The sequence below is a fragment of the Flavobacterium sp. ACN2 genome, assembly GCF_002303885.1.
Lineage (GTDB): Bacteria > Bacteroidota > Bacteroidia > Flavobacteriales > Flavobacteriaceae > Flavobacterium.
In genome coordinates, this window is the sequence record NZ_MRCM01000009.1 from 115343 (window position 1) to 230685 (window position 115343).

Consider the following 115343-nt stretch of genomic DNA (forward strand, 5'->3'; position numbering starts at 1 on the left):
CTTACAATCACAAGCGAATACGGAACATTCAATTATTAAAATAAATTAACCGTATAAGTGATATAAGTTCATTTTAAACTGACAGATTTGATTGTCAGGCTGAGCGAAGTCGAAGCCTTATTTTGATTTGACAGTTTTCAATTTCACTCAGAAAAGTTTATACTTTCTTATATCACTTATATGGTTTAAAAATATTTAACTATGTACGAATTACTTTTTTGGAAATATCTAGATGAAATCTACCTGAACAATCAGGAAGTTTATGAAGCTCTTGTTGAAAAACAAGAAGTGGAAGGTCTGGCTGAACTTCAAGTGGAAGTAATCGTAAACAGAATAAATTCAGTCTTTTCTGAATGGGAAAGAGTGGATGAAAACAGCTGGAAAAACTCAAAAGGAAAAGGTGCATTTCAAGTTGTTACTACACCCCAAAGCATAAAAATTGACTGCTACGGAACAGAAGGAAAAACCATGAATAAACTAGTAGATATTATGGAAGAATTCAAATGTCCGCTTTACGACCCACAAGTTCCGGAACGTTACGATGAAATGAACGAGTAGATAATTGTTAGTGGTGAATTGTTAATTATTAATTATTAATTAAGAATCAACATCAATCATTAACAATTTACAATTCACCATTAAAGCTATCCATTTTTCAAAAGCAAATCCTGTTCTTTTCTCATTTTTTCAGTCAACTGATTGATATACGTTTTTATTTTCTGCGGAAGCGTATTCCAATTTTGATCTTTTTCAAAACTTCTGCAATCATCTAAATCACATTCAACCGCGCGGATCACATATTTTTTGTTTTTATAAACCGTAATAATTTTTACGCGTCTTATATAGCCATCTTCATTGCGAGTTCCATAAACAATAATAGGTTCAATATAACCGTCGCCATCAATATCTTTTGTACTGCAATATTTTGTCCAGAACCAAATGTTTGTTTCTTTCGGAATAGTATTTTCAAGCAAATCATTAATTCGCCATTTTTCTAGAAATCCGCCGTGATCATTGACTACGCAAATGGCTTGTATTTTGGTATTTAAAGTGTCTTTTTTAGAAACTGTTTTCTGATTTTCGCCCAAAACCAATTCGTAAACACCTCCTTTATCACTAAATTCAAATGCTTTATAAATAGGAAAAGCAGTAACGTTTTCAAGCTCTCTTTCTGAGATTTCTTGTTTGGTCAATTTATAGCTTTCTACTTTTTGAGAAAAAACAAATGTCGAATAAAAGGAAAGTAGAAATACAATATATTTTTTCATGTTTACTGTATATTTTTAGTACATCAAAGATATTTAAACCTTTTGAGTCCTGCTAAATTTATGTTTTTTAAAAATAGATTTTGTTGTACTTTTCAATACTAAAAAAACAAAGAGGATTTCTAAGAAAAACAATAAAAATGATTAAAACAAATTGCAGTAATTTTCTTCTGGGAGTATTGGTTTTGGTACTTTCTACTAATAATATGATAGGACAGAAGAAGGCAGGAGAAAAACGAAATTTAATTCAATATGTTGATCCAATGATTGGAACAGCAAAAATGGGACATACCTATCCAGGCGCAACAGTTCCTTTTGGGAGCGTGCAATTAAGCCCAGAAACAGATACCATTGCTTACAGTTTAAATGGAAAATACAACGGAGAAGTTTATAAATACTGTGCTGGTTATCAGTATGAAGATAAAACGATTGTAGGTTTCAGTCACACCCATTTCAGCGGAACTGGACATTCCGATTTAGGTGATTTCTTAATTATGCCAACAACTGGCAAACTGCAATTGAATCCTGGTGTAGCATCAAAACCGTTGTCTGGTTATAGATCTGCATTTTCACATTCGACAGAAAAAGCAGAACCTGCTTATTACAGCGTTTTTCTCGAAGATCATAAAATAAAAGCAGAATTGACAGCGACAACGCGCGTGGGAATGCATCAATATACTTTTCCAAAATCTAATGAAGCACATATCATTTTAGATCTGACTTCAGGAATTTACAACTACGATAAAAAGAATGTTTGGACATTTGTTCGTGTAGAAAACGATACTTTAATAACCGGATATCGCCAAACAAACGGATGGGCGAGAACTAGAACGGTTTATTTTGCAATGTCTTTCAATAAACCAATTAAAAGTTACGGACAAGCTGCTCAGGAAAAAAGCGTTTATAGAGGTTTTTGGGGAAGATTCGATCAAACGAAAAACTTTCCAGAAATGGCAGGTCAGAACCTAAAATTATTTTTTGATTTTGATACGAATGAAGGCGAGAAAATCAAAATCAAAATGGCACTTTCTCCTGTAAGTTCTGCTGGTGCATTAGAAAATATGAAAAAAGAAGTTCCAGATTGGGATTTCGAAAAAGTAAAAAAACAAAGTCAGGAGGTTTGGAATAACGAATTGAATAAAGTTCAAGTAGAAACCATTCAAAAAGAAGATTTGGTTAATTTTTATACCGCAATGTATCATGCATTTTTGGGACCAACAGAATACATGGATTTAGATAAAAATTATAAAGGTCTAGATATGAATGTGCATAAAGCGGAGAATTTTACCAATTATACCAGTTATTCACTTTGGGATACGTATCGTGCTTTGCATCCGTTATTCAATATTGTGCAGCCCAAAAGAAATGCCGATATGGTAAGTTCTATGTTGGCACATTCAGATCAAAGTGTTCATAAAATGCTTCCAATTTGGTCGCATTATGCCAATGAAAACTGGTGTATGATTGGATATCATTCGGTTTCGGTTGTGGCAGATGCAATTGTAAAAGGAAATATTAGTTTTGATGCCGAAAAAGCGCTTCAAGCTTGTGTAAATACCGCAAAAGTGCCGTATTACGATGGTTTGGAATTTTACATGAATAAAGGGTATGTTCCAGAAGATAAAAACGGTGCTTCGGTTTCTAAAACTTTAGAATATGCTTATGACGATTGGGCAATTGCACAAGCAGCTAAGAAATTAGGAAAAACAGATATTTATAATGAATTCATTACTAGATCGAAAAACTATAAAAATGTCTACGATGAGAAAACGGGTTTCATGCGTCCGAAATTGAATGACGGAACATTCAAAAAAGAGTTTGATCCGCTAGATACGCATGGGCAAGGTTTTATTGAAGGAAATTCTTGGAATTACAGCTTATACGTTCCGCAAGATCCTGCTGATATGATTAAATTGATGGGTGGAAACGAGAAATTTAAAGTTCGTTTAGATTCTCTGTTCAATATGCATCTTCCAGACAAATATTTTGAAAATACCGAAGATATTACAAGAGATGGAATAATCGGGAATTATGTTCACGGAAACGAGCCTTCTCATCACGTAGTTTATTTATACAATTGGACAGATTCTCCATGGAAATCGCAAGATAAAATTAGAATGATCTTGAAAAAAATGTACCGAAATGGCGCTGACGGTTTAGGAGGAAATGACGATTTTGGACAAATGAGTGCGTGGTATATTTTTAGCAGTTTAGGATTTTATCCAGTTGCTCCAGGTTCTGACGAGTATGCACTAGGAAGTCCGTTGATGAAAAATGCTATTGTAAATTTAGAAAATGGAAAAACTTTTGAAGTGGAAACCGTAAACCAATCTGATAAGAATGTATTTGTGAGTAAAGTTCTCCTTAACGGAAAACAATTGGAAAAACCATTTTTAAAACATGCCGATGTTATCAATGGCGGAAAGATTACGTTTTATATGAGCAGTAAGCCGAATAAGAAGCAGTATCAAAATTAGTTTTGCATTTGTCACCCAGAGCGAAGTCGAAGGGCTTTCTAGCTCAGATAGGGCTTCGACTACGCTCAGCCTGACAACGGTAATATTTTTAATTAGTGAAAATTTGTGCAATTCGTGGCAAAACAACAAAAAACTTCACGAAATTTGCACTTCAAATAAAGACAATCGATATGAAGATCAATTTAAAATCAGGAATAGAGAAACTGCTTTTCGGAATGAAGCAGAATGATGTAACAGCAGCTTTAGGAAAACCTGATAAAAACTATAAAGACGAAGACGACAATGTGATTTTTGTTTATAATGCACACAAAATCAGATTGACATTTTATCAGGAAGAAGATTTGAAATTAGGTTATTTAGTAGCATCAAGCAATGATTTAGAAGTTTTCGGATTCAAATTAATCGGAAGAAAAATTGCTGACGTAAAGAAAGATTTTGCTGCAAAAGGAATCACAAAATTCAATCAAGAAACATTTGATACTTTTGAAAATTACTTCAACGAAGACAACTGGTTTATCCTTCAAACAGAATTTGATGAGGTTGTAAAGTTTGAAATTGGAGCAATCATCAATAGTAAAGATGAGTTTGATTGGAAATTTCCAGTGAAAAAATAACGTATTTTTTTGTCATCCTGAGGAACGAAGGATCACACAAGAAACTCCGCAAAGTATGTCGGACAATCTTTGGCGATTTACGAGTGTGATCCTTCGTTCCTCAGGATGACAAACAAAAAAAACCGACAATCACTTGTCGGTTTTTTTTTATGTCTTTAAAAAGAAATTATCCTTTTAACCATGCATTTTTAAGTTTCTCTTTTGAAGCATCTGTAGCTTTAAAAGTTTCTGTTTCTTCAAATGGTAGTTTTACAGTTCCTTTTATGGTTTCTTCTTTAGTTCCACGTTTTACTTTAAGTGTAATAGGATCATTTTCTTTCCAGTTTTCACTTTCTGTAATTAAATCATAAATGTTATCTAGGTTGTATGATTTATTGTTTACAGCTAAAATTTTATCGCCACCTTTTAAGTTTAGGTTTTTAAAGAATGCAGTTGACTCTGATTCCGGACGAACCGCGATTTCTTTTGTTGCTTTATCAATAGTAATGTAAGGAGTTTGTCTTTTAATGAACGGATTTCCAGCTTTTTTCTCGTTTGCTTTTGTAACACCAACTTTTGCTAGATAAAAATCGTAAGGAATTGGAGTAGTTCCAGCAACGTATTTATTTAAAAAGTCACCAACTTCAGGATAAGTCAAAGAAGTGATTTTTGCGAATAATTCATCGTCATTAAAAGGTTTTTCAACACCATATTCATCAGATAATTTATGCATTAAATCCAAAATTCCTCTTTCTCCATTGCTTTTTTCTCTAATGATAATGTCGATACACATACCAATTAAAGCACCTTTTTGGTATACATTTAAATATTGATCTTTATAAGGCTGATCCAATACATTTTTACTCATTACAGTAAACGACATTGTATCATCTAACTGTTTAGATTGTGCAATCTTGTCTGCAATACGCGTATAGAATTCAGCTTCGTCAATTAAACCTTGATTAATTTGGAATAAATTAGCAAAATATTCTGTTACACCTTCGTACATCCATAAATGTTCAGACATTTTTGGTGCATTGTAATCAAAATACTGAATTTCTTTTGAGTGAATAGTTAATGGCGTCACAATGTGGAAGAATTCGTGAGAAACTACATCTTTTAGTGTTTCTACCAATTTTTCTTTTGGCATTGATTCTGGTAAAACTACAGTTGTAGCGGTTGGGTGTTCTAAAGCTCCAAAACCGTGAGCATCGTCTTTAGCCATGCTTGAAAGGTATACCAAAACAGTATATTTTTTAGTAGAATTTACTTTTCCTAAAAAGTTTTTCTGTGCGGTCATCATAGTTTTCATCTCTGGAGTAATGCTCTCGGCAGTATATTTTCCGGTAGGAGAGTACACAGCAATTAAGATGTCCATTCCGTTTACATTAAAAGTAGTGTAATCAGGTTTAGAATACATAATTGGGTTTTCTACCAAAATAGCATAACGAGAAGTGGTAAACACATCAGAAGTATTGCTTGCATCTTGATCTGTCATAGAAGTAGCTCCCCAAAGTGTTTCAGGATGTGTGATCGTAACTTTGTACGGAACGTCTAATTTATCTTGAAAATACCCTACAAAACCATGAGTGTTAACCATGAAATTTTTTCCTGCATCGATGTTTGTTCCTGCTGGAGAAAAAACATCGTCATTTCCAAATCCAGTTCCTTTTTCTGTATCGAAAGTATCGTTTACCAGATAAGTAATTCTTTTTAGTGTCTTTGCGTTTGAGATAGACCAAGAATTATCACCTAATCTTTTTACAGTAAGAGCATTTCCTTTAGCATCAAAAGCTTTAAAATCTTCTGAATATTTTCCATAATTATCTGTTGAATAAGTACCAGGAACGGTTTTAGGAATACTGTAGGTAATTTCATCAGTCTTAATGGCTGGTGGCGTAACGGTTACCAAGACCTTATCGTCTTTAACATCGGTTAAATTGATATTAACTTCAACTATATTGCTTTTCGCGGCTCCAGTGCTACCTGTTTTACAGCTCCAAAAAGTTACCGCTAGAGCTAAGGTGTAAAGTATTTTTTTCATTTTTATATGTTTAGTTATAGTATTTGACACAAAAAGTACCGAAAAGTTACTAAAAAATCACATTATATTTACAGATAAAAAAAAACTCCTGAAAAACAGGAGCTTTATTTTAGTCTAATTTATTCTTGATATAATATTTTCCGTCCAAATCTTCATCAAAATCATCTATTTTAACGGGTTTTGGTTTTGGTTTATTTGCAATTGCCTTCTTTTTCCACATCTCAAATTTTTCAAGAGGCATTTTCTTTTTCATGATGTCCAGGACTTCTTTTTCTGCCAATCCAAATTCTTTCTTTATAATTTCAAATGGATTTCTTTCTTCTAAAGCTAACGAAACAAGTCTTTCGATTTGTTCCGGAGTTAATTCTTTGCGGCTACTCTTTTTCATCTCGTGAAAATTAATTCAAAATAGGGTGTTAATTATTAATAGATTGATTTTCAATTTCTGTATCAATATTAAAAAAAAAAATAATAAGTTGGTTCAGTAAAGTTCAATTTTTTTAATGATTTTAACTGTTTTTGAAGGATCGTGATTTTTGAAATGGAATTTTTAACAGATTCTTCAATTCATTGTTTTCTTCAGACTGCATATGAGTGTCTACACCATATATAAGTTGATCTTTAGGTAAGTAGGTAAAGGTTTTAAAAAGCCTGTCCCAAACAGAAAAAATATTGCCATAATTGCTGTCTGTATAAGGCAGCACATAATGATGATGCACTTTATGCATATTAGGCGAAACAATAAAATAACTTAAGAATAGATCCAATTTTTCTGGCAGCGAAATATTGGCGTGGTTAAATTGTGAAGCAACAACTGATAATGATTGATAAAGAAAAACCATCCACATGGGAGTCCCGATAATTAAAACGCCTAAAGTGGTAAAAATAAAACGGACTACACTTTCTCCAGGATGATGTCTATTGGCAGTTGTGGTATCGATCCAAGTGTCGGTATGGTGCACCAGATGAAACTGCCAAAGAATTTTTACTTTGTGTTCTACCAAATGAGCTAAATAAGCTCCTATTAAGTCCAGAAGCAGTAAGCCAATTATAGTATATAGCCAGATAGGCATTTTTGGAAGCCATTGCAGAATTCCAAAATTATGTTCGATTGTCCAAGCGGCAGTCCGTATTAAAATAAATGCAAGAATAAAATTGACAACAATTGTAGTGAAGGTAAAAAAGAAATTGATACCTGCATGAGGCCATTTTTTATATTGCATTTTAAACAAAGGAAAACTGTTTTCAATTAGCCAGAAAATAGTAATACCGCCAACCAAAATCAAACTTCTGTGCGAAGAAGGAATCGTAGAAAAATAATTAATAATGTCATTCATGATGCATAAATATTTGAATTAATTAAAGATTTCTTTCGGTTTTATTCCAATAAAAAAGAGAAAACCAAATATAAATATATCTGATTTTCTCTTTAGAAATTATTATTTAGGATATTATTTTTTGATGAGGCTGATTATAAATAATAAAACCCACGCACCTGCTACAGCAATCAGAATCTGCCACAGAAGGCCGCCGCCTCCAATGCCAAGTTTTCCAGCAATCCATCCTCCGATAAATCCGCCTATGATTCCGACAATAATATTGCCAATTAAACCAAATCCGGCACCTTTCCAGATTTGACCCGCTAGCCATCCAGAAATGGCACCTATAAGTAAGAAATATAAAAATTCCATATTTTTATTTTTTTGATGATGTTTTGATTTCTTTTTTCAGTTATTATGCTTCTGCGTGATTTTGAAGCAGTGTTTTATAAAGAAAACCTGCGGCTAATGCACCAAGAATAGGGGCAACCCAAAACAGCCAAACCTGTGATAATGGCTCTCCGCCAACAAAAATGGCTTGAGATAAAGATCTCGCTGGATTTACAGAAGTATTCGTAATCGGAATACTGATTAAGTGTATTAAAGTTAACGCCAAACCGATTGCGATTCCTGCAAATCTGCCATTTGCAAATTTATCAGTTGCTCCTAAAATCACTAATAAAAAGAATAATGTAAGTACAAATTCTGCAATGAAAGCAGACTGTAAGGAATAGCCATCAGGAGAAAAAGCTCCAAAACCATTAGATGCAAAGGCTCCAGCTTTTGTACTGTCAATTGCAAAACCAGCTTTTCCAGAAGCTATTGTGTATAAAGTGCCTGCTGCTGCAACAGCTCCAACACATTGTGCAATGATGTACGGAATAAGATCTTTTGCTGAGAATCTTTCGCCAGCCCACAAACCAAAAGAAACAGCGGGATTAAAATGACCACCAGAAATATGGCCAACAGCATAGGCCATTGTAAGTACCGTTAAACCAAAAGCAAGCGCAACACCAGCAAATCCGATTCCTAAATTTGGAATTCCCGCTGCAAAAATTGCGCTTCCGCATCCACCAAAAACAAGCCAATAAGTTCCAAAGAACTCTGCAAATAATTTTTTCATAATAAAATAATTTAAATGGTTAATGTTAGAATGTATATTGGTAAGCCCAATAAATTAAAACAATTTGTAAGGGCAAACGTACAAATAAAATCCATAATGGTAAACCAAATCCTGCTTTTTTATTTTGAAACATATACAAATTGGCAGGAAAAATAGCAATTAATAGCATTATAATTCCCCAGGCGGCAATTTGTGTTGTAAAAGGCAGGATTAGAAAGATGCCTAGAATAATCTCAGAAGCACCACTTAAAATATTTATTAATTTGGGGTTTTTAAATGCGGGCGGAATGATTTTTATGTACATTCCAGGTTTTCTAAAATGATTTAGACCAGCAAGAATATAAAGGAAAGCCATTAAATATAAATGCCAAGGTAAAATCATGATATTTAATTGTTTATCACGAATTTATAAAAAAATTAACAATTATTGCATTACAAGACTTCTTTTTTTGAAAGTATGTATTTTGGGCTATTTTTTTGACTTGAAATTTACATTCATAATAATTATGGCCAGAATAATCAATACAATGCCGACCCATTGAGAAAAGATTACTTTTTCGTTTAATAAAACATACGCCATCATTACAGAAACTGGCAGTTCTAGGGCAGAAACAATACTTCCTAGTCCAATTCCAGTTAACGGAAAACCTGCAGTCATTAAAAGTGGCGGAATTATGGTACCAAATAAGGATAATACAATTCCCCATTTAAGGAAGATTTCCATATTAAACGCCGTAACCTGTGTTGCAAAAGCAAACGAAAATACAATAACAGCACCTCCTAAAAGCATATAAAGACTTCTTTGAGCAGATGAAATTTCGGTTGCTACACTATTGGCAGTAAACATAGTTGTAGTAAAAGAAGCAGCAGCAAGCATTCCCCAAACTAAACCTCTCCAGTCTAATTCGATATCGTTATTGATAATATTGGTGGCTAAAACAGTTCCAAAAAGCACTATTAATACCGCAATGACCTTTTGTTTTGAAGGCAGTTTTTTTTCTAAAATCATTTCAAGCAAAACACCCATCCAGACCGTTTGCATCAACAAAACGATTCCGATAGACACAGGAATATATTTTACCGCCAAATAATAAAATAAGCTTGTCATTCCTAAAGAAGTTCCAGCTAACATTAAATTGAAAACATTTTTACGAGATGCTTTTACGGCAGGTTTGTTTTTGTTTTTAATACGCTGAAAAAGATTGATTGCAAGAATACCTAGAATTCCGTATATAAACTGTGAGGTCGTTACTTCTGCAGTTGTGTATCCTTCAGAATAGGCCATTTTTACAAAAGTAGCCAACATTCCGTAAGTAGTTGCTCCCAAAGCAACAAGAAAAACACCCTTTAATACACTATTTTGCGACGTCATAAATTATCTGTTTTAAAAAAATTAAGCCGGCAAAGGTAAGCTATTTTGTTTAGGATTCTCTTGTACTATGTTGAAAATAATGATTTAATTGTAACAGAATTGATTTTTAAAGGCTTAAAATAAGAATTCTTTAAAAAGTTAAAGAGTGAAAAATAGAAAAGCCATCAAGAATAATTCTGATGGCTTTTTATATCTATAAAGAATAAATCTTCTCTTTTCTAATTACTTAGGCTGGTTTTGATACGTTTCAATTTCAAAAATCAAAGTAGCATTTGGAGGAATCACTCCGCCAGCACCTTTTTCGCCATACGCTAAATTTGAAGGTAAAAAGAAAGTCGCTTTTTCTCCGTCTGTCATCATATCAAGAGCTTCAAGAAAACCAGGAATCATTCCCTCTTTTTTACCAACTGTAAAAGGAAACGTTTTGTATCCGCCTTGCGCATCTCTATTGGCATCATATTTTCCATATGCTTTTGCTACTGGAGCCATGCTGCTGTCAAATAAGTTTCCGTCTTCAAAATACCCAGCGTAGTGAAAATAGATGTTAGAACCTTCAGCACCTTTAACGCCAGTACCTTTTTGAGTGATTACATATTTTAAACCAGAAGCTGTTGCAGTTGCTTTTGCTTTTAAGTCTTTAAAATAAGCTGCTTTTGCAGTTATTACTTTTTTTGCTTCTTCTTTTTTAGCCGCTTCTTTTTTTACATCATCGCTTAAAACTTTTAGAGCATCAAATTTCTTTGCAGCAGCACCTTTGCGTGTAATAACAATTTTTGTCATTACATCGTCTTGAACTATTTTATTTACATTATCCATTCCAGACACTACGTGGCCAAAAATAGTGTGTTTTCCGTTTAACCAAGGAGTATCTTTGTGTGTAATGAAAAACTGGCTTCCGTTTGTTGCCGGACCAGAATTTGCCATAGCAAGAACCCCGCCTTTTTCGAATTTTAAATCGTCTACAAATTCATCTTTAAAAGAATATCCTGGACCTCCAGAACCATTTCCTTCTGGATCACCACCCTGAATCATGAAATCGTTAATTACTCTATGGAATTTTAATCCGTTGTAAAATGGTTTTCCTTTAAGAGATGCTTTAACGTTAGGATTTGTACCTTCTGCCAAAGTAATAAAGTTTGCTACTGTAACAGGTGCTTTTACATACTCTAAAGAAAGAACAATGTCTCCTTTTGTAGTAGAAATTGTAGCGAAAATCCCGTCGCCAGGATTTGCCGCAGCAGCTGCTGTAGTTGTAGGTTTCGCTGCTGGTTTTGTAGCAGGCTTTTTAGTTTGAGCTTGTATATTTACTATTGCTAAGCAAAATAAAAATAGAAATTTAAATTTCATTGCTTTTAAAATTTTAAGTCTTTAATTCAATTACTGTTTGTCTGAAATCTGGATTTCGAAAATAATATTAGCGTTTGGCGGAATTACACCTCCAGCACCAGTTGCTCCATAAGCTAAGTGCGATGGAATAAAAAGAACTGCTTTGTCTCCATAAGACAATTGCTCAACTCCTTCAATAAAACCAGGAATTAAACCATCTTTTTTACCAGCTTGAAATTGAATTGGTTGGTAGCCGTTTTGCGCTGCTCTTGCAGGATCAAATTTCCCGAATGGTTTTGCCACTTCTTCAATGCTAGTGTCAAATAAAGTTCCGTTTTCAAGGAAACCAGCGTAGTGAATGTAAATTTGACTTCCAATAGCAGGTTTCTTGCCACCTCCTTTTTCTGTAATTACATATTCTAAACCGCTTGTAGTTTTAGTTGCTTTTGGTTTTAGAGAAGCGTAATAATCTACTTTTTCTTTTTGAGCTCCAGCATATTTTTGTTGTTCTTTTGCAATGTCAGCAAAATAGTCGTGGAATACTTTTGCAGCATCAAATTTTTTCGCTGCTTCACCATTTCTAATAATAGTTACAGCAACGATATTGTCTCCTTGAACAACTTTGTTTACTACTTCTTGATCTTTTGCGCTTACCACATGACCGAAAATAGTATGTAGGTTGTCTAACCAAGGAGTTTCTACGTGAGTGATAAAAAACTGGCTGCTGTTTGTTCCAGGTCCGTTATTTGCCATTGCTAAAACTCCAGCTTTGTCAAATTTTAAATCTGAAAATTCATCTTTAAATTTATATCCAGTATCTCCAGAACCAGTTCCTAATGGATCACCACTTTGAATCATGAAACTTTCAATTACTCGGTGGAATTTTAAACCGTCAAAAAAAGGTTTCTTTTTTAATTGTTCGTGCGTTACAAACTCGTTTTTACCTTCAGCTAAAGTCACAAAGTTAGCCACTGTAATAGGTGCTTTTTTGTAATCAAGCTCTACAATGATGTGACCTTTGTTTGTTTCGATATCGGCATATAAACCATCAGGAAGATTACTGTGGTCATCTTTACAAGAATAAAATGAGCCTACGGCTATTAGTAATAATAAAATACTCTTTTTCATTTTAAGATGTTGTTTTTATTGAGTTAATGTAATGTATCTTTTTTAGCTGGCGCTACAGGTTTTGCAACTGCAGGTTTTGGCGTTACGGCTGATGGCTGAGCAGCTGGTTTTGCTGTTTGTGCCGTAGGATCTGGAACAAAATTTCTAAGCGTTACTGTAACGATTAGAGATTCGTTTGTGCCAATTTTTTTATTATCTCCGTGATACCCATAAGCCATATGCGATGGAAATAAAAACGTAACAGTTTCGTTTTTATGCATTCTTTTTATTCCGTCGCGAAGCCCCATCATAATGTCTTGTTTGTCTACATAGTAAGTTTGAGGACCAAGATCTGATTCAGAATAAATGACATTGCCTTTTATATCTTTTACTTCCATATTAAAGTAAGCAATATCTCCTTTTCTTGGAGCTGCAGTTTCATTTGTATTTCTTTCGTCATAATAAAACCAATAGCCTTTTGGAGTAGCATAATATTTTACTTTCGGATTGCTTTTGATTATTTTCTTAATGACATCTTCTTCGTTTGCCACTAATTTTTTGTTTCGGTCAGCCGATTTTTTCATGAATGTTCCCGAAGCACTAGAAATGGGTCTTCTGGCTTCTTCATGATGCTTACAGCTGCTTAACAAAACTGTAAAAAGCAAAGTGTAAATGCTAAGTTTTAGGTAGTTCATGATTTGGACTATAATTTTAGTTTTTTTACTAAATCTTCAAATTTATTAACTGTTTCTTGCATCGAAACTTCAGATCTTCCGCCAGCTGCATTACTATGTCCGCCACCGTTGAAATGATCTCGAGCAAACTGATTTACATCAAAGCCTCCCTGCGAACGGAATGAAATCTTGATAATCCCTTCGTCTTTATTTTCGATAAAAATAGCAGTAAAAACAATATCTTTTATACTTAAGCCATAATTAACAATTCCTTCGGTATCACCTTTAACATAATTAAAAGAATCTAACTCTTCTTGTGTTAACGTCGTATATGAAGTTTTATGATTTTCAAGGATCTTCATGTTCTGCAAAGCACGTCCTAATAATTGTAATCTGCTGAAAGAGCTATTGTCAAAAAGTAATACAGGAATCTGAGTGTTTTCAACTCCTAAATCAATTAATTCAGCTATAATTCTATGTGTATTTCCTGTTGTGCCAGGAAAACGGAAAGAACCAGAATCGGTTAAAATACCTGTGTAAATGCAAGTTGCAATGGTTTTGTCAATATCTTCTTTTTTATTTAAGAAAGTGATAAAGTTATAGACCATCTCGCAAGTAGATCCGTATGAAGTGTCTGAATAGGTATAGGTAGCATAATCATCAGGTTTTTGATGATGATCGATCATAATGAAAGTCGCTTTTAGCTTTGCTAAAGTATGCTCCATTTCGCCTGTACGGTGAAAAGCATTAAAATCAAGTGTGAAAATGATTTCAGCTTCTTCTAAAATCTGTGTACAGATTTCGGTTTCTTTTTCGAATATTTTTACGGTTTCAGATCCTGGAAGCCAAGCTAAAAAATTAGGAAAATCATTCGGAGCAATTACTGTTGCCTGATGATTGTTTTTAATTAAAAAATGGTATAAACCTAACGTTGATCCCATTGCATCGCCATCTGGTCCTCTGTGCGGAATGATGACAATTTTCTTTGGGGTGGCGAGTAATAATTGAATCGCTTGAATATCTTGTATTTTCATAGTGTGCGAATTTACATTTTTTTAATGTAATGCTGAAAATAATTTTAGTGACCAGTTACAGTAGTCAGTGGTCAGTTTTTAGTGTTCAGTTGCAGTTCTCAGTTTTCATCACAGTTTGGAATTTGAGATTTTAAAAATTGGAATTTAACCTTTGGTATAATTTATATTTAGCCCCTTTTACAATCTGTGATTTGTAAATTCCGACAGAACCAGAAGAAAAATAAGCAATTGTACAGGCAATTGCGATGAAAATTCCAGGAGCAATTCCGAATAATTCCATTCCCATAATCGTACAGGCAATAGGAGTGTGGGTTGCACCCGAGAAAACAGCAACAAATCCGATTCCTGCTAAAAGCGCAATCGGCATTGGAATTACGGTCGATAAAGTACTTCCTAAAGTCGCACCGACAAAAAATAGCGGCGTTACTTCGCCTCCTTTAAAACCAGCTCCTAATGTGAATCCGGTAAATAAAATTTTTAGCAGAAAATCATACCATTGGTTTGGATTCGAAAAAGAATCGACAATTACAGGAACTCCTAATCCAGAGAATTTTGTAAATCCGAAACCAGCAATGGCAATAGCCAAAACGACTCCACCAATTACAGGACGAAGCGGAGGATATTTAATGTTTTTCGAAAAAAGTGAACCCCAAAAATGTGTGCTTTTAGAAAATAATAATGCTGCAAATCCTGATAAAACTCCAACAATTAAAGTGAAAATAATATTGTTTAAACTAAGTTCTGCAACAACAGGGATACTGTAATGTGTATGTTTTATTTCCCAGAATTCTACAGTAAAATAGGCCGCATAAGCCACTAAAAAAGAAAGTAAAATGCTTTTAAAATTAATTTTACTGAAGTATAAAACTTCTAAAGCAAAAATAGCTCCCGCAAGAGGAGTTCCAAAAACAGAAGCGAAACCTGCACTGATTCCGAGAATAATCAGAATTTTTCGTTCTGAATTATCAAGTTTGAAGAATTTTGTAAACTGATCGGCAATTGCGCCTCCCATTTGTACCGCAGTTCCTTCTCGTCCTGCAGATCCTCCAAATAAATGTGTTAATAATGTTCCTAAAAGTACTAAAGGAGCCATTTTAAACGGAATAACTTTTTTAGGATTTTCGTATTCTTCCAATAAAAGATTGTTTCCTTTTGCAACTGATTCTCCCCAATAATAATAACTCAATCCCACCAGAAATCCGCCGAAAGGCAAAAGCCATATAATCCAGTTATGCTGAATTCTAAATTGTGTCACCCATTCTAAAGAAACTAAAAAGAAAGCAGATGCAGAACCTGAAAGTATGCCTATTAAGACACAGATAAGAATCCATTTTGGAAGAGAAAGCAGAAAATGTTTTGGATTTAAGGAAGTCATTAATGAATTCTAAAAGTTTGCCACGAATTTCACGAATTTTCACGAATTAAAAGATAAAAAAATATTTTAAATCCATTAATCTCTGGCAAAAGAAAAAAAATAATGAAAATTCGTGAATTCGTGGCTATAAAAAATTACTGAACAACAGCAGTAAATTCTATTTCAACCAAATATTCTGGAGCAACCAGTTTACTGATTTCATAAAATCCTGTTGTTGGTTTTATATCTTTAAAGAAAGCAGAGTGTGCTCTTGCCACTTCTTCAAAAGTAGAAACATTGGTAGTAAAAATTCTAGTTCTAATCACATCTTTCATCCCCACATTTAAATCTTCTAAAACTTTTTCAACTCGCTCCAGAATGTTATAGGTTTGAGCATAAGCGTCATCAGCTTTTACTTTTTCACCGTCAACAATGGCTACAGTTCCAGAAACTTCAACAATATTGCCAATTCTTACGGCACGGCAATATCCCATTTTGTCTTCCCACGGCGATCCGGTTAAGATGTTTTCTCTTTTCATTTTTTTAGTTTTTTGCGAATTTGTCTATACATTTTAAAAGCAAATTCAGGTTAATTAAAGATGCTGCAATTTAAGAATTATGGTTCTGAAAGGAATAAAAAAAAGCTTGAAATCAATTCAGAAATTCAAGCTTTTTTGTGATATAAATCGTTATTCGGTTTCTTTTTCTTCGTAAAGGCGAAGCTTGTTTTGTACCGTATTTAAATTTTGCTGCAAGGCTTCAATTTTATTTAAAAGATTTGCAATGGCGTCAATTCCTTCTAAATTAATTTTGAGATCGTAATGCATTCGAATCATTTTTTCAACTGTAGGAAGCTGTTCTGGTTCTAGAAATTCGTCATTTTCTTCTGTAATAATATGAATGAGACCATAATTATTAAGTTCGGTAATAAAGGTGTTTTCAATTTCGTGATAGATACAAAACTGTTTGATCTGTATTAAGTTTTTATTTTTCATGACTTTCTAAGTTTTGCTAATTCTTCAAATAACTCTTTTTCCTTATCAGAAAGTTTTGTTGGAATTTTGATGGTATAAGTGATGTATAAATCACCAAATTGATTTTCTTTTTTATAAACAGGAAATCCTTTTCCTTTCAGTTTCACTTTGGTTCCCGGTTGTGTTTCTGCTGGAACTTTAATTTTTACTTTTCCATCAAAAGTATTGATATAAGTTTCTCCTCCTAAAATAGCCGTATACAAGTCAATTGGCGCCTCAGCATATAGATTATTTCCTTCACGTTTAAAATCTGAATTATTTGAAATTATAAAGGTGATGTACAAATCGCCGTTTGGTCCGCCGTTTACACCTGGCCCGCCATGATTCGGAATTTTGATAATTTGCCCGTTTTCTACACCAGCCGGAATCGTAATTCGTATATTTTTGCCGTTTACAGACAAGTTTCGTTTATGTGTTGTGTAGGCTTCTGCTAAATCTAAAACCAGTTCAGCATTAAAATCCTGGCCTCTATATTTAGATTGCGATCTGCTTCTTCCTCCGCCGTACATCGAATTGAAAAAATCGGAGAAATCGCTTCCAGAATATTCTCCATCTCCAAAACCAGAGAAATCGCCTTCAGAATATTGATAACCGCCTTGCTGTCTGCTTTGCTGCTGGTTCGGATCGTAGCCTGCTTTTTCAAATTCTTCAGCATGTTTCCAGTCTTTACCGTACTTATCGTATTTTTTTCGATTTTCAGGATTGCTTAAAACTTCGTTTGCTTCATTTATTTCTTTGAATTTTTTCTCAGCTTCTTTATCATTCGGATTTAAATCGGGATGATATTTTCTAGCCAGTTTTCTATAGGCCTTTTTGATGTCTGCCTCGGTAGCCGATTTTGTAACATCCAATATTTTGTAGTAATCTATATAATCCATTTTGCTGTGATTTATAAATGGTAAATAAAGTCTTCAAGGTAAGAATAAGTTGTTAATAATCAAAATGCTATATGCTTTTAAAAAGTAAGTCTTTGGAATTTGCAAATTGTAAAATTGAAATTTATTTTTTATGAAATAAAAAATCTTGGCAGGTTTTTTGATTCCAAAAATTAGCTTAATTTAATGTTATAAAACTCCTAAAGTTGCAGCACCTAACTAAATTATACTATTTTTGTGATGCTAGACTTTTGGTTTGTATTAATTATAAAAGGCGATTCGATAATACTTTTTCAATGAAGCACATTTTATTTTTCATATTATTTTTTACTGCGATATCTGTATCAGCTCAAATTGAGTCTAATACTAAATTCAAAGCAATTCCAGGGGGAAAGTTTACTGCGAAGCCCAAAAAGACTCCGATTCCTGAAGTCAAAGATCCGCAGGCAGATTTTAATGATATGCCGGCAATTAAAACGCCAAATGTTTTTGAAAATACTACTATAACTCCAAAATCAAAATTTCAGATTGGAGAAGAAAAAAGCAAATTTACCATGTCTACTGAAACCGATTTTGCTAATCCCGGTGACCGATATGTAGCAAAAATGGAAAAAGATTTAGATAAAAGTTTGAAAGATGCTGGTTTACGAGAAGGACGCGGCGTGTTGGTAAAGAGGAATATTTCGTTGGGTGATTTTAAAACGAAATCAGAATATTTTATAGTGAAGTTTCGAGATTTTGGAGCAATTGATGGCGATTTAGTAAAAGTATCTTGCAATGAAGTTGTGGTAAGAGACCGAATTTTGCTAGATTCCAATTTCCAGCAAGTAAAAATCAATCTTGGACAAGGTTTTAATAAATTAGATTTTGAAGCTTTAAATATAGGAACGCTTGGAGGAAACACAGCAGAAATACAAGTTTACGACGATAAAGGCAATCTAGTAACCAATGATTACTGGGATAATCTAGCAGCAGGTTTTAAAGCGTCGATAGTGGTAACGAAAGAGTGATTTTTTTAAGATGCTAAGGTTCTGAGGTTCTAAGATACTAAGTTTTTTTTTCAGAAGCTTAAACACAAACAAAAAAGGAGATTCTAAAATAGAATCTCCTTTTTTGTTATACAATCTGATTAAAACCTCAGAATCTTAGAATCTTAGAACCTCAGAACCTTAGCATCTTAGACTAAAATGGATCCGCAGTAACCTTAAACTTCATTTCTGCTTTTACGGTCACATCTTTTGTTAAAGTTTCTTTCAATGTTACTTTCGTTCTGATTTTGTAACTGTCTGCTTTTATATATTCATCTAATCTTTTATCAGTACAAATCAAATCGATCGTATTGCTGGATACATTGATATTGTCAGCATACGCTAATTCAATTTCTTCTGAGTTAGCTGTAGAAATATATAGATGTACAGATTTTAAAAAGGTAAATGTTTTATCCGAAGGATCTGTAATTGATAATTTCAGCGATCTGATTTTTACATCTTTTACCAAATTTGCTTTTGTCTTATTGTTTTCAAATTCAGCAGAAGAATTGGTCGTAACCTCTGGCGTAATAATTTCTAAAGGCAGATTAATTGGAGAAGTGCTTTGAATTTTAATCGAAGCATTGTTCGAAATAGTAAAAGTCAGCAAATCATCAACAGTGTTGCAAGAGCAAAAAAAGATCGATAAGAAAGCTGACAGGGCAATAATTTTTGATTTCATGGTTAAATTAAATTGGGTTTTTCGTTAGATACGAAATAATTCGGTTTTTGGATTTGCAAAGATACTGAGTTGCTAAGGTTCTAAAATGCTAAGTTTTTTGTTTTTGAGCTAGAAAAAAGCTCAGAATCTTAGTAACTAAGTATCTTAGAATCTACAATGAAAAAAAAATATTTTTTTTCATTGCTCCGATTTTTCAATTTCGAATATAAAAAGTATTTTTGCGCATGCAACACAACGTACTTATTTTAGATTTCGGATCGCAATATACTCAGCTTATTGCGCGTAGAGTTCGCGAATTAAATATATTCTGCGAAATTTTTCCTTACAATCACATTCCAAGTGATTTATCAAGTTATAAAGCCGTAATTTTAGGAGGAAGCCCTTTCTCTGTTAGAGGAGAAGATGCGCCACATCCTGATTTATCACAAATTAGAGGTAAAATGCCTTTGCTTGCTGTTTGTTACGGAGCTCAATATTTGGCTCATTTCAGCGGCGGTGAAGTAGCTGCTTCCAATACAAGAGAATACGGTAGAGCAAACTTGTCTTATATTAAAGAAGGTGAAACTTTCTTTGAAGGAGTTTCAGAAAACAGCCAGGTTTGGATGAGCCATAGCGATAGTATCAAAGTGCTTCCAACAAATGCTGTAAAATTAGCAAGCACGCATGACGTAGAATACGCAGCTTACAAAATTGAAGGCGAAACTACTTATGCAATTCAATATCACCCAGAAGTTTACCACTCTACAGATGGTAAAAAAATGCTGGAGAACTTTTTAGTTAAAATTGCTGAAGTTCCTCAAAACTTTACTCCAAATGCTTTCGTTGACGAAATGGTAGCAGAACTAAAAGAGAAATTAGGAAATGATAAAGTGGTTCTTGGTTTATCTGGAGGAGTAGATTCTACTGTAGCGGCAGTTTTATTAAACAAAGCAATCGGGCAAAATTTATACTGTATCTTCGTTAACAACGGACTTTTACGTAAAAACGAATTCCAAAGCGTATTAGATCAATACAAAGGAATGGGATTAAATGTAAAAGGAGTAGATGCTGGAGATCGTTTCCTTGGCGAATTGGCCGGAATCAGCGATCCTGAAACGAAACGTAAAACAATCGGTCGTGTATTTATCGAAGTTTTTGATGATGAATCGCATTTATTAGAAGACGTAAAATGGTTAGCACAAGGAACTATTTATCCAGACGTTATTGAATCTGTTTCGGTAAAAGGACCATCTGCGACAATTAAATCGCACCACAACGTTGGTGGATTGCCAGATTATATGAAATTAAAAATTGTAGAACCACTTAGAATGTTGTTTAAAGACGAAGTAAGAAGAGTAGGAGCTACATTAGGAATAGATCCAGAATTATTAGGAAGACACCCTTTCCCAGGACCTGGATTATCAATTAGAATTTTAGGAGATATTACGCCAGAGAAAGTACAGATCTTGCAAGATGTTGATTCTGTATTTATCGAAGGATTAAAATCTTGGGGATTATACGATAAAGTTTGGCAGGCTGGAGCAATTTTGCTTCCTGTAAACAGTGTTGGTGTTATGGGCGATGAGCGTACTTACGAAAAAGTAGTAGCGCTTAGAGCTGTAGAATCAACAGATGGTATGACTGCTGACTGGGTTCATTTACCTTATGATTTCTTGATGAAAGTGTCAAACGACATTATCAATAAAGTAAAAGGCGTGAATCGTGTAGTTTACGATATTAGTTCGAAACCACCTGCAACAATTGAGTGGGAATAGTAGCATAATTTAAAATTAAGGTCTTACATTTGTAAGGCCTTAATTTTTTACAACCTACTATTTATGAGAGAACTTTTAACGATTTCTCTTGTGTTTGTTTTGTCTTTTAACAAAATAACTGCACAAGATGCAATAATTGAACACAGAATTCAAAAAGGAGAAACCGCTTTTTTCATTGCCCAAAAATACAAGGTTTCTGTAGACGAGATTTACAAACTCAACCCCGAATCGCAAAACGGAATCAAGGATAATCAAATTATAAAGATTCCAGTTCATCACTCCTTAGAAAATACAAATTCAAAGCAGCAAACCCATATTGTTGCACCCAAAGAAACATTGTTTGGTTTGTCTAAACAATATCATGTTTCGGTTGAAGCCATTCAGAATGCCAATTCAGAAATTCTGGCCAGCGGACTCCAAATTGGTCAAGAATTAATAATTCCCCAAAATTTAGATAGTGCAACTAAATCAGAAGCTGGTGTTTCTTCAAAAACTACGCATCAGGTTGTGGCTAAAGAATCTCTATTCAGTATCGCGAGACAATACAATGTTTCGGTTCAAGATTTAGAAAATTTAAATAAAGACATTTTGATTAATGGATTGCAAATTGGTCAAACGATTTCAATTCCGAACAAAAGAAAAACTTTGGATGGGAGAGTTCGTGTAATTAATCAAGAAACCATTTTTCATATTGTAGAGCCAAAAGAAACCAAGTTTTCGATTGCTAAGAAATACGGAATTTCAATTGATCAATTAGAATCTCAAAATCCTGAAATCGTAAACGGATTAGTTGTTGGAAACAAATTAGCCATCAATACTGCAGCCATAAAACCATCAAACGAAAGTGAAGAATTGATGTTGGCTTTGGCTGAAAAACAAGTTGTGGTTGAAAAAACAAAAGCGAAAACAGTCGAAATTGAAGATTTAAAAGACCGTCTTGTGGTTCAGAAAGAAATGAATCAGAAAATTATAAAAATTAATGATCTGAAAGTGAATTTGAACGATATGAATGGTTCTAAAGAAAACTCAGTTGAAAAACTCCGATTGGTTTTAGAAGCTAATAAGAATGTTCAGGATATTTTAATGGCAAAATTAGATTCGCTTGTCACTTCAATGAATAATGATTTGAAAGAATTGAAGAGAATGGATATTTTGAATGTTGAAGAATCTAAAAGATTGGAAAAACAATCTTCTGAAGGAATCAATAAAACAAATGAATTATCATCTCAATTGAAAAAGGAACTGGCGGAAAACAGAAAAGCCTACGCTGGTTTGATGAATAAAGTAGAGAAAATCGCAGTTGAGGAAAATCAGGAATACAAGAAGAAAATCCGCGAAAGCGAGAAAAAATCTAATACAGAACCTTTGCAGCAGCGTTTGTCTTTAGAAGAAATTAAACGTTATAAAATCGAGCAAGAAAGAGGAGATGAAAAAAATCAGCTTTTAATTGCTAAAATAGATTCTTTGGACACTCAGAAAAAAATTGAAGTAAAAAGACACATCAGTAAAGCTTCTTATTATAGTATGGAAGCTCGAAAATTTGATGATAAATTGGCTTTGATCAAATTGAAAAAATATCAGGATGAAGCGGTTAAGAAACAGGAAAAAAAGGGTGCAGCTGAAAATTCAAAAACAATTTCATTACAAGAAATGAAACAAGAATTGAAAGACAATCCGTTAAGGCCTGACAAAACAGTAAAAGTTGAAGTTTATGATAATCTTAAAGAAGTTTCAAACGGGTATTACTTAGTTTTAGGTATATTTACAGACGCAGTTGACCGAGATAAGCTCATTATGAAACTCATTGATTCTGGTGAATTTAACGCTAGCTTCTTTTTCAACATTAACAGCCTTTCGTATTATGTTTACGCCGATAAGTTCGAAAACATGGAAGAAGTGCTTTATAAATGCAAGAAAAAAGAAGAAGATGAGTTATATAAAGAAATCATTATTGCTAAAGTAGAAATCGATTTAAGGTAATTTTTACAGCGATAAAGCAAACGGCGCGAATTTTGCTTTTAGTAAAATCGTAACTTATTTTAGAATTAGAAATTAAATTGTTTTAAGCCTTATTATGAAATATTATTTAACAGTATTGTCTCTCGTATTTTTTATGACTTCCAGCGCATTTTCGCAAGAAAAAGTGGTGAAGTACAAAGTATCGAGCGGTGAGACGATTAATCAGATTGCACAAAAATTTAAGGTAACGCCTTATGATATCTATCAGCTCAATCCAGATGCAAGAACGGGATTGGTGCCCAATTCTGTGCTGTTGATTCCGACAAAAACAGGAGAAGCAAAAAAAGAAGTTTCTGAAACTAAAGCAGCTGTTTCAGGAAAAGAAATTATTCATGAAGTGCAGCCAAAGGAAACATTTTACAGCATTGAGCACAAGTACGGAATTTCAGATGAAGCTTTAAAAGCGGCAAATCCGTTTTTGGAAAAAACAGGTGTTCAAATCGGACAAAAATTGGTTATTCCAGCAAAAGGATCTGCTCCAAAAGCAGCAGCAGCAAAACCTGCGAAAGAAAAAGGTGCCGAAAAATATGTTTATCATGATGTTCAGCCAAAAGAAACAAAATTTGGTATTGCAAAACAGTATAATATTACGGTTGACGAATTGGAAAAACGCAATCCAGATATTGTGAACAGCTTGCCAGTTGGTTACAGATTGACGATAAAAGGAACAGCTCCAAAAACAGAAGCTGCTCCAGTAGAAACGGCAAAAGCTGTAGAAAGTAAAAAGCCTGCTGAAACTTCTAAAAAAGCAGTGACTTACATGGAATATCAGGTTAAACCAAAAGAAACTTTTTATAGTTTAGGAAGAGTTTTCCATTTGTCGCAAGAAGAACTAGTGGCATTGAATCCGTCACTTTCTGAAGGTGTAAAAGAAGGGATGGTTCTGAAAGTTCCAACAGGATATGTGGCTCCAGCACCAATTGTTGCTGCACAAGTGCCAGATAAACCTGCTGATTCTTCAGTGTATAAACCAGTTGAAAATACTGGCGATGGAATTAAAATTGTCGATAAAGTAAAATCGACTGAAAACGAAAACGTAGAAATTGTTGAATTGACTAAAAAGAAAGGACTTAACGAGCGTAAAAAAATAGTTTTATTGCTTCCTTTTAATTTGGCTAAAGTACAAAGCGATACTTCTGGAACAGCTAACAGAATTAAAAACGACAAGTTCTTAAACATGACTTTAGATTTTTATGCTGGAGCTATGATGGCGATCGATTCTGCAAAAACATTAAAACTTCCAATTGATGTTGCTATTTACGATTCTCAGGAAACTAAAACAACTTCTAATGTTGTAGGTTTAACTCCGAAGCTTCAAGATGCAGATGCTGTAATTGGGCCATTTTACCAAAGTAACGCAGAAACGACAGCAAACATGCTGCGTTCGTATGACGTTCCGGTAATTTCTCCTTTATCAAAAGATAGTGCAAATCCGATTGACAATTTATACCAGACTATACCTTCAAATGACGTGATTAGAAATTCGGTTTTTGATTATATGCGTTCTAAAAATGGGAATATTGTAGCGGTGGTAGATAAGAAAAAGGAATCGGTTATTAATTATATCAGACAAAACCAAAAAGGAGTTGCATTTGCAACTTTAACAGAAACTGGTGGTTTGGATGTGGCTAATTTAAAAAGCTTGTTGATGCCAAATCGAATGAATTATGTTGTGATGGAAACCGGTAATACAGCAATGGTTAAAGCTACAATTAAAGCATTGCTTGATTCTCAGAAAACATGTCAGGTTCAATTGGTGATTTTAGAGCCAAACAGCACATTGGATACAGATGAAATTAGTTTTGATAATTTGATAAAATTGAAATTAATGTATCCTTCTGTAACGCGCGAAAGTGACGAACAGCCAGTTTTAATTTATGAAAAACAATTTCGTTTGAAAAACAAAGCAAATCCAACAACTTATGCAACTAGAGGATTTGATGTAACTTTTGACACGATGATGCGTTTATCTCAAGGAAAAACATTTCAAGAAACAGCTGATTTGATGACGACTCAGCAAGTAGACAATAAATTTCAATATTATAGAAAAGAAGATGGCGGACACGCTAATAAAGGTGTTTACATCTTATATTATGATAGTGACTTAACTTTAAAAGTAGCAAATTAATGACATCAAAAGTAACCTATTTAGGAGATTTAAGAACAAGTTCAATTCACGTGCAATCAGGAAGCGAAATCATTTCTGACGCACCATTAGATAATAACGGAAAAGGTGAGGCATTCTCTCCAACAGATACTGTAGCAAACGCATTAGCAAGCTGCATGATGACCATTATGGGAATTAAAGCCCGTGATTTGGAAGTAGATTTTGTTGGTTCTACAGCTGAAGTAACTAAAATTATGAATGCAGAACCAAGAAGAATTGGAGCAATCGAAATTGTATTTCAAATGAAAAGTAATGCTGACGAAAAAAGCAAAACGATTTTGGAACGTGCTGCAATGACTTGCCCAGTATTTCTAAGTTTAAGCAGTGAAATCGAAAAAAGAATTAGTTTCAACTGGAATTAATTTTTATTCAAATAAAATTAAGAAAGGAGGTGTCTCAAAAAGACAGCTCCTTTTTTTGTAGGCTTCGAAGAAGCGAATTATTTAGAGAAAAAAATAAATGTATACAATATGAAGAGCTCCAGAGATAAGCTTCGGAGAAGCGTAATATTTATAGCAAAGAATATACATATACAATGTAAAGCTCCGGAGGAGCGACATATCTTTTCACAATTTAAGATATGTCGCTCCTCCGGAGCTTTTTCATGAACGTGATTGAAATACTATAAATATTTGACCCCGCTGGGGGGTTTGCAATATGTTTTTATAAATGTTCGTCCATTTAAAAAAGATCTCAGAAGAAGAGCTCTTTTTACAAGCTTCGGAGAAGCGAAATATTTATAGCAAAGAATAGATGTTTACAATTTAAAGCTCCAGAGGAGCGACATATTTTTTACAATCTAAATTTATGAACGGTCTAAAACAGACAAGAGAGCAACATCTACTTTGCCCTCTTGTCCCTCTTTAACTAACCAATATATTTATTCTGAAAACTCTAATTTTTTAAGTTTATTCCAGCCTCCACGCGTAAAATCTGGAATTTCAACGGGTGCTGAATTATGGTCTAATGAAATTTCTGTTAATGGACCAAGACAAGACCATTCGGCTAAATCGTATACGTCCATATCCAGAGGAAGTCCCTTTTGCAGACAGTGAATTAAACGATAATCCATAATAAAATCCATTCCGCCGTGACCGCCTACTTTTTTGGCTTGTTCTTCGATTCCTTTAGCAATTGGATGTTTGTATTTTTCCATTAATGCTTTTTTCACTTCTTCAGGAACAAAAGAGTGCGCACTTAATTTTTCGTGATTTGGTTTTACATCGTCACCTAACTCTTTTCCGTCCAATGCATAACCTTCAAGCGGATATTTATTGGCAAATCCTTTTGTCCCGCTCAATTGATACATTCTGCTGTACGGGCGAGGAGAAGTCACATCGTGCTGAATCTGAATTGTTTTTCCATTTTCGGTACGAATCATCGTCATGGTATGATCACCGTTTCTAAAATCTTTAATTTCTTTTCCTGATTTTTCTTTAATGTAAGCAGGATTTCCGACGGCTTTTGTATCCATAGAAACCAAGAAATTCATTTTGTCACCGCGATGAATGTTTAGTGCCTGACACGCAGGCCCCATACCGTGTGTCGCATAAACATCGCCGCGGTGTTTGATATTGTAATCCATTCTCCAGTTATTCCAGTATTCTCCCCAAAAAGGCTGTAAACCGTGAATATAAGAACCTTCAGCATGAAGAATTTCTCCAAAAAGACCTTGCTGAGCCATGTTTAAAGTAGTCAGTTCGAAGAAATCGTAAACACAATTTTCCAATTGCATGCAATGCTTTCTCGTTTTTTCTGAAGTATCAATAAGTTCCCAGATTTCTTTCATGGTTAAAGCTCCTGGAACTTCAATTGCAACGTGTTTTCCGTCTTTCATGGCTTGAACTCCGATAGAAGCATGGTGGAGCCAGTCTGTAGCTACATAAACTAAATCTACGTTTGGCAAAGCCGTTACTTTTCTCCAAGCATTTTCATCACCATAGAATTCCTGTGCTTTTGGGAAACCTGCCTTCGTTAAAATCTCATTTGATTTTGCTGTATTTTCCTGAGTCATATCGCACAACGCTACAATTTCTACACCCGGAATATGTGTCATACGTTCAACGGCGCCAGGACCGCGCATTCCAAGTCCGATAAAAGCAACACGAACGGTCGGAATTGGATCTGCAGCCATTCTCAATACATCTTGCTGTCCTTTTGCACGCGCAGGAGTTTTGGTCTTAATCATTTGTGCCGATGCAATTGTCCATCCGAACAAAAGAAAAAGAGCTATAGTAGATTTAAAAAAGGTAGTTTTCATAAGTGATAGTTTAGTGGTAATTTATTCTAAAAGTAACCTCTCTAATGAACCAAATTAGAGAGGTTTTCAAAAACAAAACAATCCAAGGACTTTTATAATTATTTTTGACTACTAAATCTTTTTATTAATGGCGTTACATGTTTTTGGGTATCGTCATCTAATGAAGCCAATGCCTTATCTGCTTCGGCTGGTGCATATTTTGTTAATCCTGCTAATCCTGCAGCAATTACGTTGTATGATTGTTCTTTAATGCTTTCTTCCATTAACGTTTTATAAGAAGTATCTCCAGTAGAAGCCAATTTTACAATAGCATTTGCTCTGGCAATGGTCTTTTTGTCGTTTTTTGCAATGTCAAGCAGTGATTTTAAAACCTGATCTTTGGTTTGTTTTTCATTTAAATCAATTGTTTTTATACTCAACACTCTTAAGTCTTCTTGGGGATCTTTTAAACCTTCCAGTAAAATAAGTTGTGATTCCTGACTTCTATCTTTTGAAGCAAATTTGATAGCTTCAATTCGGTTGTAATACGATGGCGCATTTTTATATTGAAAAAGATAATCAGCAGCCGTTTTTTTATCTACATTAACTTCACCAACTAGAATTTTATCCGGATCTAAATCTATAAATTCTGGTTTTGAAGGAAGATCAAAACTGAAACTTTGCGTTCTTTTATCAATTAAAATATCCTTTCTTATTTTAGTTCCGTTTACGTAAAAATCAACTTTTAAAGGCAGTGTAAAGGTTTGCACAGCACTATCCTGAGATTGACTTATTGTAATGGTAATTTTTCCGTTAGCATATTTGTAAATCACATCCAGAATCGGACTTCCAGCATTATAATACCACTGATCAAAATAAGGCAGCCAGTCTTTTCCAGTCACTTCTTCCATCGATAAACGCAGCTGATGCGGTTCTCCAGATTTATAAGCGTTTGTGGTTAAATAATGATTTAGTCCTTTAAAAAAAGCTTCGTCACCCATTTGGTTTTTCATGGCATACAAAATAATCGAACCTTTCGAATAGCTGATATTATCAAACATATCGTCTGCGTTTCTGTAATGAAAACGGGCTAAAATAGGGCTGTCACCATTTTTTTGTGAGCGTAAATAATTCTGTAATTTTTCATAACGAGATCTGTCTTCAGCATCTTGTCCAGCATCGTGACCGTGCCAAAGAACTTCTCCAAAAGTAGCAAACGATTCATTCATTGTTAAATTTGACCAAGATTCAGCCGTTACATAATCTCCAAACCATTGGTGAAAAAGCTCATGAGCAATGGTACTTTCTTGATTATCATCTAATAATTCTCGTTCTGTTTTCTGAACATATTCACCATGAACTGTCGCAGAAGTATTTTCCATAGCACCTCCAAAATAGTCTTTCACCACAATTTGCGCATATTTTGCCCATGGATATTCTACACCAAGCATTTTGCTGTAAAAATTCATCATATCTGGCGTTTTGTAAAAAATCTGTTTGGCATATGGCGCATATTTTGGCTCTAAATAATAGCTGACTTCTTTACCGTTATAAGAATCTTTATAGATTTTAAAATCACCAACGGCCATCATAAATAAATAAGGCGCATTTGGCTGTTCCATTTTCCAGATATCAGTTCTGGTTCCATCTTTATTTACTTTGTGGGAAGCTAATTTGCCGTTTGAAAGCGTGGTATATTTTGCCTCAACTGTCATTGCAATTTCAGAAGTTGTTTTCTGATTTGGTTTGTCAATTGTCGGGAACCAGCAAGAAGAAGCTTCCGTCTCGCCTTGCGTCCATATTTGTGTTGGTTTGTCACCTTTTCCATCAGGATTAATGAAATACAATCCGTTTGAATTGGTAATCGATTCGCCAGCTTTGCTTTTCAGTTCTGCTGGTTTTGCTGTGTAATTAATAAAAATCGTATACTTTTCGGTTCTTTTGTATTTTCTGTTTAAAGCGATAGAAAGTTCTTCGTTATCGTATTTGTATTGTAACGGAATGCTTTTTTTACCATCAATAATAGCGATTTCTTTAAAATCCATTCCTTTTGCATCCAATTTAAGCGAATCGGTTTCGTAAAAATGCGGTTTTAAAGTAATCCATTCTTTTCCGTACAAATAGCGTTTTCCGTAATCGAATGAAACTTCTAGTTTGGTATGAATTAAATCATGTGTTTTTAAAGGAGTAGCGCGATAAATGGATAATTCATCTGCCTTTTCTGTTTTGTTTTGTGCCTCTATTTTTGGTGCCATCAAAAGGACAAGACCAAAAAAAGTATATATTAAAAAATGGTTTTTCATTTTTATTGTTTTAGAAAGTTCTTTACAGTTTTTCGATAATTCTAACTTCGCCGTCTTTTTCATCTTCACTTAAAATATTCGATGGTTTTTTGGTGTAAGACAATAAAGTCCACTGCACTATTTTATTTGTAGGATATAAATTGGCCTGAGTTTTAATCCATTTTTCGGCCTCTTGTGAAGAAGATGTTTTTTCGATAGCCCAAGCCGAAACCAATTGATTTGCCGGAAGGAAATTCATAACCGTATTATCAATCACAGGACGGAAAGCGACAATTTTGTCCAAAGATTTAGAAGCCATTTCTTTGTTTCCTAAATTGGTATAACATTCATAATCCAACCAATTTTCTAGTCTTTCATCAATATTTTCGTCATACGGTTTTCCTACGCCTAAATTCTCTGGAAACAGTTTGGCATCGGCAATAAATTGTAATGCTTTTTTGTACTGCTTGTTTTTGATTTCTGCTAAAGCCTGCATCAATTTAGCTTCGTGATACAATTGTCTTCCTGCGGTTGCGCCTTCAAAAGGAAGGATTTGCAATTTGGTTAAAAATGCATCGGCTTCACGGTATTTTTTATTTAGCAATAAAGTTTTAGCGTAAAGCATTCCAATCAAGTAATTGTCTTGATGTTTTTTATAGAAAGATTCCGCCGTTGTAAGCGCTTTATCAAATTGTTTTTGGGCGATATAATGTTCTGCAAGCATTTTATGGTATCTCCAGCCTTGCGGATCTAATTTTATAGCTTGCTGAAGACTTGCCAATACTATCGAAGCATCATCTTTAAATAACGAAGCTTTCGCTCCATAAAACGCAGGATCATTTGGTTTTGAACCGCATTCTGAAAACAATCTTTTAGCTTCTGAAATGCTGTTGCGATTCCATTCAATTAAACCTAAATGATATTTTAATTGATACTGATCATTTGTTTTAATTAATGATTTTAAAATTTCAGCGGTTTCATTTCTAAAAGGAAAACTAGTTCCTGGTTTGATTTTGCTTACGTCAACTGGTTTGTTTTCTAAAAAGGCTTTCCAATAGATAATTTCAGCACTTGGTTCAGCGATAGAAAAGACTTTTAAAGCTTCTTCTTTTCGGCTTATGTTGTTATACCAAATTCCTAATTCAAGAAAAGTCTGTTCTGGCATTTCGTTTTGAATGGCAGCAGTAAAAGCATTTTTTGAATCGTTTGAATTGTTCGAAAGGTATTTTTCAAAATCAGCAAAATGATTCAGCGGATCCAATTTTGTAATCGTTTTTAAAACTGAATTTGCTTTATCTGAATTATTTTGAAGACGATATAAAACCGCTAAAACCTGTAAACCTTCTATATTGTATTGATTGTATACTAAGCTTTTTTCAGCATATTCAATAGCTTTTGGCAGATCATTTTCGGCTAAATAAATTTTGCTTAAAGCAGTATAAGCTGGACTTCTAAATTCAACACTTGCCGCAGCAATATCAAAACCATCTTTTGCATCAATAGTATTTCCTAAATGAAAGTTTGCCAAAGCATAAAAATAATTTCCAGCAGGATCGTAAGTATCTATTGCTAAAGCTTTGCTTGCCGAATTTACAGCTGCTTTGTAATCTAATTTTCTGATTTGCAGAGAAGCCAATGCAGAAAGAGCAGGAGCAAAGTTTGGATCTAATTTTAAACAAGCATTCAATTTATCTTCAGCTAGAACATAATCTTTAAAACTGATATAGTTTTTTCCTTGCTGATACAATCCGTAAACCGAATTATGATCAAAATCTTTTGGTATTTCTAGAGGGCGATTGATGTTTCCATCTTCTGGAGCAGAATTCCAAACCAGTTTATTGCCGCCTAAAACAAATTTCAATTTATTAGAATCGACTTTTACCTGAATAGAATCTTTAAAAGTTTGCATCGTATTCAGAGCAATATCTTTAGAATATACTTTTTTATCGTCTTCAAAAACTTCAATTTTTTCGTTTAATTTTTGAAGTGGAGAAAAATAGATTTTCAGCCAGCCGTTTTCGTTTTTAATATTAACTGAACCATAATTGTTTGCTTTTACAAAACCTTTTGTTTGTTTAACAGGAAACCAATATTCAGTCCAAGTATCCGTTTGATATGGTGCGAATGAACGTTGTTTGAAAGGAGTAAGATTACTGCCTTCGCTAGCCTGATTAAACAATCTTCCGCTTTGTATTTCTACATATTGTCCGTCAGTATCGGATAATAGTTTTTCCCAAATCATTCCTTGCTGGGACAATCCCCAAATCCAGATTTTTTTACCCGGCTTATCGTCGTGATTGCCGTATCTTCCCATTCCGAAATCTTCGTCATGATAATATCCGCCAAAGAAATCATCGTATTTCCCGAATACGTGATACGATTTGTAACCGCCAAAATTATTGTTTTTATAGAAAGATAAATCTTTACCGTTTTCCTTATCTAGTGGCCACGAATGGTAATCTCCGTTATGACCAATGTAAGTCTGTCCTGGATAAATAAACTGCAGATTTTCGGCAGCTTTTATTCCCGTATTCATCCAAGTATAATAAGGCTGTTCGAATTCGGTTGTGTTAGACCAAAACGAATTTGTGGTAAAATAGGCTTTGTCTTTCGGTAGATTGATATCTAATTTCCAAGAAGTTCTAGTTAATAAATCTAAAACTCCAATTACACAGCTAATGCTTCCGTCTTCTCGGTTTATGATTTTATAATCGACAGGAGTGGCGCAGTTTGGCGTGTGGCCGATAATTCCGTAATTGCCTTCAACACCGCCGCTTGTCCACGGTCCGCGCATGGCAATGTCTCTAAATTTTACAACGTGATTATTGTAAACAATGTCTTTTCCTGTAGATTTTTCTATAGCCGACCAGACTTTTCCGCCAATCTCTGGCAAAATCATCAGTTTAATATAATCGTTTTCAATTTCGATTACTTTCCATTCTTTCTGAACGGGTTTATCGGTAAAACCATCAAAACGGAAATACGGATAAAACTTGTTATCTGGTTTCGGAATCGGATCGGGATCTGAGAACGGATATGTCGTAAATACTTTTTTGTATTCTTTTATAGTGGGTTTGTTTTGTGCTGAGACAAAGAGGCTTCCAAGGAGTAAAAAGGATAGTAATGGTCTAAATTTCATGATGGAGAGCTAGTTTTTTTGTGGTTATTTTTTTTGCCACAGATTACACAGATTACAGGGATTTTTTTTATCTGTGTGTACAAAATAATCTGTGTAATCTATGCAATCTGTGGCTTATTTTTTAGCTTTTTTGTCATTTCGACGAAGGAGAAATCACACTCGTAAATCGATAAAGATTGGCGATTTTCTGTATGGAATTTCTTGTGTGATTTCTCCTTCGTCGAAATGACAAACAGTGCGAGGTAATTGTTGATTACTTCACAATCAATAACCATCCTTTTCCTTTAGGAACAGTTATTTCGTCTTTTGTTGTGAACGTTTTTGCAGGCTGGAAATTGGTAACTTCTGGAGCACTAATAGTTGCTTTTGCAGGATTGATTCCTAGTTTTTTCCAGTCAATATTTAGTTTCACATTTACATCAGCATCTGCCCAGCTTGCGATTGAAATTAAAGCCGTTCCGTTCTTTTTGTAAACTGTTGCTAGAACTTTGTCGTTGTTTGTTTTTACAGGACAGTTTTCGCTCCAATATCCAATCATTTCAGAACCTTTAATTCCGAAAGAATCCCAAACTTTCCAGATATTTCTCGGATCTGCACCATCGCTCCAAGGCAATCTGTTTGTCATTCCGTAAACCATTCCTCTCCACGGATTTCCACCATCCTGAAGCATTTCTCCCATTAATCCAAACGGAATTCCGCTTACCTCAGTCAAGAAAAAGTCAGGCTGATTTTTCTCGTAATCAAAATATTCTCCAAACCATAATTTATTGATGTACGGAAAGTGCTCCATGTATAAATTAGCGCTATTGTTGAAACCGTCGCTTTTATTGTATTGATTTGCACTATGTAAATCGATAATTCCAGGGTGGCCATCTTTGGTTAAAACTCTTTTGATACGTTTCATCGTGATTCTGTCGAAAGCAACGTCATCTAAATAAATTCCATCTATACCCACGTTTTGAGTCAGCCAATTCATTCCTTCCACATAATAATTATGCCAACGGTTCATACCGCTATTTACAATTGCGGCATCTTTAATTTCAGGAACAAACCAAGCAGCGATATAATCATCGCCAACGTGTTCTTGAAGCCAAGAGAAACCGCCACCTTTTCCTGGAGAATAGATTTCGTGACCTAAACTTCTAAGAGCGAAAGTCTCATAAGCTTTGTTAGAAACCTCTCTAATCGTATTATAGATTTTTACTTTTAAACCTTTTTCATGTGCTTCATCGATATACGTTTTCATCTTTTTAAATTCGATAAAAGGATAATTGATATACGGATTGATTGCATTTGCGTGGTGAATATTGATTACCGTTGCGCCAGTTTTAGCAATAGAATCGATCGGACTGTATTTGTGGTAAAACTTCGTATCCCATTGAAAATCGGTATTGATGGTGTGGAATGGCGTAATTAATAAGTTGAAGTTATAGTACAAAACATCACCTTTTTTCATTGTTCTAGCTCCGCTGTACGCATTTACTAGAACCGATTTTTGGTTTGGTGTAATCGTAATTCCACCTTTATTTTCGTTACCCCAAGAAGTTGGCAATAGCAAAGGTTTTTGCAAATAGAAATTCGTGTTTAACGGACGGCTGTATTTTTCGTCTCTTAAAGAAAACTGCAATCCAGAGTTTACTGCACCAATCCAAGCGCCGTCTTGGTTTTTATGTGCTACATCCCATTTCCAGTCAAAAGTTGCAGGGCGATCTCCACCTTTTTGACCTAATCCCATCATGTATTTTGCAGATGTTGGCTGCATTGGCATTTGGAAATTAATGTCGTTAAAGGTAACGTCTTCAAGAGCCGTAACTTTTACAATATAATGTACAAAACCGTCAAATTCAACAGAAGCGTTAACATCCATTTGAACCGATTTTGAAGTCGAAGTGCTTTCCCAAGAAACTGTTCCCGCTTCTTTTTTAGTGAATTTTACACCGCTGTTTTTCCATTGCGCTTCTTTTCCAGATGCATCAACAAAATGAAAATCAAGTGGAGAACTTAAAATATCATTTGCTTTTGTTGTTACAGAAGTCATTTCTGGAGTAAAGAACGTCTGAATTTGTGCTGGGAATCCGTTTGGAGCTACAATTAGTTTTCTTCCTAATAATGAAATTTCAGAGTTGTTTACGGTTAATGGAGTATAAGGAGCAATAACCTTATTTTCTTGCGCTAAAGTTGAGTTTAACCATTTTAGACGCGTCATTTTTTCAGGACTGTCGATGCCTCCGTTTTTTGTAACTTCATTAGAAACCGTAATTTGAAGGCTGATTTCTTTTGATTTTCCGTCAGAAGTTACAGTTGCTTTTCCGTTGTACGTTCCAGCAGCTGCAGTTTGCGGAACATCGATACCGCACCACATTGCCTGAATTTTTCCTTTTGAAACTGAAACAGTATTTGTAAAAGGATTTCCGTCATATTTTGTTCCGTCAGTATTGATACAACTAATGTCTTTAGCTTCTATAGTTGCTCCAGTTGTACTAACTAAGTTGGTAAAAGATACTTTTACATTTTTTAAATCTTCAAGAGCGTAAACGCCTAATTGAAAAGCTAAATATTCGCCTTTCATTGCCGTATTAGAAAAGCTGTTTTGAACGCCCTTCTGAATCCATCTTTGTGGCAAATCTGATTTTAATTTGATAGAATGTTCTCTGTCTTCTGGGAAAACCAAGAAAGAATTTCCGCTGTTTTTTGCCACAAGAACAGAAGTTTCAGAAGCTGTAGCAATTACTTCCATTGGGTAAAAACTATTGAAAGCATTTACGCTCTGAATTTCTGTTACAGTAGCATTGTCTTTTAAGTTTGCTTTTACATTAGACAGCCATTTTGCATCAGCTTTGTTTTCTGGCTTCTGATAAATTCCTTTAGGATAATTAGCAGTTCCTTCATCAACATAAGGCATATAATAAACGTAGTATGTTCCTTTTCCAGAAATGGGTTCAAAGAAAATAGCTCCGTTTTCTCTATTGATATTTTCGGTTTTTATGTTCTGAATTTCTTTTCCAGACGCATCCTGAACGATAATTTTTTTAAGTTCTGGATTTGTGTCTCTTCTTCGCCATTCGATGGTTGTTTTAGCAACATTTCCTGAACCGGAAAAAGCAACAACAGCGCGGTGATTTCCTAATTGATTCGGATTCCAGCTGTCATTTCCGTCTGAATATTTAATTTGTGCAGTTAGAGGAATGCTGATCGTGATAAAACACATTATCAATATTCTGCTTAAAAGCGTTGTGTTGTTTAGGTTTAGTTTCATTGTATAATCAGGTTAAATAGTATATTTTGAGTTTAGTAAACGGCTTTCCATCCTTGTTTTTTCCAATAAGCTATAATAGGTTTGTAAGGTCCATATTTATGCTGTTCTTCAGAGAAATTATCGTTAAACGGATTGTGCGCATAATCGATTGGTTTGCCCATTTTATCCGGATAATCAAATGTTTTAGGGTTTGGTCTGGTATGAATTTTATCATCGTTTACATAAGCTGCAATGTCAAGTGCTTGCTTGTCTGTAAGATATGGTTTTCCAAGGAGTACTTTATCATAAGGCATATTGCTTTTTAGCCATTGTGCCTGTTTGATTACACGGTGCATGCTTGAACCTGGCTGATAACCGTATTGTCCCCAAAGTGGAGGGTAGGTGTAACCCGATTTGTCGGCATTATAAACTCCCTCGCCATTGTTTCCGTGGCATCTTGCGCAGTTTTCAGCAAATAAAACTTTTCCTCTTTCTGGACTTGCGGCAACATCTGGAAATTCTATTTCCAAATTTTTAGCTCCTTTAAAATTACCATCCTTTGGTACAAATTTGCTAATCCATTTGAAATAAGATAAAAACGCCACCATTTCTTTACTGTCCAACGGAAGCGGTTTTCCAGAATGCGGACGCATAATGCAGTTATTAACTCTTTCTGCTAGTGTAAGCACCTTGTTTTCGCGCCCGCGATATTGTGGATAATTATCATGTGAAGACATCAAATTGAATGCATGAGGTTTTGTACCAGCATCTTGGTGGCAATTGGTGCAGGTCATTTTATTGCCTAAATATTGTCCGTTTTTTCCGTTTGGACCAATGTAATAAGCCGTTTTCATCATTAATTCTCTTCCGTAACGAACCGATTCTCCAAATTGATCATCAGGAATTTTAGAAGTATCAATTGTAATATAACCTTCGTCTTCTTCTTCGGTTACTTTTGAAGCCAAAGTTTGAGAATTTGATTTGGTACAGGAATTGAAAACAGCCATTGACAATGCTGAAAAAAGTCCGATAAGAATTGTTTTTTTCATGGTTACTATTTTTTAATTTAGAAGAAAAGGTTTCAGTTTTTCTTCAGGAATAAAGATGGTTCTGTATGGTGGAATTTCAGATTCTAAAGCCCATAACAGAACTCCTTTTTTATTGGTTAAAACGGTAATATGTCTTTTAGAACAGCAAACTAAAAAGAGGTCTTTATTGATCATATAAGCACTTCCCATTCTGTCGTTGTATATATCTTTTGGTAATTTGATATGAAAATCAAGTTTTACATCATTATTTTTTTCGTCCACTTTTAAGGCAAAAACAGAAGATTGTTTGATATCGACACCATTATCAAAAAACAGTAAACTGCCGTTTTGATCAATATGTGCAGCATGCGCTTGAGAGAAATTGGTGTCGGGAGCCATTTTCATTGTTCCTCCTTTTCCTAATTTCCAGATTACTTTTCCTGTTTTAGAATTGATTTTCCAGATCTGGCCATTGTTGTAGAAAGAAATTAAAAAGTTTCCATCTGTATCGTAGCTCAAACTGTTGGCATGTGTCCAATCCTTTTTAGTTTTTAGTAAATCTTTATCTTTAAACGGATCTAAATCATCAAAAACGCTCCATTTCCAGAGTTGCTTTCCTTTTTTATTTAAGATTAAAATTCCGTCTCCGTTGATCGTATCTTGTTTTTTTCCTCCAATAGAAGTTAAATCGATTATTTTTTGCTCGACAGTCAAAGCGACAATTTCGTCAGCCGATTTTTTGATGATTTCGTGATGAAGAACCTGTTTTAAATCACCTTGTCCTTTTTTGATGTGGGTTAAAGTATCGCCTTGAAGATTAATTTCTAGAATTTCGCTTCCATAACTTGTTGGTTCATCATTTGTGCCTAAAATAGAAAGAATGGTTTGCTCTTTTGTGAAATGAGTAACTTTAAATCCAGTTCCTTCAAGAGTATGGTACCATCTTAAATTTCCTTTATAATCTACAATATAAGCCGTTCCAGGAGTTTCTCTTTTCGCTAAAAGCAGAAAGCCTTTTTTGAAGTTTTCAGGAAGCAATTCTGGTTTCGGACAATTGGCTTTAAATTGTTTTTGTAGCCATTCTGGAAGTTTTCTAGATTTGAAAGTATAAACTTTACTGGTTTGTTTATTACCGTTTTGAACCGTTATTAATTGAAAACTATAATTGGTTTCAGGAGTTATGTTGCAAAGTACCAGTGAATGTTTAAGACCTGATTTTGAAATAGGAGAGGTGATTTTACTTTGATTTCCTTTTTTGTCCGACCAATATTCTGCGTATATCTGTGCTTGGTCATTCGTCGTAACATCGATCTGAATTTTCAATTCGTTGTTGCCATGAGTGCCAATATTGACATTGGAGATAATTTGGTTGTTAGAGCAACTTGCCAATGCAAGCAGAACTAAAATAAAACTTCCTTTTTGTATTAATTTTTTGATCATCTGAAAAGCTTCTTTTGTGAAACAGAAAAGTACTTTTATTGTTATAAGAATTCAAGAACAGACAGACATTTAACTGCCTGTTCTTGATTTGGATATTCTTTATTGTCTGTCGGCGTTGCTTAAGTTCGGATTAAGGTCTACCTGACTTTGCGGATACGTGTAATATTTGTTTTGCGGCATTTTGATTAAAGCGGCCTCACCAACTCTAAGGTGGTATGCATTTACTAAAACATCATATTTGTTCATTCTGATTAAATCTGAACGACGCTTTCCTTCGTAGAAAAGTTCCCAACCTCTTTCTTGTAAAATAGCATCTCTCAAACTAGTTTGCGTATGATCTGATAAAACTAGAAGTTTTGCATGAGATCTTCCTTTTACTTGGTTGATAAGATCTATCGCTTCTTGGGTTGGCCCGCTGATTTCGTTTAATGCTTCAGCTCTGCTCAATAAAACATCTGCATAACGAAGAATATTTACACTATGACCATCGTAATAAGTAGTCGTTTCGTCATCTGCATATTTTTTTGTAGAAACGTCTTGCATGTAGAATTCCCCAGCTGGTGGTTGAGCTCCCAATGAAGGTGCTTGTTTATGAAGAAGACCATCTGTACCCATAAATTCTGGGAAGAAGCATTGTTTTCTTTCGTCTTCATCTCCAAAAGTATTGTAGAAATCCCAGTTTACAGTATAATACTGCCATCTGTTCTGAACAACAGGATGATCAACTGGACCAAAGTGGTTTAATAATTCCGTTCCGTTTGTGTTGGCGTCACTCAAAGAAGAGAAGATGTTTTCGCTGCACCATTTATTACTTTCTTTAAATAAACCTAAGTAAGAAGGATAAAGTTGATATTCATTTAAATCCATTACTTGTTTGGTTAGTGTTGCTACTTTTTGCCAGTCGTGGCTTCTTAAGTATAATTTAGCTAATAAAGTAAGAGCAGCACCTTTTGTAGCACGTCCTACGTCATTTGTGCCATAAATGTCATTGTTTTTGTAATTAAGAGGAAGAATATCAGCAGCTTCAGTCAATTCTTTAATCATAAAAGCATCGATTTCTTCTACAGAAGATGGCGGAGTTTGATCTAAATATCCAGGGTTTCCTAGATTAGCTTCAGTAATCAAAATTACTGGTCCCCAAGAATCTGTCAAATCCATGTAAGCAGAACATCTTAAGAATTTAGCTTCTGCAATAAATTGAGCTTTTTCAGCAGCTGTAATACCGCCCATTGGTGTAATGTTGAAAATCGCATTATTGGCATTGGCAATCAATTTATACATGGCGTTCCAGTCTTCTCTCAAAAGACCGTTTGCAGAATTCCAAGTTCCTAATGATAATTGTCCCGGATCTCCTCCAAATTGGCAATGTCCTAAATCTGTAGCAATATCTGTTAGAGCAAAGTGTCTTGTAGCCCAATACGAGAAGTTATCGCCTACAGATGGTCCTTTTAGCCTTCCATAAATGGAATTGATAGCCGCAATAGCATCCGATTTTGTCTGATACCCATTGGTATTAGTCAAACTGCTATATACCGTAGGATCCAAATCTTGGTTGCACGAAAACTGTGTCCCAGCGGTAAGTAAAAGTAATAAGATTGTATATTTTTTCATTTTAATCAATTTAATGTTACTATAAAGCATTTTAGACTAGTGAATTGCGACTTTAATTCCAAGTATAAAAGTTCTTGAAGCTGGGAATGAGTTAAAGTCGATTCCACCACCAATATTTTGTGCAGTAGCACTAGTGGTATGGCCATTTACCTCAGGATCATTTCCAGAATAGTTTGTGATCGTTAGTAAATTTTGTCCGATAGCATATAATCTGATGCTGTCAATAAATTTCACTGTTTTTAGAGCACTTTCAGGAATCGTATATCCGATAGAAACATTTTTCAGACGCAAGTAAGAAGCTTCTTCAACAAATTTTGAATTCACATAACTTCCGTAAGTGCTTTTGTAATAGCCATCTCTAGGAATATCTGTGTTTTCGTTTTGTCCGGCAACCCAACGGTTTAGTGCATCTGTGCTTGTAGAAGACTCACCAACCATTTTAGTCATATTGTAAACTGAATAGTCAAAAGCGCCTTGGAAAAAGATATTCATGTCAAAGTTTCTATATCTAAAATCGTTATTAAAACCAGCTACATAGTGCGGAATAGAGTTTCCTAGATACGTTCTATCTTTTGCTGTAATTTGACCGTCACCATCAACGTCTACATATTTAGGATCTCCAGGAGCAGATAATGGTTGAGGAGCATAAGTTTCTCCAGTTTTGATAACCCCTGCATATATATAACCATACAAAACTCCCATTTCTTTTCCTGGCTCCAATCTTGTAAATTCTTGACCAGAAACCGTTCCGCTTGGATTAGAAGTGTTTGAACTGATGATTTTTACATTATCTGCAAGAGATACCACTTCTTGTTTGTTGTATGCTAGATTTAATGAAGTTGTCCAAGTGAATTTATCATTTCTAAAGTTTGTTGTGCTTATTCCCAACTCAACACCTTGGTTATCAATAACCCCTGCGTTAACTCTCTGAGTACCAAATCCCCACCATCCTCCAACAGGAACATTTAAAAGAGCATCTGTCGTTCTTTTTTTGTAATAATCGAATGTAATAGAAAGTTTGTCATTAAATAACCCTAAATCTAAACCGATATCCGTTTGAGCAGTTTGTTCCCATTTTAGATTTGGGTTCGCTAAGTTCGCTGGTTCTGTTCCTGCAACAAATTCATCTGGAGCAATAGTTACACCCCAAGAAGATAAACGGCTCATATAAGAGTAGTCTCCAATACCGTCACTACCTGTAATACCATAACTTGCTCTCAATTTAAGTTCAGAAATTGCTTTTACGTTTTGCATAAAAGATTCGTTAGAGATTTTCCAAGCAACAGCTCCAGAAGGGAAAATACCAAATCTGTTGTTTGGTCCAAAACGAGAAGAACCGTCTTTTCTAATTGTAAAAGTGGCTAAGTATTTATCGTTGAACGCATAATTTAACCTTCCAAAATAAGAAGTCAATTTCGTTTCTGTTTTTTCTGTTTCAGGTTTTAAATACACTGAAGCTCCTTGCAGATTGTAATAAGTCAACAAGTCACTTGAGAAACCTGTGCCAGCTGCTCTTACTCTCTCAAATGTATCTTTTTGGTTCGAAGTACCAATCATTGCTGTTATAGCATGTTTTTCTTTGATGTCAAATTTATAAGTCAAATATTGCTCTGTACTCCATCTGAAATATGTTATGTTTTCCTCAGAACCAGAACCTTTCAAAGCTGCTCCAGCTACCAAAGTACTTGGAGTATATTTTCCTTGAATGTTTTCCTGCCATTCTGCACCCGCACCAAAGTGATACGTTAAACCTTTAATGATCTGATAATCTAAAAACATGTTTCCGTTTACCAATCTGTTGATTGTATGATCTGTAGGCTCAAGTAAAAGTGCTAAAGCATTATCTTTTCCTTGAAATTTATAATACGAACCATCTGCATTGTAAATTGGAATAGCTGGAGGAGCAGTCTGTATAGAGAACATTGGAGATAAGATATTATCGCCAAAATCGCTATTATTTCCTTCAGCAACAGCACCATAAGCATTCATTCCCATGTTTAGCTTATCGTTGAATTTTTTTTCTGCACCCATTCTCACACTGTATCTTTCAAAATCAGTGTTTACGATAGCTCCAGTTTGTTTTAAATAGTTTCCAGAAAGAAAGAATTTTGAAGTTTGGTCGCTTCCGCTAAAAGTAAGCGTTCTGTTAAGGACTTCTCCAGTACGAGTTGCAGCGTCAAACCAGTTCGTGTTGGCAACAGGAAAGCTAGAAGGGAAAAGTGGAGGTCTTCCGTTTTCAGCATTAAGAGCATTCTGATAATTGGCATATTGCTGTCCAGTCATTAAAGATGGTTCTTTTATGATATTTTGAAAACCATCAGAAATCTCGGCTTCCATATTCATTTTTCCAGCTTTTCCTTTTTTAGTAGTAATCAAAATTACCCCATTTCCTCCACGAGCACCGTAAATTGCTGTAGAAGCCGCATCTTTAAGAATTTGAATGTTTTCAATGTCGTTTGGGCTAATAGAACCTCCTGTGCTGGTAATGAATCCGTCGACTACGTATAGCGGAGCATTCGAAGTATTAATTGAGTTCCCACCTCTAATTACAACTTGCGGATTTGTTCCTGGCGCATAACTATTTTGCTGCACCTGTACTCCAGAAGCACGTCCTTGAAGCGCTTGTCCAACGTTTGCAACCGTTCCGCCTAAGTTTAAATTGTCTTTGCTAAGCGAACTCACAGAACCTGTAAGGTCTTTTTTCTTAGATTTTCCGTATCCAATTACTACTTCTTCTAGTTTCTGTCCTGCTTCTTTCATGACAATTTTTAGAGGCGCGCTTCCAATACTTACTTCTTGGTCTTCCATACCAATGAAAGTAATCACCAATTTTGTTGCATTATCTGGAACTGTAATAGCAAAAGTTCCGTCAACATCGGTCTGAACACCTTTTGTAGTGCCTTTAACCACAACATTGGCGCCCGGAAGAGGCAAACCGTTTTGATCTGTTACAGTACCTTTTACTGTTTTTTCAAAATACAGCGCTGTTTTGTTATTATCTGAAGTATTTATAGAAGAAGCTGCAGAAGCTTGAAATGTAAAAACTAATAACGAAAGAACCGTTATTCCGATTTCTTTGCGGGATAAATTGTTAATCCGAAAATCTCTTGGCTTTTTTTGGGTTAATAATTTCATACTTTAAATTGGTTTTGGTTAATGTTTAATTGTTTTTTTTCTTGTTTGTAGGTTTTAGATTTCTTTTTTGATCGTGGAATTCATTTTGTTTTTTTTAGTTATGTGTTGATTAAGTTGTTTTCTATACAAATAAGAGGTTTTGCTTTTGAGCTAAACACGGCTTGTTTAGTTCTATTTTCTTCTTTTTTAAAGGTTAAAAATCACCCTAATTTTTGCATAATTAACTTAGTTTTAAGATTAATCTCTGACGAAACTATAGATTATATTTTTATAAAACAAGAAAAAACACAGAAAATGTGCTCGAACACACAAAATTTATGTTCTCGAGCACATAAAATTGTGCGAATTGTTTTTTTTGACTTAAATTGCTGTGATATTTTTAAAATAGTTTAGAAAAAGAGTAGGTGTGATATTGGCGGTTTTTTGAATTATAAATAAGGATTTATTAAAAACTTATGAATTTCGCAACCACTAAACGAAAAACGTAAAAATTAAGCAGTCTTTTCTTATGATGAAAAGGAAGTGATTTTTAGTTTTAATTATGAATTCGGTTTGTTTTTTAATTCGATTTTTGAACTATATTGGTCAACGATAAAAAGGCCAAAATCGCGAAATGAATTAATGGTCATTTTGACCTTTTTTGAAAATGAAAAATTAACAGATTTTAAGAAGAAGAATTTTGAAAGAATACCACGTAGAAATAATCGATAAAAGTCAAAAAAACGCAAGCGAAATTATGGATCCTGTTTTTTGGAAAAAAGCAAATTGTTTAACCGATTTTACTTCGCCATGGAATAATCATCCTGTCTTAAAGATTGAATTTCGTGCGCTTTGGGATTTAGATTATTTATATTTTAATTTTCAAGTTTTTGATTCAGAGATTTATATTGATAGAAAAGACAATTCCACAGACAGTATTTGTAATTCGGATAGAGTAGAGCTGTTTTTTAGAAAAAATGAAAAACTAAGTCCGTATTATTGTTTGGAAATGGATGTAGATGCGCGTATTTTGGATTTTGAAGCTTATCCGAATTGGAATTTTGATTACAATTGGAAATGGCCAGAAAAACAGTTGGAAATACAGTCGGTAAAAGGACAAAAATCGTTTACGGTTGCGGGATCAATTAGTATTGCGTCTTTAAAAGAATTGGATTTAATTCATGATAATATTATCGAAGCTGGAGTTTACCGAGCTAAATTTTCTAAAGATGAAAGCGGAAATTACGAACCAACTTGGATTACGTGGGTAGATCCTAATACCGCAGAACCGAATTTTCATATTCCTTCTTCTTTTGGGAAGTTTATCTTGAAGTAAAGTTTGCTGCAAAGGTGCAAAGGCACAAAGTTTTTTTACTTTTTTATTTGAATCTCGCAAAGTCGCAGAGGCGCAAAGTTTTTTTTAAGGGAAAATCTAATTTGAATTGTCTCCAGCTAAAGCTGGAGTTTGAATAGAGTAAAGAAATGGCTCTAGCCTAAATTATTATGTTTGGCTAAAGCTTTAAAAGGATTTTTTTGAATCTATTTTCAAACATAGCCCGTGGTCTCAACCACAGGAACACAATTAAGAAATCTGCGATCTTGGTTGAAGCCTCTACTATATCTCAATATGATTAAATTAAGAAAAAAAACAGCCCGCAGATTTAGCAGATTCAGCAGATTTTTTACTCATTTTTTCTGCGTAAATCTGCAAAATCTGCGAGAGACTAAAAAAAAGCAAGTCCTTGGCTTAATGGTATTAAGCCGAGTCAGGATACGACAAAAGTATTGAAAGTATAAAAAAGACTTTGCGAGATTCAAAAAAAACTTCGTGCCTTAGCGTCTTAGTGGCAAACCACATTAGCTAACGTAAAAAGAAGCATTCTCTACATTGATAATATCAATAGGAAGCAAAATAGTTTCCGGAATGTCTTTTCTAAAGATAAAGTGATCTGCCAAAGTGCTTACACCTAAATAAGCTTGTCTTTTTTGATTTTGATGGATTAAGAAGTGAACCAATCCTTGATTTAAAAAACTAACATTTTTATCAATTAAATCATAGCCAATCAAAGCGATCTTTTTGTCTGTTACGTTTGAAAGTGTAGAGGCAATTTGGTAAGCTTTTGAAGTGGTAATGAAAATGCCACTTAAATCTGGATTTTCATTTATGAAAGCTGGTAGCTTAGTTTCAATGTTGGAATATTTCAGTTTTAAAGTGGTTAAAGAGAAATTAGAAAGGTTTTTTTCTTCAAAATAACTTCTAAAGCCGCGTTCTTTTTCCTGCATGTGAACAGCATTTTTAAGACTTTCATCAATATGTATAATCGCAATTTGCCCTTTTGGAAGAATCAGATTCATTAAACTAGCGGCAACACGGCCGCTTTTGTATAAATCTTGTCCCACAAAACTTTTAATAGAAGAGGATTCTACCTGGTTATTGAAAGTGTTAACCATAATCCCTAATTCGTCATATTGATTTATGATTTCGATGGTTTCCTTATGAAAAAGTGGAGTCAATAAAACAGCATCTGGCGATTGCGATATAATAGTTTCATTTGTCTTTAAAAAAGATTTGGTGCTTTCTGGATTAAAGTAATGTATTTCTATAACAACATTGTAGGCTTTAAATTCTGTAATGGCATCCTGAATTCCGTTAACACAAGGAAGCCAGTACGGGTCAAAAACAGGATCTGGAAGTAAAACGCAAATACGGTATACTTTGGTGCTTTTCAGATTTCGTGCAATTAAGTTGGGCTCGTAATCAATAACATTCAAAACTTCATTGATTTTTTCGAGTGCAGCAGGAGATACTTTTCCTCTATTGTGCAGCACACGGTCTACAGTTCCTTTAGAAACTCCAGCCATTTGTGCTATATCCTTAATTGTGTACTTTTTGTCCATATAGACAAATATAAAAACTTTGAGTTAATAAACGCATTTTTTGTGTAAGAATTAATAAATGTGCTCGAGAACATAAAAATAGTGTGTTCGAGCACATTTTTATATTTTTTCTTGTTTTATAAAAATATAATCTCTAGTTTCGTGAAATAAAAACCGAAAAACTAAAATAAATCTATAACCAAATAATGCTTTAATTTATTGAAATAAAGTATTTTAATACAAAGTGTTTAAGTGAAAAAAATTACCTCATTAGCTCCCGGCCGAACCTGTCTTTTTGGAGATCATCAAGATTATTTAGGGTTGCCTGTTATAGCCTGTGCGATAGATCGAAATATTAAATTAATTGCAAAAGAAAATCAGGCCAAAACTTTTGTTCTGAATATGGTTGATATTAATGAAATTAGAGTTGTCGATATATACGAGGCTTTCGAAAAATTAGAACCGAGAGATTATTTTGCATCTGCTTTGCGAGTATTGCGAAGATATGGCTGTGAACCTAAATCGGGTTACGATATTACAATTACTGGAGATATTCCGATTAATTCGGGAACATCGAGTTCGTCGGCTTTGCTGATGGCTTGGATTCGTTTCCTGATAGAAGCTTTCGGAATTGATCAAGAAGTTACGCCTGAATTTCTTTCTAAATTAGGTTACGAATCTGAAGTTGTAGAACATGGAGAACCTGGCGGAATGATGGATCATTTTAGTATTGGCGTTGGAAATATCGTTTATATTAATACCAGAAAACCGTTTTCTTTTAATGTAATAGGAACGGGGTTAAAAGGTTTAATTACTGGAGTTTCAGGTGTTCCAAAAGAAACTATTGGATTGCTTGGCGAATTAAAAGGAAATGCTTTAATGGCAATTGATATTGTGAAGCAAAACTATCCGCAGTTTGACTTGAATTCATCTGAAATAGAGGATTTGGATAAATATAGAAATTGTCTTCCAGATCGTCTAATTCCGTTTTTTGAAGCAGCCATTAGAAATTATTATTTTACCAAAGAAGCTTTAAAGGAATTTGAAAAACCAGTTTTAGATCTTAAAAAAATAGGTGCTTTAATGAATGGGCATCATGAAATTTTACGCGATTTGCTGAAAATAACCGTTCCAAGAATTGATGCAATGATTAATGCGGCCTTAAAAGCAGGTGCATACGGAGCAAAAATTGTGGGTTCTGGCGGTGGCGGAAGCATTGTGGTGATCGCTGATCCAAAAAATGAAGATGGGGTTATTAAGGCGATTTTACACGCAGGAGCACAAGAAGCTTATGCGGTAAATGTTGATCCGGGAGTACGAATTATTGATAATATTGAAAATTAAAATAAAATGCACGACAATTTAGTGATTCTAGCTGGTGGAGCATCTTCTCGTATGAAAAAAGAAGCGGTTACCAATAATCTTTCTCCTGAAGAAATTGCGCAGGCCAACGAAAGAAGTAAAGGTTTAATAGGGGTTGGCGCAAGCGGAAGACCGCTGTTGGATTATCTTTTGTGGAATGCAAAAAAAGCAGGCTATAAAAACATTTATATTATAATAGGTGAGCAGGGAGAATTGTTTAAAGAGTTTTACGGAAGTAAAATGAAGGATAATGATTTTCATGGATTGAACATCTCATTTGCGATTCAATATATTCCTGAAGGAAGAGTGAAGCCTTTTGGAACTGCAGACGCTTTGTTTCAGGCAGTAGAGCAATATCCAGAATTGAATTCGCAGTTTTATTCGGTTTGTAATAGCGATAATTTGTATTCGGCTGAAGCATTGCGTGCTTTAAGAGAAACTGAAAGTCCGAATGCTTTTATTAGTTACGATCGCGATGCAATGGATTTTCCGCTGGAGCGTATTTCTCGTTTTGCAATTGCAAAATTAGATGCAAATAATCAGCTTTTGGATATTTTAGAAAAGCCTTCAGAAGAGGATTTGGAACAATATAAAGATGCAGAAGGAAAGATCCGTGTGAGTATGAATGCTTTTAAGTTTAATGGAAAGACCTTATATGTACATCTTAAAAATTGTCCAGTGCATCCAGGGCGTGATGAAAAGGAGCTTCCAACAGTGCTTTTGAACTCCGTTAAGGAAAATCCGAATACAACGATCGGAATTCCGTTTTCGGAGCATGTTCCAGACCTAACAGCCAAAGAAGATATTGCCGATGTAAAAACATATTTGGCAAAATATTACCCTGATTTAAACTGGAATAGCAAAAATTAACAAAACTTTCATATCTAAATTAGAGAATAAGGAAATTTAATGTAGTACTTTTGTTTTGCAAAAAAAATGCAGATATTTGCATAAATTACGCAATCAATAATGTGAGAGTTGATTCTAATTTAGATTTTGAATTAAATAAATCTATAAGCTAATCAACCAAAAATTATGACAAACATTCAAAGTACATTACAGGTAGAGAAAAAAAGTGCCATTGTTCCGATGGTAATTTTAACCTTATTGTTTTTTATTCTAGGATTCGTAACCTGGCTTAACGGACCATTAATTCCGTTTTTTGAATTAGCCTGCGAACTAACTTCTTCGCAAGCTTATTTTGTGACTTTCGCATTTTATATTGCCTACTTCGTAATGGCAGTTCCTTCTTCTTATATTATTGAAAAAGTTGGATATAAAAACGGAATTTCTTTAGGATTGCTAATTATCGCCGCAGGAGCTTTTATGTTTTATCCAGCGGCTTCTAGTCGTACTTTTCTTTTGTTTTTATTGGCCTTATTTGTAATGGGAACTGGTTTGGCGGTTTTACAGACAGCATCAAACCCATATGTTGTAGTAATTGGGCCTAGAGAAAGTGCAGCTGCAAGAATCAGTGTTTTAGGAATTGCAAATAAACTAGCTGGATTCGTAGCGCCAATCGTTCTTACGGTTTTGGTTTTGTCTAATATGAAGGACTTTACCGCAGACAAAATTGCGGCGATGGATGAAGTTGCAAAAACTACTGCGTTAAATTCTCTTGCTTTGCAATTACAAACACCGTATCTTTATATGGGGTTGATTATTACTATTTTAGCTTTGATGGTGAAATTTTCTCCTCTTCCAGAAATTGATTTGGATGAAGAAGGAAATGTTTCGAATTTAAGTGTTTTTCAACAGATTAAAAATGCATTTAAATATCCACAGCTTGTTTTGGGAGTAATTACTTTAATGTTGTATTTGTCTGCCGAAGTTTTGGCGGGAGATTCTATTGGAGCTTTCGGAAAACAGCTTGGAGTTTATGGTGAAGAAGGGAATTTCTATCTTAAACTAACCTCATTTACCATGTCGGCAATGGTTATCGGATACGTTCTTGGAATAGTATTGATCCCTAAATATCTTTCTCAGGTCACTGCTTTAAAAGTGTCAGGAATATTGGGCTTGGTGCTGGTTTTGGCAATTGTTTTGATTTCGCCAAAAATAATGATTGCAGTTCCTGGGACTCCAAATATACCATTGGTAATACTTTTAGTAGCGCTTTTAGGATTGGCAAATGCATTGTGCTGGCCAGCAATATGGCCAATGGCTTTGCAGGATTTAGGAGGTTATACAAAGATTGGTAGTGCTATTTTGATTATGGGAATTATCGGTGGAGCAGTTTTTCCACTGTTTTACGGAATGATTACTGAAAGCATCAATTCTGCAAATATTGCAAAAAATATGCAAGGCGTTTCAAAAAGCGGTAATCAGTTGGCGTATTTAATGTTATTACCATCTTATGCAATGATTTTGTTTTATGCTGTAAAAGGACATAAGTACAGGAAATGGAATAGTTGAACAAAAATAAAAAATTAATATATCATGTTAAAAAGTAAAATCGACAAAGCAACAGGTTTCGAAAAACGATTCGAAAACATTAATACAGTTGTTTTTGAAAACTCAACAGATGCTTCAAAAGAAGTAGCGCAAGAAATTGCAGCATTAATCAAAGAAAAAGAAAAAGAAGGAAAGCCATGTATTCTTGGTTTGGCAACAGGTTCTTCTCCAAAAGGATTATATGCCGAATTAGTGCGTCTGCACAAAGAAGAAGGTTTGAGTTTTAAAAACGTAATCAGTTTTAACTTGGATGAATATTATCCAATGGAACCCAATTCAATCAACAGTTATGTTCGTTTCATGAAGGAACTTTTGTTTGATCATGTCGATATTTTACCTGAAAACGCTCATGTTCCAGACGGACTTTTAACAAAAGAACAAATTGCAGATTATTGCCACGAATATGAAGCTAAAATTGAAGCTTTAGGCGGAATCGATCTTCAGATTCTTGGAATTGGAGGAAACGGACACATCGGATTTAATGAGTCTGGTTCGCTTCAAAACTCTAAAACTCGTTTAGTGGCTTTAGATCATATTACAAGAGTTGCGGCAAGTAAAGATTTCTTTGGTTTAAATAATACGCCAAGAACTGCAATTACACTTGGAGTTAAAAAAATCATGGAAGCAAAAAGAGTAATCTTATTGGCTTGGGGAGAGGGAAAAGCAAACATTGTAAAAAGATCTGTTGAGGACGAAGTTACAAACCGAGTTCCAGCTTCATTTTTGCAAGAGCATAATAATGCTGTTTTTATCTTAGACAAAGAAGCTTCTTCAAAATTAACGAGAGTTAATAAACCTTGGCTGGTAGAAAAAATCGTTTGGACAGATAAATTAACTCGTAAAGCAGTTTTAGGATTGGCATTAGATCTTAAAAAACCAATTTTAATGCTTACTGATGCAGATTATATCGAAAACGGTATGAGTGATTTGTTGGCAGATTCTGGTCCAGCTTACGATACTAACATTAAAATATTTAATAAATTACAAAACACAATTACAGGTTGGCCAGGTGGAAAACCAAATGCAGACGACTCAAACCGTCCAGAAAGAGCCGAGCCAGCTAAAAAACGTGTATTGATCTTCAGTCCGCACCCAGATGATGATATTATTAGTATGGGAGGAACGTTCATGCGTTTGCAAGAGCAAGGACATGAGGTGCATGTTGCTTATCAAACATCTGGAAACATTGCCGTTGCTGATGATGAAGCGCTTCGTTTTGCAAGATTTGTGATTGATTACAACGAGAAATTCGGAATCAAAAGTGCAGAGGCAGATAGTATTTACAAAAAGGCAGAAGCATTCTTGCAGAACAAAAAGAACAGCGAAATTGATATTCCAGAAGTTCGTTACATTAAAGGTTTAATCAGAAAAGGAGAGGCGAGAGCTACAAGTCATTTTGTTGGTCTTCCAGACGAGCAGATTCACTTTATGGAATTGCCTTTCTATGAAACAGGTACAATCGAGAAAAAACCAATCGGACCAGAAGATGTTCAGTTGACAGTTGATTTAATTGAGAAAATTAAACCGCACCAGATTTACGCAGCGGGAGATTTAGCAGATCCACACGGAACGCACAAAGTTTGTTTGGATGCAATTTTTGAGGCAGTAAAAGTTTTAAAACCAAAAGAATTCATGAACGATTGCTGGTTATGGTTATACCGTGGAGCTTGGCAAGAATGGGGAATTGACGAAGTTGAAATGGCTGTTCCAATGAGTCCAGATCAGGTTTTGGAAAAACGTCACGGAATCTTCAAGCACCAATCTCAAAAAGATGGAGTTGTTTTCCAAGGAACAGATGCAAGAGAGTTCTGGCAGAGAGCAGAAGACAGAAACCGCGAAACAGCAGAATTGTACCACCAATTAGGTTTAGCAACGTATGCTGCAATGGAAGCTTTCGTGAGATGGCACTACTAAGATGCTAAGGTTCTGAGATGCTAAGATGCTAAGTTTTTTTAGCTTTTTTAGAAATTAGTAATAAGTCTTAAATGATATTTTTGAAGCAGGAAGAGGGAACGCAAATAAGTTCTTTTTTCTTGCTTCTTTTTTTTTAAAGAGGCTAAGGTTCTGAGATACTAAGGTTCTAAGTTTTTTTTAAGATGCTAAGGGTTTAAGATTCTGAGGTTCTAAGTTTTCTAATCTTTGATTGGGTAATCTGTGAGAATCCTTTTTTATCTGTGGCAAATAAATAATAAGCTTGCTAAGTTTTAGTTTTTATGTTCGATTTTATTTTAACTGTAAACTGCGACTGCGACTGAAAACTATTTTTTAATCTGTGGTAAATAAATAATAGCTTTGCAACTAATTGAAGCAAGAAGAAAGCATTGGTCTTTCATCTTGCTTCTTTTTTCTACAACAAAAAAACTATGGATCAAGACAAAAAACAACTCATAAAATTAGCGCACACCAAAATGCCTTTCGGGAAATACGAGGGAAAATATTTAATTGATTTACCTGAGTATTATGTTGTTTGGTATCATAATAAAGGATTTCCAAAAGGAGAGCTTGGTCAACAATTGCAGCTTATTTACGAATTGAAATTGAATGGTTTAGAAGAATTAATTCGAAATATTAAGAAGCAATATCCGAAGCCGATATAACATGCTTTTTGTGATTATGGGATTTTTATATAATTAGATAAAATTTTCATTATAATGACTGAAAATCTTTTAAACAATAGATAAAAATTAATATATAGGAAGGTTTTCTTTTGATTTGAAAAAGCTAAAAAATCAGCATTCTAAAATTCTAAAAATCTAAGAAGTCTATTGTATAAATTGTCTAATTAAATTTGTACTTTTGCCAAGTTTTTTACACAACTACTTACAAACAACAACAGAATGAATCAAACAAAATATATTTTTGTTACAGGAGGTGTGACCTCTTCATTAGGAAAAGGGATTATCGCGGCATCTTTGGCAAAATTGTTACAAGGAAGAGGATATCGCACGACTATTCAAAAATTTGATCCATATATTAACGTAGATCCGGGGACACTAAACCCGTATGAGCACGGAGAATGTTATGTGACAGATGATGGAGCTGAAACAGACTTAGACTTAGGGCACTACGAGCGTTTTTTGAACGTTCCTACTTCTCAGGCTAATAACGTTACTACAGGAAGAGTTTATCTTTCGGTTATTGAAAAAGAAAGAAGAGGAGAGTTTTTAGGAAAAACGGTTCAGGTTGTTCCTCATATCACAAACGAAATCAAAGACAGAATGCAATTGCTAGGTAAATCTGGCGACTATGATATTGTAATTACTGAAATTGGTGGTACTGTTGGTGATATCGAATCTTTACCTTATATAGAATCTGTTCGTCAATTAGTTTGGGAGTTAGGTGAAAATAACGGAATCGTAATTCATTTAACATTAGTTCCATATTTGGCTGCAGCTGGTGAGTTGAAAACGAAACCAACTCAGCACTCTGTTAAAACTTTAATGGAGAGTGGTATCAAAGCAGATATTTTGGTTTGTAGAACGGAGCACGAATTGTCTCAGGAATTGCGCCAGAAATTAGCTTTATTCTGTAATGTTAAGAAAGAAGCGGTTATTCAGTCAATTGATGCTTCTACTATATATGAAGTTCCAAATTTAATGCTTGAAGAAGGATTAGATGTTGTGGCTTTAAAGAAATTAGATTTGCCTAAAAAAGCATCTCCAGATCTTAAAAACTGGAATACTTTCTTAAAAAGATTAAAAAATCCAAAACAAACTGTAAACATTGGTTTAGTTGGAAAATATGTAGAAATGCAAGATTGTTACAAATCTATTTTAGAGGCGTTCATTCATGCAGGAGCTGCAAACGAAACAAAAGTAAACGTAATTTCTATTCACTCAGAGCATATTAATGCAGATAATGTGGAAGAAAAATTAGGTTCTCTTGACGGAGTTTTAGTTGCTCCAGGTTTTGGTGAAAGAGGTATTGAAGGAAAAATCGAAGCAGTTCGTTTTGTGCGTGAAAACAACATTCCTTTCTTCGGAATTTGTTTAGGAATGCAGATGTCTGTTATCGAATATTCTAGAAATATTTTAGGTTATGCTGATGCGAATTCTACAGAGATGAACGATAAAACGCCTCATCCAGTTGTGAATTTAATGGAAGAACAGAAAAATGTAACCGATAAAGGAGGAACAATGCGTTTGGGTGCTTGGAAATGTGATATTAAACCAAACACTTTAGCACACAGAATTTACGGAGAAAAAACTATTTCGGAGCGTCACCGCCACCGTTATGAGTACAATAATAAATATGCTGATGAATTGCAAAAAGCAGGTTTAAAAGCTTCTGGAGTTAATCCTGATACAGGTTTAGTGGAAATCGTTGAGCTTGAAAATCACCCATTTTTTATCGGTGTTCAATACCATCCAGAATACAAAAGTACGGTTGCAAATCCGCACCCAATCTTTGTAAACTTTGTGGCTGCTGCAGTAAATGCACATAAAAAACAGTAATTAATATTTTGAGAAGTTTGTAACTTTTGGGATAAACTCAGTACTAATAGACTTCAACGAATAACTTTTTTAAATTATAATGGAAGAAAAAAAATTAGACCTCAATTCAATCATTGGTTTTGTATTGATATTCGGAATTTTGATTTGGATAATGTATCAAAATCAGCCTTCTGAAAAAGAAATCGCTGCTGAAAAAGCCAAGAAAGAATTAGTTGCTAAACAAGAAGCACAATCAAAAGCAGATAAAGCTAAAACTGCGTCATTACCAGCTGCAGCTGTAACTCCTGGAGATACAGTTCAATTGGCTCAATTGCAAAAAACTTTAGGAGGATTTGCTTATTCTGCAACACTTCCTTCTGCAAAAGAAGCTTTTACTACAATCGAAAATGAAAAATTAAAATTAAAGATTGCTAATAAAGGTGGGTATATTGTTGAAGCTACTTTAAAAGAATTCGAAAGATTTAAAAAAGGTTCTGGAGAGCTAGTTGAGTTAATCAAAAATAACAACTCAAATTTAAATTTACAGCTTCTTACTACAGACAATAGAACATTAAATTCTAAAGATTTGTATTTTGAACCAACATTAGAAAAAATTGGTGCAGACCAAGTTTTATCTATGCGTTTGAAAGCTGGAGCTAATGAATTTTTAGAGTACAAATATGTTTTAAAACCAAACGATTATTTAGTTGGTTTTGATATCCGTTCTCAAGGTTTGAACAGAGTTTTAAATTCTGCAAAACCAATTGATTTACAGTGGGATTTAAAAACATACAGAAACGAAAAAAGTGTTTCTTATGAAAACCGTTTTGCTGAAGTTAATTATAAATATGGAGATGCAAAATACAGTTATGTAAATAATCATGGACAAGGAAAAGAAGAAACTCCTGAGAAATTAAGTTATGTAGCTTTCAAACAACATTTCTTTGCTACGATTTTATCTACAGAAAAACCTTTTGAGACTTCAAAATTACAATCTGATGATTTAGTTAAAGACGAAAAAATCGATACTGTTTTCACGAAACAGTTTAGAGCAAATTTACCTTTAGCATTTTCAAACGGAGAGATCGATTACAAAATGAATTTGTACATGGGTCCTGTGGATTACAAAACACTAAAAGCTTACGATAAAAATTTCGATAAGATCATTCCATTAGGATGGGGGATTTTTGGATGGATTAACAAATTAATCTTTATACCATTATTTGGATTCCTAAGTTCAACAGTAGGATTGTCGTTAGGAATTGCAATTATCATTTTTACGATTATCATCAAATTGGCTATGTCGCCAATTACTTATAAGTCATTTTTGTCTCAGGCTAAAATGAAAGTTTTAAGACCTGATATTGCTGAGTTGGGAGAGAAATTCAAAAAAGACCCAATGAAGAAACAACAGGAAACAATGAAGCTTTACAACAAAGCAGGTGTAAACCCAATGGCGGGATGTATTCCGGCATTGATTCAGTTGCCATTTATGTACGCATCGTTCCAGTTTTTCCCTGCGGCATTTGAATTAAGACAAAAAAGTTTCCTTTGGGCAGACGATTTATCTTCTTTTGACTCTGTTATAAAATTACCATTTACTATTCCGATGTACGGAGATCACATTAGTTTGTTTCCAATCTTGGCTGCAATTGCGATTTTTTTCTACATGAAAATGACTTCTGGAGATCAGCAAATGGCAGCTCCTCAACAAGAAGGTATGCCAGATATGGCAAAAATGATGAAAATCATGATTTATGTTTCGCCATTAATGATGTTAATTTTCTTCAATAGTTATGGTGCTGGATTGAGTTTGTACAACTTTATTTCAAACTTAATTACAATCGGAATTATGTTCGTAATCAAGAATTATATTGTAGACAGTGATAAAATTCACGCTCAGATTCAAGAAAACAAACAAAGAGAGCCTAAGAAGCCAAGTAAGTTCCAACAGCGTCTTCAAGAAGTAATGGAACAACAGGAAGCAGCAAAAGCTCAGAATAAGAAAAAGAAGTAATTCTATATCAATAAAACAAAAAAAACCGTCTCGTTTTTTAACGAGACGGTTTTTTATTTACAATTAGTTGCGTTTAAAATTTAGGTAATAAAACCTTGTCTATAACATGGATTATACCGTTTGAACATTGAACATCTGTTGCGATAATATTACTTACTCTATTATTGGTGTCAGTAATTTTTGCGCCTCCAGTAAGGCCAATGGTGAAACTTTGACTAGCAAAAGTATTAACTGCCTGTCCGTTTGTTAAAGAAGTCGATTGCACATTTGCACCAGCAACCACATGATATTTCAGGGTAGTTTCTAAAACATTAGCAGGAATAGCAGAAAGGCCAGAGAATCCAGTCTCGGTTAAGAAACTTGCAAATGCAGCATTTGTGGGTGCAAAAACAGTAAAAGGAGAACTTGCCGTTCCAGATAATATTCCAACAAAACCAGATGCAGAGTTGTAGCTCAATGCTGTTACAAGTGTTGTGAAATTTTTGTTAGCCACAGCATGGTTAACAATAGTAGGTAATCCTATTACACCATCAACCAAATGAATAACGCCATTTGAAGCTTCAATATCTGCAGTTGTTACTGTTGCACCACCGTTTGCTTTTCCGCCATTAATATCAACTCCTGTGTTTTTTTCAAGATACATGCTTATAGTGTTTGAAGCCGAAGCATTTCCTTTGGCCAGAGTTTTTACATATCCGGTAGTAATCTCGCTAGATTTTACTTTTGTGCTTAAAACGTGGTTGAGTAGTATTTCTTTTAAAGCAGCAACAGGAACTGCGTTAAGATTAGCATAACCGTTTGCAGAGAGAAAAGCGCTAAAAGCTTTATTATTTGGCGCAAATACTGTATAAGAGCCAGAAGAGTTCAATGTAGCAGCTAGATCTGCTTTTTCTAAAGCAGCAACTAAACTGCTAAGATCAGGATTTGCTTTCGCAATAGATAGAATCGTTTGTGAGGTCTGTTGCGAGTCATCGTCATCATTATTACATGAAATGCTGACGAAAGCAATTAATGCTAAAAAAGCAATTAATTTAATTTTGAATGTTTTCATAATATAGTTTTTAGTTTGTTAGGCTAAATTATGAGCTTTTGTTTAATTTTATTTACATAATGTTAAACAAAAGTTATATTCATTACATGTTTTACTTGCGTTATTTGTTGTTTTTATAGTGTTGATTTTTAGTTGTTTATGTTGGTTTAGTTCTGGTTTTATTATTCGTAGGTCTAAATTTTGTTTAACAAAATTTTAAATAGTATTTAAGACTTTAAAAATCGGTAAAAAAGTAAAATTGGTTATACTTTTGCAATAATAAAACACGCTTTTTAATGTTATAAAGAAAAACAGTTTATGAAAAAAATTTGGATTTTATTTCTAATTACTACAGCAGCTTTTTCTCAAGAAACCAATAAAGTTGACGCGGCTGGAAAAAAAGACGGACTTTGGAAAGGGACTTATGCTGAATCTAAACGACCTCGCTACGAAGGAAATTTTGATCATGGAAAGGAAACTGGTGTTTTTAAATTTTTTGATGATACTAAAAAAGGTGATGTCTTAGCAACAAGAGATTTTAGTGCCAATGATGGAAGTTCGTATACTGTCTTTTTTGATCAAAATAAAAACAAAGTAAGCGAAGGAAAAGAGATAGGAAAAGCTCGCGAAGGGGAATGGAAATATTACCATAAAGCTTCTAAAGTTTTAATGGCGGTTGAGAATTATAAAAATGGAAGATTAGAAGGTTTAAAAACTGTTTATTATCCTAATGCGCAAATTGCGGAAGAGATGACTTATAAAAATGGTTTAAAGGAAGGGCCCTATAAAAAAATAGGGCAGGACGGAACGCTTCTTGAAGAATCGAACTTTGTAAATAATGAATACAATGGTGCAGCTGTTTTTTATGATTCAGATAAGTCTGTTGCTTCTAAAGGAAAGTTTATAAATGGTAAAAAAGCTGGAATCTGGCAGTTTTACCAAAAAGGAAAATTAGTGAAAGAAGTAAATATGAGTGATCCTAAAAACACGAATAAAGCTTCTGAAAAAGGACCAGCGCCAAAAAAATAATAGTTTGAAAAGCTCAGAATTCATTCCTTAAAAATAAAATAGGTAAAGAATAAATTGTTTACTTTTGAGTAACCAATTTATTCTAACCAATGGATTTACAAGAGCTTTTAGGACGATTTTTACTGTTGTTTTTTTCGATTTTGGTTTTGTATTTTTTCTCCAACAGAAAAGATAATGCTACTATAAATCCGTTAATGGTTATTGTGGGACTTTGTACTTTTTCCCTTTGTTATCTTTTTACCAAAATAGAAATTGGAGTGGGAATTGGTTTTGGTCTTTTTGCTATTTTTTCGATACTTCGATTTAGAACACAATCTTTCACGGTAAATGCTATCATCTTTCTTTTTGCCACAATTACATTGTCAATTCTGGACATTATGTATCCGTTTGAAAAGATTGAATTATTGCTGTTTTTTCAAATTATTATTATCGGATTTTATATTGCCGCTTCGGTTATTGTCAATAAAAAAGCTTCAAAATATCTGAATTCTGTAGATGTGAAAATTCCGCTTGACGATGATTTTTCTTTAAACTCAGAAGTAATACGAAAATCAATTCAGCAGAAAATTAAGATTGAAGATTTCGACTTTAGAATTGTACTAATCAATACGGCAAGCAATGAAATAGATTTATTAGTATTCTATTAATCGTTGAATGGACGGACTTGTTTGATGTACAAATCTCTTTTTTCGCCCACAATTTTAAATTCAATATCTACCGGATGAAATTGGTTTTTGCGCCAATAGCGATACATTTTGGTTTCAATTTTTTTGCTGGCATCGTATAGATTACTCATTTCTTTTCGAGTCATCAACGGTTCATTATCATTCAAATTAGAATTGGAAGTATAATCAATATCAAAATCGGTTTCATCTTTACCGTCATTGAAATGATAGGCTACAAACTGTTCGCAGATTTCTCCTTTTTCGGGTTTTACAACCGAATTTTCTCCCTTTTGAACATTGACCGTAATTCCAGGAAAGTTTTCTCTAAATATATTTTTGGTAATAATTACGCCATTTGCCAATTCATCAGGAAAAGAGCGATGCACCAAAACGCCCATTGCAATATTTTGCTGATCAATTCCAAAAAGTTCTCGTTCGTTATACGAGGCTTCATTCCAGACACTTGCCCAGACTTGTTTTATGGCTTTTTCGAAAGTTTTGATTGAATCGCCTAAAATTCCGGTTTTAGAATCGTACAATCCAGCGCCATTAAAATCATCTAAATCTTCTGCATTCGTAGACGAACGAAATCTGAAGTTTTTAAATTTGGCGTCTTTAAAAGCAATATTCAATTTAGATATTAATTCAGGATCAATAGGTTCTTTTTTGATAGCGTCTCTAATTTTTTTAAGCTGTTTATTTATCCAAATCGCAGAATCTTTTTGTGGGAAAGCTAAAAGCTCTGCAATTAATGGAGAAATAGCAGGGGTCTGAATATGTTTTGTATAATAGTAAAACGGAATAGCATGTGCATTTTCGGGAACTTTAAAGGAAATCTCTTTAGAAATGGCAATTAAATAGGCCATGTTTTGTGCTTTTGAACCGATATAGTTAATTCCCTTTTTTGGAATTTCAGATAAATTGACCAATTCTGTAACGCTATTGTCTATAAATAGCTTTTTCTTTTTTCCAGGAGACTTTGTTGGAATTTTTTTAGTGGTTTCTTTAATAAAAAAAGTATCGACTTCAATTTTTATTTCTACTTTTTTAGAAAGCAGCCTTTTGATGTTGTTGTCTTTTTCAATATCCGTATATGCCATTATCGGAATCTTTCTGTTTTTTCCTAAAAGAACCAAATGGCTTAATGGAGTTTGAAGTTCATTTACAATAATTCCTCGCACATTTGGGAGAATATCAGGCGTTCCATCCAAAATGATAATCTCGTCAGAACTAGGTTTTAAAGTTTCTAAATCTTTGATTTTGTATTGCTGCAAAATCCCAATACTACTTCCGCGAACAACTTCCTGATATTTTAATTCTCCAAAAATATAATCAGATTTCACGCATGGAATTTTGAATTCTTCACGTTGGAACCAATTCATCATTTCTGGATTGTTCAGATAAAATTTCAGTTTTTCTCCAATAAAAGTAGAATTTTTGACCATAGTAAAAAAACGTTCAATCAGTGGTAGAGGCATATGATCGGATGCAGCGAGTTCAAAAATCCATTTGTCTGTTCCTTTAATGTGATTTAAATTTCCGAGAAGAAAATCTCTATTCTTTTCAGTGTTGCTATAGTTCTCATTATTGAAGACTTCTAAATCATGGCTGTATCCCAAATAATTAACTACAAAATCGTAATGAAGCAAAATAATACTGCTGTTGAAATAATACATTTTTTGTTTTCTGAGATCGTAAATGACTTTTACTGATTCAATATTCGAAAATTTATCAGACAAAGGTTTTCCTCTAAATGCTTTGTAAGCTTCATAATTTGGCAAAGATGCGCTGAATCGCTGCGCACTTAACGAAGTTAATACGAAAAGGAAAAACAAGCTATAAATGTATTTTTTCATAGAATAAAAATGGATGATTAAATGTACTTAAAAAAGTAATAAGTTTTATCTACTGCGGGATTGCTTAAAGTAATGAAAACCATGGTGAAATTTTCTATTATTTGGCGTACCTTTGCAACCTTAAAAAATTAAACTTTTCAAAATGAAACGAGTAGTTGTTGGACTTTCAGGTGGAGTAGATTCTAGTGTTGCAGCGTATTTATTGCAACAGCAGGGATACGAAGTTATTGGCCTTTTTATGAAAAACTGGCACGATGACTCTGTTACTATTTCTAACGAATGTCCTTGGCTGGAAGACAGTAATGATGCTTTGCTTGTGGCTGAAAAATTAGGCATACCGTTTCAAACTGTTGATTTAAGCGAGGAATACAAAGAAAAAATTGTTGATTATATGTTCAACGAATACGAAAAAGGAAGAACTCCAAATCCTGACGTGCTTTGTAACCGCGAAATCAAATTTGATGTGTTTATGAAAATCGCTTTAAGTCTTGGAGCGGATTATGTGGCAACGGGACATTATTGTCAAAAAAGCGAAATTGAGGTAGACGGAAAACCAGTTTACCAACTAGTTGCTGGAGTTGACAATAATAAAGATCAATCGTATTTTTTATGCCAATTGTCTCAAGAACAATTGTCTAAAGCTTTGTTTCCTATTGGAGCTTTAACAAAACCAGAAGTGCGCGAAATTGCTGCTGAAATGGAATTGGTTACAGCAGAAAAGAAAGATTCACAAGGTTTATGTTTTATTGGAAAAGTTCGTCTTCCAGAATTTTTACAGCAAAAATTACAGCCAAAAGATGGTAAAATTGTTCAAGTAGATAAAAATGATCCGATTTATACTTCTGAAAAATCAGCTGAACTTTCTTTGGAAGAAAGATTAAAGTTAGAATCTCAAAAACTAGACTATCTTTCAACAATGGGAAAAGTGGTTGGAAAACACCAAGGGGCTCATTATTTTACAGTTGGACAAAGAAAAGGTCTAAATGTAGGAGGAACAACAGATCCTTTATTTGTAATTGCAACCGATGTAGAAACTAATACTATCTATACAGGTTTATCAAGCCAACATCCTGGATTATTTAAAAAAGCACTTTTTGTTGGAAAATCTGAAGTTCATTGGATTAGAGAAGATATGACTTTGAAAGCTGGTGAGAAAATGGAAGTGATGGCTAGAATTCGTTACCGTCAGCCTCTTCAAAAAGCTGTTTTACATCAATTTGAAGACGGAATGTACGTAGAGTTTGAAGAACCACAGTCTGCTATTACAGAAGGACAGTTTGTTGCTTGGTATTTAGAAAATGAATTAGTTGGTTCGGGAGTAATTTCTTAGCTTTATACTTTATTTGGGAGAAGATCCCTAAAAAGTATAGATGAATGAGATGTAACTTTACTTTTCTTTTAATACTTCTTTCGTTTACAGTATTTGCACAAGAAGATGCATGGGTTTATTTTAATGGAAAACCTAATGTACAGGCTTTTTATGACAATCCTCAAGCTGTACTTTCGCAAAGAGCTCTGGATCGAAGAACGAACCAAAATATCGTTTTGGATATTACTGATGCTCCGTTAGAGACCTCGTATGTTAATCAAATTTCCGCAAGTACAGGAATTACGGTAAAAGCACAGTCGAAATGGCTGAATGCACTTCATATTCAGGGAACTCAGGCTAATATCAATGCTTTAAAAGCGTTAGCTTTTGTTCAGAAAGTAGAATTTGCAGATAGAACTTTAAATACTACGGGAAAAAAAGTTTCAGAAACTGCAATCAATCAGACGAAAAAACAAATACAAACCGCTATTGATTATGCTTATGGTAATTCTGCCAATCAAATTCAGACGTTGAATGGGCAGGTTTTGCATCAACAGAACTACACAGGAGAAGGTAAAATTATTGCTGTTTTAGATGCTGGATTTCCAGGTGTCAATACCGCTCAGCCATTTGAAAATCTTAGAAATAATAATAAAATTCTAGGAGGATACGATTTTACCACTCGAAATGCTAATTTCTATACTGGAGGAGATCATGGAACGAAAGTGCTTTCTACAATGGGCGGTTACAAAGAAAATGCTTTAATAGGTACGGCTCCAAACGCTTCCTACTATCTTTTTATAACTGAAATTGTTGCTGATGAGAATCCTCTTGAAGAATCACTTTGGGTTGAAGCGGCGGAGAAAGCGGACGCTTTGGGAGTAGATATTCTTACGACTTCGCTTGGATATTTCCTTGATCGAGATGAAGTTAGGTACAATCATACATACAGCGATATGAACGGAATTACCACTTTTATTTCGCGTGGTGCCGAAATCGCTTTTAGTAAAGGAATATTAGTTTTAGCTTCTGCTGGAAATGAAGGAACTCAACCTGAAAAGCACATTGGTGCTCCAGCCGATGCAGTGTCTGTTTTGGCCATTGGATCAGTTACAGCTAACAAAGTGCGATCTAGTTTCAGTTCGATCGGACCAAGTTCTGATGGGCGTATAAAACCTGATGTAATGGCACAAGGATCATCGGCTGTGGTTTCTGATGCAAATGGAACTATTGGTACAGCAAGCGGAACTTCATTTTCATGTCCGATTATGGCAGGAATGGCGGCTTCGTTGTGGCAAGCTTTTCCATCAAAAACAAACCAAGAAATTAGACAGATGATTTTGGCTTCTGCCGATAAATATGCGAATCCAGATAATAACTATGGATACGGAATTCCGAATTTTGGTACCGCATTAGGTGTGGATGATTTTATCGCTGAAGCCTCTTTTTTGGTCTATCCGAATCCTGCAAAGAGTGAAGTTTGGTTTTCTTTTTTAAATGAAACCAATACCGCATCGGTAACCATTTATTCTATTTTAGGGCAAAAATTAATCGAAGAAAAAATTAATAATTCAAATCCAGTTCTTTCCTTGCAATCACTTCAAAGCGGACTTTACATTTATAGTTTTGATGGTGATAATCTGCATAAAACAGGAAAAATAATCAAGCAATAGTTTTAATGAATAAAATTACCCAACTCTTTAATATAAAATACCCAATCATTCAAGGTGGAATGATCTGGAATAGTGGTTACAAATTGGCCTCGGCGGTAAGTAATGCAGGAGGTTTAGGACTTATTGGTGCAGGTTCTATGTATCCAGAAGTTCTTAGAGAACACATTCAAAAATGTAAAAAAGCCACAGACAAACCTTTTGGTGTCAATATTCCGATGTTATATCCTAACATCGAAGAGATTATGAATATTGTGGTTGATGAAGGCGTTAAAATTGTTTTTACTTCTGCAGGAAACCCGAAAACTTGGACTTCTTTTTTGAAAGAAAGAGGTATTACAGTTGTTCACGTGGTAAGCAGCAGTGTTTTTGCTTTAAAAGCGCAAGATGCTGGTGTTGATGCTGTCGTGGCAGAAGGTTTTGAAGCAGGCGGACATAACGGACGCGAAGAAACCACAACGTTGACTTTGATTCCGATGGTGAAAGAAAAAATACAAATCCCTTTAATTGCAGCGGGCGGAATTGCGACAGGAAGAGGAATGCTTGCAGCAATGGTTTTAGGCGCAGATGGTGTTCAGGTCGGAAGCCGTTTTGCAGCATCTTTTGAATCTTCGGCACACAATAATTTTAAAGATACGATAGTTAATACTATAGAAGGAGGTACTCAGTTGACTTTGAAAGAATTGGCTCCTGTAAGATTAGTAAAAAATAAGTTCTATCATGATGTTCAGGATTTGTATCAAAAATGTCCTTCTAAAGAAGAATTGGTTCATCTTTTAGGACGCGCAAGAGCCAAAAAAGGAATGTTTGAAGGAGATTTGGATGAAGGAGAATTGGAGATTGGACAGGTTGCAGGTCTGATTCATGAAATTTTGCCGGTTGAAGAAATTATTCGACAAATGATAGCCGAATTTGAAGTCGCATCCAAAGAAAAGACTACATTTGAGTTTTAATTGACTGCAAGAAATAATCTATGAATTCTATACGCACATATATACTATTACTTTTTTTAGTGTTAGGCCTTCAACAAGCTAAAAGTCAATCATATCATTTTAAAACTTCAGGATTTAGCGTTCTACAAAAAAATGAAAGAGGAAAATGGGGCGAGTGGTCCAATCTAGATTTAGTAAATCTTTCGGTTGTTTTAGATACCAATAAACATAGAATTGTAGTTTATTCTCAAGAAATCCAGCTTTACAGTATTTTAGATTATATTGAAAGAGAAGAAAACGACACAGATATTGTATATTCTTTTATGTGCAAAGATAATGATGGGAAAGAATGCAAGCTGTCAATTATTACACGAAAAAAACAAGATTATAGAAAACAGCTTTATATCAATTACGACGATCATATTATTGTTTATAATATTATTACGGTCTGAGTTTCTAAGATTCTAAGTCGCTAATTTTTTTGGATTTAAATAAAATAATAAACCCGACAGATTTTTAAAAACTGTCGGGTTTGCTATATAAAAAAGTTCAATGTCTTAGAATCTTAGTATCTCAGAACCTTAGAAACTACAAAGAATCTACATCCTTAATAAACTCATCATATTCTAAATAGAACATTTCTAGAGCATGCATGTTTTCGTTAAAGAAATCAAAAATAGTATCCCAAGTATTTTTATTGCTGAAACCAACGCCAAGTTTTTCTACCCAAATTCGGCTGATATTTTTACCACTTTCAAGAGTATAATTTTTTTCAAAAACCAAATCTTTGATAAATTCTTCCTCTAGGATATTTTTTAAAGCCTCAAGTTTTTCAAAGTAGGCAATACGTTTTTCATCGCTTCTGTGTTCGATATCAATTAAAACCTGCGCTTTCTTATTATCTACATAAAATTTAAAAGAAAAATCTTTGATTTTAGTGTCGTAAAGTACCCATTTGCGAGGGTATTTTTCGGCAAAAGCTACCCAAAATTCTCTTTTTATTCTTTGCGATTCTTCTCTGCTGTACATTTTTTTTGGCTTTAAGATTAGAAAACTTGCGGTACTGCGTTTTCTGGAGTATATTTATGTTTTATTTGAAAATACAAAAATAAGCTTTGATTATGAATTTTCAAGACTTTTTGAAATATGTTCCCAATATAATTCCGCTAGAATTACCAGCAGTGACGTCACACTTAAAAATGGCTCCAAAAGAGCGTATAGAGGGATTAAAAAATCTTGATATTGATGCATTAAACGCCAGAATGGCGGCAGTAATGATGCTGTTTTATCCAAAACAGGAAAAAACACATTTGGTTTTGATTGTTAGAAATGCTTATGATGGCGTTCATTCTGCTCAGATAGCATTTCCAGGAGGAAAATATGAAAAGGAAGATATTAATTTTGAAACCACTGCACTTAGAGAAACGCATGAAGAGGTTGGAGTAACGAGAGATAAAATAAATATAATTAAACATTTTTCTCCGATGTATATTCCGCCAAGTAATTTTTTGGTGCATCCTTTTTTAGGAATTGCCACAGAAGAACTTTCTTTTTATCCCGATATAAGAGAAGTGGCTGGAATTATCGAACTGCCTTTGTCTGTTTTTTTAAATGATGATATAATTATTGAAGCCAGATTATCAACTTCTTACGGAGCAAATATTTTAGTTCCTGCCTTTAATATTCAAAATCACGTTGTTTGGGGTGCCACAGCAATGATTTTGAGTGAATTGCGCGATGTTTTGAGTGTCGCTATTGCAAAAGAAATTTGATAAAGTTTATTTAATGATTTGATATTCATTTGGATAACTGTTATTTGGAGAAATTGTTTTAAAGTGTTGCTAAAAGAATAATTTTTGTATGTTTGCGACCTAACAAAAAAATAAGATAAATTAGTTATGGGATTGTTTAAACGAAATCCTTTTGGGCATATATTATTCATCAAGAAATGGTTAATCCGAGTTCTCGGTGCCATGACTCATAGGAGGTATAGAGGTTTTAATGAATTACAGATTGAAGGATCTGAAATTATTAAAACGCTCCCAGATACTAATGTTTTATTTATATCCAATCACCAGACTTATTTTGCAGATGTTGTGGCGATGTTTCATGTTTTTAACGCCAGTTTATCGGGGCGTCAAGACACTATTAAGAATATTGGCTATTTGTGGCAGCCCAAAATGAATATTTATTACGTAGCAGCCAAAGAAACCATGCAGGCTGGATTACTGCCAAGAATCTTAGCTTATGTTGGCGCAATTACCGTTGAGAGAACTTGGCGTGCTAAAGGTGTTGATGTTACAGAAAAGCGTGATGTAAATCCAAACGATACAGAAAACATCAGAATTGCTCTAGAAGACGGCTGGGTTATTACTTTTCCTCAGGGAACAACAAAATCATTCAAACCAGTTCGTAAAGGAACAGCTCATATTATCAAACAGCATAAACCAATCGTTATTCCTATTGTAATTGACGGTTTCCGTCGTTCGTTTGACAAAAAAGGACTTCGAATGAAGAAAAAAGGAATTCTACAATCCTTCATTATAAAAGAGCCTCTTGATATTGATTATGAAAACGATACCATCGAACAAATTGTAGAAAAAGTAGAATACGCAATCGAACAGCATCCTTCATTTTTAAAAGTTATTCCTGCTGAAGAAATCAAAGCGCAAGAAGAACTGAATAAATTAAGACGTTGGGATTATTAGAATAGTTTTTTTGTTTAAAGTTTTTGTCTGGCTGAGCGAAGTCGAAGCCTAACTTTGTGCCCTTCGACTTCGCTCAGGGAGACAATTTATTTATTCTGTAGCGTCAGAGTTTTTAATTCAAAAAACTTAGAACCTCAGCATCTCAGAACCTTAGAAGCTTTTTCAAAAATCTATCTTCTTCAACTCTTTATAATTAGCGTATAATCTACGTAAAAGCGTTCCGTAAATAATTCGGTAAAAACACCAGAATAATCCAAAAAAACCTAAAATTACAAGGAATAATATTCCTATAGTAACAAACATGGCTTTTCCGTTCATCGCTAATTTTTCTCTAAGAAACTCCATATCTGGATTGTAGACAAAAGCAATAAAGAAGCTTAAAATTGCTGTAATTACAATCATTCCGAGATTATACCAAACATAATACTGTACTGTTTTTCGGGTCTTTAAAATAGCGCTCATCAATGATTTTGTTGCTATTGTGGTCGAAATTGTTCTGTAGTTTTTGTAGAAAATGTAAACAAAAATCAATACAACAACATAATTAAAGTAGGTTAGAAACTCTAAAGCTGTTACTATTTCAGGATGATTCATTTTTCGCAATACATCATCTGTATTGATAAACAAGTTGGAAAAAGTCCAAAACGAAATCTCCAAAATACTGATGATTAAAATCCATTTTACAATTGAAGATGATTTTCTATGAATCATCTTATAGATTTCATTTTCAGAAATTTGTTGAAAAGAATCAGAGTTCTTTTGCCAGTCTTTTTTTAGTAAATCCAGTTCTTTCATAATAATTTTTAAGGATTTAGTATTTTTTTAAGTTTCCCTTTAATTCTGTTCATTTTCACGCGCGCATTCACTTCGCTGATTCCTAAAGTTTCAGCTATTTCTTGATAATCTTTGTCTTCTAAATACATAAAAACTAATGCCTTTTCGATGTCATTTAATTGATAAACTGCCTTATACATCAGTTTTATCTGTTCCTCTTCTTCATAATTGTAGTCAACATCTTTTACAAAATGCTGATGATTTTCATAATCTACGGTCGATATAGTTCTTTTGGTTTTTCGGTATAAGGTAATGGCTGTGTTTAAGGCAACACGATAGGTCCAAGTCGAAAATTTACTGTCGCCTCTAAATTTTGGATAAGCTTTCCAAAGCTGAATGGTGATTTCTTGAAACAAATCTTTATGAGCATCTTCGCCAGCAGTATATAATCTACAAATCTTGTGGATTATATTCTGATTTGCCTGCAGCTGCGCAACAAATGACTGTTCTAGATTTTCACTCATAATGTATTAGTAGTTATGAAATCATTTTTGTTACAGTTGGCTTATAATTTTCTTGTTTTATAGTAATTAATCGTCAAATCGATAAACTTACTATAGCTTTTCATTCCATCTTTTTGGTTATTTGTTTTTAAAAAACTATCCCATAGAAAATGAAAACCTTTATCTATAAAGGTGTCATATTTTTTCCAGAAATCTTGGTCTTCTTGATAGTTTTTTAAAATTCCAGTATTTACTTGTTTCTTTAGTATTTCAAAAATTTTCTCATTTTTAAACTTCCAGATTCCTAGACAATAGCGTAATGCAAAACTATATCCTGCATATTGATAATATAAATTGTCATTTTTAACAGAAGCTAAAAGGCCAATAAAATTACATTCACTTTCACTTGCAAAACCAATCTGATGTGCCATTTCATGAGATGTAGTTAGTGGAAAAGTGTACATTGGCAATAAGTCGTTAATTTGCGCTTCGTTTGTAAATGGATTTAAATAACCGCCAAATCCCATATAAGTTAAAGGAACGCTAAACAGTGATTTTTTTACGCTTAATGTTTTGTATTTAAAATAAGGATGTTCTTTTGCTAAATTATCATAACCGTTTAATATCATGTTAAATGACTCTTTCTGTGAATATGGAAAAACAATTTTAGAGCTTTCATTTTTTGTAATTTGAAACTGAACTTCATTCGTCTTTGCAATTAATCTTTTAGTGAAAGCCAAAAGATCAGAATCGGTATATTCTCTTTTGATTTCCATTTTTTCAAAAAGAGGTTTACGGTAATAATTGAAAGCCCAAAGCAGGTGAAAGAAAAAGTAAAAAACAGAGATCTTACCTAAGATTTTAAGAAGATGATCCTTCCAATCTATTTTCCAAGTTTTTCTAATTTTCCAAAACCAACTAATTATAGAAATCATTAAAAGAGCATAAATAATATCACCGACAGAAAAAGGAATTTTACCTAAGATTGTTCTTGAAAAATGAGAAATTCTAACGAATAAATTTTTGCTATAAAAGCCCTCCACAAAATCTGGAAAGAATGGCAGGATTTTATAAAAAATAATTTGAACTAAGAGAAATAAAGGTAAAACGTATTTTGATTTCACAGTATAGTTTTTAGATACGTAAATATAAACACAATATTATTATTAAAAAAAAAGGATTGTATTTGTAGGAATTGATTTTAAGAATTTGGATTCGTGCTAATTCCTCAAATTTGTGCTCAAAAAAAGTTGAAACTTTGTAACTTTGGGACTCTTAATTGTTAAACATCAAACAAAATATAATGAGTCAAGAAATTAGAAATCTGGAGCCAAAAGCACTTTGGAATAAATTCGCAGATTTAAATGCTGTTCCGCGTCCTTCTAAAAAGGAAGAACGTGTAATTGAGTTTATGAAGAACTTTGGAAACAGCTTAGGTTTAGAAACTTTCGAAGATGAAATCAGAAATGTAATCATCAGAAAACCGGCTACTCCAGGAATGGAAAATCGTAAACCAATCGTAATGCAAGGGCATTTGGATATGGTGCATCAAAAAAATGCTGATACAGTTTTTGATTTTGATACACAAGGAATCGACATGTATGTGGATGGTGACTGGGTTCGCGCGCGAGGCACAACACTTGGAGCTGATAATGGGCTAGGGGTGGCGACTATTATGGCAATTCTTGAAAGCAAAGACATTCCGCATCCTGCAATTGAAGCTTTATTTACAATTGATGAAGAAACAGGAATGACTGGTGCTTTAAACCTAAAAGGCGGAATTCTTCAAGGTCAAATTTTATTGAATTTGGATACGGAAGAGGATGATGAAATTGATATTGGATGTGCTGGTGGAATTGATGTAACTGCAACTAGAACCTATCATGAAGAAGAAGTTCCAGAAGGTTCTGTTGGTTATACAATTACAGTAAAAGGTTTAAATGGCGGGCATTCAGGAATGGATATTCATAAAGGTTTAGGAAACGCTAATAAAATCATGAACCGTTTGTTGTTTGACGCATTTGAAAACTTTGGTTTGCAGGTTGTAGAAATCAACGGAGGGAGCCTTAGAAATGCAATTCCGAGAGAAAGTGTTGCTAAAGTAGTTATTTCTCAAATGTTTGATGAAGCTTATGTTTACGATATGCAGGAAATTATTTCTGATATCAAAGCCGAATATAAAACAACCGAGCCTAATTTGACTATTGAAATCGTAAAAGGTGATTTGCCTGAAAAAGTGATGGATTTAGGTGTACAGGAAGGAATTATCAGAGCGATTTATGCAGCTCAGAATGGAGTTTACAAAATGAGCGCTGATATGGCCGATTTGGTTGAAACTTCAAATAATATTGCTCGTGTAGTTATTAAAGATGGAGAAATCTTGGTAGGATGTTTAACACGTTCTTCTGTTGAATCTTCGAAATTTGATTTGGCAAATTCTTTACGTTCTGCTTTTGAATTGGTTGGGTGTGAAGTGGAGCTTTCTGGTTCTTATCCAGGATGGACACCAAATGTAAATTCGGAAATTTTAGAAGTCTTAAAAGAGATCTACGAAAAACAAAATGGAGAACAGCCTAAAGTTGTGGCTTGCCATGCAGGTTTAGAATGCGGAATTTTAGGAACAAATTACCCTGATATGGACATGATTTCTTTCGGTCCAACAATTCACGGAGCGCACTCTCCAGACGAAAGAGCAAGTATTTCTTCTGCTCAAAAGTATTGGAAATTTGTGTTAGAAATCCTTTCTAATATTCCAGTTAAATAAAAGTATTCAGTGTTCAGTTTTTAGTAATCAGTAAATATGATGTCTAAAGACTGAACACTAAAAAAAACTGATCACTGATCACTTTTTTTGATCTCTCTTAGGAGTATTTTTCTTTTCTCTCTTTTCTTCTTTCTTTTCTTTAGCCGTTTTTAACGGTTCTTTTTTTGCTGTTTTTTTAGCGTCCTGACCTTTTGCCATAATATTGATTTTACTGTTTTGTAAGTAAATGTAAGGCTTTTAAAATCTGAAATGCCAAAAAAAATCCCCAATTTTAAAAATTGAGGATTTAGATGTTCTTTTTTTGTATTAAGAATTAATTACGTTTTAATACTTTATATTGTTCATAACAAGCGCTGATTGCGTCCATAATCTGAAGATCATTTGCGGTCTGGATGAAAGAATCGGAATAGTTACAGCGATGCATAATTTCAGGAATTTCATCTTTGCTGACTCCTAATAATACGGCAACTGTTTCACGATCGTATTTTGATTCTAAGAGCGTTCTTACCGTATCATCTTTTTTCATTTCCTTTAGTTTCTTGAGTTCTTTTCCGTTCTTGCCAAAGAAATTATAGAGCATATCGGCAGGGTTAAAAATCGAACCGAGGACTTTTCCAAAAGCATTTGGAGCATATTCTCCAGCTTCATAACCTTGTGTAAGTCCCGAAATACTGTAACGATAGTTTTCTTTTGTTGGAATTAATTTAGAATCAATTTCAAGATATCCTGTCAAAGAGAAAGGAGCAATAACAACTTCTTCCAAAGCAATTGCTTTTTCTGTAAGCTGAATTCTAGTTACTTTATTTTTAATCCAGTCATTTGTAACTCTAATTCTTAGCGATTGAAATCCTAGAATAGAAAAATGAAGTGTATCGTTTACTTGCACGTCAATTTCAAAATACCCTTTTTCGTCAGATTTTGCACCACGTACTTTGTTGGTGTTAATGATATTTACGCCAGCCAGCGGTTGTTTGCTGTCGTCATTAATAACGTAACCTGAAACTCTTTGTGGAACTGTTGGCTGTGCATCTTGCGTATCTTGTGCAAAACCAATGTTGGCGAGAAGTGTAAAAAAGAAAACTGCGAAATATTTCATATCCTGATTTAAAGCACTAAAAGTAGTAAATCGGGATTAAATATCTCGCAGTCTTGGAATTTAATTATAAGAAAATTAACAAAGGCTACAGTATTGCTTTTTTTGTGTTAAATAAAATGGGAAAGAGAAGATTGCATCCTATTGTTTTGGATTGTAAAACTATTTATAAAGTATAAAATTATGGATATAAAAAAATCCCAACTTCCAAGTATGTCTGGAATTTGGGATTTTGTATTTTAAGAAATTAAATTATTAATCTCTTCTAGATCTTCTTGGTCTTGAGCTGTCGCCGAAGTTTTCAGAACGTCTTGGTGCTCTGTCAGAACCACCTTCACTTCTTGGAGCAGAGCTTCTAAAGCCACCTTCTCTTCTTGGAGCAGAATTTCTGTCGCCTCTAAAACCTCCGTCACGTGATCCGCCTTCGCGTGAACCTCCGTCTCTAGAAGAATTTCTATCACTTCTAAATCCGCCTTCACGTCTTGGAGCGAAGTTTCCGTCTCTTCTGTTAGAATCGCGTCTTCCGCCACCACGGTTGTTGTGATCACGTCTTCCGCCACCATCATTTTTAGAAATTTCAACATTGATACGACGACCTTCTAATTGAACGTTGTTTAAAACATCCATTACTTTATCAGTAAATTGAGGATCAGTATTAAAGAATGAGAATCCTTCTTTTACGTCAACTTTAAAGATATCATCACGACCTAAGTCTAATGTTTCTTTCAAGTAATCTTTTAATGACATCCAGTCGAAGTTGTCTCTAGAACCAATGTTTACGAAATAACGAACTGCTCCATTATTACTGAATTCTCTTGGTTCAGAATCACCTCTTTCACGTCTGTCTGAAGATTGAGTAGAAATATCTCTGTTCTTTTTGTAGTATGCGATGAAACGGTTAAATTCTACTGATACCATTTTTTTGATCAATTCTTCTTTAGATAAATCTTCAAGAACATTGTTAATTGCTGGTAAATAGTTGTCAATTTCGTGATCAACTTCAGTATCTTTAATTTTGTTTGCTAAGTGTAACAACTGAATTTCGCAGATTTCAATTCCAGATGGAATCGTTTTTTCTTCGAATTTTTGTTTGATGATTCTCTCGATAGAAGAAATTTTACGTAACTCGCTTTTTGTAACAATTACAATAGAAGTACCTAATTTTCCAGCTCTACCAGTACGGCCCGAACGGTGGTTGTATGTTTCAATTTCGTCAGGTAGTTGATAGTTTACAACGTGTGTTACGTTATCAACGTCAATACCACGTGCAGCAACGTCAGTAGCAACAAGCATCTGAATTTGTCTTCCACGGAACGATTTCATTACACCATCACGTTGTGCTTGAGATAAATCTCCGTGTAACGCAGCGGCGCTATATCCATCTTCAATTAATTTCTCAGCGATAGCTTGCGTGTCTCTTTTTGTACGACAGAAAACTACAGAGAAAATGTCTGGATTAGCATCAGCTAAACGTTTTAAAGCTTCGTAACGGTCACGAGCATTTACTAAATAAAATTCGTGAGAAACTGTAGATGAACCTGAATTTTTAGCTCCAACTGTAATCTCAACCGGTTCGCTCATAAATTGTTTTGCAATTCTAGCAACCTCTTGCGGCATAGTTGCAGAGAACAACCATGTGCTTTTTTCATCTGGAGTATCTGATAAAATAGATACGATATCCTCATAGAATCCCATGTTTAACATTTCGTCAGCCTCATCCAAAATACAGTAATCTATATTTTTAATGTTTACTAAACCTCTGTTAATCATGTCTTGCATTCTTCCTGGAGTTGCCACAATAATTTGCGCACCTCTCTTTATTTCTCTTGCTTGCTCTGTTATACTAGCTCCTCCGTAAACTGCTACCACATTAATACCTTTTTCGTATTTTGAGTAGTTTTTAAGTTCGTTAGTAATCTGTAAACATAACTCGCGTGTTGGCGATAAAACTAATGCTTGTGTATTTCTGTTGTCGGCATCAATTTTTTGAATTAGCGGAAAACCGAAAGCTGCCGTTTTCCCTGTCCCTGTTTGAGCCAACGCAACCATATCCGTGTCTTTTTCCAATAATAGGGGAATCGCCTTTTCCTGTACCTCTGACGGATTTTCAAATCCTAGATCTAAAATCGCCTTCAGTAACGATTCATTCAATCCTAATTGTTCAAATTTATTCATATGTGTTTTAAAATAGGGTGCAAAATTACTGCTAATTATTCAGATAAACTAATGCAATTTTAAGAATTATGTATTTGTTAAGATTTGATTATCAAAAAGTTACATTTTTGTTGAAATAAATTTTTGCGTCAAATGAAGAAAAATGCCAAAAAACACGTCGTAAAATGTAAAATTTAGCTACTAAAATGTTGTATTTTAAACAATTATTTTGTGGTGTTCAGAAAATCAATGAGTTGCTTAACCGCTTTTCCGCGGTGACCAATCGTATTTTTGGTTTCCAAAGGCAGTTCTGCAAAGGTCTCGTTAAAATTTTCGGGTTTAAAAATGGGGTCGTATCCAAAACCATTTGTACCTGTTTTGGTTAAAGTAATTTCTCCTTTTGCAATCCCAGTAAACAAATATTGTTTTCCATTTAGGTTTAAAGTTATAACAGTTTTGAACTGAGCGTTGCGATTTTCTTCATTTTTTAAAGCATCTAAAAGCTTGTTCATGTTGTCGTCTGCATTTTTTTGCTCGCCTGCATATCGCGCAGAATATACTCCAGGTTCTCCATTTAAAGCATTTACTTCTAGACCTGTATCATCTGCAAAACAATCATAACCATATTTCTGTGTTACGTAATCTGCTTTTAAAATCGCATTTCCTTCAATGGTATCTGCAGTTTCTGGAATATCTTCTAAACAATCAATATCTTCTAAACTTAATATTTTGATGCTTTCTGGAAGCATACTTTGAATTTCTGCGATTTTATTTTTGTTGTTTGAAGCGAAAACGAGTTTCATAGCATTATGTGTTTAAATGATTTTCAACACAAATTTAGAATTCTTATATTTGATATGTTAGCAAAATTCAAATAAATGCAATTATCAGTACTTTATAAAAAAATCCTGCCTTTTGTAAAGCCGTATCGAAAAATGGTGATTGCAACTTTACTATTAACTTTCTTAGGTTCGTTTGCAGCACAGGTAAATGCTGTAATTTTAAAATATACTGTCGATACTATAAATAATTTGATGGTAGCTCACGAACCATTATCCAAAGGATTTCATTTACTCGGCATAATTAGTATTGTTTTGTTAACTAAAGAATTGGTGAATTCTGTAGTTCAATTTGGGCAGAAATTCTATGGTGAAAAACTCCGTATTTTTATTACGCGTGATATTTCTCAAACCATAGTAGAAAAAATTCTAAGTTACAGAATGGAGTTTTATACTTCTGATGAAAACGAAAGCGGGAAACTTCAGACTAGAATTGATGCCGGAATTAGCAGTTTAACGCGTTTGGTGCAAAATTTCTTTATTGATATTTTGCCTTTGTTTGCCAACGCTTTTGTGGCTTTGGTAATTATGTTCTATGCCAATGTTTATGTAGGCTTGGTAAGTTTGTGCATTATCCCGATTTACTTTTACATCAGTCAATTGCAAGCAACGAGATTGAGCGGATTCCGACGAAGAATGCGTAAGTATCGCGAAACTAAAAACAACGGAATCATTAGTTTAATTGAATCCATAACGGTAATTAAGTCTTTTGTACGTGAATCGACAGAAGCCGATCGTCATGAAAAGATACAATTTGAAATGACCGAAAATCAGCTGCAAACCCGAAAAACCAGTTTTATTTTTGAAAGTATAAAAAGCTTTGTTGAACAGATAGGAGTAGTAATAATCATTATTCTAACGGCTTATTTTGTTTTGAATAATCAAATGACAATTGGTGCCATTATGTTTCATATAATGCTCTTTAATAATGTTTCATCGCCAATTAGACAATTACACCGAATTTATGACGAGGTAAATGATGCATTAATTTATTCTGAAGGGTTCTTTGATATTTTAGAAGCAGAGCATGAGACAGAAACTAGCGGTAATTACATCCCAGAAAAAATTGTTGGATTAATAGAAGTGAAAAATGTAGATTTTGTATATCCAAACGGAACTCAGGCGCTTTATGATATTAATTTCACTGTAAAACCAAATGAAACCACTGCTTTGGTCGGATTAAGCGGAGCTGGAAAAAGTACCATTATTAATTTATTGGATAAATTTTACTTGCCTTCAACTGGTCAGATATTTTTGGATGGAGTTGATTTGGTTGAGTACAATACCGATTTTCTGCGTAAAAATATTGGTTTGGTGCTTCAGAAAAATCACATTTTTAAAGGCACAATTTTAGAGAATATTTTATATGGAAAACCAGAAGCTTCAAAAGATGAAGTTATCGAAGCAGCAAAGCAAGCTTATATTCACGAGCAGGTTATTCAATTGCCAAAAGGTTATGATTCTGATGCGCATTTACTTTCAGGCGGCCAACAGCAGCGAATAGCGATCGCTAGATTGTTTCTCAAAAATCCGCCAATCATTTTCCTTGATGAACCAACAGCAAGTTTGGATGCCATTGCAACAGAACAGATTAAAAAGTCTCTGGATGCTATCAAAAAAGATAGAACCGTAATTATAATATCACATAGTATTTCTCAGATTATCGACGCTTCTAATATTATTGTTTTAGAAAAGGGAAGATGTGTCGAAAAAGGAACTCATGACGAATTGTATGATAATAAAGGAACGTATCATCAAATATTCATGGCAATGGCGAACAGTTTAAACATCGAAAAAATTACACAGACTTTTGACTGAAATAATTCAAGGTTATTTTTTCAAAAACAAAAACTACAAGAACTCCAAAAGTATAAGCCAGAATATCTTCCCAAAGAAATCCCTGGCCTAAAACATATCTTCCAAAAAGTGTTTTTCTAAGTGCTACAATCCAATCCGCTTGATATAATTGTAGAAATTCAATTCCATAACAAATCAATAGAGAAAGGCACGCAATTGCGAAAGCATTTTTGAAAGGAAGAAATATCCGAACCAGAAAATAAATCATGACAGCATATAGAAAATCGCCAATCCATAAGGGGATAAAAGAGATTTTTCTAGAAAGGATTCCGAAGAAAATTATGCTTAGAAAAGCAGCGAAATAGGTAATTCTGGTTTTGTTCAAAATAGAAATTACGGTATTAATTGTACATATTAGGTCGAACAAAAATACAAAACTCAATTAGATTGACTTTATTTCATAAATTTATCGATTAAACAAACTATCAACCACATGAATGCAAAATTTTTTACTCTGATTGCGGCTTTGTTTCTTCTAGGAAATCAAGGTTATTCTCAGAAAGACAAAACGTTTAATATTAAAAAACAGTTAGATTATTGCGCAGAGCAAGCTTCAAAAACTTTAAAAGTGATTCCGGATGATGGGACTTCTCCGCGAACAGTTCCAAACGGAAGCAAAGAATGGAAATTTGTTGGATATAAAGATTGGACAAGCGGATTCTGGCCTGGAGAATTATGGTTTTTGTATGAAGCAACTAAAGATAAAAAATGGGAAAAAGAAGCCGATAAATTCAGTCGTTTTTTAACGCCATTATCTGTGAGCAAAGCAGGTGATCATGATTTAGGTTTTCAGGTTTTTAATAGTTTTGGAAACGGATATAGATTGGCTAAAAATCCAGAATACAAACAAATTATTTTAAGAACTGCCGATACATTGGCAACGCTTTTTAATCCGAAAGTGGGAACCATTCAATCTTGGCCTCATAACAAAATGGGAGGGCATAATACTATTATTGATAATATGATGAATTTGGAGCTTTTGTTTTGGGCTTCAAAAAATGGAGGAAGTAAAAAATTATACGATATAGCAGTTAAACATGCCGAAACCACAATGGACAATCATTTTAGACCAGATAACACTTCGTATCATGTTATAATTTACGATTTCGAAACTGGAAAAAAGATAAAAGGAAGAACAGCACAAGGATATAGCGATGACAGTATGTGGGCACGTGGTCAGGCTTGGGCTATTTATGGTTTTACGATGACGTATAGAGAAACAAAAGACGCTAAGTTTTTAGATTTTGCCCATAAATTGGCGCGTGTTTATTTAGATAAATTAACTACCGAAGATTTAGTTCCATATTGGGATTTTAATGCGCCAAATATTCCTAACGAACCTCGTGATGCTTCGGCAGCTGCCATTGTTTCGTCTGCACTTTTAGAATTAAGTTCGTACACCAAAGACAAGAATTTAAAAGCTGAATATTTGACAAAAGCTAAAAAGATGATTGTTTCGCTTTCAAACGATTATCAGAGTCACGATGTCAATTCGGCATTTTTACTGCATTCAACCGGACATAAACCTGCAGGAAGCGAAATAGATTGTTCTATAAATTACGCAGATTATTACTATCTTGAGGCATTATTAAGACTTCAAAAATTAAAATAGAATATTATGCTAAAGAAAATAAGCCAGATTGCCTTTGCAATAATGATGGTATTAACACTTGTAAGCTGTAAAAATACCAAACAGAAACTTCAAGAATATGTTGTTACGTACAACAAAACGATTGCACCAAGTTTTAGAGCCGAAAATGTAACGCTTACTACGGCAAGAGGATACATTAATGACGATAAAATTGAATTGCGATTTGAAACCAATTTAGAACAAAATGAAAAAAATAAAATTGCTACTTCTATAGCATTTACAAGAATGCTAAAATCGATGATTGAAAAAGATGAGATTCCAAGGCAATTAATCGAAGAAGGTGTTCAGTTTGATGTTTATTTTCTGGCAAATGACAATACCGTTTTGGGTAAGGAAGTGCTGACAGGAGAATCTCTAAAATATTTATTGAAATAATAAATTACGTTTGTAGAAAATACAACTCATTCTAATTCTTACATATTGAAAGTCTCTTTAAAATTTATTTAAAGAGACTTTTTTATGTTTAATACTAAAAGTTAAGTATAAAAGGAAAGTTTCTATTCTTACAAATATTTTTCTTTTGAGGAGATAATGGGTTTGTATTCAAAGAATTATGTGTATTCTTTTTGTAGTTGAATGTTGTTTTTATGTTGTGAATTAATTATGTTTGAGTTAAAAAATAACTATTAAACCAAAAAATTATGAAAAAAATTACCCAAATCGCATTTGCAATTGCTTTTGCATTATTTTTAATTAGCTGTAAAAATACCAAGCAGAAAATCCAGGAGCATGTAAGTAATTACAATAATTCTTCTTCTATAAAAGGAAGTGGAATTACGAGCACATCTGCAAAAGCTTTTCTAAATGACAATAAAATCGAAATTAGAATTGAAACCAATTTGGAGGAAAACGATGCAAACAAATTAGCTTACAAAGAATCTTTTCCAGATTTATTAAAAGAGATGATCAAGAATGACCAAATTTCATCTTCTCTTATTGCTGAAGGAGTAAAGTTCGACGTCTATTTCTTAGCTTATAATAATGCTATTTTGGCCCAAGAAGTAGTAGATAAAGAAGAATTAGCGGTTTTGGAAGGAAATACCAGTGCAGGTAAAGAAACGGCGAAATTATAATCCAAATAGTATAGAAAAAAAATCCTCTTCAATTGAAGAGGATTTTTTTTATGAGAATTGAGTAACGTTTTTTAAATTATCAGGGAAATAGAGTTCCGATAAATTGGTAAACTCATCTCCACGCATAAAAATGTTGATATCAACATCAGCAAATGACGTTTTTCCAGCAGCAGCTAAAAGTTCATTTGCAGAATGAAGTGTATTTTTATGAAAGTGAAATACCCTTTCTGATTTATCTGTAACAACCAAACCTTTCATGAGCATTTTGTTTTGAGTTGCTACTCCGGTTGGACATTCATTATTATGACAGCGTAAAGCCTGAATACAGCCTAAAGAAAACATAAATCCTCTTGCACTGTTACACATATCTGCACCTAAAGCAATCGCGTGTAAAATAGAATATCCAGAAATAATTTTTCCGCTTCCAATAATTCGCATTTTATCGCGAATACCTAAACGCACCAAGGTTTTATTCACAAAAATTAATGCAGGTTCAAAAGGCATTCCAACACCATCTGCAAACTCAAGTGGAGCAGCGCCCGTTCCGCCTTCTGCACCGTCAACAGTTATAAAATCAGGATAAGTGTCTTCATTGATCATTTCCTGACATATAGCTTCAAATTCGGCTGTGTTTCCGATACATAATTTAAATCCGATTGGTTTGCCATTAGATAGTTCACGTAACTGTTTGATAAACTGAATTAATCCGCTAACATCAGAAAAAGCATGATGTCCAGGAGGAGAAAGAATCATGGTGTGCGGCACAACACCTCTAATTTTAGCAATCTGTTCTGTGTTTTTCTTTGCTGGAAGAACACCTCCGTGACCTGGTTTTGCACCTTGAGAAAGCTTAATCTCGATCATTTTTACGTTTGGAAGATTGGCTTTTTCTGAGAAGTTTTCTGGACTGAAATTCCCTTCTGCATCTCGACAGCCAAAATAACCTGTTCCAATCTGCCAAGTAATGTCTCCGCCGCCTGCAAGATGAAATTCGGTTAATCCGCCTTCTCCGGTATTTTGGTAGAAATTTCCTTTTTTTGCTCCAATATTGATGGCACGAACTGCATGTTCGCTCAATGAACCAAAACTCATTGCGGAAACATTAAATAAAGAAGCCGAATAAGGCTGTTTACAATCTTTTCCTCCAACCAAAACACGAGGCAATTCTTCGTTTACTTTAGCAGGGAAAATAGAGTGTTTTATTCCTTCATAACTTTCTGTATTTAAGTTTAATTGCGTTCCGAACGGAGTACTCGAATCAATATTTTTTGCTCTTTGGTAAACTAATGAGCGCTGGTTTCTAGAAAAAGGTTTTCCGTCTGTAGATCTTTCAATAAAATATTGCTGAATCTCAGGTGCGATCATTTCAAATAAATATCTGAAATAACCCAGAACAGGAAAGTTCCTTAAAATGGCGTGCTTTTCCTGAGAGGCATTGTAAGCTCCGACAATTAGCAAAAGCGGAATAATAAATACGAGTAAGTAACCTCGTCCAGTGTAATAATAAATTGCAAGAACAATTAGAAACAATAAGAATCCGTAAATAAAGAATTTTTTTCTCATGTTTTTAAAAAATTAAATAGGTAATAAATGCGATAATTAGTTGAATCTTAAACGTACATAAACGTGTTTGATTCCTTTTTTATCTGATTCTCTTTCGTCGATTTCCAAAATATCAGTTAATGATTTAAGCATTGGCGTTAGTTTAGAAAAGCCATAATTTCGAGGGTCAAATTCCGGTTTTTTCTTCACAATCAGATTTCCGACATCTCCTAAAAATGCCCAACCATCATCATCTTCAATATCTTCAATGGTGGCTTCAATCAGTTCAATAGTCTGTTTGTCAATTTTATGAAGTGCTTTTTCAGTCGGTTTTTCAATTGGTTTTTTGGTATCGGCGGCAGCTGTTTTAGGTTTTTTCTTTTGAATTGCGCCATCCAAAACCTCAATGTAAATAAATCGGTCGCAGGCAACAATAAACGAACTCGGTGTTTTCTTTTCGCCTATACCAATTACTTTCATACCCGATTCACGAAGTCTCACAGCAAGACGCGTAAAATCGCTGTCGCTAGAAACAATGCAAAAACCATCTAATTTTCCAGAATAAAGCAAATCCATTGCATCAATAATCAAAGCCGAATCTGAAGAATTTTTTCCAACGGTATAACTATATTGTTGAATAGGGGTAATAGCATGTTCTAATAAAACACCTTTCCAGCCATTTGCATTAGGTTTTGTCCAGTCGGCATAAATCCTTTTCGTAGTGGGTGTTCCCAATTTTGCAATTTCTTCCATCATGCCTTTTACATTGCTATAGGGCACGTTGTCTGCATCAATAAGAACAGCCAGTTTTAAATCTTTTGAATTGCTTAAAGGCATTTGTTAAATATTTAAAATTTAATACTCTCAAAGTTAAAATTAAAATTGGGTTTTATAAGAATTCAATGATGAATATGTGTAATTATTAGTACTAATTAGTTTCATTATAAATAATATTTAATACGAAGGAAATTAATTAAAGATAAATTTGTCTTTTATATAAAACCTTTCTATCTTTGTCAGGAATTAATTAAGGATGTATGTTTTCAAAAGCGTGTGAATATGGAATAAGGGCTTCAATATTTATTGCAACCAAATCTTCAAAAGGGATTAGAGTTGGGATAAAAGATGTCGCGAAAGAGATTGATTCGCCAGAACCCTTTACAGCCAAGATTATGCAGATTTTAACCAAAAACGGCATAATTAATTCGACAAAAGGAGTAGGAGGCGGATTTGAAGTTTCGCCAGAGGAAGCAAAATCGATTAAATTAATTCAGATTGTAGATGCTATTGATGGAAACAAAATTTACAGTGGCTGCGGAATTGGATTAAAAGAATGCTCAGAAGAACATCCTTGCCCGGTTCATCACGAGTTTAAGAAAATACGAGGATTGCTGTTAGAAATGCTTAAAAATACAACTTTAGAACAGCTAGCTTCTGATGTAAAATCGGGAGATTTCTTTCTCAAAGCGACAAATGCGAACAATTAATATTATTAAATATCTTAAAAATGAATACAAAAACCAAAATTTCAGTATTAATCCTAATGGGATTTTTAGCAGTTACTTCTTGTGGTAAAAAAGAAACAGCTCCAGCTGAATCAACAGAAACAACCGAAACATCTACCGAAGGTGAACCAGCTCCAACAGCTGCTCCGACAGAGGAAAATGTTTTAGTTATTGAAGGAAATGACCAAATGCAGTTTAATACAAGTGAATTGAAAGCTGTTGCTGGAAAACCAATCAAATTGACTTTAAAGCATGTTGGTAAAATTCCGAAAGAAGCAATGGGACACAATTTAGTGATTTTACAAGAAGGAACAGATCAAGCTGCTTTTGCTTTAAAAGCTAATGATGCCAAAGCAACTGATTATATTCCAGAATCTGAAAAAGCTTCGATCATTGCACACACTAAATTAATTGGTGGTGGAGAAGAAGATACAATCGAGTTTACAATTGATAAAAAAGGATCATACCCATTTATTTGCTCTTTCCCTGGTCACGTAGCCATGATGAAAGGTGTATTAATTGTTGAGTAAATAACATAAACTCCAAATGCTGTAAATAGGTTTGGAGTTTTTTTAAAAACAAATAAAAGACATTTTTATCTTTTATTAATCAATTTCCCCCAAAAGAAATGAAAAGAGAAAAAAAATTATGGATAGTTTTTGCATTGGTAATGAGTATATCATTCGCCGTGCTAGGTTATTATGGTTACGAGATTTATCAGCAGGCACCGCCGGTTCCGAAAAAGATTGTAACCGATTCTGGTAAAGCTGTCTTTAGCGAAAGCGAAATTAAAGACGGACAAAATATCTGGCAAAGTATAGGTGGCCAGGAAGTGGGATCTATCTGGGGACACGGCGCCTATGTGGCCCCAGACTGGACCGCAGATTGGCTTCATAGAGAGGCTGTTTTTATATTGGATATCTATGCAAAGAAAGATTTTAATCAAAAATATGATGAATTGGATGCCGAAAAACAATCGGCTCTAAAGGTTCGTCTTCAGAAAGATTTAAGAACCAATAGATATAATGCTGAGACAGGAGTGCTTACCATTTCTGAAAACCGTTTAGCGGCAATTGAACATTTAAGCGAATATTATAAAGGTCTTTTTAGAAATGATCCTCAATTTGATAAGTTGAGACAAGAATATGCGATTCCGAAAAACTCTATTAAAGATGTTGAAAGAATGCATAAAATGAATGCTTTTTTCTTCTGGGCAACTTGGGCAACAGTTACCAATCGTCCTGATGGAGATATTTCGTATACACACAACTGGCCGTCAGATGAATTGGTTGGAAATACTGCCACTACAGAGCTTTTAGCTTGGTCTGGAGTAAGTATTATTTTATTGATTTTAAGTGTTGGAATCTTAGTTTTCTATCATGCAAAATCTGGTGAAGAGGAAGAATTTCCGCTGCCAAAAGAAGATCCGCTTATCAAGCAGGGCAAAACCAAATCTATGGGATTGGTAACCAAATATTTCTGGATTGTGAGTCTGCTGATGGTTTTACAAATGGTTTTCGGAATTATTACCGCGCATTACGGAGTGGAAGGAAATGGTTTATACGGAATTCCGATTGACAAAATTCTGCCTTATGCTGTAACACGTACATGGCACACACAATTGGCCATTTTCTGGATTGCAACGGCTTGGTTGGCAACAGGATTATATATTGCGCCAGCAGTTTCGGGTAAAGATCCTAAATTTCAGTGTTTTGGTATCAACTTTCTGTTTATTGCTTTATTGATTATTGTTTTAGGATCAATGGCTGGACAATGGTTTGGAGTAATGCAAAAACTAAATTTAGTGCAAAACTTCTGGTTCGGACATCAAGGTTACGAATATGTTGATTTAGGTCGTTTCTGGCAGATTTTCCTTTTAGTGGGATTGTTCTTGTGGCTGGCTTTAATGGTTCGTCCTTTGATTCCGGTTTTAAAGAAAAAGACAGAAGAAAAAAACTTAATTATTTTGTTCTTAGTTTCTTGTTCGGCAATTGCCATGTTCTACGGAGCAGGATTAATGTGGGGAAGACAAACCAATCTAGCAATTGCAGAATATTGGAGATGGTGGGTAGTGCACCTTTGGGTTGAAGGATTCTTTGAAGTATTTGCAACAGTTGTAATCGCCTTCTTGTTTGTTCGTTTAGGATTATTAAAAACGAAAACGGCGACTTTAAATGTGCTTTTTGCAACCATTATTTTCATGTCTGGTGGTATTTTAGGAACATTCCATCACTTATATTTCTCTGGAACACCAACAGCAATTATGGCTTTGGGGGCAACATTCAGTGCTTTAGAAGTGGTTCCGTTGACTTTAATCGGATTTGAAGCATATCAAAACTATAAAATATCAAAATCAACGCAATGGATTGCCGATTATAAATGGCCAATTTATTTCATGATTTCTGTGGCCTTTTGGAATTTCCTTGGAGCCGGAATCTTCGGATTCATTATTAATCCGCCAATTGCATTGTATTATGTTCAAGGCTTAAATACAACGCCTTTACACGGACATACCGCATTGTTTGGAGTGTACGGAATGCTGGGAATAGGTCTAGTACTATTTGTACTAAGAAGTTTGTATCGAAATGTAAGCTGGAATAATAAGCTGTTAAAAATTACTTTCTGGTCTCTAAATATTGGTTTATTCCTAATGGCAATTCTAAGTTTATTACCAATTGGAGTTTGGCAGGCAATTGAGAGCATCAATCACGGAATGTGGTACGCTCGTTCATCAGAATTAATGCAACAGCCAACAATGATTACTTTAAAATGGCTTCGCGCTATTGGAGATTCTATTTTCGGAATCGGATTTATTACAATGGCTTGGTTTGTATTTGAACTGACATTAAAAAACAAAAAATAAAATACACAAAATATAATATTGATTATCATGGAAAATTTAAAAAACAAAACAATAGGATCGTTTGTAGCTGAAGATTTTAGAACGGCTGCAGTATTTTCAAAATATAGAATAGATTTTTGCTGCAAAGGAAACCGAACAGTTACTGAAGTATGCGAAAAACAAAATATTGATGCCGATACTTTATTGGAAAATGTGTTGCAAGTTGTACAATCAGAAAACAGCGGAACAATTGATTTTAATTCATGGCCCTTAGATTTATTGGCAGATTATATTGAGAAAACGCATCACCGTTATGTAGAAGAAAAAACAAACGTTTTACTTCCGTTTTTAGATAAATTATGCAAAGTGCACGGTGCAAATCATCCAGAATTATTTAAAATAAACGAACTGTTTATTGGCTGTGCAGGAGAATTATCTCAACACATGAAAAAAGAAGAATTGGTTTTATTTCCATTTGTGAAAAGAATGGTGAAAACAAAAGAATCTGACGGAATTTTATCTCAACCCTCTTTCGGGACAGTTTCAAATCCGATTGCGATGATGATGCATGAACACGATAATGAAGGCGAGCGTTTTAGAGAAATAGCTGCGTTGACAGATAATTACACTCCGCCAGCAGATGCTTGCACAACTTACAGAGTAACTTTTGCAATGCTGAAAGAATTTGAAGCAGATTTGCATAAACACATTCATTTGGAAAATAATATTTTGTTTCCAAAAGCTGTGGCTTTAGAAAAAGACTTTGTTGAAGTAGAATAAAAGGTTAATTTTAATAGTGGAAAAAGCACCGATAGAATATCTAAAGATGATAGTTATCGGTGTTTTTTATTTTGAGAAATGTTATTTTTAATTCAAATTAAACACATAGAAGCATAGATTTATAAAACTCAAAAAAGATGATTTTAGAAAATCTAGATTTTCACACATAGCTATGTGTATTTATGCAAGTGAAACGCCTTTTAAGCATTTGCAAAATCTAAGTTTCTATGTGTTTAAAAATAAAAAACTATGAATTCACAAAAGAGCTGGATACTTTGCTGTTTTTTTAATTTTCTGATTGCCTGCGTTTTCGGATTATTAATGCGCTTTATGTATCTCTTTCCCTTAGATTTTTTAAACTATAGTTTTTTGCTTCACGCACATTCACATGTTGCTATGTTAGGCTGGGTTTATTTGATCGTTTATGTTTTGATTGTTCATTTTTTTATTCCGAAAGAAAAAAGGCAGAAACCTATTTACAATCGGTTATTTTGGCTGACTGAATTTTCTGTTATCGGAATGATGATCGCTTTTCCTATTCAGGGCTACGCGTTGTTTTCGATTGTATTTTCGACAATGCATATTGTACTCAGTTATATTTTCTGCCGTTTGGTTTGGAAAGACAGTTTAAGAGATAAATCTCCATCGCAAAGACTTTTGTTGGTTTCGATTCTATTTATGATTTTGTCAACTTGTGGAGTTTGGTGCCTCGGACCAGCTGTAAGCACGTTAGGAAAACAAAGCGCTTTTTATCAAATTGCGATTCAGTTTTTTCTTCATTTTCAATTTAATGGCTGGTTTATTTTTGCAATTTTGGCTTTGTTTTTAAAACAATTTCAAGAAAAGATTGATGAGGTAAAATTTAAGAAGTTTTACTTTCTAATGGTTTTTTCTACGCTACTGACAGTTTGTTTTCCAGTTCGCTGGTTTATAGAAAATGATATTTTGAGTTACATTAATGTTTGTGGAGTTATAATTCAATTGTGCGCTTTTATTTATTTCTATAAAATGCTGCAACCACAAATAAATCATTTCAAAAGTACTTTAGATAAAACGACTAAAATGGTTTATAGTTTGGCTTTGTGTTCTTTATTTTTGAAAGTCGGAATTCAAATGCTGACTATTTTTCCAAACTTAGCTGAAGTTTCACATCAAATCAGAAATTTTGTTATTGGGTTTATTCATCTAACAACTTTGGGAATCATAACTGGATTTTTGTTTGGAATTCTGCTTCAGAATAAAATACTTTCTTCCAATTTTGTCCTATTAAAAATAGGAGTGAAGGTTTTTATTTTGGGATATATTTTGACAGAAGTGTTACTATTTCTTCAAGGCTTGTTTTTCTTTTTTGGAGAAGGAAGCATTCCAGGATATTTTCAAAATATTTTGATTTTTAGTATTCTTTTGGTTGTGGGATTGGTTTTAATGATGAGTTCAATAATTAAGCGATATTCATATTGTCACAGTAAGTAACCCCCTGAAAGGATAATATATTTATAACATATTTTTAAAGCTTCGGAGAAGCGAAATATTTATAGAAAACGTTTGGCTAAGACAAAAAGCTCCAGCGGAGCGAAATATTTATCAGGTTAACAAATTATAATCCTAATATGATTGTATAAATATGTCGCTCCGCTGGAGCTTTCTATGTAGGTAATTTAGATTTTCTATAAATATTTCGCTTCTCCGAAGCTTAACTTAGCTTTTTAAATAAAAAACAAGAGGCAATTTCTGCTTAGAAATCGTACTCTTGTTTCTTACTAATTAACCTATTTATCTATTGAAATTTTAATTTAAACACATAGAAACATAGATTTTGAAACCTAAAAAAAAAGGCGTTTCACTTGCATAAATACACATAGCTATGTGTTAAAAATCTAGATTTTTTTAAATCATTTTTTTGTATTTTTTTAATCTATGTTTCTATGTGTTTAAAAATTGAGTGTCTATATTTTTCCTGCTTCCAAATTTATTGCTTCAATTGTTTTTTCATTATTTACGCCTAAACCTTCTTGTTGAAATACCAATTCTCCTTCTGGATTAAAGACACTTATAATATTTGAATGCGAAAAATCTATTGGAGAAATTTTTTTGTAATTTACTGCTAAGACAGCTGCAAATTCACGAGTGTTTTCTTCAGTTGAACGAAGGAAAATCCAAGGATCTTGATTCATTTTATTTTCACTTGCAAACGATTTTAATCTTTCGGGTGTATCTGTATTCGGATCAATACTAACCAAAATCAATTTGACATGTTGTTTCGTCTTTTTCTCCAGTTTTGATTCTATATCCCGCATATCGGCAACTAATCTAGGGCAAGCCGATTTGCAACTGGTATAAATCATCACCATTACCAAAATATTTCCTCTAAGTGATTTTAATTCAATATCTTTTCCATCTTGTGTTGTCCATTTAGAAGGCAGATTGTAAATTGATAAATCGCTGATTTCCTTTTTTGTTTCTGCTTTTACTTCTTTTTTATCAGACTCTTTGCAACTGTAAAGCGAGAATAAGAGAAGAAAAGCAACTGCTATTTTTTTCATTATAAAATAATTTTAAATTAGATTTTCGGTTTTGTCGTGCTGGCACATCTAAATCCAAGATTTCGCGTAGAATACTGTGCTTTCAAGCTTCCTCTGAATGCATAGCGCATAAATGCGGCATAATCCATTAAATCGGATGCATTTACAGAAGCGCTTCCGCAGAAAAGATTTTTATCGGTGCTTTTATCTTTTCTTGATTCTCCCGATAAAAAGATACTATTGAAATCAGAGGTCCATTCCCAAACTAAACCGTGCATATCGTAAACTCCCCAATAATTTTTAAAAGTTTTTCCAATTTCATTTTCATACGTTCTCGATTTCTCATACCAAGACAAAATATATTCGTTGAATTCTTTTTTGGTCCGTGCATCGATTTTTCTGGTGTCGGCCATTGCTACATATTCCCATTCATCCATTGTCGCTAATCGTTTTCCTTGACATTCACAGTACTTTTTTGCTGCAAACCAAGATACACTTGTTACTGGCGATTTAGGATTGGCATTTCCAAAATGAAAATCATTTGTCCAATAAGACAAATAGCTTTTATCAGCGAAAATTCCTTTAATCTTAGATTTTTGATAAGAAGGATTTTTTTTGACGAATTCTAAAAACTCACTATTGGTTACAGGATAAATGTCTATGTAAAAAGGTTTTACTATAACAGGTTTTTGAGAAACAGCTCCATAAAGAGGGACATAAGATCCCTCTTTTATGAATGCCATCCCTTTTTCCTGAGCCTTCATGACACTAACCGCAGAGAAAAAGAAAATTGTAAGTATGAAAATGTATTTTTTCATTCTAGGAGTTTTGCTGTTATCTTAAAGCTTTAACCATTTCTGGTGTGACTTCTGTTTTATTGTTACCCCAGCTATTATAAATGTAAGTCAATACATTTGCGATTTCATCATCAGATAAATTCTGAGCAGGCATTACGTTGTTGTATTTTTTACCGTTAACGGTTACTTCTCCAGTTAAACCATGAAGAATTGTTTTAATTGCACGTTTAGAATCAGCATTTAAATAATCTGATTTTGCTAGAGGAGGAAAAGTACTTGGAATTCCTTGTCCTTCAGATTGATGGCAAGCGAAACATGTTGTTCCAAAGATTTCTTTACCAATTTTAACTTTCTCTTCAACGGTACGTTTCGGAACTGCAACTTTTGCAGTTGAGGTTCCTGGCATTTTTTGTATTGTTCCGCCCTCAGGCAAGTAAATACCCTCTTGAATGGTTCCTGAGTAAATGTTTTTATTTTCTTTTCCTTCAACTTTAAGCATTCCCAAAGCCCCTTTATTAAATGCTCTAAAAATAGAGTGATCAACTAAAATGAAAGTTCCCGGAGTTTCTACTTTAAAATCTACAATTGCCGCACCACCAGCAGGAATTAAAGTAGTCTGAACATTTTTATTTACTGTACTTCCTCCTTCAACATGCACATTGTCAAATATTTCTCCAATAACGTGAAAAGAAGAAACTAAATTAGGTCCGCCATTTCCAACAAACAAACGAACAGTTTCGCCTACTTTTGCGGTTAATTCACCACCATTTGTTAAAGCACCAACTTTTCCATTAAAGACAACATAATCAGGAGTTTCTTTTACCGCTTTGTTCATGTCAAACGGCTGAAGACCTTTTGCACCATATTCGCCTTGAGTATAAAAATCACCCTGCATTACATAGTATTCTTTATCAACAGGAGGAAGTCCGCCTTCTGGTTCAACCAAAATTAATCCGTACATACCATTTGCAATATGCATTCCCACAGGAGCAGTAGCACAATGATAAACGTATAATCCAGGATTTATAACTTTAAAGCTGAATACTTTTTCGTGTCCTGGAGCTACAAGAGATGAGGTTGCTCCACCGCCTGGACCAGTTACAGCGTGTAAATCGATATTGTGAGGCAATTTGTTATCAGGATGGTTTTTTAAGTGAAATTCAACTTCATCGCCAACACGAGTTCTAATAAAGCTTCCTGGAACAGAACCTCCAAATGTCCAATACGTATATTTTACTCCATCAGTCATTGTTCCTTCTTGTTCTTTAATTTCCATGTTTAGTTTCAGTTTCATCGCTGTTCTGCTTCCGACTGGTTTAGGAACATGAGGAGGAGCGGTAAGTTCGGCATCCATTTCTCCTTCAGTCATAATATTTGCATACGACTTGTCTTCATTTTTTTTGCAGCTTCCTAAAATGAGCAACATAAATAACGTGCAGATAAGAAAGCTCGTTTTAATCCAGATTTTGATAGTTCTTTTCATGATATATTTAGATTTAGTTTTGCGTTAAATTTCTAAACAAAAATAAAAGACTTCTTTGTCTTTTATTATGATATTAATCATGTTTTTACACAATTACAGAGTTAAGGGACTTTTTGGGGATTAAATAAATAGATGTAAAATCTTATATTTCTTTTGTGACCGAATATTTTTTAATAAAAATAATTGAGGCTCTTCATTTTAAATTAATAATGATTATTTTTGCTCGCTGATTAAGTAAAAAAAATTACTACATATATTATGGTAAAAGATTTATTCGAAAGAATTCAGGACAATAAAGGACCTTTAGGAAAATGGGCTTCTCAAGCAGAAGGTTATTATGTTTTCCCAAAGTTAGAAGGAGAGTTGGGTCCTAGAATGCAATTTCACGGAAAAAATATTTTAAACTGGAGTTTAAATGATTATTTAGGTTTAGCCAATCATCCAGAAGTTCGTCAGGCAGATACTGATGCAGCGATTCAATTTGGTGCAGCGTATCCGATGGGAGCTCGTATGATGTCTGGACACACTACGTACCACGAACAATTAGAGAATGAATTAGCAGAATTCGTAATGAAAGAATCTGCTTATTTATTAAATTTTGGTTACCAAGGAATGGTGTCTATTATTGATGCTTTGGTTACTAAAAATGACATTATTGTTTATGATGTAGATTCACATGCTTGTATCATTGATGGTGTTCGTTTGCATATGGGTAAACGTTTCACATACAAACACAATGATTTGGAAAGTATGGAGAAAAACCTGCAGCGTGCTACTAAAATGGCAGAAGAAACAGGCGGAGGTATTTTATTTATTACTGAAGGTGTTTTTGGAATGCGCGGACAGCAAGGAAAATTAAAAGAAATTGCTGAATTAAAGAAAAAATACAATTTCAGATTATTAGTAGATGATGCTCACGGTTTTGGTACTTTAGGTAAAACTGGTGCTGGAGCAGGTGAGGAGCAAGGAGTTCAAGATCAAATTGATGTTTACTTCTCTACTTTTGCAAAATCTATGGCTAACATCGGTGCTTTCGTAGCGGCTGATAAAACAGTTATCGATTACTTGAAATATAACTTACGTTCTCAAATGTTTGCTAAAGCTTTACCAATGATTCAAACAATTGGTTCTTTAAAACGTTTAGAGTTATTGCGTAAATCTTCTGCAATTAAAGACAAACTTTGGGAAAACGTAAATGCATTGCAAAGCGGTCTTAAAGAAAAAGGATTTAACATTGGAGATACCAATACTTGTATTACGCCAGTTTACTTAGAAGGAAGTATTCCGGAAGCAATGGTAATGGTAAACGATTTAAGAGAAAATTACGGAATTTTCCTTTCTATTGTGGTTTATCCAGTTATTCCAAAAGGAATTATTTTGTTAAGAATGATTCCAACTGCCTCTCACACTTTAGCTGATATCGAAGAGACTTTAACAGCATTTGAAGCGATCCGTGAGAAATTGGTTAACGGAACTTATAAAGAAATTGCTGAACGTACAACTGTTGACGTTTCGTAAATTCTCATAAAAATAGATTTCCTTAAGTGGGAATTATGTAAAAAAATCCATTCGTTCTACGAATGGATTTTTTTTTATTTGAGGTAACTTTATATCATAATCACAAAATAAAAATAAAGAATTATGAAAAAAGTACTAACACTAATAGCTGTACTTTCCCTGTCAGTTTTTGCTTCTTGTAAAAAAGAAACAACGACGATAGAGCCGGTACAAATTACACCAAGTCCGCCAAAAGAAGCTGAACTTGTAGAGCCTGCGGGAGATCAATGTTATGCTTGGCGACTTAACGGAAGTATTATAGAGATGAGTTTTAACGTTAATTCCCATCAGGAAGTAAATGGAAAGCTAAGCTATAATCTGGTTGGAAAAGATAAAAATGAAGGAACCTTAATAGGGAACATGAAAGGCGATACTTTAATTGCTGATTATACATTTAATTCGGAAGGAGTTTCATCTGTAAGAGAGGTTGCTTTTCTACAAAAAGACGGAACTTTTATTGAAGGGTACGGCGATGTGGTAACCGCAAATGATAAGGTTTCTTTTAAAGATAAATCAAAACTGAAATTTGATGCAAAAAATACTTTGGTAAAAGTAGATTGCAAAGTAGAATAATGATGTGTTTTATAAAAGTGAAAAATCCATTCGTTTGGGGGCGAATGGATTTTTTTTATAGTTAATTTTCTAAAACTGAAAACTGTGACCGTGACTGAAAACTAAAATTAAAGATTCTTCAAATAAGTTTTTCTTTGGCAGTGAATAGTCGGATCAAAGTTTTTCCAAAGCAAATGGATTGCATTATTTTCTAATAATTCTGGAGTTCTAATGCAATTTCTAATTCCTTTTTCTGAAAAAGTTTTGTAATATTCATCAAAAATTAATGCCGTTACACCTTTGTTCTGATAATCTGGATGGACACCAATTAAATAAAAAACAACATCTTTACTGTGTTTTTTAGCCTTTAATAATTGTAGAAAACCAAACGGAAATAATTTTCCTTTTATTTTTTGCAATGCTTCTGTAAAACTTGGCATTACAATGCTAAAAGCGACTAAATTATCATCTTTATCAACAACAAACTTAATATATTCTGGATTGATGAAACTGATGTATTTCTTTTTGAAATATTCTTTCTGTATATCAGAAATCGCTACAAACGAAGCAAGTTTTTCGTAAGATTCATTAAACAAATCAAACATTTTGTCTACGTGAGGCATAATGTCTTTTGTTTTGGTAAAAGTTAGAGATCTTACTTCGTAACGTTTTTTGATTAAAGCCACAGCTTTCTGAAAGAACTCTGGTTTTACGTTTGAAAAAGGGAAGATACTTTCGATATATTGTTTTTCAACCTGAAATCCTAATTGTTCAAAATGAGTTACATAATAAGGATGATTATACCAAGTAATCATAGTCCCAACCTGATCATAACCTTCGGTAAGAACACCAACTTTATCTAGATTTGAGAATCCCATTGGGCCTTCAGCATGCTCTAAGTTGTGTTTTCTTCCTAATTCATAAACTTTTTCTAGAAGTGCTTTTGTAACTTCAATATCATCAATTACATCAAACCATCCAAAACGAACTTTTCTTTTGTGCTGATTATTAACTTCAGACCAATTGATAATGGCAGTAATACGTCCAACAATTTTATTGTCTCTGTATGCTAGATAAAAATAAGCTTCAGCATTATCAAACGCAGGATTTTTGGTTTTATCAAAAGATTCCAACTCGTCTGAAATGATAGGTGGCACCCAATACGGATTATCCTTGTATAATGAGAAAGGAAATTTAATGTATTCGGTTAATTCTTTCTTGCTTTTGGCTTCTTTAATTGTAATCATTAGGTGGTATTGAAAGTCCTTAAAAAAGGATCTAGTTATTTATGCTTTATTCGTATTTTGCTTTACGTTTTCTTTCTTTTTCCTGATAATCAACTTTTTTCTCGTTGTCAGGATTCTTTTTAGCTCTATCTGCCGCTTTATTTTCAATTTGTTTTTCTTTGTACCATCCGTCATAACGCCATGATACACCAACGCCTCCATATACAATAGATGGTGTGTTTTTGAAATTAGTACTTATAGAAGCATCAACCTGCATATTCGAAGACAGCAAAAAAGCAGCTCCTGCACGAAGGATTGAATCACTATAAAAATCACTTTTATGTCCTTGGTTTTCAATAAAACCAGACCATCTATCATTAAATCCGTGCGTCAAAGTTAAGATATATCCGTAACTTGGATAGTCTGTACTGATATAATCTGCAAAAATATTAGTTACAAACACCCAAGATCCGCCTCCTAGCAAGTTTTGCGTGATCAATGAAACTTTAGGTGAAATTTCGCCATCTGGAGAAAAATAGTAAGGATTATTTGCGCCAACAAAATTAGCTCCAGCAAAAACTGAAACCGCTGGAATTAATTCGCGCCATTGAAAATTACGATTGGCTCTATAGCTGTAAATGTTTACTTCTCTCTTGTAGTTTTTGTATGGGTCATAAATAAGATATTTAGCTCCTAAAACCGTTTGTCTGAAATTGTTCTTTTTATAGCTAGTATAGGGAGTGTCAAAGTTTTCTGTTTGGTATTGTAAATCAACAATAAATTCTAGTTGTTCTAAAAAAGCTCCATATCTTAGGGTTAAATCTGTACCAAATCCGCTGGCATCATAATCTAATAAATCGTGCTTTTCTTTAATTCCATAAACACCAAGTTCAGCTTGAATTACAGATTTTCCGACAGCATATGCTGACATGGTTTCTCCTGGGCGGTTGGAATTAATAACATCAGTATATTGTGCAAAAAACAGTTGTGGAATAAAAAAAAGTACCGGGGCAAGTAAGTTTTTAATTTTGGACATATAATTTTTTTTGGATTAAAAAATAATAACGCATTTCAAATGTACATATTTTATTATTTATTTAAGATTCATATTTTATTTTTAAGGAATGGATTTATTAATTTTGGAAAAAAATATATAGTTATGCAAGAAGCATCATTTTCAGGTTTGTTTAAGACCATCATGTGGGTTATAGCTTTTTATTACATTTTTAAATTTTTAGCTAGAATCTTTTTGCCAGTATTGGTTAAAAAGGCGGTAGAAAATGCTAGTGAAAATTTTCAAAGACAGCAACAGCAGTATAATCAAGGCAATACGTATCAGAACAATCAACATACAAGTAATAATGATGAAATAATCATTAATACCGCTAATGCTAAAAACCCGCGCGAAACCAAAAAAGTGGGAGAGTATGTCGATTACGAAGAAATAGATTAGATTTGTGTCCTGAAAATTTAGGATTCATTTTAACCCAAACTAGCCAAAATTGAAAATAGTAAATAAGTTCTATCCGCATGCCCTTGTTATCTTGGGCTTTATTTTTGTTTCGTTAATTTATTTTTATCCAGTTCTGCAAGGAAAACAAATCTTCCAGTCTGATATTGCTCAATACACCGGAATGGCAAAAGAGCAAAACGATTTTAGAGCAACGGAAAATGCTGAACCTTATTGGACAAATTCAGCTTTTGGTGGTATGCCAACATATCAGCTTGGAGCAAATTATCCGAACGATTTTATTGGTAAAGTTGATGATGTACTGCGTTTTCTTCCGCGTCCTGCAGATTACTTATTTTTATATTTCCTTGGTTTTTATGGTTTGTTATTGGTCTTAAAAACAGATCCGTTGAAAGCTTTTATTGGAGCTATAGCATTTGGTTTTTCAACTTATATGATCATTATCTTAGGAGTTGGTCATAATGCCAAAGCGCACGCTATTGCTTATATGCCTTTGGTAATTGCAGGATTTATACTCGTCTTTCAGAAAAAATATATTTGGGGAGGTTTGCTCACCATGTTTGCTGTGGCACTTGAAATTAGTGCTAATCACTTCCAAATGACCTATTATTTATTGATATTCTTATTGATACTTTCAGGTTATTTTGCTTTTAATTTTATCAAAGAAAAGGACTTTAAAGGACTTTTAATTTCCTTGGGAGTTCTACTCGTTGCCGGAATTTTTGCTTTAGGAGCTAATGCTGGAAATTTAATGGCAACAAATGAATATGCTAAATACAGTATTAGAGATAAAAGTGAGTTGACTTTTAATCCAGACGGATCAAAAAATGAAACCACAGCTTCTATGACAACCGACTATATTACAGAATATAGTTATGGTATCGCAGAAAGTTTAAATTTAATTGCTCCAAGAATTTTTGGAGGTTCAAGCCACGAAAACGTGGGTACAGACAGCCGTATGTATGCATTTATGCTTGAGCAGGGAGTTCCTGCATCTCAAGCTCAGGATTTTGTTTCTGGAATGCCAACGTATTGGGGAGATCAGCCAATCGTTTCTGCACCAGCTTATATTGGAGCTGTAGTTTTCTTTTTAGCAGTTTTAGCTTTATTTATAGACGAAAGAAAAATTAAATATGTTTTTCTTACCGGAGCACTTTTTACTTTGGTGCTTTCTTGGGGGAAAAACTTTTCGTTATTGACAGACTTTTTTATAGAATATGTTCCTCTTTACGATAAATTTAGAGCTGTATCTTCAATTCAGGTTATTTTAGAATTGTGTTTCCCTGTTTTAGCAGTTATGGGATTACAATCATTCTTTAAAGCTAAAGATGAACCAAAATTACAGCAGAAAGCATTAGTGCAAACAGGAGTTTTTGGTTTAGGCGTACTTGTTATTTTGCTAATAGCAAAAAGCTTCTTCCATTTTACTGGAATGAACGATAGTGCTTATTTGGAAAGCTACGGGCCAGGTTTCGTTGATGCCTTAAGAGAAGACCGAATGACGATGTATTATGCGGATTTATTAAGATCTGGATTCTTAATTATAGTGACATTTGTAGTGCTTTGGATGTTTGTAAAGAATAAATTCTCTCAAACAACTACTTTAGTTGTAGTTGGATTGGTAATGATTTTTGATTTATTCTTTGTAGATAAAAAATACGTTTCTGCCAAAGATTTTGTTAGCCCAGTTCAGATTGCAGCTCCTTTTCAAGAAACGCAGGCAGATTCTCAGATATTAAAAGACACTTCAGTTTATCGTGTGTTTGACCTTCAGGGACAATTGCAAGGTAGATCTTCTTATTTCCATAAAACAATTGGAGGTTATAGTGCTGTAAGACCTAGAAGAATGCAGCAATTGTATGATTATCAAATTGCTAAAAATAACCTTGAAGTGCTTAATATGTTGAATGTTAAGTATGTAATTCAAGTAGATAAAGATGGAAACCAAATTCCTGCTGTTAATCCAGACGCTAACGGAAATGCTTGGTTTGTGGGTGCAGTAAAACTGGTAAATAAACCAGACGATGTAATGAAAGCATTGAATACTTTAGATACTAAAAAAGTAGCAGTTTTCAATGTTCACGAACATGAAGGTAAATTTCCGAACGCTCGTTTAAAGAAACCTTGGGATACAACAGGAACAATTAAAGTAGTAGAGTACAAACCAAATTATATCAAATACAAATCTGAAAATAACGGAGATGGTTTAGCCGTTTTCTCTGAAATGTATTATAAAAATGGTTGGAACGCTTATATTGACGGTAAATTAACAGATCATTTCCCTGTTGATTATGTTTTGAGAGCAATGGAAATTCCTGCAGGAAAACATACTATTGAATTTAAATTCGAGCCTCAGATTATTCAAACTGGAGGAACCATTACGTTAATAAGTTCAATCGGAATGTTGTTGCTTTTAGTTGGAGGAATTTATTTTGAGAAATTCTACCGTAAAGATTCAAAAAGTAATAACGGAGATACTCAAAAATAATTTAAATCTTTGCATCACTTAGTGAATACTTTGTGAATCTCTGTGGAACTGAATAAATCCTAAATGGAACAAAAAAAACTTTTAATAATTACCTATTATTTTCCACCTGCAGGAGGGCCTGGAGTACAGCGTTGGCTGAAATTTGTAAAATATCTGCCCGAATTTGATGTTCAGCCAATAGTTTATGTTCCAGAGAACCCAACTTATCCAATTGTTGATGAAGGTTTGGTAAGTGAAATATCAGATAAAGTAATTGTTCTAAAGAATAAAATTTGGGAGCCATATCAATTGGCTTCTATTTTTTCAAAAAATAAAACCAAGAAAATCAGTTCTGGGATTTTTCCGCAAAAGAAAAAACAAACTTTTTTGGATAAAACTTTTCTTTGGGTTCGTGGAAATCTTTTTATTCCAGATGCTCGTGTGTTTTGGGTAAAACCATCAGTTTCTTATTTAGAAAAATACATTCAGGAAAATAATATTGATACGATTGTAACTTCTGGACCTCCACACAGTTTGCACTTAATTGGTTTAGAATTACAGCAGAAATTAAAAGTAAAATGGTTTGCCGATTTCCGTGATCCTTGGACAACAATTGGCTATCACAAAGCGCTTCGTTTATCTTCTTATGCCGAAAAAAAACATAAGAACTTAGAACACAAAGTGCTTAATTCTGCAGATGAAATCATTGTAACAAGTAAAACTACAAAAGCTGAATTTGAGGCTATTACCAATAAGCCAATTACGGTAATCACAAACGGTTACGATGTTGAAACTGTCGAAAAACAGACGCTAGACACTAAATTCACTTTAGCCCATATTGGTTCATTCTTATCTGATAGAAATCCACCATTTTTATGGGAAGTTTTAGTTGAATTATTGCAAGAAGTTCCAGAATTTAAGACGCATTTAGAAATAAAATTAATTGGAGCAGTAAGTCAAGAAGTTCTAGATGCTATTCAAGAACATCAATTAAATGATTATTTGAATTTGGTGGGTTACGTTTCTCACAAAGAAGCCGTTTCGCATCAACGAAAATCTCAAGTTTTACTTTTAATAGAAATTAATTCTGAAGATACTAAAAGCATTATTCCAGGAAAATTGTTCGAATATATGGTCTCAAACCGTCCGATAATCGCTATCGGGCCTCAAGGTTCAGACTTTGCCGATATCGTTACGCAGACCAATACAGGAGTATTTTTTGATTATTCTGAGAAAGCGAAGTTAAAAAGTGTAATTTTGGACTTTTTTAATCAGTTTTTGGAGGGGAAATTACAATCGCATGGAATTGGTTTACAGCAATATTCGAGAAAAAACCTGACCAAACAATTAGCACAGCTGATTAGAGGATAATTATTTAAAAATAAAATACAATCTAAACTCAAGAAATGGGTATTGTCTTAAATCAGTCTTTTAAAAACACTATAATTACATACATTGGTTTTGGTATCGGAGCCATTAATACATTATACCTTTATCCCGTTTTTCTTGGGGCAACTTATTACGCATTAACCAATTATGTTACTTCTGCAGCAAACGTAATTATGCCTTTGTTTGCAATCGGAATGCAGAATACGCTTGTAAAGTTTTATTCGCAATATGAAACAGAAGAAGAAAGAGAGCAGTTTTTGTCTTTTACCGCACTGTTTCCCATTTTAATGTGTATTCCGTTAGGACTTATCGGAATCTTCTTCTATGACGATATAACCGATTTTGTTTCTAAAGAGAACCCGGTTGTTCGTGAGTTCATGCTCCTTATTCCGTTTATTGGAATCTGCATGGCCTATTTTGAAATATTTTACGCTTGGGCGAGAGTACACATGCATTCTGTTTTCGGAAACTTTATTAAAGAAGTCGGTTTAAGACTGCTTTCTACATTTGCCTTGATCGGATTGTATTTCAATTGGATCAGTTTAGTTGAGTTTGTTTATGTAACTGCGGGTATTTATTTTCTGGCTTTTATTATCACAATGTTTTATGCATTTTATATTAAAAAGCCGAATTTCCAGATTACAATACCAGAAAATGTAAAAAGTGTAATGGAGTATACTTTTTATATTATCTTGTCAGGAAGCGTTGCCAATTTGCTTCTGGATGGAGATAAGCTGATGCTGAATCAATACATGAAGATTGAAAATATTGCTTATTATTCAGTTGCTACTTACATCGCTTTGGTTATTTCGGTACCAAGTCGTGCCATGCATCAGATTGTGTATCCGATTACGGCAAAGTTAATGCATGAAAACAAACACGACGAATTGAATCAGCTATACAAAAAAACGTCAATTAACTTACAGATTGTCGGTGGATTTGTAATGCTGTGTATTTTTGTGAACATTCATCAATTGTATGAATTGGTTCCAAAAGAATACAGCGGAGGTATTTCAGTTGTATTTATGATTGGTCTTTCTAAGTATTTTGACTTGATTTTAGGAAATAATAATGCTATTATTTTTAATACCAAATATTACCGTATGGTATTGTATTTAGGATTAATGCTTGTTGTTCTGACTGTAATTCTAAACATGATATTTATTCCGATTTTTGGGATTTTTGGTTCTGCCTTTGCAACACTTTTGTCTATTACTTTATATAGTTTTGCAAAACTGCTTTTTGTGGTAAAAAAACTTCATTTATACCCTTTTACAAAACAGACTATTCATTCGATGCTCTTAACCTTTGCATTGTTTTTATTGTTCTATTTCTGGGAATTCCCGTTTTTTCAATTAATCAGTATTGCTTTAAAATCGATATTAGTAACTATTTTATATCTGTATTTGAATTATAAATTTAAGATTTCACCAGATATCAATAATGTTATTGATTCAATTTTTAAAAAATTAGGTTTTAAAATTTGATCTGATTTTTCTGTAAAAAAGAAAGTAATTTAAAAATCGTAGCTTTTTTGTTTTTATATTTGTTAGAAAGGATAACTAATTTATTTCTAATAGAATATGAAAATAAAAGTACTTAGGTTATTAGCTTTGTTTTTTGTCTTGTTTTCTTTTTCGGTAATCGCCCAGAATAATAATCTGAAAAACCAAGAAAAAGAATCTGCAACAGTAAAACTAAAAGGTTATCCTGTTAAGCCTTTTAATGATACAATTTTTTCTATTTACCATAATGTAGGCTCCTTTTCTGCAAAAGAACGGGCTCAATACATTACTAATAAAATTAAGAGATTGTACAATGAGTCTTTTTTTGAAAAAGATTCTATAAAAGTTATTCCTTCAGATGTTTCTATGGATATTGTATATCAAAGCGATTTGGTGATAATGTCTGTTTTAGAAGCCGATGCAAAAGCCGAAAATAGCACAGTAAGCGCGATTGCCAATCGCAATTTAGCTAAAATTAAAAGTGCAATAATCTATCAGAATGAAAATTATTCGCAGCTTCCTAAACGAATTGGTTATACAGTATTATTAACTCTTATAATTGGATTAGTTTTATTTTTGATATCGAAAGTTTTCAATTTCATAAAAAGATATATTGTAAAAAATAGAGCTAGGTATTTTAAAGGAGTCAGTTACAATTCAATTAATATATTATCTCCAGACAAACAGTTATTTTTGTTCCTTCGATTTTTTGGGATTATAAAAATAATTACGCTTATTTTAATCGTATATCTTTCGCTTCCTGTTTTGTTCAGCATATTTCCTGCTACAAAAGACTATACAACAACATTGCTCAAATGGATTTTAACGCCAGCTAAATTGGCTTTTATGGGATTTATCAGCTTTTTGCCAAGCTTGTTTACCATAATTGTAATCATCATTATTTTTAAATACTCTCTTAAAGTAATTAAGTTTTTCTTTTATGAAATAAAATCAGAAAACATTAAAATTGATGGCTTTTATAGTGATTGGGCATTACCGACATTCAACGTGATCAGACTTTTAATGTACGCTTTTATACTGGTGATTATTTTTCCGTATTTGCCAGGTTCAGATTCACCTATTTTTAAGGGAGTTTCTGTATTTGTCGGAGTTTTATTCTCGCTTGGTTCTTCTAATGCCATTGCTAATATGGTTGCAGGTTTGGTTATTACCTATATGCGTCCGTTTAAAATAGGGGATTTTATAAAAATTGGTGATGTAAGCGGAGAAGTAATTGAAAAAACGGCCTTGGTCACCAGAATCAGAACACCAAAATTTGAAGATATAACAATTCCAAATGCTACCGTTTTGTCAAGTACTTCAACCAATTATTCGGCAAATACAAATCAGTCTACAAACGGATTGCTAATACATACCACAGTGACAATTGGATATGATGTTCCTTGGAAAGACATTTATGCCGCCTTGATTGATGCCGCTTTAAAAACGGAAATGACAGAAAAAGAACCTAAGCCATTTGTGCTTCAAACCAGTTTAGATGATTTTTATGTTTCGTATCAAATAAATGTTTACACCAAAGAACCAACCAAACAACCAAGGATTTATTCTTCACTTCATCAAAATATTCAAGATTCTTTTAATGCTGCAGGTATAGAGATTATGTCGCCTCATTACAGTGCTTTACGAGATGGAAACACAACAACAATTCCGCCTAATTATTTAAAAGAGGATTATGAATCTCCTGTTTTTAATATTAAAAGTAAAGGTTAAATAATTGATAACGAGTAATTAAATTTAAAACTTTAACACATGGATACTTTGTAATTAATTGAATAAAAATTAACTTTATCATGAATGTTTGTCAGTACTTTGCTCAAAATTCAGTTTTTTTTCTAATAAAACGACTAGATGTAGGTGTTTATTTATTGTTAGGAATTAAATAGTTTTGAAGGAAATTACGAATAAAGTGTAACCAGAATTAATTGTAGATTAGAAATTATGAAGTACAATCATCTCAGCCATGAACAAAGCATGCAAGTATTTTCTAATATGATATCAACCAAAGTTCATAATGGATTTACTTTAGAAGAAAGAAATGATGAATTGCTTTTCGCAGTTTTATCTAAAGGTGGTAAAGTGGTTAATCACAGTTTGAATTTTTTGATTTTTTGTTTAACTCTAGGTTTATGGTCATTTGCATGGCTGTACTTAACCTTTGAAGCTTCAAAACAAAAAAAGATTTTAGTAGCTATTGACGAAGATGGTCTTCCTTTTGAGGAAAGATGTTTGGTAGCATAAGAACGCTAAAAAAACGAGAAATAAATAAAGCCATAAATGCAAATTAATCAATTGCATTTATGGCTTTGTTATTTAAAAACGGGTAAGATTTATAGTTTGTCTTTTAAGTAAACTCCCGTTACCGATTCTTTTACTTTTACAATATCTTCTGGGGTTCCAGATGCCAATAAATGACCTCCATTTTCTCCACCTTCTGGACCTAAATCAAGTATCCAATCGGCGCATTTTATTAAATCTAGGTTATGTTCGATTACAATGATCGAGTGTCCTTTTTCAATTAAAGCATCAAACGAAGCTAAAAGCTTTTTAATATCATGAAAATGAAGTCCGGTCGTAGGCTCATCAAAAACAAATAATGCTTTGTCTTTTGTTGCTCCTTTAACTAAAAAGGAAGCCAATTTAATACGCTGTGCTTCTCCACCAGAAAGTGTAGAAGAAGATTGCCCTAACTGAACATATCCTAAACCTACATCTTGAAGAGGCTGCAATTTTTGAGTGATTTTAGCCTGTTTGTTTTTTTCGAAAAAGGCAATCGCATCGTCAATTGTCATGGTAAGAATGTCATTGATATTCTGATTGTCAAAAGTAACCTCTAGAATTTCTTTTTTAAATCGCTTTCCACCACAAGTTTCACAAGGTAGCGAAACATCGGCCATAAAGACCATTTCGACATTGATAGAACCTTCTCCTTTACAAGTTTCGCATCGTCCTCCGTCAACATTAAAAGAGAAGTGTTTCGCCTGATAACCTCTTATTTTTGATAATTTTTCTTTAGCATACAAATCACGAATATCATCATATGCTTTGATATAGGTAACTGGATTTGATCTTGAACTTCTTCCAATCGGATTTTGATCTACATACTCAATATGCTTAATTTGCGAAAAAGATCCAGAAATTTCAGTAAATTGTCCTGCTTTTTCAGAGGCGCTTTCCAGTTTTTTCTGTACCGCAGGAAACAAAATCTTCTTAATCAAAGTACTTTTTCCACTTCCAGAAACTCCTGTAACAACAGTTAGAACATCTAGTGGAAAAGTGACATTAATATTCTTTAAGTTGTTTTCGCGTGCGCCAATAATATCAATATGATTTTTGAATTTTCTTCTTTTCTTTGGAACAGAAATTTCTAAATCGCCATTTAAATATTTTGCGGTCAAAGAATCAGATTTCAAAATTTCATCATAAGTTCCTTGTGCAACCAATTTTCCTCCAAAAGTTCCAGCTTCGGGACCAATATCAATAATCATATCGGCAGCTTTCATAATATCTTCGTCATGCTCAACCACAATTACGGTGTTGCCAAGATCACGAAGAGAAAGCAATACTTTAATTAGTCTTTCAGAATCTTTGGGATGCAGACCTATACTTGGCTCATCCAAAATATACATCGATCCAACCAAACTGCTTCCAAGCGAAGTTGCTAGATTAATACGCTGAGATTCTCCTCCAGAAAGTGTAGCAGAATTTCTATTTAAAGTAAGATAATCCAATCCAACTTCGGTTAAAAAAGATAAACGATTATTAATTTCAACCATCAAACGTTTAGCAATCTGCTGTTCGTACTGATTTAATTCAATGTTTTTGAAGAAAGTAACCAAATGCTTAATTGGTAAATCTACCAAGTCAGAAACCGTTTTTCCGTTTATTTTTACGTAAGATGCTTCTTCGCGCAGACGTTTGCCTTTACAAACATGACATTTTGTTTTTCCGCGGTAACGCGAAAGCATTACACGATTTTGAATCTTATAATTTTTTTCTTCCAATTCTCTGAAGAAATCATTAAGTCCTTGAAAATACTGATTTCCAGTCCAAATTAAATCTTTCTGTTCGTCTGTTAATTGAAAATAGGGTTTGTGAATTGGGAAATCAAATTTATAAGCATGTTTGACCAATTCATCTTTGTACCAGCTCATGCTCTCGCCACGCCATGGATAAATAGCGCTTTCATAAATGGATAATGAAGTGTTCGGAACAACCAGATCAGCATCAATGCCAATTATATTTCCATAACCTTCACAAACAGGGCAAGCTCCATACGGATTATTGAAACTGAATAAATGCACATTTGGCTCTAGAAAAGTTATTCCATCAAGCTCAAAATTATTCGAATAAGAAAATCTCTTTTCGGCATTTAATTCTTGAAGATAACAAATTCCTTTTCCTTCAAAAAAAGCAGTTTGTACAGCATCAGCCAGACGGTTATAAAATTCTTCTTCCTCTTTTACAACAATACGGTCAATGATCAATAAAATATCTTTATTGTCTAATTGATGTAAATCTGAAGCAGAAAACTCGTCTAAACGAACCATTTCATTATCAACCAAGATACGGGCAAAACCTTGCTGTAAAAGCACTTTTAGTTTATCTTCTAATTGTCTGCCTTCTTCAAGATGAATAGGAGCAAGAAGTAACCATCTGCTATCGAGTGGAAGATTTTTAACGTCGGAAATAACATCTGTAACGGTATTTTTTTTGACTTCCTGCCCAGAAATAGGAGAGTACGTGCGTCCAATTCTCGCAAACAAAAGTTTGATGTAGTCGTAAATTTCTGTAGAAGTTCCTACAGTCGAACGGGCGTTGGTTGTGTTAACCTTTTGCTCAATAGCAATTGCAGGTGCAATGCCTTTAATGTATTCTACCTTTGGTTTGTCTAAACGGCCTAAAAACTGACGCGCATAAGAGGATAAACTTTCTACGTAACGTCTTTGTCCTTCGGCATATAAAGTATCAAAAGCTAAACTCGATTTTCCTGATCCTGAAAGACCTGTAATGACAACCAGTTTATTTCTCGGAATTACAACATCTACATTTTTTAAATTATGTACCTGTGCTCCTTTAATTATAATATTTGATTTTGGATCTATTTTAGAAAGGTCAATTTGCATAAAAAAGTCAATTTTTACAAAAGTAATCAATTTTGAATTGGATTTAGTTAAGGATTTAGTTCCAAATCTTAACTATTTTAATCTTTTAGGATTCTTTTTTGAACTGCATTTTAACTTAAAAAAGATGCTTTTTGCATGGAAATAAATTGTTCTGCGAAAAAAATATTAAACAATTGTCTGCTTATTCCGAGAAAAAATTGTAATTTGAATTTTGATTTGAATGAATAAGTAAATATTATCTCGTTAATATTGAGGTGTTTAGATGTATTTTTTAACGCTTTTAAGCCTCTTTTGTTTTGTGAATTTTTAGCTGTTTGTACGTAAATTTTATGTTTATTGTACATTAATAAAAGTTTTACTAATAATTATTAATGATTTTATTTGCTTTTTAAAACTAAAATTTGTTAAATTTGGTCACAATATTAACATAACCTATAAAAAAGAAACGCCTATATAAAAAAACTACTTTTTAGAAAATACTCCAAATTTTAAAATTAAAACTAAAAAAAGTAGTTATTATGGCTGATCTGCATACTCCAGACGCTCTATTAGTAAAAAATTATGTTGACGGTAGTGAAGCTGCACTTGCAACATTAATAAAAAGGCACGAGTCTAAGATATATGGATTTATATATTCTAAGATAGCTGATAGAGATATTTCAAATGATATTTTTCAAGATACATTTATTAAAGTAATTAAAACTTTAAAAAGTAATTCGTACAACGAAGAGGGTAAATTTTTGCCTTGGGTTATGCGTATTTCTCATAATTTAATTGTAGATCATTTTCGCAAAACAAAGAAAATGCCAATGTACAGAGAGACAGAAGAGTTTTCTATTTTCTCTATTATGTCAGACGATACCTTGACAATTGAAGGCAAAATGATTGTAGATCAAGTAGAACTTGATTTAAAAAAGCTAATAGAAGAGCTGCCAGAAGACCAAAAGGAAGTACTGGTGATGCGTATGTATCAAGATATGAGCTTCAAAGAAATCTCTGAAATAACAGGCGTTAGCATCAATACAGCATTAGGAAGAATGCGTTATGCGCTAATGAATTTGAGAAAAATAATAGATAAACATCAAATTATTTTAACCAACTAATACTATTTTGATAATAAGCCCGTTATATTAGTATAAAATATTCTGATAGTATGGGGAAAATTTACTCAAAAAAAGCATTAGCTTCTAAAAATCTTAAACCTAAAAAAGAAGTTGTTTCTTTTTTATTGAATTATTCAAGAGCCTTGACTGTAGTTAAGATTGAGGATAAAAATTTTGAGATTATAGCTAACTAAACAGCCCACTGCTCCTGTCGGATGTTTATCAAAAATAAACCAAATGGTCGTTTTGGTTTAAGAGCTCACTGTTTGTATATTTAATATACAAGTAGTGAGTTTTTTTTATTTCTACTTTTTCTGATTTAAAAAACATAAGGTTTTTACATCATTTTTCTCTTGTTTTGTTAAAATTTAAAAATTTGATGAGAATTTATATGTTTATTTGGTTTTTAATTCTATTTTAGTTAAAAAACTAACTTTTTACTCGAATAAAATACTTTTATAAAGTGTTATTCGTATTGAAAAGTTGATTAAGATAAGAATTAGAAAAACAATACATTAAAAATTAAATATTTAACCCCAAAAAACAGATCGTTTATGAAGAAAAACTACCCTGCTTTATTTTGTTAAGTTTGATGCTCATTTGATTTTTGAGAAAATATTTGGACCAGAAAATGTTTACTCACAAATGGTAATAAAGATAATTTTTAAACCAGTTTAATTATCTCTTTACTGTGCCTCAAAAGAACTAAGAAAAATCATTTAATCACCAAAACTTAACCGTAAAAATGAAAGAGAACATTAAAGTGTTGTCGTGCTTATTATTGATGAGCATTGGCGCATTTGCCCAAAAAGACAAAATTAAGGAAGCGCAGTCTTTATTTGATAAAGGAAATAGTCAAGACGCTTTGACTATTTTAACTAAAACAGAATACCTTATTCTTAATGCTTCTGATGAAGACAAATCTGATTACTATTTCTTAAAAGGTAATGTCTTAAAAGATTTGGCTGTAAAAAACATAGATGCAGCAAACAATTTTACATTGGCATCGCAATCGTATCAAGACGTTTTCTTATACGAGAACGAATCAGGAAAATTTAAGTGGACCATTAAAGCTAATATGGCTTTAAAAGACATGAAAGCTAGTCTTGTAAATGGTGCAATGGCAGATTTTAAAGCCGAAAAATACAAAGAAAGTGCCGAAAAAAGCTATAAGGTATATTTGTTTGATAAAAAAGATACCATAAACTTATACAATGCAGCATCTTCATCTCTAAATGCCAAAGATTTCAATGCAGCTGTGACTTACTACGAACTTCTGAAAAAGATTAATTATTCAGGAAAAGGAGTTTTGTACTATGCGACAAATAAGAAAACAAAAGAAGAAGACGTTTTTATTTCGCCAAAAGCTAGAGAGTCGGCAATACAGCAAGGTCTTTACGAAAAACCCAGAACAGAGTCTGTGCCTTCTAAAAGAACAGAAGTCAACAATAACCTAGCTTATGCGTATCTTGAAAAAAAGGATTATCCAAGAGCAGAATCTATTTATAATTATGTTCTGGAATTAGACCCGAATTATGTTGATGCCTATATTAATTTGGCTTATTTGAAATTGCAAATGAAAAAAGATTTGGCTGATGAAATAGCATCATTAGGAACTACTCCAGCCGAAATGAAGAAATATGACAAACTGAACGCTCAGAAAGATGATATTATTCGAAGCGCAATTCCGTATTTGAAAAAAGTATTGGTTCTTGAACCGAAAAATCCAGATGCTACCAAAACATTATTGGGCGTTTACAGGTCGCTTGATATGAATGCAGAATATAATGCTTTAAAAGCGGGAATGTAATTTTCTTAAAAAGATACAAAGTTGAAAAATAACAAAGGTGCAGATGTTTTTTATCTGCGCCTTTTATTTTTTGACCTTATTTGTACTTTTTTCCAACTCTTCAATTAGAGATTTTTTACCAACTGTTTTCGTTATAATATCTTTTTCAAGATTCCAGCCTCTAGCGGGCGAATATTCTCGGCCGTACCAAATAATTTGTAAGTGCAAATCATTCCATAAATCTCTAGGAAATAATCTTTTAGCATCTTTTTCGGTCTGCGCTACATTTTTGCCGTTAGATAGATTCCATCTGTACATCAAACGGTGAATATGTGTGTCTACAGGAAAAGCGGGCACGCCAAAAGCTTGTGACATTACCACACTTGCCGTTTTATGTCCAACAGCAGGTAAGGCTTCAAGTGCCTCAAAACTCTGTGGAACCTCGCCATTATACTTTTCAATTAAAATTTCAGATAAACCATAAATGCCTTTAGATTTCATAGGGGATAAACCGCAGGGACGAATAATTTCTTTGATTTCTTCCACCGACATTTTAACCATATCATACGGGTTATCAGCTTTTGCAAATAATAAAGGTGTAATTTGGTTTACACGAACATCGGTACATTGTGCAGATAATAAAACAGCGATCAAAAGCGTATAAGGATCTTTATGATCAAGCGGAACAGGTATAGTAGGGTAGAGTTCTTTTAATTTATCAATAACAAATTGTACGCGAGCTTCTTTATTCATTTCCGTATTTTTAATGTTGTAAAAATAGTATAATTTTAATGATGTGCCTAATCCAGCTTTCCGTTTCAACTCCTCATTATGCTAGTCACATTTTTAAGTATTTAAAAGAGCTTCCTTCGGTCGCTTTTTAAATACAAAAAATGTAGACTATCATAATTCCGGGGTTTTCACTTCAATCTGGGGCAAAAAGAAGTTGCAAATTATGAGCCGTGAGTTGTAAGTTATAATTTATCTTTGTGAATAATCTAAAATCAAAACTACAGAATCAGTAATCTAAATTCTAAAATCAACAATCTAAAATAAAAAAAAAGGTATGACAACATTAAAAGTAGGAGATAAAGCGCCAAATTTTTCAGGAACAGATCAAGACGGAAAAACACATAAGCTAGCAGATTATGCTGGAAAAAAATTAGTTGTTTTCTTTTATCCAAAAGCAAGTACGCCAGGCTGTACGGCTGAAGCTTGCGATTTAAGAGATAATTTTCATCGTTTTCAAGCAAATAATTATGAACTTCTTGGAGTTAGTGCCGACAGTCAGAAAGCGCAGATAAAATTCAAAGAAAAATACGAATTGCCATTTCCTTTACTTGCAGATGAAGACAAATCGGTTATTAATGCATTTGGAGTTTGGGGACCGAAGAAATTCATGGGAAAAGAATACGACGGAATTCATAGAACAACTTTCGTAATCAACGAAAAAGGAATTATAGAAGAAGTAATAGAAAAAGTAAAAACAAAAGAACACGCTTCGCAGATTTTGAAGTAGAGATTTTTGTTTCAAGTTTTAGGTTTCAAGTTTCAAGTTGCCTGTTGGGACTTAATTTTAACGCAAAGTTCACAAAGTTTTTCGCAAAGCTCGCAAAGGTTTACAGTTTGAATTAAAGTTTTTTTTAAGTCCTCAAAGCTTAGAAGTATAGATTATATTACTTTGAGGACTTAAAAAACTTTTACAAAGCTTTATATAATTTCTCTGCGAGCTTTGCGAAAAACTTTGCGAGCTTTGCGGTAAAAAAAAATACCCACTCCAACAATAACCTGAAACCTGAAAGATAAAAAAAAGTCCCAATAAAGGGACTTTTTTTATTACGTATTTTGTTCTAATTCTTTCTGAGGATGATATCCAAAAAGGTGATGTTCTTTTATAATTTCAGGAATTCCAGGAGGAAGCATTGGTTCCCAGCCAGGTATGCCTTGATTGATCATTTTTAGGATTTCTCTAGAGAAAACATCCAAGATATTCGGATCGTAATCTTCAATATCAACCACTTTTCCGTTGAATTTAAAGAATTTATACAATTCTTTCATTCTAGGATGAACCTTTAAGTTGTTCGAATTCATTAATGAGCCATCTTCATCTAACATAGGATATAAGAATACTTTCATATCACGATAGAATAATTTACCGAAAGCTTCTAGGATTCCACCACTTAAATGACGATAATACTTCTCGTCAAAAATATCAACCAGGTTGTTTACGCCCATCGCTAATCCCATACGAGCTTTGGTGTAATTGGCGAAGTATTCTACAACTTTATAATACTCTTGAAAATTCGAAATCATAACTGTTTGGCCAAGAGAACAAAGTAATTCGGCTCTGTCCATAAAGTCACGCTCGTCAATCTCACCGTCAGAACGTAAATTGGAAAGAGTGATTTCAAAAACAACCAGAGTGTTATTTTTTTCAACTTTATTTTCTTTAAGAAACATTTCTAATGATTTCTCATACATGTCCATATTTACTTTAGTAACAGGACGGAAACTTCCTCTTAAAGCTAAAAGGTTCTTTTTGTATAAGATAGCTGCTGGCAGAATGTTTTTTCCTTCAGGATTAAACATTACGGCATCTGTCATTCCGTTTTTAACCAATTGCAAGCTTATTAAACGATTGTCTACATCGGCAAAACGAGGTCCAGAAAAGTTAATGGTGTCGATCTCTAATTGATCTTTATCTAAGTGATCGTATAGGTAACGAAGTAATCGTTTTGGATCGTTGTATTTGTAAAAAGCACCGTAAATTAAGTTAACTCCTAAAATTCCAAGTGTTTCTTGTTGTAATCTAGCGTCGGTTTCTTTAAAACGAATATGTAAGATAATTTCGTTATACGCTTCGTCTGGTTCAATTTGGTATCTAATTCCGACCCAGCCGTGACCTTTAAATTGTTTGGCAAAATCTATTGTGGCAACAGTATTAGCGTAGCTAAAAAAAAGTTTTGTAGGGTGTTTTTCACGACTTAAACGCTCTTCGATGATTTGTCCTTCATGTGTAAGCATTTTTTTCAGTCGCTCTTCAGTAACATATCTTCCGTCGCTTTCAGTCCCATAAATGGCATCACTAAAATCTTTATCATAGGCAGACATCGCTTTTGCAATAGTTCCCGACGAACCTCCTGATCTGAAAAAGTGTCTAACTGTCTCTTGTCCAGCACCAATCTCAGCAAATGTTCCGTAAATATTTTCGTTTAAATTAATGCGTAACGCTTTGTCTTTTATAGAAGGAATCTGTTCGATGACCTTGTCACCCTTGAGTTTTATTTCTGTACCCATTTTGTTTTAAATAGATTTGTTACAAAGTTAGTAAATTAGGCTTCTAATGAAAGAGAAATAATCCTATTTTTGTAAAAAAATTAAGTTCAATTGAAGGTTTATTTTTTAGGTACAGGTACTTCTCAAGGTATTCCAATTATCGGAATCGATCATCCCGTTTGCAAAAGCACTGATGCTAAGGATAAAAGGCTTCGTGTATCCATTTGGATAACATGGGGCGAGCATTCTTATGTAATAGATTGCGGCCCCGATTTCAGACAGCAAATGCTTTCTTGCGGATGCCAAAAATTGGATGCAATTCTCTTTACTCACGAACATGCAGATCATACTGCAGGTTTAGATGATATCCGCCCGTTTAATTTTAGACAAGGAGAAATTCCAATTTACGGACATGAACGCGTTTTAGATAATCTAAGACGTCGTTTTGATTATGTTTTTGAAACAGTAAACAAATATCCAGGGGCACCAAGTGTAAAAACAATCGAAGTGCAAAACAATGCACCTTTTGCAGTTGGCGATAAAGTGGCAATTCCGATAAATGCTATGCACGGTGATTTGCAGGTTTTTGGATATAGAATAGATGATTTTGCTTATCTGACAGATGTAAAAACCATCGAACAAGCTGAAATTGAAAAACTAAAAGGGCTGAAAGTTTTGGTTGTAAATGCTTTGCGTGTCGAACCTCACAATACTCATTTCAATCTGCAAGAAGCACTTGATTTTATTAATCTTGTTAAGCCCGAAAAAGCGTATTTAACGCATATTAGCCACGTTTTAGGATTTCATGAAGAAGTGCAGCAAAGCCTTCCTGAAAATGTTTTCTTGGCTTACGATAATTTAGAAATTACAATTTAATTATACCACACAATGAAAAAATCCTTAATGCTTTATCTTTTTATTCTTGCCATTTTAATGAATGTCTTTACTTATGCGTTCTACAGCGGTGAAGTAAAATTTGCGCAGAATAGATATGATAAAACAACTAAGAAACTAAGAGATAGTATTAGTCTAGTAAAAACTCAATTGGCAGAAGCTGATTATTTTTCTTTAGAGCATAACGAAAATGCACAAAACTACTTTGATAACAGTGCTTCTGGCGGAAAAGTGATTTTGTATGAGAAGCTAATTCCGGTTGTAACTGAAAAACTGTTAGATTTCAATGCAAATCCAAAAGGAAATCCTTATACAGGGCAAGATCAAATAGGTCCAAACAAATTTATCATCAATAAAGTAAAAATTTTAAATCACCGTTGGATCATTGCAGATTATAGCAATGGAGAATTATGGGGAGAAGTCTTGTTAAAATACTTTGTTGATAACGATGATAATATTACCTTTGAAGTAAATCAAACTTGGTTATATCAAAAATAGGATTTTATAATCCTATTTTTTTTGACCTTTAAATAAATTTAGGATTATGAAAAAGATATTTTTGTTTTTGATTATGGCAAGTGCACTTTCTTGCGGAAAGAAAGTTTCTCAAGAAAATACCAGCACAACTACTGCAACTCCAAAAGAGTCACAAAAAGAAGGTGTGGTTGGAGGAGATTCGGATTCGCATGGCTGTAAAGCTTCGGCTGGTTATACTTGGTCAACGCTTAAGAAAGAGTGTATCAGGGTTTTTGAAAATAGCACAAAACTGAACCATGCTGAAGATGGAAAAACCTATTCTACGGTTTCCTATGTAATTTTTGACGGAAATAAAGCAGAACTTTTCTTAGATACTCAGAAAGAATCTATCATTCTGGAAAGAAAATCGGAAGGTGATTCTTGGGTTAACGGCGATTGGCAGTTAATTCCTTGGAAAGGATATGTTCTGAAAAAAGGAGAGAAGATTCTTTATACAGGAGAATAAAAGTAACATGTAAAAAGTGAAATGTAAATTTGTTCAATCATTTTACATTTCACTTTTTACATATTTAAATAATTTCTTTAATAAAATCAGAAGCAACAACCCGAGCAAATTCTTCGTTTAAACTTGCTAAAG

At 33.7% G+C, this 115343-nt stretch carries 96 protein-coding genes (2 of these 96 running past the window's edge); 49 read left to right on the forward strand and 47 right to left on the reverse strand.

The features are described from left to right. Both BSF41_RS12820 and BSF41_RS12825 read left to right on the forward strand, forming a co-directional pair. Positions 1 to 39: the final stretch of an AIR synthase related protein gene (locus BSF41_RS12820; protein ID WP_095929889.1), read on the forward strand. The gene continues 1140 nt to the left of window position 1, outside the view; 39 of the gene's 1179 nt are visible here — the last part of the coding sequence; its start codon lies off the left edge, out of view; its stop codon occupies positions 37 to 39. A gap of 162 nt (positions 40 to 201) precedes the next feature. Then, positions 202 to 558 (forward strand): hypothetical protein, encoded by a 357-nt coding sequence (locus BSF41_RS12825; RefSeq protein ID WP_095929890.1) that lies wholly within the window; start codon positions 202 to 204, stop codon positions 556 to 558. Positions 559 to 644: 86 nt separating this feature from the next. On the opposite strand, the gene BSF41_RS12830 is transcribed toward BSF41_RS12825, so the two are convergent. Then, entirely contained in the window at positions 645 to 1268 is a 624-nt protein-coding gene (locus BSF41_RS12830; RefSeq protein ID WP_095929891.1) for a M949_RS01915 family surface polysaccharide biosynthesis protein, read from the reverse strand. Positions 1269 to 1405: 137 nt separating this feature from the next. Here BSF41_RS12830 and BSF41_RS12835 point away from each other — a divergent pair, with 137 nt between their 5' ends. Then, positions 1406 to 3742: a GH92 family glycosyl hydrolase gene (locus tag BSF41_RS12835; protein WP_095929989.1), complete on the forward strand. Its 2337-nt coding sequence runs from the start codon at positions 1406 to 1408 to the stop codon at positions 3740 to 3742. 170 nt (positions 3743 to 3912) lie between these two features. Next, entirely contained in the window at positions 3913 to 4356 is a 444-nt protein-coding gene (locus tag BSF41_RS12840; RefSeq protein ID WP_095929892.1) for a hypothetical protein, read from the forward strand. 166 nt (positions 4357 to 4522) lie between these two features. Here BSF41_RS12840 and BSF41_RS12845 read toward each other — a convergent pair whose 3' ends face one another. From BSF41_RS12845 to BSF41_RS12915, 15 genes are all read right to left on the reverse strand, one after another. Further along, positions 4523 to 6379 (reverse strand): peptidase M61, encoded by a 1857-nt coding sequence (locus BSF41_RS12845; RefSeq protein ID WP_095929893.1) that lies wholly within the window; start codon positions 6377 to 6379, stop codon positions 4523 to 4525. A 109-nt stretch (positions 6380 to 6488) separates the two neighbouring features. Then, positions 6489 to 6767: a DUF2805 domain-containing protein gene (locus tag BSF41_RS12850; protein ID WP_095929894.1), complete on the reverse strand. Its 279-nt coding sequence runs from the start codon at positions 6765 to 6767 to the stop codon at positions 6489 to 6491. A gap of 121 nt (positions 6768 to 6888) precedes the next feature. Then, the gene (locus BSF41_RS12855) at positions 6889 to 7716 is read right to left on the reverse strand and encodes a sterol desaturase family protein (RefSeq protein ID WP_095929895.1); all 828 of its coding nucleotides are present in this window, start codon (positions 7714 to 7716) and stop codon (positions 6889 to 6891) included. Positions 7717 to 7830: 114 nt separating this feature from the next. Continuing rightward, positions 7831 to 8070, reverse strand: coding sequence for a GlsB/YeaQ/YmgE family stress response membrane protein (locus BSF41_RS12860; RefSeq protein WP_095929896.1), 240 nt, complete (start codon positions 8068 to 8070; stop codon positions 7831 to 7833). Between the two features lie 43 nt (positions 8071 to 8113). Next, positions 8114 to 8821 (reverse strand): aquaporin Z, encoded by a 708-nt coding sequence (aqpZ, locus tag BSF41_RS12865; protein ID WP_095929897.1) that lies wholly within the window; start codon positions 8819 to 8821, stop codon positions 8114 to 8116. Positions 8822 to 8846: 25 nt separating this feature from the next. Beyond that, positions 8847 to 9203, reverse strand: a complete 357-nt coding sequence (locus BSF41_RS12870) for a DoxX family membrane protein (RefSeq protein WP_095929898.1) — start codon at positions 9201 to 9203, stop codon at positions 8847 to 8849. 87 nt (positions 9204 to 9290) lie between these two features. Further along, on the reverse strand, positions 9291 to 10193 hold the full coding sequence (locus tag BSF41_RS12875; RefSeq protein ID WP_095929899.1) for a DMT family transporter: 903 nt from the start codon (positions 10191 to 10193) through the stop codon (positions 9291 to 9293). A 222-nt stretch (positions 10194 to 10415) separates the two neighbouring features. After that, the gene (locus tag BSF41_RS12880; protein WP_095929900.1) at positions 10416 to 11540 is read right to left on the reverse strand and encodes a peptidylprolyl isomerase; all 1125 of its coding nucleotides are present in this window, start codon (positions 11538 to 11540) and stop codon (positions 10416 to 10418) included. Between the two features lie 30 nt (positions 11541 to 11570). Beyond that, complete coding sequence (locus BSF41_RS12885) at positions 11571 to 12647, reverse strand: peptidylprolyl isomerase (protein ID WP_095929901.1); 1077 nt, start codon at positions 12645 to 12647, stop codon at positions 11571 to 11573. 23 nt (positions 12648 to 12670) lie between these two features. After that, positions 12671 to 13321, reverse strand: a complete 651-nt coding sequence (gene gldI / locus BSF41_RS12890; protein ID WP_095929902.1) for a gliding motility-associated peptidyl-prolyl isomerase GldI — start codon at positions 13319 to 13321, stop codon at positions 12671 to 12673. Between the two features lie 8 nt (positions 13322 to 13329). After that, on the reverse strand, positions 13330 to 14334 hold the full coding sequence (locus tag BSF41_RS12895) for a bifunctional oligoribonuclease/PAP phosphatase NrnA (protein ID WP_095929903.1): 1005 nt from the start codon (positions 14332 to 14334) through the stop codon (positions 13330 to 13332). A gap of 130 nt (positions 14335 to 14464) precedes the next feature. Next, positions 14465 to 15709, reverse strand: a complete 1245-nt coding sequence (locus tag BSF41_RS12900; protein ID WP_095929904.1) for a voltage-gated chloride channel family protein — start codon at positions 15707 to 15709, stop codon at positions 14465 to 14467. Positions 15710 to 15843: 134 nt separating this feature from the next. Continuing rightward, the gene (locus tag BSF41_RS12905) at positions 15844 to 16227 is read right to left on the reverse strand and encodes a RidA family protein (RefSeq protein WP_095929905.1); all 384 of its coding nucleotides are present in this window, start codon (positions 16225 to 16227) and stop codon (positions 15844 to 15846) included. A 150-nt stretch (positions 16228 to 16377) separates the two neighbouring features. Then, the gene (locus BSF41_RS12910; protein WP_095929906.1) at positions 16378 to 16683 is read right to left on the reverse strand and encodes a chaperone modulator CbpM; all 306 of its coding nucleotides are present in this window, start codon (positions 16681 to 16683) and stop codon (positions 16378 to 16380) included. Continuing rightward, a complete protein-coding gene (locus BSF41_RS12915) occupies positions 16680 to 17600 on the reverse strand; it encodes a DnaJ C-terminal domain-containing protein (RefSeq protein WP_095929907.1) in 921 nt (306 codons plus the stop codon). The genes BSF41_RS12910 and BSF41_RS12915 overlap by 4 nt, the downstream gene beginning before the upstream one ends. 293 nt (positions 17601 to 17893) lie before the next feature. On the opposite strand from BSF41_RS12915, the gene BSF41_RS12920 reads away from it, so the two are divergent. After that, positions 17894 to 18607: a hypothetical protein gene (locus BSF41_RS12920; protein ID WP_095929908.1), complete on the forward strand. Its 714-nt coding sequence runs from the start codon at positions 17894 to 17896 to the stop codon at positions 18605 to 18607. 172 nt (positions 18608 to 18779) lie between these two features. On the opposite strand, the gene BSF41_RS12925 is transcribed toward BSF41_RS12920, so the two are convergent. Further along, positions 18780 to 19307: a hypothetical protein gene (locus tag BSF41_RS12925; protein WP_095929909.1), complete on the reverse strand. Its 528-nt coding sequence runs from the start codon at positions 19305 to 19307 to the stop codon at positions 18780 to 18782. A gap of 224 nt (positions 19308 to 19531) precedes the next feature. On the opposite strand from BSF41_RS12925, the gene guaA reads away from it, so the two are divergent. From guaA to BSF41_RS12945, 4 genes are all read left to right on the forward strand, one after another. After that, positions 19532 to 21061 carry a glutamine-hydrolyzing GMP synthase gene (guaA, locus tag BSF41_RS12930; RefSeq protein WP_095929910.1) on the forward strand — a complete coding sequence of 510 codons (1530 nt, stop codon included), beginning with the start codon at positions 19532 to 19534 and terminating at the stop codon, positions 21059 to 21061. A gap of 63 nt (positions 21062 to 21124) precedes the next feature. Continuing rightward, positions 21125 to 23041, forward strand: a complete 1917-nt coding sequence (locus BSF41_RS12935) for a LysM peptidoglycan-binding domain-containing protein (RefSeq protein WP_095929911.1) — start codon at positions 21125 to 21127, stop codon at positions 23039 to 23041. 94 nt (positions 23042 to 23135) lie between these two features. Next, a complete protein-coding gene (locus BSF41_RS12940; RefSeq protein ID WP_095929912.1) occupies positions 23136 to 25208 on the forward strand; it encodes a LysM peptidoglycan-binding domain-containing protein in 2073 nt (690 codons plus the stop codon). Then, positions 25208 to 25609 carry an OsmC family protein gene (locus BSF41_RS12945; RefSeq protein WP_095929913.1) on the forward strand — a complete coding sequence of 134 codons (402 nt, stop codon included), beginning with the start codon at positions 25208 to 25210 and terminating at the stop codon, positions 25607 to 25609. Before BSF41_RS12940 ends, BSF41_RS12945 begins: the two co-directional genes overlap by 1 nt. 518 nt (positions 25610 to 26127) lie before the next feature. Here BSF41_RS12945 and BSF41_RS12950 read toward each other — a convergent pair. From BSF41_RS12950 to BSF41_RS12985, 8 genes are all read right to left on the reverse strand, one after another. Beyond that, entirely contained in the window at positions 26128 to 27507 is a 1380-nt protein-coding gene (locus BSF41_RS12950) for a Gfo/Idh/MocA family protein (protein ID WP_095929914.1), read from the reverse strand. A 98-nt stretch (positions 27508 to 27605) separates the two neighbouring features. Next, positions 27606 to 29789, reverse strand: coding sequence for a M1 family metallopeptidase (locus BSF41_RS12955; protein WP_095929990.1), 2184 nt, complete (start codon positions 29787 to 29789; stop codon positions 27606 to 27608). Positions 29790 to 29811: 22 nt separating this feature from the next. Continuing rightward, positions 29812 to 32907, reverse strand: coding sequence for a DUF5107 domain-containing protein (locus tag BSF41_RS12960; protein WP_095929915.1), 3096 nt, complete (start codon positions 32905 to 32907; stop codon positions 29812 to 29814). Between the two features lie 253 nt (positions 32908 to 33160). Then, positions 33161 to 36163 (reverse strand): glycoside hydrolase domain-containing protein, encoded by a 3003-nt coding sequence (locus tag BSF41_RS12965; protein ID WP_253251819.1) that lies wholly within the window; start codon positions 36161 to 36163, stop codon positions 33161 to 33163. 32 nt (positions 36164 to 36195) lie between these two features. After that, entirely contained in the window at positions 36196 to 37191 is a 996-nt protein-coding gene (locus BSF41_RS12970; RefSeq protein WP_095929917.1) for a c-type cytochrome, read from the reverse strand. 12 nt (positions 37192 to 37203) lie between these two features. Continuing rightward, positions 37204 to 38610, reverse strand: coding sequence for an aryl-sulfate sulfotransferase (locus BSF41_RS12975; protein WP_095929918.1), 1407 nt, complete (start codon positions 38608 to 38610; stop codon positions 37204 to 37206). Between the two features lie 99 nt (positions 38611 to 38709). Further along, the gene (locus BSF41_RS12980) at positions 38710 to 40221 is read right to left on the reverse strand and encodes a RagB/SusD family nutrient uptake outer membrane protein (RefSeq protein WP_095929991.1); all 1512 of its coding nucleotides are present in this window, start codon (positions 40219 to 40221) and stop codon (positions 38710 to 38712) included. Positions 40222 to 40257: 36 nt separating this feature from the next. Beyond that, positions 40258 to 43356, reverse strand: coding sequence for a TonB-dependent receptor (locus BSF41_RS12985; RefSeq protein ID WP_095929919.1), 3099 nt, complete (start codon positions 43354 to 43356; stop codon positions 40258 to 40260). Between the two features lie 679 nt (positions 43357 to 44035). On the opposite strand from BSF41_RS12985, the gene BSF41_RS12990 reads away from it, so the two are divergent. Continuing rightward, positions 44036 to 44671, forward strand: coding sequence for a sugar-binding protein (locus tag BSF41_RS12990; RefSeq protein ID WP_095929920.1), 636 nt, complete (start codon positions 44036 to 44038; stop codon positions 44669 to 44671). A gap of 521 nt (positions 44672 to 45192) precedes the next feature. Here BSF41_RS12990 and BSF41_RS12995 read toward each other — a convergent pair. Beyond that, positions 45193 to 46233: a LacI family DNA-binding transcriptional regulator gene (locus tag BSF41_RS12995; protein ID WP_095929921.1), complete on the reverse strand. Its 1041-nt coding sequence runs from the start codon at positions 46231 to 46233 to the stop codon at positions 45193 to 45195. A 231-nt stretch (positions 46234 to 46464) separates the two neighbouring features. Between BSF41_RS12995 and BSF41_RS13000 the strand changes: the two genes are divergently transcribed. The 7 genes from BSF41_RS13000 to yidC all read left to right on the forward strand — a co-directional run bounded on the left by BSF41_RS13000 (position 46465) and on the right by yidC (position 56478). Next, positions 46465 to 47556 (forward strand): galactokinase family protein, encoded by a 1092-nt coding sequence (locus BSF41_RS13000; RefSeq protein ID WP_095929922.1) that lies wholly within the window; start codon positions 46465 to 46467, stop codon positions 47554 to 47556. 6 nt (positions 47557 to 47562) lie between these two features. After that, positions 47563 to 48444: a sugar phosphate nucleotidyltransferase gene (locus BSF41_RS13005; RefSeq protein WP_095929923.1), complete on the forward strand. Its 882-nt coding sequence runs from the start codon at positions 47563 to 47565 to the stop codon at positions 48442 to 48444. 165 nt (positions 48445 to 48609) lie between these two features. Further along, positions 48610 to 49989 (forward strand): sugar MFS transporter, encoded by a 1380-nt coding sequence (locus tag BSF41_RS13010; protein WP_095929924.1) that lies wholly within the window; start codon positions 48610 to 48612, stop codon positions 49987 to 49989. A 24-nt stretch (positions 49990 to 50013) separates the two neighbouring features. Further along, a complete protein-coding gene (nagB, locus tag BSF41_RS13015) occupies positions 50014 to 51942 on the forward strand; it encodes a glucosamine-6-phosphate deaminase (RefSeq protein ID WP_095929925.1) in 1929 nt (642 codons plus the stop codon). 449 nt (positions 51943 to 52391) lie between these two features. After that, positions 52392 to 52625: a DUF3820 family protein gene (locus BSF41_RS13020; protein ID WP_095929992.1), complete on the forward strand. Its 234-nt coding sequence runs from the start codon at positions 52392 to 52394 to the stop codon at positions 52623 to 52625. A gap of 240 nt (positions 52626 to 52865) precedes the next feature. After that, the gene (locus tag BSF41_RS13025; RefSeq protein WP_095929926.1) at positions 52866 to 54482 is read left to right on the forward strand and encodes a CTP synthase; all 1617 of its coding nucleotides are present in this window, start codon (positions 52866 to 52868) and stop codon (positions 54480 to 54482) included. A 79-nt stretch (positions 54483 to 54561) separates the two neighbouring features. Beyond that, a complete protein-coding gene (gene yidC / locus BSF41_RS13030) occupies positions 54562 to 56478 on the forward strand; it encodes a membrane protein insertase YidC (protein ID WP_095929927.1) in 1917 nt (638 codons plus the stop codon). Between the two features lie 73 nt (positions 56479 to 56551). On the opposite strand, the gene BSF41_RS13035 is transcribed toward yidC, so the two are convergent. Then, complete coding sequence (locus tag BSF41_RS13035; protein ID WP_095929928.1) at positions 56552 to 57529, reverse strand: fasciclin domain-containing protein; 978 nt, start codon at positions 57527 to 57529, stop codon at positions 56552 to 56554. Between the two features lie 297 nt (positions 57530 to 57826). On the opposite strand from BSF41_RS13035, the gene BSF41_RS13040 reads away from it, so the two are divergent. Both BSF41_RS13040 and BSF41_RS13045 read left to right on the forward strand, forming a co-directional pair. Beyond that, entirely contained in the window at positions 57827 to 58537 is a 711-nt protein-coding gene (locus tag BSF41_RS13040) for a toxin-antitoxin system YwqK family antitoxin (protein ID WP_095929929.1), read from the forward strand. An 89-nt stretch (positions 58538 to 58626) separates the two neighbouring features. Beyond that, on the forward strand, positions 58627 to 59184 hold the full coding sequence (locus BSF41_RS13045) for a DUF4956 domain-containing protein (protein ID WP_095929930.1): 558 nt from the start codon (positions 58627 to 58629) through the stop codon (positions 59182 to 59184). Here the strand turns inward: BSF41_RS13045 and BSF41_RS13050 are convergent. Then, positions 59181 to 61058, reverse strand: a complete 1878-nt coding sequence (locus tag BSF41_RS13050) for a PEP/pyruvate-binding domain-containing protein (protein WP_095929931.1) — start codon at positions 61056 to 61058, stop codon at positions 59181 to 59183. The genes BSF41_RS13045 and BSF41_RS13050 overlap by 4 nt on opposite strands. Positions 61059 to 61200: 142 nt before the next feature. On the opposite strand from BSF41_RS13050, the gene mnmA reads away from it, so the two are divergent. The 4 genes from mnmA to BSF41_RS13070 are packed head-to-tail and all read left to right on the forward strand — an operon-like array spanning position 61201 to position 65421. After that, complete coding sequence (gene mnmA, locus BSF41_RS13055) at positions 61201 to 62388, forward strand: tRNA 2-thiouridine(34) synthase MnmA (protein WP_095929932.1); 1188 nt, start codon at positions 61201 to 61203, stop codon at positions 62386 to 62388. A gap of 44 nt (positions 62389 to 62432) precedes the next feature. Then, positions 62433 to 64040 (forward strand): S8 family serine peptidase, encoded by a 1608-nt coding sequence (locus tag BSF41_RS13060; RefSeq protein ID WP_095929933.1) that lies wholly within the window; start codon positions 62433 to 62435, stop codon positions 64038 to 64040. A gap of 5 nt (positions 64041 to 64045) precedes the next feature. Continuing rightward, entirely contained in the window at positions 64046 to 64990 is a 945-nt protein-coding gene (locus BSF41_RS13065) for a nitronate monooxygenase family protein (protein WP_095929934.1), read from the forward strand. Between the two features lie 20 nt (positions 64991 to 65010). After that, complete coding sequence (locus BSF41_RS13070; RefSeq protein WP_095929935.1) at positions 65011 to 65421, forward strand: hypothetical protein; 411 nt, start codon at positions 65011 to 65013, stop codon at positions 65419 to 65421. A 136-nt stretch (positions 65422 to 65557) separates the two neighbouring features. Here BSF41_RS13070 and BSF41_RS13075 read toward each other — a convergent pair whose 3' ends face one another. Continuing rightward, positions 65558 to 65998, reverse strand: coding sequence for a DUF4268 domain-containing protein (locus BSF41_RS13075; protein ID WP_095929936.1), 441 nt, complete (start codon positions 65996 to 65998; stop codon positions 65558 to 65560). 92 nt (positions 65999 to 66090) lie between these two features. Here BSF41_RS13075 and BSF41_RS13080 point away from each other — a divergent pair, with 92 nt between their 5' ends. Together BSF41_RS13080 and BSF41_RS13085 are read left to right on the forward strand one after the other, a co-directional pair. Next, positions 66091 to 66741 (forward strand): CoA pyrophosphatase, encoded by a 651-nt coding sequence (locus tag BSF41_RS13080; protein WP_095929937.1) that lies wholly within the window; start codon positions 66091 to 66093, stop codon positions 66739 to 66741. 126 nt (positions 66742 to 66867) lie between these two features. After that, complete coding sequence (locus tag BSF41_RS13085; RefSeq protein ID WP_095929938.1) at positions 66868 to 67677, forward strand: 1-acyl-sn-glycerol-3-phosphate acyltransferase; 810 nt, start codon at positions 66868 to 66870, stop codon at positions 67675 to 67677. Positions 67678 to 67839: 162 nt separating this feature from the next. Here the strand turns inward: BSF41_RS13085 and BSF41_RS13090 are convergent, their stop codons facing one another. The 3 genes from BSF41_RS13090 to BSF41_RS13100 are packed head-to-tail and all read right to left on the reverse strand — an operon-like array spanning position 67840 to position 70078. Further along, entirely contained in the window at positions 67840 to 68472 is a 633-nt protein-coding gene (locus BSF41_RS13090) for a hypothetical protein (protein ID WP_095929939.1), read from the reverse strand. Positions 68473 to 68480: 8 nt separating this feature from the next. Beyond that, the gene (locus BSF41_RS13095) at positions 68481 to 68975 is read right to left on the reverse strand and encodes an RNA polymerase sigma factor (RefSeq protein ID WP_008462500.1); all 495 of its coding nucleotides are present in this window, start codon (positions 68973 to 68975) and stop codon (positions 68481 to 68483) included. Between the two features lie 41 nt (positions 68976 to 69016). Then, positions 69017 to 70078 carry a DUF3810 domain-containing protein gene (locus BSF41_RS13100; RefSeq protein ID WP_095929940.1) on the reverse strand — a complete coding sequence of 354 codons (1062 nt, stop codon included), beginning with the start codon at positions 70076 to 70078 and terminating at the stop codon, positions 69017 to 69019. A gap of 179 nt (positions 70079 to 70257) precedes the next feature. Between BSF41_RS13100 and BSF41_RS13105 the strand changes: the two genes are divergently transcribed. Next, positions 70258 to 71718 (forward strand): aminoacyl-histidine dipeptidase, encoded by a 1461-nt coding sequence (locus BSF41_RS13105; protein ID WP_095929941.1) that lies wholly within the window; start codon positions 70258 to 70260, stop codon positions 71716 to 71718. 313 nt (positions 71719 to 72031) lie between these two features. On the opposite strand, the gene BSF41_RS13115 is transcribed toward BSF41_RS13105, so the two are convergent. The 3 genes from BSF41_RS13115 to BSF41_RS13125 form a co-directional block, all read right to left on the reverse strand. Further along, positions 72032 to 72814: a carboxypeptidase-like regulatory domain-containing protein gene (locus tag BSF41_RS13115; RefSeq protein ID WP_095929943.1), complete on the reverse strand. Its 783-nt coding sequence runs from the start codon at positions 72812 to 72814 to the stop codon at positions 72032 to 72034. Positions 72815 to 73066: 252 nt separating this feature from the next. Beyond that, the gene (locus BSF41_RS13120) at positions 73067 to 74986 is read right to left on the reverse strand and encodes a DEAD/DEAH box helicase (protein ID WP_095929944.1); all 1920 of its coding nucleotides are present in this window, start codon (positions 74984 to 74986) and stop codon (positions 73067 to 73069) included. Between the two features lie 203 nt (positions 74987 to 75189). After that, positions 75190 to 75768, reverse strand: coding sequence for a non-canonical purine NTP diphosphatase (locus tag BSF41_RS13125; RefSeq protein ID WP_095929945.1), 579 nt, complete (start codon positions 75766 to 75768; stop codon positions 75190 to 75192). Between the two features lie 75 nt (positions 75769 to 75843). Between BSF41_RS13125 and BSF41_RS13130 the strand changes: the two genes are divergently transcribed. Beyond that, positions 75844 to 77622, forward strand: coding sequence for an ABC transporter ATP-binding protein (locus BSF41_RS13130; RefSeq protein ID WP_095929946.1), 1779 nt, complete (start codon positions 75844 to 75846; stop codon positions 77620 to 77622). Here BSF41_RS13130 and BSF41_RS13135 read toward each other — a convergent pair. Continuing rightward, positions 77603 to 78028, reverse strand: coding sequence for a DUF2809 domain-containing protein (locus BSF41_RS13135; protein ID WP_253251820.1), 426 nt, complete (start codon positions 78026 to 78028; stop codon positions 77603 to 77605). The genes BSF41_RS13130 and BSF41_RS13135 overlap by 20 nt on opposite strands. Positions 78029 to 78094: 66 nt before the next feature. Here BSF41_RS13135 and BSF41_RS13140 point away from each other — a divergent pair, with 66 nt between their 5' ends. From BSF41_RS13140 to BSF41_RS13150, 3 genes are all read left to right on the forward strand, one after another. Continuing rightward, positions 78095 to 79273 carry a glycoside hydrolase family 88 protein gene (locus BSF41_RS13140; RefSeq protein ID WP_095929947.1) on the forward strand — a complete coding sequence of 393 codons (1179 nt, stop codon included), beginning with the start codon at positions 78095 to 78097 and terminating at the stop codon, positions 79271 to 79273. Between the two features lie 6 nt (positions 79274 to 79279). Then, positions 79280 to 79687, forward strand: coding sequence for a hypothetical protein (locus tag BSF41_RS13145; RefSeq protein WP_095929948.1), 408 nt, complete (start codon positions 79280 to 79282; stop codon positions 79685 to 79687). Positions 79688 to 79953: 266 nt separating this feature from the next. After that, complete coding sequence (locus tag BSF41_RS13150; RefSeq protein ID WP_095929949.1) at positions 79954 to 80385, forward strand: hypothetical protein; 432 nt, start codon at positions 79954 to 79956, stop codon at positions 80383 to 80385. A gap of 48 nt (positions 80386 to 80433) precedes the next feature. Here BSF41_RS13150 and BSF41_RS13155 read toward each other — a convergent pair whose 3' ends face one another. Together BSF41_RS13155 and BSF41_RS13160 are read right to left on the reverse strand one after the other, a co-directional pair. After that, entirely contained in the window at positions 80434 to 81948 is a 1515-nt protein-coding gene (locus BSF41_RS13155) for an FMN-binding glutamate synthase family protein (protein WP_095929950.1), read from the reverse strand. Positions 81949 to 81984: 36 nt separating this feature from the next. After that, the gene (locus BSF41_RS13160; protein ID WP_095929951.1) at positions 81985 to 82764 is read right to left on the reverse strand and encodes an NYN domain-containing protein; all 780 of its coding nucleotides are present in this window, start codon (positions 82762 to 82764) and stop codon (positions 81985 to 81987) included. Positions 82765 to 82964: 200 nt separating this feature from the next. Between BSF41_RS13160 and BSF41_RS13165 the strand changes: the two genes are divergently transcribed. From BSF41_RS13165 to BSF41_RS13185, 5 genes are all read left to right on the forward strand, one after another. Continuing rightward, complete coding sequence (locus BSF41_RS13165) at positions 82965 to 83414, forward strand: Rrf2 family transcriptional regulator (RefSeq protein ID WP_095929952.1); 450 nt, start codon at positions 82965 to 82967, stop codon at positions 83412 to 83414. Between the two features lie 20 nt (positions 83415 to 83434). After that, entirely contained in the window at positions 83435 to 83962 is a 528-nt protein-coding gene (gene azu, locus BSF41_RS13170; RefSeq protein WP_095929953.1) for an azurin, read from the forward strand. A gap of 98 nt (positions 83963 to 84060) precedes the next feature. After that, positions 84061 to 86295, forward strand: coding sequence for a nitric-oxide reductase large subunit (locus BSF41_RS13175; RefSeq protein WP_095929954.1), 2235 nt, complete (start codon positions 84061 to 84063; stop codon positions 86293 to 86295). 27 nt (positions 86296 to 86322) lie between these two features. After that, positions 86323 to 87054, forward strand: coding sequence for an iron-sulfur cluster repair di-iron protein (gene ric, locus BSF41_RS13180; protein WP_095929955.1), 732 nt, complete (start codon positions 86323 to 86325; stop codon positions 87052 to 87054). Positions 87055 to 87303: 249 nt separating this feature from the next. Continuing rightward, a complete protein-coding gene (locus tag BSF41_RS13185) occupies positions 87304 to 88527 on the forward strand; it encodes a hypothetical protein (protein ID WP_095929956.1) in 1224 nt (407 codons plus the stop codon). A 473-nt stretch (positions 88528 to 89000) separates the two neighbouring features. On the opposite strand, the gene BSF41_RS13190 is transcribed toward BSF41_RS13185, so the two are convergent. Genes BSF41_RS13190 through nirK form a run of 3 tightly spaced genes read right to left on the reverse strand, consistent with a single transcriptional unit; the run spans position 89001 to position 91856 of the window. Then, positions 89001 to 89597, reverse strand: coding sequence for an SCO family protein (locus BSF41_RS13190; protein WP_095929957.1), 597 nt, complete (start codon positions 89595 to 89597; stop codon positions 89001 to 89003). A 17-nt stretch (positions 89598 to 89614) separates the two neighbouring features. Further along, positions 89615 to 90394: a formylglycine-generating enzyme family protein gene (locus tag BSF41_RS13195; protein WP_095929958.1), complete on the reverse strand. Its 780-nt coding sequence runs from the start codon at positions 90392 to 90394 to the stop codon at positions 89615 to 89617. A gap of 16 nt (positions 90395 to 90410) precedes the next feature. After that, positions 90411 to 91856 carry a copper-containing nitrite reductase gene (gene nirK / locus BSF41_RS13200; RefSeq protein ID WP_095929959.1) on the reverse strand — a complete coding sequence of 482 codons (1446 nt, stop codon included), beginning with the start codon at positions 91854 to 91856 and terminating at the stop codon, positions 90411 to 90413. Between the two features lie 258 nt (positions 91857 to 92114). Between nirK and BSF41_RS13205 the strand changes: the two genes are divergently transcribed. Both BSF41_RS13205 and BSF41_RS13210 read left to right on the forward strand, forming a co-directional pair. Then, a complete protein-coding gene (locus tag BSF41_RS13205; RefSeq protein WP_095929960.1) occupies positions 92115 to 93374 on the forward strand; it encodes an aminotransferase class I/II-fold pyridoxal phosphate-dependent enzyme in 1260 nt (419 codons plus the stop codon). 123 nt (positions 93375 to 93497) lie between these two features. Then, a complete protein-coding gene (locus BSF41_RS13210; RefSeq protein WP_095929961.1) occupies positions 93498 to 93986 on the forward strand; it encodes a hypothetical protein in 489 nt (162 codons plus the stop codon). 107 nt (positions 93987 to 94093) lie between these two features. On the opposite strand, the gene BSF41_RS13215 is transcribed toward BSF41_RS13210, so the two are convergent. Both BSF41_RS13215 and BSF41_RS13220 read right to left on the reverse strand, forming a co-directional pair. Next, positions 94094 to 95212, reverse strand: a complete 1119-nt coding sequence (locus BSF41_RS13215) for a GNAT family N-acetyltransferase (RefSeq protein ID WP_095929962.1) — start codon at positions 95210 to 95212, stop codon at positions 94094 to 94096. 46 nt (positions 95213 to 95258) lie between these two features. Beyond that, positions 95259 to 96227, reverse strand: a complete 969-nt coding sequence (locus BSF41_RS13220) for a transporter (protein ID WP_095929963.1) — start codon at positions 96225 to 96227, stop codon at positions 95259 to 95261. 123 nt (positions 96228 to 96350) lie between these two features. On the opposite strand from BSF41_RS13220, the gene BSF41_RS13225 reads away from it, so the two are divergent. From BSF41_RS13225 to BSF41_RS13250, 6 genes are all read left to right on the forward strand, one after another. Beyond that, positions 96351 to 96644: a DUF4834 family protein gene (locus BSF41_RS13225; protein ID WP_095929994.1), complete on the forward strand. Its 294-nt coding sequence runs from the start codon at positions 96351 to 96353 to the stop codon at positions 96642 to 96644. Positions 96645 to 96693: 49 nt separating this feature from the next. Further along, positions 96694 to 99150 carry a YfhO family protein gene (locus tag BSF41_RS13230; RefSeq protein ID WP_095929964.1) on the forward strand — a complete coding sequence of 819 codons (2457 nt, stop codon included), beginning with the start codon at positions 96694 to 96696 and terminating at the stop codon, positions 99148 to 99150. Positions 99151 to 99213: 63 nt separating this feature from the next. After that, positions 99214 to 100500 (forward strand): glycosyltransferase family 4 protein, encoded by a 1287-nt coding sequence (locus tag BSF41_RS13235; protein ID WP_095929965.1) that lies wholly within the window; start codon positions 99214 to 99216, stop codon positions 100498 to 100500. A gap of 35 nt (positions 100501 to 100535) precedes the next feature. Then, a complete protein-coding gene (locus BSF41_RS13240; protein ID WP_095929966.1) occupies positions 100536 to 102005 on the forward strand; it encodes a polysaccharide biosynthesis C-terminal domain-containing protein in 1470 nt (489 codons plus the stop codon). Between the two features lie 96 nt (positions 102006 to 102101). Next, the gene (locus tag BSF41_RS13245) at positions 102102 to 103754 is read left to right on the forward strand and encodes a mechanosensitive ion channel family protein (RefSeq protein ID WP_095929967.1); all 1653 of its coding nucleotides are present in this window, start codon (positions 102102 to 102104) and stop codon (positions 103752 to 103754) included. Between the two features lie 228 nt (positions 103755 to 103982). Next, positions 103983 to 104282, forward strand: a complete 300-nt coding sequence (locus BSF41_RS13250; RefSeq protein WP_172426902.1) for a hypothetical protein — start codon at positions 103983 to 103985, stop codon at positions 104280 to 104282. 89 nt (positions 104283 to 104371) lie between these two features. Here BSF41_RS13250 and uvrA read toward each other — a convergent pair whose 3' ends face one another. Beyond that, on the reverse strand, positions 104372 to 107167 hold the full coding sequence (uvrA, locus tag BSF41_RS13255) for an excinuclease ABC subunit UvrA (protein ID WP_095929968.1): 2796 nt from the start codon (positions 107165 to 107167) through the stop codon (positions 104372 to 104374). 518 nt (positions 107168 to 107685) lie between these two features. Between uvrA and BSF41_RS13265 the strand changes: the two genes are divergently transcribed. Together BSF41_RS13265 and BSF41_RS13270 are read left to right on the forward strand one after the other, a co-directional pair. Beyond that, the gene (locus BSF41_RS13265) at positions 107686 to 108270 is read left to right on the forward strand and encodes an RNA polymerase sigma factor (RefSeq protein WP_095929970.1); all 585 of its coding nucleotides are present in this window, start codon (positions 107686 to 107688) and stop codon (positions 108268 to 108270) included. Positions 108271 to 109015: 745 nt separating this feature from the next. Continuing rightward, positions 109016 to 110080: a tetratricopeptide repeat protein gene (locus BSF41_RS13270; RefSeq protein ID WP_095929971.1), complete on the forward strand. Its 1065-nt coding sequence runs from the start codon at positions 109016 to 109018 to the stop codon at positions 110078 to 110080. A 63-nt stretch (positions 110081 to 110143) separates the two neighbouring features. On the opposite strand, the gene nth is transcribed toward BSF41_RS13270, so the two are convergent. Then, positions 110144 to 110812: an endonuclease III gene (gene nth, locus BSF41_RS13275; RefSeq protein ID WP_095929972.1), complete on the reverse strand. Its 669-nt coding sequence runs from the start codon at positions 110810 to 110812 to the stop codon at positions 110144 to 110146. Positions 110813 to 111125: 313 nt separating this feature from the next. Here nth and bcp point away from each other — a divergent pair, with 313 nt between their 5' ends. Further along, positions 111126 to 111578: a thioredoxin-dependent thiol peroxidase gene (bcp, locus tag BSF41_RS13280; RefSeq protein WP_095929973.1), complete on the forward strand. Its 453-nt coding sequence runs from the start codon at positions 111126 to 111128 to the stop codon at positions 111576 to 111578. 317 nt (positions 111579 to 111895) lie between these two features. On the opposite strand, the gene BSF41_RS13285 is transcribed toward bcp, so the two are convergent. Next, complete coding sequence (locus tag BSF41_RS13285; RefSeq protein WP_095929974.1) at positions 111896 to 113356, reverse strand: TonB-dependent receptor; 1461 nt, start codon at positions 113354 to 113356, stop codon at positions 111896 to 111898. Between the two features lie 90 nt (positions 113357 to 113446). Here BSF41_RS13285 and BSF41_RS13290 point away from each other — a divergent pair, with 90 nt between their 5' ends. The 3 genes from BSF41_RS13290 to BSF41_RS13300 are packed head-to-tail and all read left to right on the forward strand — an operon-like array spanning position 113447 to position 115211. Beyond that, positions 113447 to 114211: an MBL fold metallo-hydrolase gene (locus BSF41_RS13290; RefSeq protein ID WP_095929975.1), complete on the forward strand. Its 765-nt coding sequence runs from the start codon at positions 113447 to 113449 to the stop codon at positions 114209 to 114211. A gap of 12 nt (positions 114212 to 114223) precedes the next feature. Next, positions 114224 to 114727 carry a hypothetical protein gene (locus tag BSF41_RS13295; protein ID WP_095929976.1) on the forward strand — a complete coding sequence of 168 codons (504 nt, stop codon included), beginning with the start codon at positions 114224 to 114226 and terminating at the stop codon, positions 114725 to 114727. Positions 114728 to 114773: 46 nt separating this feature from the next. Further along, positions 114774 to 115211, forward strand: a complete 438-nt coding sequence (locus BSF41_RS13300; protein WP_253251821.1) for a hypothetical protein — start codon at positions 114774 to 114776, stop codon at positions 115209 to 115211. Between the two features lie 64 nt (positions 115212 to 115275). On the opposite strand, the gene BSF41_RS13305 is transcribed toward BSF41_RS13300, so the two are convergent. Further along, positions 115276 to 115343 carry the end of a cysteine hydrolase family protein gene (locus BSF41_RS13305; RefSeq protein WP_095929977.1) on the reverse strand. 502 nt of this gene lie beyond the right edge of the window, so 68 of the gene's 570 nt are visible here — the last part of the coding sequence; the start codon falls outside the window, past its right edge; the stop codon is at positions 115276 to 115278.

Coding starts and splice junctions, on each gene's coding strand:
- BSF41_RS12825 (WP_095929890.1), top strand. CDS start 202: ATGTACGAATTACTTTTTTGGAAATATCTAGATGAAATCTACCTGAAC.
- BSF41_RS12830 (WP_095929891.1), bottom strand. CDS start 1,268: ATGAAAAAATATATTGTATTTCTACTTTCCTTTTATTCGACATTTGTT.
- BSF41_RS12835 (WP_095929989.1), top strand. CDS start 1,406: ATGATTAAAACAAATTGCAGTAATTTTCTTCTGGGAGTATTGGTTTTG.
- BSF41_RS12840 (WP_095929892.1), top strand. CDS start 3,913: ATGAAGATCAATTTAAAATCAGGAATAGAGAAACTGCTTTTCGGAATG.
- BSF41_RS12845 (WP_095929893.1), bottom strand. CDS start 6,379: ATGAAAAAAATACTTTACACCTTAGCTCTAGCGGTAACTTTTTGGAGC.
- BSF41_RS12850 (WP_095929894.1), bottom strand. CDS start 6,767: ATGAAAAAGAGTAGCCGCAAAGAATTAACTCCGGAACAAATCGAAAGA.
- BSF41_RS12855 (WP_095929895.1), bottom strand. CDS start 7,716: ATGAATGACATTATTAATTATTTTTCTACGATTCCTTCTTCGCACAGA.
- BSF41_RS12860 (WP_095929896.1), bottom strand. CDS start 8,070: ATGGAATTTTTATATTTCTTACTTATAGGTGCCATTTCTGGATGGCTA.
- aqpZ (WP_095929897.1), bottom strand. CDS start 8,821: ATGAAAAAATTATTTGCAGAGTTCTTTGGAACTTATTGGCTTGTTTTT.
- BSF41_RS12870 (WP_095929898.1), bottom strand. CDS start 9,203: ATGATTTTACCTTGGCATTTATATTTAATGGCTTTCCTTTATATTCTT.
- BSF41_RS12875 (WP_095929899.1), bottom strand. CDS start 10,193: ATGACGTCGCAAAATAGTGTATTAAAGGGTGTTTTTCTTGTTGCTTTG.
- BSF41_RS12880 (WP_095929900.1), bottom strand. CDS start 11,540: ATGAAATTTAAATTTCTATTTTTATTTTGCTTAGCAATAGTAAATATA.
- BSF41_RS12885 (WP_095929901.1), bottom strand. CDS start 12,647: ATGAAAAAGAGTATTTTATTATTACTAATAGCCGTAGGCTCATTTTAT.
- gldI (WP_095929902.1), bottom strand. CDS start 13,321: ATGAACTACCTAAAACTTAGCATTTACACTTTGCTTTTTACAGTTTTG.
- BSF41_RS12895 (WP_095929903.1), bottom strand. CDS start 14,334: ATGAAAATACAAGATATTCAAGCGATTCAATTATTACTCGCCACCCCA.
- BSF41_RS12900 (WP_095929904.1), bottom strand. CDS start 15,709: ATGACTTCCTTAAATCCAAAACATTTTCTGCTTTCTCTTCCAAAATGG.
- BSF41_RS12905 (WP_095929905.1), bottom strand. CDS start 16,227: ATGAAAAGAGAAAACATCTTAACCGGATCGCCGTGGGAAGACAAAATG.
- BSF41_RS12910 (WP_095929906.1), bottom strand. CDS start 16,683: ATGAAAAATAAAAACTTAATACAGATCAAACAGTTTTGTATCTATCAC.
- BSF41_RS12915 (WP_095929907.1), bottom strand. CDS start 17,600: ATGGATTATATAGATTACTACAAAATATTGGATGTTACAAAATCGGCT.
- BSF41_RS12920 (WP_095929908.1), top strand. CDS start 17,894: ATGAAGCACATTTTATTTTTCATATTATTTTTTACTGCGATATCTGTA.
- BSF41_RS12925 (WP_095929909.1), bottom strand. CDS start 19,307: ATGAAATCAAAAATTATTGCCCTGTCAGCTTTCTTATCGATCTTTTTT.
- guaA (WP_095929910.1), top strand. CDS start 19,532: ATGCAACACAACGTACTTATTTTAGATTTCGGATCGCAATATACTCAG.
- BSF41_RS12935 (WP_095929911.1), top strand. CDS start 21,125: ATGAGAGAACTTTTAACGATTTCTCTTGTGTTTGTTTTGTCTTTTAAC.
- BSF41_RS12940 (WP_095929912.1), top strand. CDS start 23,136: ATGAAATATTATTTAACAGTATTGTCTCTCGTATTTTTTATGACTTCC.
- BSF41_RS12945 (WP_095929913.1), top strand. CDS start 25,208: ATGACATCAAAAGTAACCTATTTAGGAGATTTAAGAACAAGTTCAATT.
- BSF41_RS12950 (WP_095929914.1), bottom strand. CDS start 27,507: ATGAAAACTACCTTTTTTAAATCTACTATAGCTCTTTTTCTTTTGTTC.
- BSF41_RS12955 (WP_095929990.1), bottom strand. CDS start 29,789: ATGAAAAACCATTTTTTAATATATACTTTTTTTGGTCTTGTCCTTTTG.
- BSF41_RS12960 (WP_095929915.1), bottom strand. CDS start 32,907: ATGAAATTTAGACCATTACTATCCTTTTTACTCCTTGGAAGCCTCTTT.
- BSF41_RS12965 (WP_253251819.1), bottom strand. CDS start 36,163: ATGAAACTAAACCTAAACAACACAACGCTTTTAAGCAGAATATTGATA.
- BSF41_RS12970 (WP_095929917.1), bottom strand. CDS start 37,191: ATGAAAAAAACAATTCTTATCGGACTTTTTTCAGCATTGTCAATGGCT.
- BSF41_RS12975 (WP_095929918.1), bottom strand. CDS start 38,610: ATGATCAAAAAATTAATACAAAAAGGAAGTTTTATTTTAGTTCTGCTT.
- BSF41_RS12980 (WP_095929991.1), bottom strand. CDS start 40,221: ATGAAAAAATATACAATCTTATTACTTTTACTTACCGCTGGGACACAG.
- BSF41_RS12985 (WP_095929919.1), bottom strand. CDS start 43,356: ATGAAATTATTAACCCAAAAAAAGCCAAGAGATTTTCGGATTAACAAT.
- BSF41_RS12995 (WP_095929921.1), bottom strand. CDS start 46,233: ATGGACAAAAAGTACACAATTAAGGATATAGCACAAATGGCTGGAGTT.
- BSF41_RS13005 (WP_095929923.1), top strand. CDS start 47,563: ATGCACGACAATTTAGTGATTCTAGCTGGTGGAGCATCTTCTCGTATG.
- BSF41_RS13010 (WP_095929924.1), top strand. CDS start 48,610: ATGACAAACATTCAAAGTACATTACAGGTAGAGAAAAAAAGTGCCATT.
- nagB (WP_095929925.1), top strand. CDS start 50,014: ATGTTAAAAAGTAAAATCGACAAAGCAACAGGTTTCGAAAAACGATTC.
- BSF41_RS13020 (WP_095929992.1), top strand. CDS start 52,392: ATGGATCAAGACAAAAAACAACTCATAAAATTAGCGCACACCAAAATG.
- BSF41_RS13025 (WP_095929926.1), top strand. CDS start 52,866: ATGAATCAAACAAAATATATTTTTGTTACAGGAGGTGTGACCTCTTCA.
- yidC (WP_095929927.1), top strand. CDS start 54,562: ATGGAAGAAAAAAAATTAGACCTCAATTCAATCATTGGTTTTGTATTG.
- BSF41_RS13035 (WP_095929928.1), bottom strand. CDS start 57,529: ATGAAAACATTCAAAATTAAATTAATTGCTTTTTTAGCATTAATTGCT.
- BSF41_RS13040 (WP_095929929.1), top strand. CDS start 57,827: ATGAAAAAAATTTGGATTTTATTTCTAATTACTACAGCAGCTTTTTCT.
- BSF41_RS13045 (WP_095929930.1), top strand. CDS start 58,627: ATGGATTTACAAGAGCTTTTAGGACGATTTTTACTGTTGTTTTTTTCG.
- BSF41_RS13050 (WP_095929931.1), bottom strand. CDS start 61,058: ATGAAAAAATACATTTATAGCTTGTTTTTCCTTTTCGTATTAACTTCG.
- mnmA (WP_095929932.1), top strand. CDS start 61,201: ATGAAACGAGTAGTTGTTGGACTTTCAGGTGGAGTAGATTCTAGTGTT.
- BSF41_RS13060 (WP_095929933.1), top strand. CDS start 62,433: ATGAGATGTAACTTTACTTTTCTTTTAATACTTCTTTCGTTTACAGTA.
- BSF41_RS13065 (WP_095929934.1), top strand. CDS start 64,046: ATGAATAAAATTACCCAACTCTTTAATATAAAATACCCAATCATTCAA.
- BSF41_RS13070 (WP_095929935.1), top strand. CDS start 65,011: ATGAATTCTATACGCACATATATACTATTACTTTTTTTAGTGTTAGGC.
- BSF41_RS13075 (WP_095929936.1), bottom strand. CDS start 65,998: ATGTACAGCAGAGAAGAATCGCAAAGAATAAAAAGAGAATTTTGGGTA.
- BSF41_RS13080 (WP_095929937.1), top strand. CDS start 66,091: ATGAATTTTCAAGACTTTTTGAAATATGTTCCCAATATAATTCCGCTA.
- BSF41_RS13085 (WP_095929938.1), top strand. CDS start 66,868: ATGGGATTGTTTAAACGAAATCCTTTTGGGCATATATTATTCATCAAG.
- BSF41_RS13090 (WP_095929939.1), bottom strand. CDS start 68,472: ATGAAAGAACTGGATTTACTAAAAAAAGACTGGCAAAAGAACTCTGAT.
- BSF41_RS13095 (WP_008462500.1), bottom strand. CDS start 68,975: ATGAGTGAAAATCTAGAACAGTCATTTGTTGCGCAGCTGCAGGCAAAT.
- BSF41_RS13105 (WP_095929941.1), top strand. CDS start 70,258: ATGAGTCAAGAAATTAGAAATCTGGAGCCAAAAGCACTTTGGAATAAA.
- BSF41_RS13115 (WP_095929943.1), bottom strand. CDS start 72,814: ATGAAATATTTCGCAGTTTTCTTTTTTACACTTCTCGCCAACATTGGT.
- BSF41_RS13120 (WP_095929944.1), bottom strand. CDS start 74,986: ATGAATAAATTTGAACAATTAGGATTGAATGAATCGTTACTGAAGGCG.
- BSF41_RS13125 (WP_095929945.1), bottom strand. CDS start 75,768: ATGAAACTCGTTTTCGCTTCAAACAACAAAAATAAAATCGCAGAAATT.
- BSF41_RS13130 (WP_095929946.1), top strand. CDS start 75,844: ATGCAATTATCAGTACTTTATAAAAAAATCCTGCCTTTTGTAAAGCCG.
- BSF41_RS13140 (WP_095929947.1), top strand. CDS start 78,095: ATGAATGCAAAATTTTTTACTCTGATTGCGGCTTTGTTTCTTCTAGGA.
- BSF41_RS13145 (WP_095929948.1), top strand. CDS start 79,280: ATGCTAAAGAAAATAAGCCAGATTGCCTTTGCAATAATGATGGTATTA.
- BSF41_RS13150 (WP_095929949.1), top strand. CDS start 79,954: ATGAAAAAAATTACCCAAATCGCATTTGCAATTGCTTTTGCATTATTT.
- BSF41_RS13155 (WP_095929950.1), bottom strand. CDS start 81,948: ATGAGAAAAAAATTCTTTATTTACGGATTCTTATTGTTTCTAATTGTT.
- BSF41_RS13160 (WP_095929951.1), bottom strand. CDS start 82,764: ATGCCTTTAAGCAATTCAAAAGATTTAAAACTGGCTGTTCTTATTGAT.
- BSF41_RS13165 (WP_095929952.1), top strand. CDS start 82,965: ATGTTTTCAAAAGCGTGTGAATATGGAATAAGGGCTTCAATATTTATT.
- azu (WP_095929953.1), top strand. CDS start 83,435: ATGAATACAAAAACCAAAATTTCAGTATTAATCCTAATGGGATTTTTA.
- BSF41_RS13175 (WP_095929954.1), top strand. CDS start 84,061: ATGAAAAGAGAAAAAAAATTATGGATAGTTTTTGCATTGGTAATGAGT.
- ric (WP_095929955.1), top strand. CDS start 86,323: ATGGAAAATTTAAAAAACAAAACAATAGGATCGTTTGTAGCTGAAGAT.
- BSF41_RS13185 (WP_095929956.1), top strand. CDS start 87,304: ATGAATTCACAAAAGAGCTGGATACTTTGCTGTTTTTTTAATTTTCTG.
- BSF41_RS13190 (WP_095929957.1), bottom strand. CDS start 89,597: ATGAAAAAAATAGCAGTTGCTTTTCTTCTCTTATTCTCGCTTTACAGT.
- BSF41_RS13195 (WP_095929958.1), bottom strand. CDS start 90,394: ATGAAAAAATACATTTTCATACTTACAATTTTCTTTTTCTCTGCGGTT.
- nirK (WP_095929959.1), bottom strand. CDS start 91,856: ATGAAAAGAACTATCAAAATCTGGATTAAAACGAGCTTTCTTATCTGC.
- BSF41_RS13205 (WP_095929960.1), top strand. CDS start 92,115: ATGGTAAAAGATTTATTCGAAAGAATTCAGGACAATAAAGGACCTTTA.
- BSF41_RS13210 (WP_095929961.1), top strand. CDS start 93,498: ATGAAAAAAGTACTAACACTAATAGCTGTACTTTCCCTGTCAGTTTTT.
- BSF41_RS13215 (WP_095929962.1), bottom strand. CDS start 95,212: ATGATTACAATTAAAGAAGCCAAAAGCAAGAAAGAATTAACCGAATAC.
- BSF41_RS13220 (WP_095929963.1), bottom strand. CDS start 96,227: ATGTCCAAAATTAAAAACTTACTTGCCCCGGTACTTTTTTTTATTCCA.
- BSF41_RS13225 (WP_095929994.1), top strand. CDS start 96,351: ATGCAAGAAGCATCATTTTCAGGTTTGTTTAAGACCATCATGTGGGTT.
- BSF41_RS13235 (WP_095929965.1), top strand. CDS start 99,214: ATGGAACAAAAAAAACTTTTAATAATTACCTATTATTTTCCACCTGCA.
- BSF41_RS13240 (WP_095929966.1), top strand. CDS start 100,536: ATGGGTATTGTCTTAAATCAGTCTTTTAAAAACACTATAATTACATAC.
- BSF41_RS13245 (WP_095929967.1), top strand. CDS start 102,102: ATGAAAATAAAAGTACTTAGGTTATTAGCTTTGTTTTTTGTCTTGTTT.
- BSF41_RS13250 (WP_172426902.1), top strand. CDS start 103,983: ATGAAGTACAATCATCTCAGCCATGAACAAAGCATGCAAGTATTTTCT.
- uvrA (WP_095929968.1), bottom strand. CDS start 107,167: ATGCAAATTGACCTTTCTAAAATAGATCCAAAATCAAATATTATAATT.
- BSF41_RS13265 (WP_095929970.1), top strand. CDS start 107,686: ATGGCTGATCTGCATACTCCAGACGCTCTATTAGTAAAAAATTATGTT.
- BSF41_RS13270 (WP_095929971.1), top strand. CDS start 109,016: ATGAAAGAGAACATTAAAGTGTTGTCGTGCTTATTATTGATGAGCATT.
- nth (WP_095929972.1), bottom strand. CDS start 110,812: ATGAATAAAGAAGCTCGCGTACAATTTGTTATTGATAAATTAAAAGAA.
- bcp (WP_095929973.1), top strand. CDS start 111,126: ATGACAACATTAAAAGTAGGAGATAAAGCGCCAAATTTTTCAGGAACA.
- BSF41_RS13285 (WP_095929974.1), bottom strand. CDS start 113,356: ATGGGTACAGAAATAAAACTCAAGGGTGACAAGGTCATCGAACAGATT.
- BSF41_RS13295 (WP_095929976.1), top strand. CDS start 114,224: ATGAAAAAATCCTTAATGCTTTATCTTTTTATTCTTGCCATTTTAATG.
- BSF41_RS13300 (WP_253251821.1), top strand. CDS start 114,774: ATGAAAAAGATATTTTTGTTTTTGATTATGGCAAGTGCACTTTCTTGC.